Raw genomic sequence first — 115,343 nt, 5'->3', positions numbered from 1 at the left:
GATGAGCCGCTCGGAGTCCTCGAGGATCTCGTCGGCCGTCTGCACCACCGAGCGGGGAGGCAGGTAGCCGTCGTCCTGCGACCGGCTCATCGACCCGCGCGTGGGCAGGAACCGGAAGCCGATCTCTCGCGCCGCCGCGATCTCGCCGTCGATGAGCTTCGCCGCCGGGTGCACGTACCAGTGGTCGGTCGAGGTCGTGCAGCCGCCCAGCAGCAGCTCGGCCATGCCGACGTAAGCCGACACGTACGCCGCCTCCTCGTCGAGCCCCGCCCACATCGGGTACAGCGTCGTGAGCCACTGGAACAGCGTGCCGTTGACGGCCGGCCCGAAGCTGCGCGTGAGGTTCTGGAACATGTGATGGTGCGTGTTCACGAGCCCCGGCGTCACGAGCCGGCCACCCGCGTCGATCACGCGCACGGCCGGGGGCGGTTCGGTCGCCGACGAGCCGGCGGAGTGCACGCGCCCGCCGTGGACGGCGATCCAGCCGCCGGAGATCTCGCTGCCGCGATCGAGATACAGGTGTCTCGCGTTGCGGATGACGAGGTCCACGGCCATCGGTGCTCCTTCTTCGGTGGGTCGGGCGGTTTCGGTGGATCGGGCTTCGGTGGGCGGTCCCCCGGTGGGCGGTGGCCCCGTGGGCGGTGCCCCGGTGGGTCGGGCGGTCGGTGGGTCGGGCGGGTTGAGTGGGCCCGGCGGTGTCGCCGGGTCAGGCGTCAGCCGACGCTGCCGGCGATGAGGTCGGCGGCGCGCTCGGCGATCGCGACGGTGGGGGCCTGCGTGTTGCACGTGGGGATGATCGGCATCACCGAGGCATCCGCCACCCACAGGCCGTCGAGCCCCCGGACCCTCAGCTCGGGATCCACGACCGCGTCCTCATCGGTGCCGATGCGGGCCGTGCCCGACCCGTGGAAGAACGACCCGATGTTCTCGCGCACGAACCGCACGCGCGCGGCGTGATCGGTCATCGACGGCGGCGGCGTGAGCGGGCCGTCGCCGATCTCGGCGAAGGCCGAGGTCGCGATGAAGTCCTGCACGGCATCCAGCGCCTCGACCATGGCGGCGAGGTCGGTCGGGTCTCCCAGGTAGTTCGGGTGGAAGTCCGCCTGCAGGTCGGGGTCGGCCGAGCGCGAGCGCACCCATCCGACGCTGCGCGACCGGTACACGCCGGGCACCATCGCGAACACCTGGTTGCCCGACAGGTCATACGTGTCGTGCAGCAGCGCATCGCCGCGCGAGCCGTGCGCGATGACCGCGTGCAGGTCGGGGCCGGCCTCGGCGTACGAGCTGCGCCAGTTGACCATCGAGCCGCCGCCGTTGCCGAGCACGGGCCCGAGGTCGGCGCGGGCGCGGAAGTTGACGCCCAGGATCAGCGGGTGGTCCTGGAAGTTCTCGCCGACGCCGCGCAGGGCGTGACGGACGTCGATGCCGGCGTCGTGCAGGTGCTCGGGATCCCCGATGCCCGACCGCTGCAGCACGCGCGGGGTGTCGAAGGCGCCGGCGGCCAGCACGACGCGGTCGGCGCGCGTCGTGACGACCGCGCCGCCGACGCGATGACGGATGCCGACGACCGCGGTTCCTTCGAGCATGAGGTCGTGTACCGGGCTGTCGACGAGTACATCGAGATTCGGGCGACCGAGGGCCGGCTCGAGGTAGGCGCGCGCCGTACTCCAGCGCTCGAACGAGCCGTCCTCGCCCTCGACGGCGTTGTAGTCGGCGTACGTCGCGCCCTCGTTCGACGTGGCGTTGGCATCGTCGATCACGGGGATCCCGCGCTCGGCGGCCGCGTCGATGAGCGCGTCGGCGATGGTGTGGCGGCGCGTCAGCGGCGCTACGCGCATCGGGCCGTCCATCCCGCGGTACGCGGGGTCGCCGCCGGGCCGCGTCTCGGACCGCCGGAAGTAGGGGAGCAGGTCGTCGTAGCCCCAGCCGGTGGCACCGGCATCCGCCCACGCGTCGTAGTCGGCGCGCGCGCCGCGGTACCAGAGCATCGCGTTCGTGCTCGAGCTGCCGCCGAGCACGCGCCCGCGCGGCATCGCGATCGACCGCTCGAGCACGTGATCGGTGGGGGTCGATGCGTAGCCGTAGTCGTACGGGCCGCCGATCATGGCGTCCCAGTGCGCCGCCTCGAGGATCTCGCGCACGCCCTCATGCGAAGGGCCGGCTTCGACCAGCAGGACGCGGGCGGTGGCATCCTCGGAGAGCCGCGCCGCCAGGACGCAGCCGGCGGCGCCGCCGCCCACGATCACGAAGTCGTAGGCGGCGGCGGGGGAGGCGACGACGGGCATCAGTTGTGCTCGCTCGGGCCCATGATGGTGATGCCCTCGGTGTCTTCGACGTGGCGGACGAAGATGTACTTGTCCTCGCGTCCGTCGGAGTGCTTGCGCTTGATGCCGGGCTCGAGGATGCCGTCGGTCTTGGCGACGACGATGTACGGCTCGGCTGCCGAGAGCCCCGCGGCGCAGTGCGCGTCGAACTCCTCGAGCGTCTCGGCGGTGAAGGCCTTCTCGACGCCGGCCCCGCGGGCGATCGCGGCGAGGTCGACGCGGCCGCCCTTCGTGTGCGTGCGGGGACCGCCGATCGACTGATATTGCTCGTTGTCCCACACCACGACGAACAGGTTCTTCGGCTGCTCGTTGGCGAGGGTCGCGAGGATCCCGAGGTTGAACAGCAGCCCGCCGTCCGTGTCGAGCGACACGATGCGGCGGTGCGGCAGCCCCACCGCGAGGCCGAACGCCTCGGGGGTGACGCAGCCGAGCTGCTGCTGGAACAGGCTCGCGTCGCGCATGTGGGGGGCTGCGTTGTACCACTCGTCGACCGCGCCGCCGAGCGACAGGATCACGAGCTCGGACTCCAGGCGCGCGCCGAGCAGCTTCATGGCTTCGAAACGTGAGTAGCTCATCGGACCAGATCCCCTCCGAGGACGATCGCGGCGTGGTAATACGACGCGTACGCGGTGTCATAGGCACGGACGATCGCGGTCTCGAGCTCGTCGACGTTCCGCACGATCGTGTACGGCGTGCGCAGCGCCTGCAGCAGGGGCTCCATCGTGATGCCGTGGGGGATCGCCCACCAGTTGTTCTCGCCCATCTCGCCGCGATAGCTCATGATCATCACGACCGGGATGCCGGCGCCCAGGCCCATGCGGGCCAGGTGCTCGGTGGCCGCGCGCAGGCCGGAGTTCTCCATGACGAGCACGGCGCGCTTGCCCGAGAGGAAGACGCCGCCGGCGATCGCCGCACCCTCGCCCTCGTTCGTGACGGGGATGGTGCGGATGTCGGGGTCGGCGTCCAGAGCCGGGTACAGCTCCTTCAGCAGCGAATCGGGAAGGTAGGTGGCGACGGAGACCCCGGCCTTCTTCAGGCCGCGGATCACCGCCTCGACGGCGTCGGATCTCATGGGTGGTGCGGGTTCCTTCTCGGGGTGGATGCGGATGCCGGTTCAGCGGGTCAGCTCGACGGCGCTTTCGCGGTACAGGTCGACGCACTCGTCGTGGCGGACGCCGGTGACGAGGTCGAGGTCCCAGCCGACGGTCGCGGCGAACGACTCGACGGTGTAGCCGCCGAAGTTGAACGCCAGGTCGGCGAGGGCATGGATGTCGGAGTTGCGGGCGCCGAGCACGAGCGTGCCGAAGCCGGCGTTGAGGATCGCGCCCAGGCACATCGGGCACGGCTCGCACGTGGCGTAGAAGGCCGCCTCGGGGATGTGGCGGCGTCCGGCGGCGCGCGTGGCCAGGCTGACGGCGAGCGTCTCGGAGTGCGCGGTGGCGTCGCACCGCTGCACCTTCAGCGACGGCGTCGCGGCGATCACCTCGCCGTCCAGCACCACGACGGCGCCGAACGGCTGCTCGCCCATCGCGGCGCCCTTTCGCGCTTCCGCGAGGGCCAAGCCCATGAAGTGATCGTGATCGAGGTCGGTCATGCGATCCTCTCCATCTCGTCAGCGGGGATGCGGAAGCGCGCGCCCGGGTGATCCTGGGGCAGCCGGGCCGTGCCGGCGGGGTGCAGGTGCTCGCGCAGGGTCGCCCCGATCGGTCCGTCGCCGGCGATGCCGCGCTCGCGCAGGATCGGCAGGACGAGGGAGATGAAGTCCTCGTACGCGCCGAGATCGCCGAAGGTCGGCTCGAGCATGATCCCGTCGACGTCGCTGCCCTCGACGATCGCCTGGATCTCGTCGGCGACCTCGTCCGAGGACCCGGTGATCTGGAAGCCCCGGTTGGCCTTGCGGCGGAAGCCGTCGAGCACCTCGCCCACGCTCGGCACGGGAGCTCCCGGCCGGACGAACCGGTCGATGAGGGTCTGCCCCTGATCGCTGCGGATGTCGGTGAGCGGCATGTCGAGGTCGACGTCGCGCAGATCGACGCCGGTGAACCCGGCGAACATGACGGCGGCGTCCGCCATCGCGTACATCTCCTCCAGCTCGGCGCGGCGTGCGACGGCCTCGTCGTGCGTGGGGGCGACGACGACGGTCATCCCGGTGACGACCTTCACCGCATCCGCGGCGCGCCCGTGGGCGACGGCTTTGGCACGGATGTCGGCGACGTGCTCGGCCGCCCGGGCGATCGTCTGGCCCTGGATGAACACGGACTCGGCGTTGCGTGCCGCGAACGCGCGGCCGCGGTCGCTCGTGCCGGCCTGGAACAGCACCGGGGTGCGCTGCTCGGACGGCGGCACCACGAACTGCCCCGACACCGGGAAGTGGGGGCCGGCGTGGTCGATGCGGTGCAGCTTCGCGGGGTCGGCGTAGACGTCGCGGTCGCGGTCGCGGACCTCGGCGCCGTCCTCCCAGCCGCCCTCCCACAGCTGCAGGCACACGTCGACGAACTCGTCGGCGACGTCGTAGCGGCTGTCGTGGGTGCCCGAATCGGCGATCCCGAACAGAGCGTCGGTGGTCGCCTGCGAGCTGCCGGTGACGATGTTCCAGCCGATCCGGCCCGACGTGAAGTGGTCGAGACTCGCGAAGCGGCGCGCTGTCGCGTAGGGCTTCTCGACCGTCGTCGGCGAGGTCACGACGAAGCCGAGCCGCTCGGTCGCGGCGGCGAGCGCCGAGATCAGCAGCATCGGGTCCAGTGCGGGGAACTGGATCGAGTGCGCGATGGTCTCGTCGGGGACCTGCCCGTCGATCGTCGGGTACCCGTACGTGTCGGCGAAGAACAGGAAGTCGAACCCGGCGTCCTCGAGCTTCACCGCGAGGGAGGTCCAGAACCTCGGGTCGTCCCACGTGTCCGCCCGGCCGTTCGGGTGGTTCCACGTGGGCATCCCGTTCGTCGGGTTGATCGTCTCGAACACGCCGAGAGCGATGCGCTTGGTCATTCAGATCACCGCCACAACTGACTTGGTCTCGAGGTAGTTCTCCAGGCCCTGCGGCCCGTTCTCATAGCCCCATCCGGATTCCTTGTGCCCGCCCTTGACGAGCTCGGGCCCGAGGAACGAGTGGCAGTTCACCCACACCGTCCCCGCCTCGAGCCGCGCCGCGATCCGGTGCGCGTTGCTCAGGCCCTCGGTCCACACGCTCGCGGCGAGGCCGTAGCGCGAGTCGTTCGCCCACGCGAGCACCTCGTCGACGTCGTCGAACGGCGTCACCGTCGCGACCGGGCCGAAGATCTCCTCGCGCATGAGGCGCATGTCCTCGCGCACGCCGGTGAGCACCGTCGGCGCGTAGAACGTGCCGATCGCGCCCGAGCGCGCGCCGCCCGTGATCACCTCGACGCCGTCGGCACGGCCCTCGTCGATGAACGTCGCGACGCGGTCGGCCTGCACCTGGCTCACCAGGGGCCCGAGGTCGCTGGCGGGATCGAGCCCGTGCCCGAGCTTCAGCCCCTGCCCGAACGCGGCCATGCCCTCGACGACCTGCTCGTACACGTCGCGGTGGGCGTAGATGCGGGAGCTCGCGATGCACACCTGCCCGCCGTTGTCGAAGATGCCGCGGCTGACGCCCGGAATCGCCTGCGACAGGTCGGCGTCGGGCATGACGATCGACGGCGACTTGCCGCCGAGCTCGAGCGTGAGCCGCTTGAGGTCTCCGGCGGCGGTCTGCACGAGCTTCTTGCCCACGGCGGTCGACCCCGTGAACGAGATCTTCGCGACGCCCGGATGCTCGGCGAGCGCCTGACCCGCATCGCCGCCGTAGCCGGTGACGATGTTGACCACGCCGGGCGGCATCCCGGCCTCGGCGAGCAGCTCGCCGAACCGGATGGCCGTGAGCGGGGTGTTCTCGGCGGGCTTCAGCACGACGGTGCAGCCGGCCGCGAGCGCCGGAGCGAGCTTCATCGCCGCCATGAGCAGCGGCGAGTTCCACGGCACAATGGCGCCGACGACGCCCACCGGCTCGCGCCGGGTGTAGGCGAAGACCTCCTTGCCCGCGGGCGTGCGGCTGAGCGAGGTCGGCACCGTAGATCCCAGGATCTTGGTGGCCCAGCCCGAGAAGTAGCGGAACTGGTTGATCGCCGCGGGGATCTCGCCCATGCGGGACGTGCGCCAGTTCTTGCCCTGGTCCAGGGACTCCAGCTCGGCGAACTCCTCGAGGTCGCGCTCGAGCAGGTCGGCCACCCGCCACAGCAACTTCGCCCGCTCGGCGGGGAACATGCCGTGCCAGGCATCCGACTCGAGGGCGGCCCGGGCGGAGCGCACCGCGCGATCGACGTCGTCCGCGCGAGCGCGCGCCACGTCGGCGATCACGTCGCCGGTGGCGGGGTCGATCGTCGCGAACGTCTCGCCGGCGCTCGCGGCGACCCATTCGCCGCCGATGAGCAGGCGCTTGGGCCCGTCGGCGAGGAAGCGCCCGACGGCCGCGCCGAGGGCGGGCCGGGGATCGAGTTCGACGCTCATGGGTTCCTTTCGGTCTGTCGCGCCGCGGCGCGGGGGATCAGTGGACGGATGCCTGCTCGCCGGCGAACAGCAGCGACGACAGATGGTCCACCAGTTCGTGGAAGCGGGGCGAGCGCATCGTCTCGGGGGTGCGCGGGCGCGGCAGGTCGATCTCGACCACCTCGAGCACGCGGCCCGGGCGCGGGCTCATGACGGCGACGCGGTCGCTGAGCAGCACGGCCTCGGTGATGCCGTGCGTCACCATGAGCGTCGTGGGGCGGGTGTCCATCCAGATGCGCTGCATCTCGAAGTTCAGTCGCTGACGCGTCATGTCGTCGAGGGCGCCGAACGGCTCGTCGAGCAGCAGCACCTTCGGGTCGGTGATGAGCGCGCGGGCGATCGCGACGCGCTGGCGCATGCCGCCGGACAGCTGGGAGGGCCGCGACTTCTCGAAGCCGCCCAGGCCCACCAGCTCGATCAGCTCGGAGATCCGCTCGGCGGGCGTCGGCTGGCTCGCGACATCGCGCGGGAAGCGGATGTTGCGCTCGACGTTGCGCCACGGCAGCAGCGCCGCCTCCTGGAAGGCGATGCCGATGTGGTGCTCGGCCTGCAGCTGCTTGGGGGTGAGGCCGCCGACGGTGACCTCGCCCGTGGTCGGGGACTCGAGCCCCGCGAGGATCCGCAGGATCGTCGACTTGCCGCACCCCGAGGGCCCCAGGAGGGAGATGAACTCTCCCTCCTGGGTGGTGAGGTCGACCGAGTCGATCGCCTCGACGGTGCTCCGGCCGGCGCGGAACGATTTGCTGAGACCGGAGATCTCGATCCCCTGTGCCACGGTGGTCGGAGCGTTCGTCATCAGCCCATCAGCTCCTGGATCGAGGTGTCGAACAGGTCCTCGACGGTGAAGTCGTAGCCCATCAGGTTGACCGTGTCGACGGAGGCCTGCATCTCGTCGTCGGTCATGATCAGGTACGGCTCGGAGCCCATGAGCTCCTGCATCGCGGCGACCTGCAGCAGCTGCTGGTCGCCGTTGAGGTCGAGGTCGGCGCCGTAGGTCTCCAGCGTCAGGTCGACGCCCAGCTGCGGGTCGGCGAACAGGGCGTCCCAGCCGTCGCTCGTCGCCGACAGGAACGCGGCAAGGGCCTCGCCCTTCTCGGCGATCGTGTCGGGCGTGACGTAGTAGACGTCGGTCAGCACCTCGAAGCCGAAGTCGGCGAAGAGCATCGTGTACGTGTCGATGCCTTGGACGTTCAGCTGGCCCGGCTCGTTGACCGAGTAGACGACCTGGCCGTCGACCTCGCCGTTGGCGACGGGCGACGGGTCGAACTGCACCGGAACGACCTCGACATCGGCGGGGTCGATCTCGTTGATCTCGAGGAACAGGTCGAACTGGCTCTGGTTGGCAGCAGCCACGCCGATCTTCTTGCCGATCATGTCCTCGGGGGTCTCGATCGGGGTCTCCGCGAGGCTCACGATGCTGAACGGGCTCTTCTTGAACGCCGCCGCGATGATCTTGAAGTCGGCGCCGGCCTCGACGGCCGCCGCGACCGAGTCGACGCTCGCGCTGCCGACATCGGCCTGGCCGCTGGCCACGACGGTGTCGTCCGAGACGTTGGGGCCGCCGGGCAGGTACTCGAACGCGACGCCCGCGTCCTCGTACAGGCCCTCGTCGATGGCGATCCAGCTCGACGCCCACTCGACCGTGGGGAGCCACCCCATCTGGTAGGTGATGGGCGTGGGCTCGACCGAGGCGGTGTCGTCGGAAGGGGTCGCGTCCGAGGAGGCGCAGCCCGCGAGGGCGAGGCTCGTCGCCGCGACGGCGGAGACGGCGACCAGGGCACGTCGGGTGGTGCGAGAGAACATAGGGGTCCTTTCGGGTGCGGGGTTCTCAGTGCGGTGGTGCGGTGGTGCGGGTGGAGCGGGTGGTGCGACCGCCGGCGGGCCGGCGGGGTCTGTGGGGGCGGTCATCCGCCCAGTCGCCGCAGCGACCAGGACTCGGCGGCGGTCGCCAGTCCGTACAGGGCGAAGGCCGACAGCGTGATGGCTGCGACCCCCGACCAGATGAAGAGGAAGCCGGCCTCGGCGCTGGCGCGCAGCAGGTCCGAGCCGAGGCCCTCTCCGGTCGCGAGCCACTCGGCCAGCAGCGCGCCGAGCATCGCGGTCGGGGCGGCCACGCGAGCCGCCGCGAGGATCGCGGGGAGCGCGGTCGGGAGCATCACGAGCGTCGCGGTCTTGAAGGGGCCGCCGCCCGAGGTCTCGACGAGGTCGCGGGCCGCACGGGGCGTCCGCGCCATCGCCGTCGAGACCTGGATGAGCGTGGGGAAGAACGTCACGAGCCCGGCGATGAAGACGACCACGCCGAGGCCGCGGCCGAAGATCAGCACGAACAGCGGGGTCATCGCCACCAGCGGGATCGCCCGCATCGCGATCGCGAACGGGGTGATGACGCGGCGGGCGCCGACCGAGACGCTCATCAGCACCGCGAGGGCCACGGCGGCGACCGTGCCCGCGACGTACCCGAGTACGGTGTCGCGCAGCGTGATCGCGAGGCTCGCGAACAGCACGTCGCGGTGCATCGCGGCGTCCTCGTCGAGGAAGAGGTAGGTGAAGACGTCGGCCGGCGTCTTCATGAAGTAGCTGCTGAGCCCGCTGAGCTCGACGGCGATCCACCACACCGCGATCAGGGTGACGACGCTCAGCACCGCGCCGCCCGTCACGGCGAGGGTGCGGCGCAGCCATCCGCCGCTGTGCTGGACGGGCGCCGGCAGCGCCTGGATGCCGGTGGTGTGCGCCATCCACGGCACGAACACGCGCTCGGCCAGCACTGTCAGCACGTAGAACGTCGCGGCCAGCAGCGTCGTGTACAGCGCCAGCGACCACGTCCGCTCGACATCCAGCGACTGCTGGCTGTAGACCATCGCGACGCCGAGGCCGCGCGCGGCGCCGATGTACTCGCCGATGACCGCGCCGAGCACGGCGGCGGGAGCCGCGATGCGCAGGCCCGAGAAGAGGGCGGGGAGCGCCTGGTGCGTGCGCACCATCCACAGCTGACGCAGCCTGCCGCCGCCCGAGACGGTCACGAGGTCGAGGCTCGTCTTGCTGGCCGACTGCAGACCCAGGATCACCGAGATCATCGTGGTGAAGAACACCGCCTGCGCGGCGATCACGATCTGCGCCTGCCCCGGGGGCAGCACCGCGGCGAGGATCGGCGCGAGCGCGACGACGGGCAGGCAGTACAGCGCGACGAAGACGCGGAACAGCAGCACGTGCGTGAACGGCACGAGGATGAAGATCGCCGCGAACACGACCGCGATGAGGTTGCCCCAGAACCAGCCCAGCGCCGCCTCGGTGGCCGTCGTCATCAGGTTCGGCATCGCGAACGGGATGTCCTGGAAGAACTTCACCAGGATCGCGCTCGGCGGCGGCACGGTGTAGGTGCCCACCAGCACGGTGCGGCCCGCGATCTCCCACAGGGCCAGCACGACGATGGGAGCCACCCACGACATCGCCTGCGGCGGGATCGCCGGGCGCCGTGCCGCGGGGGATGCCGTCATGGTCGTCGCCGTCATTGCGCCGGTCCTTCCGTCGGTGCGGATGCGTCGTGGTGCAGCAGTCGTGCCGCGCGGTCGCGCGCGGCATCCGAGATCTCGATCGGGACGCCCTCGAACCCGGGCGGCCGTGTGGCGTCGATGCCCAGGCGGCTGGTCGTGCCGGCGGCGTCGCTCGAGGGGTCGAGCGGGCTGCCGGGGAGGCCGTCCACCGTCAGCAGGTCGCGCGCGGGCTGCATGTGCACGGCCATCGCCCACAGCACCGCCGCGTCGTCGGTGATGTCGATGTCGTCGTCGACCGCGATGACCGTCTTCAGGTAGGGATCCCACCCGAGCAGCCCCAGCATCACCTGCCGGGCATCGCCCGGGCGGCGCTGGCGCAGCGCGACGTATGCGTGGAAGTGCGTGCCCGACGTCGGGTAGTGCACCGCCGTCACCTGGGGGAAGCGCGCGCGCAGCGACTGCACCATCTCCGACTCGCGCGGCACGCGGGCCAGCGTCAGGTGCTCGGCGCTGCGCCCGCCCACGACGCTCACGAGCATCGGCGAGCGTCGCCGCAGGATCGCGTCGACGTGCATGACGTTGCGGGTCGAGCGGTTCGAGGAGTAGCCGCTGAACTCGCCGAACGGACCCTCGTCGGCGTCCTCGTCGGCGTCGATCCAGCCCTCGAGGACGTATTCGGCGCTCGCCGGCACCTCGATGCCGTGGACCGGCGTGCGCACGACCTCGAGGCCGTCGCCGAACAGTCCGCCGGCGACCTCGCGCTCGTCGACGGTGTGCGGCACGCGGGCGCTCGCCGCGAGCATGAACAGCGGGTGCGCGCCGATGACCATCGCCACCGGCATCCGCTCGCCCTTCTCGGCGTAGCCGTGCAGCGCGCGCCACAGGTCGCCGCGCGAGTGCAGGCTCAGCGCCAGCCGGTTGCGGCCGGCGGGCGTCGCGCGGTGGTAGCTGAGGTTGCCGACGCCGGTGGCAGGGTCGGTCGCGATCACGACGCCGCTGGTGATGTAGGGACCGAGGTCGCTCGCGAAGTGCGTCAGGAGCGGCAGCGTCGACAGGTCGACGTCGTCGCCGGTGGTGACGACCTCGAGGACGGGGCCGTCCTCGAGCACGTGCATCGGACGCGGCTCGGCGCTGCGGCGGGCGTACTCGGCGTGGAGGTCGGTGACCCCGACCCCGAACATGCTCGCGATGCGCGACCGCGACGCGAAGACGTTCGTGATCACCGGGACGTCCGCGCCGGTCCCGGTGATGCCGGGCGCGAGCACGACCGGGTGCCGGCCGGCCGTCGCCAGCTCCTCGACGAGAGCGGTGAGGTCCTGGTCGGCGTGGGGCGCCGAGTCCAGCCGCAGGACGTCATCGGGGTGCGACGAGCCGTAGGCGTCGATCCATGCGCGCAGGTCCTGGCTCACGACTCGCCCCCCATGCCGTCGGGTCCGGTCCAGGGCCGCGCGAGATCGCTCTCGATGCCGAACATGTCGAGCACGCGCCCGACGAACTGGTCGACGATGTCCTCGACGCTCGTCGGCTGCGTGTAGAACGCCGGAACCGGCGGCATCACGATCGCGCCCGCCTCGGTCACGGTGGTCATGTTGCGCACGTGGATGAGGCTCAGCGGCGTCTCGCGGACGGCGAGCACGAGGCGGCGGCGCTCCTTCAGCGTCACGTCGGCCGCGCGCGTGATGAGGTCGTCGCCGATGCCGGCGGCGATCGCGCCGAGTGTGCGCATCGAGCACGGCAGCACGACCATGCCCGCCGTGGCGAACGAGCCCGAGCTGATCGAGGCGGCGATGTCGTCGGGATGGTGGACGACGTCGGCGAGGGCGCTGAACTCGGCGATCGACATCCCGAGCTCGAGCTGCACCGTGCGGCGCGACGCCCGCGAGACCACCAGATGCGTCTCGACGTCGTCGCGCTCGTGCAGCGTCGTCAGCAGCGTGCGTGCGTAGTGCGGGGCGCTGGCGCCGGTGACGGCGACGATCAGTCTCTTGGTCATGCCGCCACCAGCCCCTCCAGGTGCGTCCCGGCGGCGCGCGCGGCGCCCTCGGCGGCCAGCTGCGCGTCGGGGAGGACCGTGAGGGCGACGCCGGTGTCGGCGGCGAGCCGCTCGCGGACGACGGCGGATCCGCAGCCACCGCCGGTGACGACGACGCGCGTGATCGGGGTGACGTCGGCCAGGCGCCGCAGCGAGCGCACGGCGCCGTCGGCGACGACGTGGAGGGCGGTGGCGGCGACCACGGGCGCCGGGATGCCGTCGGCCACGGGGTCGTCGTGGCCGGAACGGGTCCGCTCGCCCCAGATGTCGTTGACGGGGAGCAGGTCGGGCCGCGCGTCGTCGCGGGAGACGCCGGCGGCGATCGCGTCGAGCTCGGCGGGCGCGCAGCCCAGCACGCGGGCGGCCCAGTCGACCTGGAACATGCCTGAGCCGTCGCCGGTCTCGACGGTGCGCTCGGCGGTCGGCCCGTCGCCGCGGAGCAGTTCGTAGGTGACGTCGGCGGGAAGCGCGCCGGCGATGCCCGCCGCGGCGGGGGCGGAGACGACGGTCGTGGTCCCCAGGCTGATCATGCCGATCGCGGTGCCGTACCGCGCCTGCGCCGCGGACAGCGCCGACGGCCCGTCGCCCGGCGCGACGATGAGCGCCGCTCCCCGCGTCAGGCCCAGGCGCGCCGCGGCGTAGGGGGTCATCCGTCCGGCGACGGCGCCGACCTCGGCGAGCGGGGCCAGCCGCCGCGGATCGATCCCGTACTCGTGCAGCAGCGCGGCGTCCACGGCAGATGCGTCGGCCCGCATGACGCCGAGGCGGACGGCGATGCCGCGCGAGAGCGCGGGCGTGCCGCCGAGGGCCGCGGTGAGGGCATCGGGCAGTCCGGTCCATCGGTGGGCCGAGCCGTGCAGCGCGATGAGCTTGGGCATCCCGCTGAGCGGGAACGCGGGGCACCCGGTGCGGGCGACCAGCTCGTCGCCGTGGTCGCGGGCGAGCCGGCGGGCCTCGGCCAGCGTCGCCGCGTCGAAGTCGGGGATCACATCGGTGACCACGCGGTCGGCGGCGTCGAGGCCCACGAGCGCGCCGCGGACGCCGGTGATCGACACCGCCGCGACGCGGTCGCGCACGCCGGCGGGCACGTCGGCGAGCGCGTCGCGCAGCGCGTCGAGGAACACCGGCAGGGGCCGGCGCGCCGGTGGGGGCGGGCCGGCGTAGTCGGCGGACGCGCGCGCGAGCTCGGTCGCGCCGTCCCGCAGGACGACGCGCACACCGTGGCTCCCGGCGTCCACGCCGAGTGCCACCGGTGAGATCCGAGCGTCCGTCACGCGCCACCGCCGAAGTCGATCGCGGCCTTGAGCACGCCGGGGCCCGTCACGTTCTCGAACGCCGCCTGCGCGTCGGCGAGCGACACCCGCGGCGTGCGGATGCGGTCGACCGACACCGCGCCGCGGGCGAGCAGCTCGACGGCGCGCTCGGCGTCCTCGGGGTCGAACCCGACGACGCCGATCATCTGCTGACGGCGGTAGTGGATGCGGTTGGTGTCGATCGGGACCACGACGCCGCGCGGCGCGGACGAGAACAGCACGACGCGTCCGCCCGGGGCGAGGCGGTCGAGGGCCAGCTCGAGCGCGGGCGCGTACCCGCCGCCGCCGGCGACGACGAACGCGACATCCGTCTCTTCGAGCCCGTCGGGAGTGACGGCGGGCGAGCCGAGGTCGCGGCAGACGTCGTTTCGGTCTTCGCGCAGGTCGACGCCGGTGACCTCGGCGCCGGCGGCGGCGAGGACCTCGACGTGCAGCAGGCCCATGGGTCCGAGGCCGATCACGGCGGCGCGCTCGCCGGGCCGGACGCGCGCCGCACGCACGGCGTGCACGACGTCGGCGAGCGGCTCGACGAGGGCGCCGGCGGCCATGCTCACGCCGTCGGCGAGCGGGATCAGCTGGCCGGCGGGGACGATCGTCGACTCTTCGAAGCCGCCCGTGATCCCGATGGTGCGGGCGAGGCCGGCGCACTCGGCGGCGTCGCCGGCCGCCGCGCCGATGCCGAGCAGGGCCGTACAGTGGCCGGGCTTCCCGCCGAGGCACCACCGGCACGCGCCGCAGCGCAGCACGGGGTCGACGGCGACGCGATCGCCGAGCGAGACGCTCTCGACGTCGTCGCCGATCGCGTCGACGACGCCGGCGAACTCGTGGCCGAGCACGAGCGGGGCGCCGTCGAGGCGCTCGGCGAGCGCGGCGTCGTTCCACTTCTTCACGTCGGTGGGGCACAGGCTCGCCGCGGCCACGCGCACGCGCACCTGGCCGGGGCCGGGCTCGCGGTCGGGGACCTCGACGGCTTCGACCTGGCGGTGGCCGGTCAGCCGCAGCTGCAGGTGGGTGCTCATGCGAGGACGGCCTCCTCGCGCAGGACGGCGCGTGCGGCGTCGAGGTCGCGGTCGTGCACGACGGCCGCGAGGGCGCGGATCATCCGCCCGGGCTCGGGTCGGGCCCAGACGTTCCGGCCCACCACGACACCCGCGACGCCGGCGTCGATCCAGCGGTCGACGTCGGCGAGGAAGGCCTCGGCGGACGCCGGTGCGCCCCCCAGGACGTACACGGGTCCGGGGGAGTGGTCGACGATGCGGGCGAGCACGGCGGCGTCCTCGGTCGCGTGGATCTTGACGCTGTCGGCGCCGAGTTCCCACGACACGCGCGCCGAGTGGGCGATGAGCTCGTCGTCGTGGGCGGCGACCGGGCCCCACAGTGCGGGCTCGACCATGACCGGGAGTCCCGCGGCGTGGGCGTCCTCGATCGCGCCGGCGATGAGGGAGACCGAGTCGGCCCAGCGATCGGCGTCGTCGAGGCCGAGGGGCATCGCCACCTTGGCGCTCGTCGCGCCGTTGCGCAGTGCCGTGCCCGCATCGAGCAGGCGGCGCTGCGTGATCAGGTCGCCGTGCTCGCCGGGGCGGGCGCCGAAGATGGGCGCGTCGAGCGCCGTGATGAGCGCCGGCGCGCTGGGGGCCGCCAGACGCGAGCCCGCGGCCCGCGACAGGCCGGGGCCGAGCAGGACGGCGTCGGCGGCGCCGGAGGCGCACACGACGTCGAGGATCGCGGGGACGTCGGCTCCGCCGGGCGGCATGCCCCCGCCCCCGTGGTCGAACGCCACCGCGACGCAGCGCCCCGAGGCGGGGTTCTGCAGCTGAGCCGTGCGGATGAGGCATCCGTTCATGAGTTGGTCCTCCAGAGGGAAACGGTGGGCTGGTGCCGGTCCGGGCGGATCCAGGTCTCGGCGTCGTCGATGCAGACATCGCCGGGTCCGTACGTGGACTGGACCAGATGCGTCAGGGGTGCGCCGATCGGGACGTCGAGAAGCGCCGAGAGGCCCTCGTCGGCCGCGACCGCGCCGAAGGTCATCTCGCTGCGTTCGATCGCGACGCCGAACGAGCGCTCGAGCAGGGTGTAGAGCGACATCGTGACGAGGTCGACTTCTTCGATGCCCGGCGCGACGTCGAGGGGGATCTGGTTGACGAGCACCGACATCGGCACGCCGTCGAGCAGGCGCAGCCGGCGCACGCGCAGCGAACGCACCGGGGCGCCCGACGGCTGCGTCACCTCGACGATCTCGCGCTCCAGTTCGAGCGTGGTGTAGCCGACGCTGTTGCGCTCCATGCGCTGGCCGAGGGACTCGAAGCGTCCGGGGATCCGCAGGCCCTCTCGGCCCGACACGAAGGTCCCGACGCCCTGGCGCTGCACGAGGTGCCCCGACTCGACGAGCAGGGCGATCGCGCGGCGGATCGTGCCCCGTGCGACGTTGAGGTCCGCGGCGAGCTCGGCCTCGGAGCGCAGGCGGTGACCGCGGCTCCAGATGCCCGCGTCCACCCGGCGGCGCACCTCGTCGGCGATGCGCTCGTACAGCGGCGCCGAGCCACCGGGAAGGTGCTCGAGCGTCAGGCTGGGCGAGTCGGCCATGGGTCCTCTGCGGAAGTGGGGTGTGGGGGATCGGCACGTCGATGAACGCACCGCATGGGTCAGAAACGTAGCTGAACGTGTGTGTACCAATGTGCACGCTGTTTACCCCTGAACCAGGGCAATTAAAGCCTTCTGATCAGGGACTATTCACATGCCCCTTACCTGCCCGAAACATGTAACAAGCAGGTAAAAGGTCCGTTTCCGCGTCGTTGCCCCCGGTCGCGCGCGACGTAGTGTTCTCGTGCATCGACGACCCCGAGCCCACCCAGGAGAGACATGTCCACGACCGTGATCACCGCGCCCATCGTGGTGACGATGGACGAGCACCGCACCGTGATCGAGAACGGTGCGGTGGCCTTCTCGGGCGACACGATCGTCGACGTCGGCGAGGCCGCCCGCGTGCTCGCCGACCACCCCGGTGCCCGCCGCATCGACAAGCCCGACCACGTGCTCATGCCCGGCCTCATCAACGCGCACCACCACTCGGGGGTGCTCCGGGGGACCGCCGAGGAGCTGCCCGTCTGGGAGTGGCTGCGACTGCACATCGACCCCATGCACCGGGTCCTGCGCCCCGACGAGGCCGAGGCGGCGGCATGGCTCTGCTACGCCGAGGGGCTGCTGTCCGGGACCACCACCGTCGTCGACATGTGGCGCTTCATGGACCGCAGCGCGCACGCCGCGAGCGCGCTCGGAAATCGCCTGGTCAGCGTCAATTACGTGGGCGCCCACCCGGATCACGACTACTTCGACACGCTCGATGACAACGAGCGGATGCTGCGCGACTGGACCGGTGCCGCCGGCGGTCGCATCATGCCGTGGGTCGGGCTCGAGCATCCGTTCTACGCCGACGCCGACGGACAGCGACGCGCGATCGACATGGCGCGGCACTTCGACACCGGTCTGTACACCCACTGCTCCGAAGCCGAGATCGAAGTCGCCGAGTTCGAGCAGCGCCACGGCGCCCGCCCGATGTTCGCCCTCGAGCAGCTCGGCTTCTTCGACGCGCCGCGCGCCATGATCGCCCACGCGGTGTGGCTCGACGACGCCGAGGTGGCACTCATCGCCGACCGCGGCGTGGGCGTCTCGCACAACCCCATCAGCAACATGAAGCTCGCGAGCGGCTTCGCCCCCGTCGCCGAGATGCTCGCCGCCGGTGTGGCGGTGGGCCTCGGCACCGACGGCGAGAAGGAGAACAACAACCTCGACATGTTCGAGGAGATGAAGACGGCGTCGCTGCTGGGCAAGCTGCGCTCCATGGACGCCGCGGCGATGGGATCGTGGACGGTGCTCGAGATGGCGACCGTGCACGGCGCCCGTGCGATCGGCCAAGGCGACCGGCTCGGCTCGCTCGTCGCCGGCAAGCAGGCGGACCTGATCGCCGTGCGCACCGACACCCCGCGCATGACGCCCCTGCTGCCGTCCGGTCCGTACGCCAACATCCACCACAATCTCGTGCACGCCGTGCGCGGATCCGACGTCGACACGACGATCGTCGCCGGCGCCGTCGTCGTCGACGACGGACGGCTCGTCACCGCCGACCTGCCCGAGATCATCGAGCGGGCCCGCGCGGTGGTGCCGGGGCTGTTCGAGCGCCGCGCGGCGTACCTGCAGAGCACCGGCGCGCTGCCCGGCGTCTTCGCCTGATCGCCGCCGGCGGCACCCCGCCGCACCACCGACACCATCGACACAGAGGAGCCCGATCCGTGACCGACGCCACCGCAGTGACCGAGGACCCGACCATCACCGACGTCGACCGGGCGCTGCTGCGCGAAGCGATCGCCGCCGGCCGCAGCGCGGTCGCGCACGGCAACCACCCGTTCGGCGCGGTGCTCGCCGACGCCGACGGCACCGCCGTGCTGCGCGCCGAGAACACCGTCAACACCGACAACGACTGCACCGCGCACGCCGAGACGAATCTGGCCCGCCTCGCGTTCAAGATCTTCGGCGCCGAGGCGCTGGCCGGCTACTCGCTCTACACCAGCTGCGAGCCGTGCGCGATGTGCTCGGGAGCGATCTACTGGTCGGGGATCGGCCGGGTCGTGTGGGCGATGACCGAGGCGCAGCTGGCGGTGCTGACCGGCGACCACGAGGAGAACCCGACGATGGCGCTCTCGAGCGCCACGGTGCTCAACGCCGGACAGCGCGCCATCGCCGTGGCCGGCCCCGCCATGTGGGAAGAGGCGATCGAGGCGCACGGGGACTTCTGGGCCCGATGACCCGACAGCCGGCCCCGGAGAAGCCATGACCGACAAGGGCGACCTGTATCCGACCACCGCCGAACTCGTGCGCCTGCGCGCCGTGGCCGCCGGCCGTGCCCGGCCCGACGTCATCGTGCGCGGTGGCCTCGTGCAGTCGCCCGGCACCGAGGAGTGGCTCGAACGCGACGTCCTGATCGCCGGTCGCCACATCGCGACGCTGACGCCGTGGGACCACGTCGCCGAGGCAGGCGAGATCATCGACGCCCGGGGCGCGTGGGTCGTCCCCGGCTTCATCGACGCCCATCTGCACGTCGAGTACACGCATCTGACGCCCGGACAGCTGGCGCGGCTGAGCGTTCCGCGCGGCACGACGACCGTGCTGATCGACCCGAACGGGTCGGCGAACGTGTGGGGAGCGGCGGGCATGGACTTCGCCCTGTCGACCCGCACGCCCCTGCACATGTTCCAGCAGGTGTCGCCGACCACGCCCGCCTCGACGACGCTCGAGCGCGGCGGCGCGGTCATCCCCGAACCCACCGTCCTCGGCCGCCTGCGCGACGACGTCACGGTGACCCTCGGCGAGGGCAACCCGTTCGACATGGGCGACGTCTCGACGGCGCGCTTCCGCGAGGCGCTCGTCGCGGGCCGCCGCATCACCGGGCACACGGCCGCGCAGACGGGGGAGTCGCTGTGGGGGTACCTCGCGGCCGGCGTCGGCGACGACCACAACTCCGCCACGATCGAGCAGGCGCTGGAGCGCACGCGGCTGGGGGCGATGATCACCGTGATGGGCTCATCGCTCACCGACAACACCGTTGCGCTGTTCGCCGACCTGGAGGCCATCGCCCCGGCGCTGCGCCACATGTGCTTCTGCGCCGACGACAAGCACGCGCTCGACCTGTCCACGCAGGGGCACATCGACCACCATGTGCGTCAGGTGATCCGCTTCGGCGTCGATCCGCAGCTGGCGTACCGCATGGCCACGACCGTGCCGGCGCGGTACTACCGGCTCGACCAGGTGGTGGGAATGCTCGCGCCATCGCGCCTGGCCGACCTGCAGATCATCCCCGATCTCGCCGACGTGCGCCCGGACACGGTCATCGTCGCCGGATCGGTCGTCGCGCGCTCGGGCGCCGCGCTGTTCGCCGCCGAGGACCCGATCCCCGCGTGGACGCGCGACACCGTGCACCTGCCCGACGAGCTGGATCCCGACATGTTCCGTGTCCCGGCCGAGGGCGCCACCGCCCGCGTGCGGGCGATGGCGATGTACAACGGCTACTTCAAGCGCGCCTTCGAGGCCGAGCTCGAGGTCGTCGACGGCGCTGTCGTCTCGGATACGGCAGGCGACGTCCTGAAGATCGCCGTCGTCGACCGCCATCACGCCGAAGGGCATGTGGGGGTCGGCTTCGTCCGCGGATTCGGTCTCGCCCGCGGCGCCATCGCGGTCACGATGAACTGCCCCAACATGAACATCGCCGTCGTCGGCGCCGACGACGCGTCGATGGTGCGCGCGGTCGAAGAGCTGCGCGCGATGCAGGGCGGATTCGTCACCGTCGACGGCGACGAGGTGCTCGCCCGCGTCGAACTGCCCATCGGCGGGATGATGAGCGACGCGCCGTTCGAGCAGACCGCCGCGGCCCTCGCGCACGGACATGCCGCGACGGCGGGCCTCGGCTGCCCCATCCGCTCGCCGTACATCATCCTGTCGTTCGTCGGGCTGTACTCGGTGCCCGACCTCGGCGTGACCGAGCGCGGCCTCGTGGACGCCGTCACGCGATCGTTCGTCGACGTGCTGCTTCCGGGCCCGGTCGACGCGTGCGGCCACGTCGCCGAGCATGCGTGACCGCGACGCCCGACGGCATCCGCCCCGCCAGAGAAAGGAGCAGCATGCTCACGCGTCCCTCTCCCGTCGAGGTCCCCGCGTCCGAACGGCGCTGGATCGATGCCGTGGACGCCCTCGCCCCGGCGTTCGCAGAGTCCGTCGCGGCCGATGACGCGGACGCCCGCCTGCCGATCGAGCATCTGCGCGCGCTCTCGGACACCGGTCTGGACGTCGCGTTCCTGCCGGTCGAGCACGGCGGTGAGGCGCTGTCGCACGCGACGCTGGGGCAGATCGTGCGCGTGCTCGCCGCGGCCCACCCCGCCGTCGCGACGGTCTGGCTCATGCACATCGGCGCCGCCCACGCGCTCGTGACGACCTCCGCGCCCGACGCCGCGGCGTTCTTCGCGGCCGAGCTGCGCGCGGGCAGGCGGTTCGCCAACGCGCTCAGCGAGCCGGCGGGCGGCAACCACTTCCTGGCGTCGCAGCAGGATGCCGTGCCGACGACGGACGGCTGGGCGCTGACGGGCCGCAAGCTCTTCGTCTCGGGCTCCGAAGCCGCCGATCACCTCTACCTCAACGTCCGCGTCGACGGGGAGCGGGCCTTCTTCGGCGTCACGATCGACGAGAGCGTCACCTTCCCGCCGATCGACGAGACCATGGGCATGCGCGCGACCCGCAGCCGCACGATCGTGTTCGACCGCACGCCGCTGCCCGGCGGCCGTCGGTGCGAGAAGCCGACGACCGACTATGCGAGCCTCATCACGGTGGCCTTCGCCTTCATCTCGATCGGCATCGCCGAATCGGCGCTCGACGCACTGACGGAGACGGCCTCCCGTGCTCGGACGCCCGGCGCGCCGCCCCTCGCGGACGCGACGTGGGTCCGGCAGGAGACGGCCATGGCCTGGGTGCAGCTCCGCGCCGCGCGGCTGCTGGCCGAGCAGGTGACGTGGCTCGCCGACCACGGGAGCCGCGAGACGGTGCCGGCCGCGACCGAGGCGAAGATGCTCGCCAACGAGGTGGCCAAGACCGCCGCCGCCCTCGCCGTGCGCATCGGGGGAGGAGGCGGCTACCTGCTGCGCTCGCCGATCCAGCGCATCTTCCGCGACGCACAGGCGGGGGCCCTCATGGCGTACTCGGTGCCGTTCAGCCAGGAGATCGTGGGCGGCTGGGTCCTGGGCGCGGACTGACCTGCCGCCGGTCCGGCCGCCGCGCGCTCCGGGGGCATGGTCGCCACGGGGCCGCCGTCAACGCCGAGGTCGCCGGGGACCCGCGTCGGGCGCCGAGCGCAGGGTGACGGCGTTGCGCCACACGACGGTGTTCCGCGTGCCGGTGCGATCGTCCCACTCGACGATCACGACGCGGTCGTTCCAGCCGATCGCGCGCGCCGCCAGGCGCTCGGCCGGCTTGTGCGGCCATGAGATCCAGGCCCACACGGACTGCTTCTGGGCGGCGCTCGCCCAGCGGATGTCCTCGGACCCGAAGGCATGATGCGGGAGCGTGCACGGCGGGATCCGCACCTCTTCGAGGCGCTCGTGCATCAGATCGTCGTAGTGCTGCGCGTACCGCTTCGACGTCCCCACGTATGCCGGTTCCCCTTCTCCGGCCGAGCACTTCCAGAGTACGACGCGGGCTCCGACATCGGCAGGGCTCGAGGCGCCCGGATGGTGCAGCGGGGGTTCGGCGGACGCTCAGAATCGGTTCTCCGCGCGCGTGTACACTGGCCGCGCCCGCGACGACGACCAGCGGGCGCGAAGGATCATGGGCAATCCTCGAGGCACAGGCGGCAGCTCCGACCCCCGCGGGGGCGGGCAGAGCGGCGCACCGGCAGGTGGCGCCGCCGACGACCGTGCGCGGATGCTCGCGGACTTCTTCGGGAGGAGCCCGGCCCGCGAGACCGAACCCGGCCGCGTCGCCGACGACGGCCTGTCGGCGCTCTTCTCGTCGGCGCAGACGCCGACCAGCGAGCGCCCGTCGGTCGAGGACGACCTCGACGCGCTGTTCGGCACGGGACCGTCGCGCCCACAGGTCCAGGAGGACGTGGGCGCGTCCGACGGCTCGGTCGAGGAGCTGGACGCGCTGTTCGACCAGCCCATCGAAGCCGGCAGGCTCGCGCCGGCCCCCGAGCCGGAGCCCGAAGCCATCGTGCCGCCGGAGCCGGCCCCCGAGCCCGAACCGGAACCGGCCCCCGAGCCCGAACCGGCGCCCGAGCCCGAACCGGCGCCCGAGGTCATCGTGCCGGAGCCGGAGCCGGAGCCAGAGCCGGAGCCGACTCCTGAGCCGGAGCCGACCGCAGCGCCCGAGGTCATCGCGCCGCCCGAGCCCGAGCCCGAGCCCACGCCCGTGCCTGAGGCCGTCACGCAGCCGGAGTCCGCGCCCGAGGCGCCGGCGCCCACGATCGACGCGCAGGCCGAAGCCGCTCAGCCGGTGGCCGCGACGCCGCCGGCCGACGCGCAGGTCGAGCCGGCGCCGGCGGCACCCGCCGAGGACGTCGACCCGGCCGAGCGCGTCGAGCCGGCAGCGGCGGCGATGTCCGAGCCCGCCACGCAGACCGCCGCCGAGGCAGGTTCCGTCGACGGAGCGTCGTCGGAGCCGGACGCGAGCGCGGGGCGCCGCTCGGCGCTCGACGAGCTCGACGATCTCTTCGGCGACCTGTCCCTCGACACCGGCGCTGTCCCGACCGCGGCGGCCGACGAAGCCGAACCGGCACCGCACCGGAGCGGGATCTCCTGGCTGTGGCACGGCACGACCGCGGCGACCCCGGTGCAGCCCGATTCGGCCGAGGCCCCGAGCGCCGAGCCCGTCCCGAGCGCCGAGCCCGCCGCCGAGCGCGAGCCCCTCCCCGCGCCCGCGCCCGAAGCGACCGACGCCGTGGAGCCCGAGGCCGACGACGTCTCGGCCCCCGAGCCGGTGGCCGCAGCGGCATCCGCATCGGCGGCAGCCGCATCCGAGGCACCGGCGGGGCGTACCCGCGGGCGCGGCGAGCGCTCGAAGAAGTCCGACGCGACGCCCGCGGTCGCACGACCCGGCGAACCGGTCTTCGTCCCGGCGCGATCCCGCTTCGGCGGGCCCCGCTGGCGGAGCAGGGAGTGGGGCATCGCGCTCTCCGTCCTGATCGTGGCCCTCATCGCGGTGGGCGCGGTCGTCGTCGCGAACCTCATCGCCCACAACAACCGCGTGGCCGAGGCCGTCACCGTGCTCGACCGCGTGGAGGCGCAGATCGATCAGCCGCGGCAGGAGCTCGAGCAGTCGATCGCCGAGTTCGACGACCTCAGCGCCCGCGCGGTCGAGGCCGCGGACTACGCAGAGCCCGCCGTCGCGGCGCTGAAGGGCATGAGTCCCGACGACGCGCAGGCGGCCGCGCAGTCCGCGATCGACGACGTGCGGGCGATCGTCGACGCCGGCGTTCCGGCCGTGCCCGCGCCGTACGAGCGCGGCGACGTGGACACGAGCGATCTGGACTCCCTCGAGGCAGCGACGAGGGACGCTCAGGCCTACACGGTCGTCCTCGACTCCCTCACGACCGAGGCCGACGCCGCGTCGTCCGCCCTGGACGACGCCCTCGGCGCCCTCAGCACGACGCGAACGGCGCTCGGGTCGACTCTCCCGGAATCCGCCCGCACGATCGTCGGGGAGAACGGCCTGCCCGCCCAGACCTACCGGGACGCGGTGACCACGAGGGCCGACGAGGTCGTCGCCGCGCAGGAGAGCGATCGCACCGGCATCCAGAACATGCTCGACTACGCCGCCGCCGTGACCGCGCTGCGCGACGAAGAGGAGCGCATCAAGATCGAGGAGCCGTGGCTGATCCCGTGGGACTACCCGACACCCGACCCCGTGACGACGGACTCGACCCCGTAGTCCCCGCCGGAATCCAGCGGGTTTGGCGCGGCATCCGCCATGCCGTAGACTAACCCTTTGGTGCCTGCGTCCTGCTGGCGCGGCGCCGCGAACGTGAGCCCTCCACTGGCGTGTTCCCCCGGCTGTCGGCCGGAGAACCACCCCGGAGCGGGATTCACGAACCTCTCCGTTCGAATCAAGAAAGCAGCACTACTGTGACGCGCACTTACACCCCCAAGGCTGGCGAAGCCCAGCGCGAGTGGCTGGTCATCGACGCGACCGACGTCGTCCTCGGACGCCTCGCCTCGCACGCGGCCGCCATCCTCCGTGGCAAGCACAAGCCGACCTTCGCCCCTCACGTCGACATGGGCGACTTCGTCATCATCATCAACGCCGACAAGGTGGCCCTCACCGGCCAGAAGCTCCAGAAGAAGATGGCCTACCGCCACTCGGGCTACCCGGGTGGGCTCAAGGCCGTCTCGTACGAGGAGCTCCTCGAGAAGAACCCGGTCCGCGCCGTCGAGAAGGCCGTCCGCGGCATGCTCCCCAAGAACACGCTGGGCCGCCAGCAGCTGTCGAAGCTGAAGGTCTACGCCGGTGCCGAGCATCCGCACGCCGCCCAGCAGCCCAAGACGTACACCTTCGACCAGGTCGCCCAGTAAGCGCCTCCTCAGACTAAGGACACACTCGTGGCAGACAACGACACCGCCCAGAACTTCTCGACCGAGACCCCCGTCGACCAGGAGGCCGTCGCCGCCGAGCGCCCCGTGCTCTCGGTCCCCGGCGCCGCGGTCGGCCGCCGCAAGGAGGCCATCGCCCGCGTCCGCCTGATCCCGGGCACCGGCACCATCACCATCAACGGTCGTGCGTTCGAGGACTTCTTCCCGAACAAGCTGCACCAGCAGCTCATCACCGACCCGTTCACCGTGCTCAACCTCACCGGTGCGTACGACGTCGTCGCGCGCATCCACGGTGGCGGCCCCTCGGGCCAGGCCGGCGCTCTGCGCCTGGGCATCGCCCGCGCGCTGAACGAGATCGACGCCGAGCACAACCGCCCGACCCTGAAGAAGGCCGGCTTCCTCTCGCGCGACGCTCGCGTCAAGGAGCGCAAGAAGGCCGGTCTCAAGAAGGCCCGCAAGGCGCCTCAGTACTCGAAGCGCTAAAGCGAGTCGGTTCCGATGCCGCTTTTCGGCACGGACGGCGTGCGGGGGCTGGCCAACGGCCCCCTCACCGCCGACCTCGCTCTGTCCCTGGCCCAGGCGACCGCCGTCGTCCTGGGCCAGGGCCGCACGGCCGACGCCCGCCGGGCGGCAGGCAAGCGCATCACCGCCGTCGTGGCCCGCGATCCCCGCGTCTCGGGCGAGTTCCTCTCGGCAGCGGTCGAAGCCGGTCTCGCCTCGTCGGGCGTCGACGTGCATGACGCGGGAGTCCTCCCGACGCCCGCGGCGGCGTTCCTGATCGCCGACATCGACGCCGATTTCGGCGTCATGGTGTCGGCATCGCACAACCCCGCGCCCGACAACGGGATCAAGATCTTCGCTCGCGGCGGCGTGAAGCTGCCCGACATCGTCGAGCAGCGCATCGAGCGCGCCATGAACGGCGCGAAACTGCAGCCGACCGGCGCGGGCGTCGGCCGCATCCGCCGCTTCGCCGATGCCGAGGACCGCTACGTCGTCCACCTGCTCGGATCCCTGCCGCATCGCCTCGACGGCCTGCACGTGGTGCTGGACTGCGCGCACGGCGCGGCATCCGGCGTCTCGCCCGAGACGTTCAAGGACGCCGGTGCGAAGGTGACCGTCATCGGCGCCGACCCCGACGGCCTCAACATCAACGACGGCGTCGGATCCACCCATCTCGACGGTCTCGCCGCCGCCGTGGTCGAGCACGGCGCCGACGTCGGCATCGCGCACGACGGCGACGCCGACCGGTGCCTCGCGGTGGACGCGAACGGCGCCGTCGTCGACGGCGACCAGATCATGGCGATCCTCGCGGTGTCGATGAAGGAGCGCGGCGCGCTCAAGGACGACACCCTCGTCGCGACCGTCATGAGCAACCTCGGCCTGCACCGCGCGATGGAGGAGCACGGCATCCGCGTCGAGCAGACCGCCGTCGGCGACCGCTACGTGCTCGAGCGGATGAACTCCGGCGGGTACTCGCTCGGCGGCGAGCAGTCCGGCCACGTCATCATGAGCGACTTCGCCACCACCGGCGACGGCCTGCTGACGGGTCTTCACGTCGTGGCCGAGATGGCCCGCACCGGCAAGACCCTCGCCGAGCTGGCCTCGGTCATGACGGTGTACCCGCAGGTGCTGGTGAACGTGAAGGGCGTCGACCGCGAAGGCGTCAAGCACCCGGCCGTGCTCGAGGCCGTCGCGGAAGCCGAAGCCGAGCTCGGGGACACCGGACGCGTGCTGCTGCGCGCGTCGGGCACCGAGCCGGTCGTGCGCGTCATGGTCGAGGCGGCCTCGGCCGAGGACGCCCAGCGCCACGCGGATCGCCTCTCGGCGGTCGTCCTGCAGGAGCTCGCGCTGGCGTAGCCGCCGTCACGGCATCCGCTCTCCCCGCCCGGCGCGATCGAGCGCCCGCGCGCGGTCGCGCCGGGTCTTGGCCAGGCTCGCGACCGTCGCCACCGTGATCGTCGCGGCGATGAACAGCAGCGAGAACCAGATCGGGATCTCGGGCAGCCATTTCACGGGCTCGCCGCCGTTGACGAACGGCAACTCGTTGACGTGGAGGGCGTGGACCAGCAGCTTCACCCCGATGAACGCGAGGATGACCGCCAGGCCCTGTCCCAGGTAGACCAGCCGCTCGAGCAGTCCGCCGATCAGGAAGTACAGCTGGCGCAGGCCCATCAGCGCGAAGGCGTTCGCGGTGAAGACGATGTAGGCCTCTTCCGTCAGCCCGTAGATCGCCGGGATCGAGTCGACCGCGAACACCAGGTCGACGACGCCGATCGCGATGATCGTCAGCAGCATGGGGGTGACCAGGCGCCGGCCGTTCCGCACCGTGAAGAGGCGATCGCCGTCGTACTCGTCCGACAGGGGCAGGTGCCGCCGCGCGAATCGCATCAGCCGGGTGTCGGTGGGATCGCCTGCGTGATCGGCGAACGCCTGGCGGTACGCCAGCACCAGCAGCAGGGCGCCGAACAGGTAGAACACCCACGAGAAGTTCGCGATGAGCGCGGCGCCGACCGCGATGAAGGCCCCGCGCATCACGAGGGCGATGACGATGCCGATCAGCAGCACCTTCTGCTGGTACATCTTCGGCACCGCGAAGGCGGTCATCACCAGCAGGAACACGAACAGGTTGTCGATCGACAGGGCCTTCTCGGTGAGGTAGCCGGCGAAGTACTCGCCGCCGTAGTCCCATCCCGACACCAGCCCGATGCCGACGCCGAACAGCAGGGCGAGGGCGATGTAGAACGCCGACCACCGCGCGGATTCACCGATCGACGGCTCGTGCGGCTTTCGCACGTGCGCGTAGAACTCGAACACGAAAAAGGCGATCGTGATGGCGATCGTGATGATCCACACGAGGGGAGTGATGTCCACGGCTGCTCCAGAGACGTCGGCGAACGGCTTCGCCAAGGTCTCCTCCACCACGGCCGCAGCCGGACCGGCGGCGCGGGATCCGTCGTCGGACCCGTAATGACGCGCTCACCGCGAGGGAGTACTCCCCTTGTTCCGTTCGAGCATACGGGTCCGGGGTGGCAGCTGCATGTCCGCGCGCTGGGAACTCGCCGCGAACGGGCGCTGCGGGAGCGCCGTGGTTCAGGGGGTGCGGAGCCGCCGCTCCATCCACACCGTCAGGGCGAGATACAGCAGGGCCGCCGAGGCGATGAGGGCGAGGAACGCCCACGTCATCGGGCGATCCGGCCGCAGGGCGGCGGCGCCGAGGATCAGGGACACGATGATCGCGGCGAGACTGACCAGCTGAGCCTGGAAGAGGATGCGGAAAGAGCTCCAGCGGGCGTCGGCGAGCATCCCGTACCCGACCACCGCCGTCAGTGACAGCACCGCGCCGACGACCTTCGCGGTCAGCGGAGTGAGCTCCCACGCCCAGTGCGGGATGATCGCGTCCGGCGCGATCCACATCAGCGCGCCGAAGACGAGCGCTCCGGTGCCGACGATCGCGACGGCCCAGCGCACCCAGCCGGGCACGAGCGTCTCGGGATCATCGGGGCGCGGGTCGGCGTAGCGGCGCTGGATCGCCCACAGCGCCGCGACGATGAACGGCGTCGTCGCGTAGAGCACGAGCCACGTCCAGAACGAGATGTTGTCCGAGAAGCGGTCCAGATGCAGCAGCGTCGCCACCATCAGTGCCGCCGCGAACACCGTCACGGCGGGGTAGCCGGGTGCGACGCGGTGCCATCTGCGCTCGAAGGCGACGCGGCCGAAGAACCAGATCCCCCCGACGTATGCCGAGGCGAGCATGAAGGCCGACAGCGGCGGGTCGATCTGCCACGCGAACAGCTCGCCGCTGCGCGCCGGCAGGCCGAACAGCAGCACCGCCGCCGCCACCAGGAACGGGACGATGATCACGGCGACCCAGCGGGTGACCGGCAGGATCCGGTCGCTGCGGATGGGAGCGGCGGATGTCGCGGCATCCGTCCCGGTGATGTTCTCAGTCACGTACGTCCCCCAGCACGTCGGTCACGGACAGTTCGGCTCCCGCCGCGGCGGCCCGGTCGATCTCGTCGCCGAGGCCGGCCTCGCGCAGCGCGCCGAGCGGGATCATGTAGAACTCGAACGCGCCGGGGTTGAGGATGCCCTTGCGGCGTCGCAGCGTCTGGGCGGCCCCGAGCAGACGCCCCGCGCCGGCGGCGTCGCCGGCGGCCGCCTTGAGCGCGACGAACGCCTCGAGCCCGTAGGCGATGCCCTCTTCGTGGCGCAGCGCGAGCGAGATGTCGAGCGACTCGGCGAACTCCACGCGCGCTCCCTCGGCGTCGCCGGCGAGGAACCTCGCCCATCCCACGTGGTTCTGGGCGATCACGATGCCCACCCTCTCGCCCGCCGAGCGCGCCAGCGCGAGGCTCTCCTCGCACCGGGTGCGGGCGGTGGCGACGTCGCCCGCGAGGAGGGCGATCCGCCCGAGGGTCACGAGCGCCATCGCCATGCCCCACGTGTGGTCGATCGAGCGATAGCGCGCGAGGCTGCCCTCGAGTTCGGCGATGGCGCTCGGGAACAGCGCCGGATCGCGGCGCGCCAGCAGCGCCAGGCCCACCGAGACGCCCGCGAGGGCGGCGCCGGCCTCATCCCCGGCCCGCGCGAACAGATCGCGCGACTCGGTCATACCCGGCCTCGCGTCGTAATCGGGGTCCTGCCAGAACTGCACGGCGTTGACGTGGTAGAGCGCGATCGCGCGGGTGCGGTCCTCGATCGGGACTCCGTCGCGCTCGGCGATGTCGAGCAGCTCCGCCATCCAGTCGCGTTCGATGCCGAGATAGCCGCCGATCCACAGGAACAAGTACAGCAGCCACGCGTGCGACGCGGCCTCGTCGAGTCTGCGGTCGTCCAGCTGTGCGCGCATGACGCCGGCGAGGTTCGACGCCTCGGCCTCGAGCCCCGCGAGCCACGCGATCTGGTCCTCGCCCCGCAGGCCCTTCTCGGCGCGCGTCGCGAGCTCTTCATAGACCTCGATCCACGCGGCGTGCGCCGCGGCCGCGTCGGGCGGGGACAGGAGCTCGGCCGCATAGGCGCGCACCACCGCCAGCATCCGGAATCGCGGCGTCGCGCCGCGGTCGGCACGGCTGAGCAGGCTCGAGTCGACCAGCGCCTCGATCGCCCCGAGCGGGTCGGGCGTCTCGAGCAGGTCGAGCAGTCGTTCGGCCGACTCGAGACTGAACGGTCCCCGGAACACCGAGAGGGCGAGCAGCGCCGCATGGGCCTCGTCATCGAGCAGATCCACGCTCCACTGGATCGTCGTGCGCAGCGCCCGCTGGCGCTCCGGCAGATCGCGCGGTCCCGACACCAGCAGCGACAGCGACGAATCCAGGCGGCGCAGCAGATCGCGCGTCGACAGCGACCGCGTGCGCGCCGCGGCCAGCTCGATCGCCAGGGGCACGCCGTCGAGGGCGCGGCACACGGCCGTCACCGCTCCGACGTTGTCGTCGGTGACCGCGAACCCCGGGCGCACCGCGGCCGCCCGCTCCGCGAACAGAGCGACGGCCGGGGTGCGGGTCGCCTCGTCGGCGTCGGCGTCGCGCCGGGGCATGGCGAGCGCTCCGAGTTCGTACACGCGCTCCGCCCGCACGCGCAGCGGCGAGCGGCTCGTCACGAGCAGCCGCAGGGAGGGCGCTTCGGCGAGGAGCCGCACCAGCGTGGACGCGGCATCGAGCACCTGCTCCATGTTGTCGACCACGAGCAGCACCTCGCGCCCGCCCACGGCGTCCGCGAGCTTGTCTTCCAGAGACCCCTGATTCGCGGCGTCGCGCACGCCGAGCGCGCGCGCGAGCGCGGCGATGACGTTCTGCGGCGACGTGACGGCCTCGAGTCCGGCGAACGCGACATCGCGCCCGGCGCCGGCCTCCTCGTGGGCGATCTCGATGGCGAAGCGCGACTTCCCGATGCCTCCGGGACCCTGGATCGTGATGAGTCGCGCCGACGGATCGGCGAGCATGCCGCGCACCGCGGCGAGGTCGGCATCCCGCCCGATGATGGGGGAGTACCGCACGGGGAGATCCGACGCAGAGATCGTCGGTGTCGCCGGTGCCTCGTCGGCGAGCGTGCTGCGGTCCTCCACGGCGACGAACCGCTCGGCGAGCATCGTCGCCAGGTCGCGCCGGATGTACTCGCCCAGCTGCTCGGGCGTCGAGTACTGCAGGAACGACACGCGGTCGTCGTCCTGGATGCGCCCCAGCAGACCCGTCAGCCGCTCGTCCCGCTGCGGTGCGGGGTCCTTGATGTAGATGAGGCTCGGCAGGTCGCCCGACAGCAGATACTCGTCCTCGAGCCCGGACACCTGCTCATCGGGGGCGACCCATCCGTAGCTCTCGCCGTAGATGCCCAGGAACACGTCGCTCTGCGCGAGGTACGACCGGTACAGATCGCGGGGCGGGTGCGGGCGCGCGCCGAGCTCGAACATGACGGGGGCCAGACGCAGCGACTCGATCGCCGCGCGCGCCGCTCGGCGCTCCGGCTCGAGCTCCCGCAGAGTGGAACTGACGAAGACCCGGATGCGCTGGTCGGGCGTTCGGATCGCAGCGCGCGTCCCCATACTCGCCCATACTGGCCCGTTCGCGACGGGGGAGTCCAGTGCCGGTGCCAGATCCGGGAGGCCGCCGGCGCGCGCACGGGCGCGTCTTGTGCACGCGTCGAGGCGGCACGGACGAGAATGGGACGTGCCTTCCCGACTCCCGGGGTGGCCATTGTGTGGTCAGACCACAGAAGGTAGACTGGGAACGTGAACACCGCAGGATTCAACCCGACCCACAGCGCGATGCCCCTCGGCTACCCGACCATGACCCCCATGGAGAACCCGCCGGTCACCGAGGCGATCGTCACCCTCGGCTACGACTGATCCGGCGCGATCCGCGCGGACACCCGCGCGCTGATCCGGCGCCCGACGCGGTCGAGCAGGTCGGCCCCCGACTCGTCCCGACCTCGCGTCGCCATCCCCTCCCGCACGAGCTCGGCGAACGGGCCCGTCCCGCGTCCGAGTGCTCGGTGCCCGCTGCGTGAGAGCAGGACGGTCGCCGTCGCGATCTCGCCGACGTACATCTGCTCGAGCAGCCCGGTCACCTCGCGCGTCAGGTCGACGGCGAGAGGAGCGCCCGTCGCGTGATCCTCCTGACCGTTGTCCAGCGCGGGGATGTTGAGGGTGATCGGCCCGGCGAGCGTGCGGATGCGCGCGAGCGTCGCGGCGTACGCGTACCCGCCGATGCCCGCGGAGCGCCACAGCTCCGCCGGATCGGGGAGCGACTCCCACAGCCGGGTGGCCATGGCGCTGCCGCGCCGCTCGCTCGTGAGCGCCAGGTGGGCCAGCGCGACCCGCATCCCCTCGAATCCGAGCGCCAGCTCCATCGGATGGAAGTTGCCGGTCGAGATCGCGCGGCCGGTGTCGGGACTGGTCAGCGGATTGTCGTCGGCGGAGTTGAGCTCGGTCTCGACGACCGCGGCGAGATCGCGGAAGGTGCGCAGCGCCGCCCCGTGCACCTGAGCCACCGTGCGCACCGAGAGCGGATCCTGCAGCGACACCGCCGCCCCGGGCTCGGTGAGGTGGCTGCCTTCCAGCAGGGCGAGGATTGCGCGCGCGACGTCGGCCTGGCCGGCGAACCGGCGTGCGACCGCCGCCTCGGGATCCAGCGGCGACAGGTTCGCCCCCGTCGCCTCCATGGTCAGCGCCGCGGCGACGTCCGCCAGCCGCAGGACGCGGGCGATCTCGCCGAGCGCCAAGGCGCCGACGCCGATCGCATAGGCGTTCTCGGAGACGACGGCGAGACCCTCCTTGGGGCCGAGCACCAGCGGCTCCAGGCCCGCGCGGGCCAGCGCATCGGCCGCCGGCATCCGCTCGCCCGCGTATCGCGCCTCGCCGAGGCCGATCAGCGTCTGGCCGATCGCGGCGAGATGCGACAGGTCCGAGGCGCCGATGGAGCCGACGGCCGGAACGAGCGGCACGATGCCGGCGTTGAGCAGCTCGAGGTACCGCTCGACCGTCGCGACGCTCAACCCGCTGTAGCCCCGCACGGCGCCGGCCGCGCGGGCCAGCATCATCGCGCGCACCTCGGCATCGCCGAGCGCCATCCCGACGCCGGCCGCATGGCCCGTGACGATCATCGGCTGATAGGCCAGCAGGACCTCGGTCGGGATCACCTCGTCGCGCATGTGGCCGAGGCCCGTGTTGAGGCCGTAGACGCGCGTCCCGGCATCCAGGGCGTCCTGGAGCACCGCCCGGCCCTGCGCGATGCGGGCGCGGGCATCGTCTGCGAGCCCGACGGGGGCGCCCTCGCGGGCGACCGCCTGCAGCTCGTCCAGAGCGAGCGGGCGGGCCGTCGAGAGTGTGATGGTGTCTGCAGGCATGCCGCGCCTCCTCGCATCCGCTGCCGGTCGGGGCGCATCCGCGGTCGTGCGTCCAGGCCCCAGCCGATCGCTCAGCCCAGTCTCGCCCGGGTGCGGGGTCGAGTCCAGGGGTGTGCCCGCCGGCGCGATCGGGGACGGGGCGCTCAGCCCCAGGCCATCGCCTCGATGTAGCGGAGCATCACGCCCTCGCGCAGCGCCCATGGCGACACCTCGAGCTCCTCGACGTCCATCGCCTTCATCGCGCGCTCGAGGACGACAGCGCCCGCCACGATCTGGAACGTCCTGTCGGCGGTGATGCCGGGAAGCTCCTGCCGTGCCTCCGCGGGGATGCGCGCCAGGCGCGGGATCCAGGACTTCAGCGCCTGCCGTGGCAGCACCATCCGCTCGATGCCCGACCAGCCCGGCACGGGGTACCCCGCGAGCTTCGCCAGCGACCGGATGGCCTTCGACGAGCCGACGACGTGGTCGGGTCGATCGAGCTCGCCGAACCGCTCGGCGACCGGCTTCAGGACCTTCATGGCGTGCTTCTTGAGCGCCTCGATATCGTCTTCGGTGGGCGGATCGTCGGGGAGGAACTCCACGGTCATGCGCCCAGCGCCCAGCGGGACCGATTCGGCAGCATCCGGCAGCTCGTCGGCGCCGGCCGCGATCTCGAGCGAACCGCCGCCGATGTCGAACAGCAGGATCTGCCCGGCCGACCAGCCGAACCAGCGTCGCACCGCGAGGAAGGTGTATCGCGCCTCGGCCTCGCCGCCGAGCACCTGCAGCTGCTGGCCGAGCGCGGTCTCGATGCGCTCGATCACGTGCTCGCCGTTGGCGGCCTCGCGGACCGCAGACGTCGCGGTGGCGAGCAGTTCGTCGACCTTCTCGTCCTCGGCCGTCCGGCGCGCCTGGCCCACGGCCTCTTCGAGCGCGACGATGCCCTCCTCGCTGATCGAGCCGTCGGGCTGCAGATAGCGCATGAGCCTCAGCACGGTGCGATTGCTCGTCGCCGCGAGGGGTCTGCCGCCCGGGCGGGTGTTGGCGATCAGCAGATGGACGGTGTTCGAGCCGATGTCGAGGACTCCCAGGCGCACGGGATCAGCGTAGCCCGCTCAGGGGCCGGGCGTGTCGGCGCACGGCGTCAGGAAGGCCTTGATGAAGGCGCCCGACTGGTACGCGTACGTCCACAGCAGCCACGACAGCGTGCGCTCGGCCGGAACCTCCACGACGGTCGCCTCGCCCGGGTAGCACGTGGCGTAGATGTAGCGGGCGCGCGAGACGTGCCCGGTCTCGGTGAGGACGATCGTGCTCGACACCCCGTGCTCGCGCGCGTACTGCTCGAGCATGACCGTCTCGCCGTCGGTGGTGTACGGGTCCGGCACGCGGCACGTGAAGAGCGGGTCCGAGCACCACTCGGGATCCGACGCCGGCTCGCCCTCGGGGGGAACCGAGACGAGGATGTGCCCGGCGTAGCCGTCGGCGACGAGCTGCTCGGCCATCTCGATGCGGTCGTCCTGCGCCGGGCCGAGCACCTGCACCAGGTCGGCGCGCTGGATCGTCGCGCTCGCGGGGAAGACGTACAGCGGGAGGCCGACGACGAGCAGCACGACGATCAGGCCGACGAGCGTCGAGCCGACGGCGATCGCGGTGCGTGTTCGGCGGGCGAGTGCCACCCATCCTCCCGGGGTCGTGTGTGCGCGGCGATGATACCGGGCGCACATTTCGAACGCCCGATTGGCGATTGAATACCCCGGGGGGTATAGTATCGGTCAAGCGTCAACCGACCGAACGAGGAGTTCACCTATGTGCCGTGCCGTGACCTGCAAGAAGTGCGGGAAGACCACCTGGGCCGGCTGCGGCCAGCACATCGCCAGCGTCAAGCGCGGCGTCCCCGCGTCGCAGTGGTGCGACGGCCAGCACGAGAAGGAGCCGTCGAGCGGTTTCTTCGCCAAGCTGTTCGCGCGTTCCTGAACCGACCGGCCCCCGGGGTGATCCCGGGGGCCGTCGTCTGTCCGCGGGCGTTCGGCGGAGCCTCGTCACGCCTGTTCACAGGCCGCGCACGCCCGCGGCATCCGGCATTACCATGGGCCCAATGGCCGCCGAAGACACGACCGTCGCAGCCCCCGCGCTCTCGCTGTACCGCGAGATCGACCGCGCGGAGTGGGCGCGTCTGGCCGCGGGCATGGCGCAGCCGCTGACCGAGACCGAGATCGTCCAGATCCGTGGCATCGGCGACCGTCTCGACATCGCCGAGGTCCGCCAGGTCTATCTGCCGCTGTCGCGGCTGCTGTCGCTGTACGCGGAGTCGACGAAGCGGCTCGGCGACGACACCAGCGACTTCCTCGGCGACACCGAGGCGCCCACGCCGTTCGTCGTCGGCGTCGCCGGCTCGGTCGCCGTCGGCAAGTCCACGATCGCGCGCCTGCTGCGCGAGCTCATGAGCCGCTGGCCCGGGACCCCGCGCGTCGAGCTGGTCACGACCGACGGCTTCCTCTATCCGAACGCCGAGCTGGAGCGCCGCGGCCTGATGACGCGCAAGGGCTTCCCGGAGTCCTACGACCGGCGCGCTCTCGTGGAGTTCCTCACCGCGGTCAAGAGCGGGCTGCCCGAAGTGCGCGCACCCTTCTACTCCCACATGAGGTACGACATCGTCCCGGACGCGCACGTGACCGTGCGCCGGCCCGACGTCGTCATCGTCGAGGGCCTGAACGTGCTGCAGCCGCCCCCCGCGCCCAACGACGTCGCCGTGAGCGACCTGTTCGACTTCTCGATCTACGTCGACGCCGACGCCGAGCACATCACCCAGTGGTTCGTCGACCGCTTCCTCGCGCTGCGCCGCGGGGCCTTCACGAACCCGAACTCGTTCTTCAACGTGTACGCACAGCTCACCGACGACGAGGCGGTCGAGCGCGCCCTCGGCTTCTGGAACGACATCAACCTGCCGAACCTGCGCGAGAACGTCTTCCCCACCCGCCATCGCGCGAACCTCGTACTGCAGAAGGCCGCCGACCACACCGTCGAGCGGGTCCTGCTGCGCAAGCTCTGACGCGCGGTCCCGCGCCGCGGGTCCGCGCGGGCAGCGACGCCTGCCACCTCGCTGCGTCTGCGGGGGACTGCGGTGGCAGCTGTGGCCCCCTCGAGCCGCTGGATGCGACCATAGGCGCCACCCACGGCGGGTGTGCGAGTGCGCGGCGCCGGTGGTGCGGGGCGCCGGCGGCGTGCGAGGCGATGGGGGCGACGGTGGCAGTCGTGGTCCACGCGAGGCACTCGTGGCGACAACAGCAGCCACCCTGCCTCCGCGGCGGGTGACTGCGGTGGCAGCTGCGCCCCCTCGAGCGGCTGGATGCGACCAGAAGCGCCACCTGCCGCGGGTGCGGGAGGGTGCGCGGCGTGCGGGGCGGGCGCACGCGATGCGGCGGCGCACTTGCGGCGGCGCCGGCATCCGCCGATTCGTTCGGACTCCTCGCATACCCACGCGCCTACCATGTATCCCATGTGTGGAATCGTCGGATACGTGGGCCCGCGCGACAGCCAGGCCATCCTGATCGCGGGGCTCTCGCGGCTCGAGTACCGCGGGTACGACTCCGCCGGCATCGCGGTCATCGATGAGGGCGGGCACCTGGGCATGCGCAAGCGCGCCGGCAAGCTGACCGTCCTGCGCGAGGATCTCGCGGCGCACCCGATGAGCGACGGCACGACCGGCATCGGGCACACCCGCTGGGCCACGCACGGCGGCCCCACCGACGCCAACGCCCACCCGCATCTGGCCGACGACGACAAGCTCGCGGTGATCCACAACGGCATCGTCGAGAACTACGCCGCCCTGAAGGCCGAGCTCGTCAGCGACGGCTACGACTTCCGCAGCGAGACCGACACCGAGGTCGCCGCGGTGCTGCTCGGCCGCGAGTACGAGGCGAACGGGGGAGACCTGGTCGCGGCCTTCCGCGCCACCGTCGCGCGGCTCGAGGGCGCCTTCACCCTGCTCGCCGTCCACGAGGACCACCCCGGCCTCGTCGTCGGCGCGCGGCGCAACTCGCCGCTGGTGATCGGCCTGGGCGAGGGCGAGAACTTCCTGGGCTCGGACGTCGCCGCGTTCGTCGAGCACACCCGAAGCGCCCTGGCGATCGGCCAGGACGAGATCGTCGCGATCACCCCCGAGGGCGTCACGGTCACCGACTTCACCGGGACCCCGGTCGAGGTCGAGCCGTTCGAGGTCACGTGGGACGCGTCGGCCGCCGAGAAGGGCGGCTGGTCGAGCTTCATGGCCAAGGAGGTCTCCGAGGAGCCCGAGGCCGTCGCCAACACGATCCGCGGCCGCCTGCGCGACGGGATCATCGCCATCCCCGAGCTCGACGGCCTCGACGACCTGTTCCGCGACGTCTCGCGGATCGTCATCATCGCCGCAGGCACCGCCGCGTACGCCGGCATGGTCGGCAAGTACGCCCTCGAGACGTGGGCGCGCGTCCCCGTCGACGTCGACCTCGCGCACGAGTTCCACTACCGGAACCCCGTCATCGGCCCCGACACCCTCGTCATCTCGATCAGCCAGTCCGGCGAGACGATGGACACGCTCATGGCCGTCAAGTACGCGCGCGAGCACGGGGCCAGGACGCTGTCGATCTGCAACACGCAGGGCGCCACGATCCCGCGCGAGTCCGACGCCATCGTCTACACGCACGCCGGTCCCGAGGTCGCGGTGGCCTCGACGAAGGCGTTCGTCGCCCAGATCACCGCCCAGTACCTGCTGGCGCTGCACATCGCGCTCGTGCGCGGCACGCTGTCGCGCACCGAGGTCGCCCAGCACGTGCTCGAGCTCGAGGCGATCCCGGAGAAGATCCAGCACATCCTCGACACCGAGCAGGATCACATCGAGCAGTTCGCGCACTGGATGGCCGACACCCGCTCGGTGCTGTTCCTCGGCCGCCACGTCGGATACCCGATCGCGCTCGAGGGTGCGCTCAAGCTCAAGGAGATCAGCTACATCCACGCCGAGGGCTTCGCCGCCGGCGAGCTCAAGCACGGTCCCATCGCGCTCATCGAGCCGGGGCAGCCGGTGTTCGTGATCGTGCCCTCGCCGCGCGAGTCGGCGCTGCTGCACTCGAAGGTCGTGTCGAACATCCGCGAGATCCACGCGCGCGGCGCCCGCGTCATCGCGATCGCCGAAGAGGGGGATGCCGCCGTGCTCCCCATCTCGGACGAGGTGCTGCGCATCCCGCTCGCGGGTCCGCTGTTCGAGCCGCTGCTGGCCGTGGTGCCGCTGCACATCTTCGCGATGGGCCTCGCGACAGCCAAGGGCCTGGACGTGGACCAGCCGCGCAACCTCGCCAAGTCGGTCACGGTCGAGTAGGCCCCTCGGGTCTCGCGTTCGCGCTGCCGGCGTGCCGTGCACGAACTCAGGCCGGCCGCGGCGGCATGCCGTGGCCCAGGGTGTTTCGGGCCGAATCTGCCTGAGTTCCGTCACGCGGTCGACGGGATGCGGGGGCGATAGTCTGACGGATGCCGCGCACGCGCCGATCCTCCGGCCTGGCCGCGGCCGGAAGGAGCTGCGCGTGATCGTCGGCATCGGCATCGACCTGGTCGACATCGCGCGCTTCGAGGAGACGATCGCCCGCACGCCGCGGCTGCTCGAGCGGCTGTTCTCGCCCGCCGAACGCGAGCTGCGGCCGCGTTCGCTCGCAGCACGGTACGCCGCCAAGGAGGCGCTCATCAAGGCGCTCGGCGGATCCGAGGGCCTCCACTGGACCGAGATCGAGATCACCCCCGAGCCGTCTGGGCGGCCCTGGTTCACGCTCACGGGCTCGACGGCATCCGTCGTCGACGAGCGCGGCATCACCGGGCTCCACCTGTCGATGTCGCACGACGGGGGCTTCGCCGCGGCGTACGTCGTCGCCGAGGCCGGCGGCGCTTCCGCTCCCGCCACCGAGCAGACGGGGATGCCCGCATGACGCACATGCCGCCCGGGGTCCTCCGCGAAGCGACCGTCGACGTGAGCGCCATCGCCGACAACATCCGCCACTTCCGTCGCCTGACCGATGCCGAGGTCATCGCGGTCGTGAAAGCCGACGGCTACGGCCACGGCGCCGCGCGCGCCGCGGCGGCCGCCCTCGACGGCGGCGCGACCCGGCTCGGCGTCGCCGACGTGTCCGAGGCGCTCGCGCTGCGCCGTGGGGGCATCGATGCGCCGATCCTCGCGTGGCTCCACCCGCCGGGCGCCTCGTTCGCCGAGGCGGCAGCGCACGGCATCGAGCTCGGCATCTCGAGCACGGACCAGCTGATGGCCGCCGCCGCTGCGGCATCCGTCGGGCGCCCGGTCACCGTCCACCTCAAGCTCGAGACCGGACTCGGCCGCAACGGCATCGCGCCGGGCGACTGGCAGATGGTGCTCGCCGAGGCGGCGCGGCTCGAGCGCATCGGCAAGATCCGGGTCGTCGGAGTGTTCAGCCACCTGTCGAACACGACCGAGGCCGACGACCGCCGCGCTCTGGACGTCTTCAAGGACGGACTGGGGGTGGCGGCATCCGTCGGCCTCACCCCGCGCCTGTGGCACATCGCCGCCACGCACGCCGCCATCGCGCTTCCCGAGGCGCGGCTCGGGTGCATCCGCATCGGCATCGGCATGTACGGGCTCTCGCCGTTCGCGGACCGCACGAGCGCGGACCTCGGCCTGCGCCCCGCGATGACCCTGCGCGCGCCCGTCGCCGCGGTGCGGCGCGTGCCCGCCGGGCAGGGCGTGTCGTACGGGTACACGCATCGCACCGAGCACGACACGACGCTCGCGCTCGTGCCGCTCGGGTACGCCGACGGCGTGCCGCGGCAGGCGTCCTCGTGGGGACCGGTGACCATCGGCGGGCGGCGGTTCACCGTGGCCGGCCGCATCGCGATGGACCAGTTCGTCGTCGACGTGGGCGATCACCCCGTGGCCGTCGGCGACGAGGCCGTGCTGTTCGGCGATCCGACGCTCGGGGTGCCCTCCGCCGACGACTGGGCGGATGCCGCCGGGACCATCAACTACGAGATCGTCACGCGCATCGGCCCGCGGGTGGCGCGGCGGCAGGTGACGGCGTGATCGGGGGGCCCGGCTCCCGGCGGCGGGCTTCCGGCGCGCGCGGAACTCCACGGATTCGGAGTCCTCGTCGCCGACGCGCCCCGGGATCCTGGGGCGCCGCCGTCCGCGGGCGGCCGGTTCCGTGGAGTTCTGGGCAGGGGGACACGGCATGAGCGGCATCGACGGGCTGGTCGGCACGCGCGAGATCGCCTCGCCCGACGACATGGAGGAGCTGGGACGCACGATCGGCGGCCTGCTTCGCGCCGGCGACCTGGTCGTGCTCACCGGCCCGCTCGGCGCCGGGAAGACCACCCTCACCCGCGGGATCGGCGCGGGGCTGGGCGTTCGCGGACCGGTGCAGAGCCCCACGTTCGTCCTCGCCCGCACGCATCCGTCCCTGGTCGGCGGCGCCCCGCTCGTCCACGTGGACGCGTACCGGATCGGTTCGGCGCTCGAGCTCGAGGACCTCGACATCGACGTCGACGGCTCGGTGACGATCGTCGAGTGGGGGCGTGGCATGGTCGACGGCCTGCGCGACACATGGTGGGAGATCGAGCTCGACCGCGAGTGGCACGGCCACGGCGTCGACACCGCGTGCGGCACCACCGCGCGCGACGCCGAACTGGACGCCGCCGCCCCGCGCCTGGTGACGATCTCGCGCCGGCCGTAGCCGTCCGGTGCGTCCGGCCGGCCGTTGGGCCCCAGCATCCGCGTCGGACGGCGTCTGCGCCCCGCACCATCCGCGTCCCCCGGCGTCTGCGCCCCGCACCATCCGCATCCCAGGGTGTCCGTGTCCCGTTTCTGGTCGCTTGCGGTGCTGGTGGGCGGCCAAGAGTGGGACATGATCGTGCGGTAGTCGTCGGGTGGCGGTGTCCGTGTCCCGTTTCTGGTCGCTTGCGGTGCTGGTGGGCGGCCAAGAGTGGGACATGGTTGCGCGGTAGTCGTCGGGTGGCGGTGTCCGTGTCCCGTTTCTGGTCGCTTGCGGTGCTGGTGGGCGGCCAGAAGTGGGACACGACCCCGATGGGGCGGATGCCGCTCTGCTCGGGGGCGCGGTGCTCTGCTCGGGGGGCGCGGTGCTCTGCTCGGGGGCGCGGCGCGGCGCCGCCCGGTGGAGGGGCCGGCTTCGTAACGATCTCGCGACGGCGGGCCGTTGGCACCGGTTCCACGGGGGGCTGTCAGCAGGCCCCCGTTTACCCTGGAAGGCGTGATTCTCGGCATCGACACGTCCCTCGGCACGACCGTCGCGGTCGTCGACGCCGACGGGCTCGTTCGGGCCGAGATCGCCAGCGCAGACCCGCGCGGGCACGCCGAGGTCATCGGCTCGCTGCTCGAGCGCGCGCTCGCCGAGGCGGATGCCGGCTCAGGCGAGATCACGCACGTCGCCGCGGGCATGGGCCCGGGTCCGTTCACGGGCCTCCGCGTCGGCATCGCCGCAGCCCGCACGTTCGCGATGGGCCGCGGCATCCCGGTCGTCCCCGTCGTCAGCCACGACGCCGTCGCGCTCGAGCTGCTGCTGCACGACGCGCTCACCGGGGGCTGGGAAGGCTCCGACGACGAGCTGTTCGCCGTGTGCACCGATGCGCGGCGTCGCGAGTTCGCGTACACCGTCTACCGCGGCCTCGACGTCGACGGGCTGCCCGTGCGCGTCGCCGACCCCGCACTCTCGCCCCGCGACGAGCTGGATGCGCGCCTCGCCGACGCCGGGATCCTGCGACGCGACGCCGACCGCATCCCCGCCTCGCTGCTCGCGCTCGCCGCGGCGCGCGCGGTCGCCGCGGACCGCACGATCGGACCGGCCGATGCGCTGTACCTGCGCTCACCGGACGTGACCCCCTCCGCCGGGCCGAAGCGGGTGAGCGCATGACGACGCGTCGCGCGACCCTCGACGACCTCGGCGCGATCATGGCGCTCGAGCGCGCATCGTTCCCCACCGACGCCTGGTCGGACGCCATGATGCGCGAGGAGATCCTCTCGCCCCACGGCTGGTACGTCGTGGTGGAGGAAGCCGGTCGCCTCGTGGGCTATGCGGGGCTCCGAGCCGCCCGAGGCGGCTCGGACGCCGACGTGCAGACCATCGCGCTCGCCGAGTCCGCGCGCGGCCGCGGCCGGGGCCGCGGCCTGCTGCGGACGCTGCTCGGCGAGGCCGCTCGGCGGCACGTGCGCGAGGTGTTCCTCGAGGTGCGCGCCGACAACCCCGTCGCGCAGGCTCTTTACGCGTCCGAGGGCTTCCAGGAGCTCGGCCGCCGGCCGAAGTACTACCAGCCGGACGGCGTCGACGCGATCGTCATGCGCCTGGACGTGCCCGGGTGGGAAGCCGCGCGTGGAGCGGATGCCGTGCCGGCTGTGAACGAGGCGGGAGCGTGCACATGAACCGCCACGAACCCCTCGTCCTCGGCATCGAGACGAGCTGCGACGAGACCGGCATCGGGATCGTGCGCGGCCGGACGCTGCTGAGCAACACGATCGCGAGCTCCATGGACGAGCACGCCCGCTACGGCGGCGTCGTGCCCGAGGTCGCCGCCCGCGCGCACCTGGAGGCACTGCAGCCCGCACTCGAGAAGGCGCTCGCCGAGTCCGGCGTCGCCCTCGCCGACGTCGACGCTGTCGCCGTCACGAGCGGGCCGGGCCTCGCCGGCGCCCTCATGGTCGGCGTCGGCGCGGCGAAGTCGCTCGCGGTCTCGCTCGACAAGCCGCTGTACGCCGTCAACCACCTGGTCGGCCACATCGCCGCCGACATCCTCGACGCCGGCGCCCCGCCGCTGGAGTACCCGACGGTCGCGCTGCTCGTGTCGGGCGGGCACACCTCGCTGCTGCTCGTGCGCGACCTGACCGGCGACGTCGAGATGCTCGGCGAGACGATGGACGACGCCGCCGGCGAGGCGTTCGACAAGGTCGCGCGCCTTCTCGGGCTCCCGTACCCGGGCGGGCCCGAGATCGACCGCGCCGCCGCGACCGGCAACCCGGACGCCATCCACTTCCCGCGGGGGCTGTCACGGGCGTCCGACATGGCGAAGCACCGCTACGACTTCTCGTTCTCGGGGCTGAAGACCGCCGTGGCCCGCTGGGTCGAGCAGCGCGAAGCCGCCGGCGAGGAGATCCCCGTCGCCGACGTCGCGGCGTCGTTCCGCGAGGCCGTCGTCGACGTGCTCGTCACGAAGGCGCTCGCCGCGTGCCGCGACCACGACGTGCCGCGTCTGCTGCTGGGCGGCGGCGTCATCGCCAACAGGCGCCTGCGCGACGTCGCGCTCGAGCGCGCGGCCGAGCAGGGCGTCACGGTCCGCATTCCGCCGCTGTCGCTGTGCACGGACAACGGCGCCATGATCGCCGCGCTCGCCTCGGAGCTCATCATGTCGGGGCGCACGCCCTCGACCCTGCACTTCGGGGCCGATTCGACCCTTCCCGTGACCGAGATCCAGGTCGCGACGAACACGGAGGACGCCGCATGACCGGGGGAGTGGGCGCCGGACGCCCGGCAACGCCGGACCGGCACCGTCTCGACGAGCAGGCCCCCGCACCCGAGGCCGCGGCGCCCGATGCCGCCACCACCGCGCCGGATGCGGCTGTCGCGCCGGAGGCGGCGGGCGACGCGAGCGTTCCGTCCCCGCCGGACGGCGCCGAGCCCGGCGCTGCCGCGCACGCGGCGGCCCTGTCCGCCGGTGTGCCGCTGCCCGCGTCCGCGTCGATGTTCGCGGTCGGCCCGGCATCCGCCGACGTCGACTCCGGCGCCGACTCGTCGCGCCTGCCGGGCCAGCACCGCGGGGGCTTCTCGCGCCTGCCGACCGGTCCGGTCGACGTGACCGTGCGATCGGGCCCCGAGCCCGACACCGAGGTGGCGTGGGCGCCGGCGCCTGAGACGGCGCCGCAGCGCGGCATCGCGGCGTGGGCCCTGGCCTTCTCCCTGATGGGCCTGGCGGTGTCGATGTTCGTCGGGTGGGGGTTCCCCATCGGCCTCGTGGGCGTCGTCTCCGGTGCGCTGGCGCTGCGCCGCCCGACGGAGAACCGGGCGCTCGCCGGCTGGGCCGTGGTGCTGGGCACCGCGTCGCTCATCTACAGCGCCGGCTGGCTGTGGTTCGCCGCGAGCCAGGCCAACCTGCTCGGCTGACGTCCGCGCCGGCTCAGCCGGCGGTGAGACGGTCGGCGAGGATCGCGGTGCGCTTGCTGCCGATGCGCGTGAGGATCAGGGTGGCGGATGCGTCTCCCCGCAGCTTCAGCTTGGTCCGCAGGGCCGCGGGATCGACGTCGACGCCGCGCTTCTTGATCTCGAGGCGCCCGATGCCGCGCTCGCGCAGCGCGGACGCCAGGGCCTTGGTGTCGGCGGGGAGCACCTCGCGCACGCGGAACGACTGCACGAACGGACTGGTGAGCGCGGCATCCGAGGTGAGGTAGGCGATGTGCTCGTCCAGCATGCCGGCCTCGAGCGAGCGGGCGACGTCGCCGATGAGCCGGGCGCGGATGACGGCGCCGTCGGGCTCGTGCAGATACGCGCCGAGTTCGCGCACGGGTTCGTCCTCGGCGTCCGCCGCGGCGGTGAGTTCTGCCGCGGCACCGGCCCGGATCACCAGCGCGGCCCGCGCTACCCCCGGGCGCGCGAGCGCGCCCGACCACAGCACCAGCTCGATCGTGGAGCCGTCGGCGCTGACCCACTGGGCTTCGACGTCGTCGGGGATGAGGTCGCGGTCCAGTCCCGGTCCGAGCTTGATGCCCGCGGGGATCCGGCGTGCGAGGTCGAGCGTCCAGTCCAGGCTCGGCGACCAGTCCTCGGGTGCCGTGCGCGTGGTCTCGCGGTGGCCCGCGGTGCGCCGCGCCGGGTCCAGCCACACCGCTTGGACCGGCATCCGTTCGCCGGCGCCGGGTTCGGGGGCATCGCTCCGAAGCTCGGACCCTGATGCGGCGTCGTCGCTCCGGATCTCGGACCCCGGGCCGCCTTCCGGACCCGTCGCGGGCGCCGATCCGGATTCCGCGCGATCCTCCGAGAGTCGGATGCCGCCGTCCGCCGGCAGTGTCGCGGCGGCGTAGTCCTGCGCCGTGGTGTGCAGCACCCGCACATCGGACCCGAACGGCGCGAGGTTGTAGGCGGCGAGGGCCGACGTGATCTCGTCGGCGTCGACGGCGTCGACAGCCAGCCCGAGGGCGGCCAAGCCCATCGCGTCGCCGCCGATGCCGCAGCCGAGATCGGCGACCCGCGTGATGCCGGCGTCGCGGAACCTCGCCGCGTGGCGCGCGGCGACCTCCAGCCGCGTCGCCTGCTCGAGGCCGGCGCGGGTGAACAGCATCCGTCGGGCGAACTCTCCGAACTTCTCACCTGCGCGGGCGCGCAGGCGCGCCTGCCCGACGACCGCGGAGACGAGATCGGGGGAGTGGCCGTCCTTGCGCAGGCGCGACACGACGCGCGCGACGTCGGCGGACGTCGCGACCGGGTCGAGGCCGTCGAGGAGCCGCAGGCCCTCGGGGGTGAGCAGCGCGGTCAGCTCGGCCATCTCCATCCGACCAGCCTATGGGCGCAGACCTCGTCGGAAGAGGGCGCACACATCTGGTGTATGAATCAGGTTTCATCTATGGTCGGACCTGCGCCCGTGGCGGCGCGCGCGGCGTCGAAGCGGATTCCGCGCAACGCTTCCGCCCGGATGCCCTGTGCAACGGTGCCCGGGGGCGACGGCGGGGCGAACGAAGGAGCACGCATGCCCTCGTACCGTTCGCGATCCTCACGTCCCCGTTCCAGACTCGTCGCCGGCGGCCTCGCCGCCGTGCTGGCGGTGGTCGGCCTGGTGGGCATCGCGCCCGCGGCCCAGGCGATCATCTGCCCGCCCGGGTTCGAGACCCTGCCGGGGTGCACCAACGGCGACACCGGTGGCGGGGGAGGCGCCGGCGGCGGCACGACGACCGGAACCTGGAGCACCGAGACCGTCGCGGGGATGAGCGTGCGCCTGTACACCCCGAGCACCGATCCCGCGCTCGCCGCGGGACGCGCCCTCATGATCGGTCTCCACGGCTGCGCGCAGACCGCGTCGGACATGCAGACCGCCGGCAACTGGGCCGCCACCGCCGACGCGTACGGCATGGTCGTGGCCCTGCCGGATGCGCCGAACGGCGGCGTGATCTTCGGATGCTGGGACTACTACGACACCAACCACTCCCGCACCGCGCCCGCGCGCCACGACGACAACCTGCTCGATCTCGCCTCCGCGCTGCAGTCGCGCTCGGCGCTCGGCATCGACCCGGACCAGACCTACATCTCGGGTCTGTCGTCGGGCGGCGGCGAGACGATGGTGATGGGATGCCTCGCGCCGGACGTCTTCGCGGGCATCGGCATCAATGCGGGCCCCACCGTCGGCACGACGTCGGGCCAGATCGGGAGCGTGGCCGTCAGCCAGGCCCAGGGGACGTCGACGTGCACGACCTTCGCGGGCGCTGCATCGGCCGCCTTCGACACGCAGCTGACATCGGTGGTGTACGGGAGCAACGACGGCACCGTCGCCCCGGGCTACAACACGCTCAACGGCCGGATCATGGCGGGCATCTACGGCGCCGCCACGACCTCGACCTTCAGCCTGTCGGGCCTGGCGGGCACGAACACCTCGGGGTCGGGCACGCTGTACGCCGACGCGGACGGGCCGCGGGTCTCGGTGATCCAGAACACGAACCTCGGCCACAACTGGCCCGCGGGAGCGGGTGCCGGGGGCTCGTACATCTCGGCGAACAGCATCGACTACCCCGCGTACGTCACCGGCTTCTTCTTCGACAACAACCGGCGCGTCGACCGCACGGAACCCACGCCGACGCCGACGCCCACCGCGACAGCCACCCCCACCCCGACACCCACGCCGACGCCGACACCCACGGCGACGCCGACACCCACGCCGACGCCGACACCCACCCCGACACCGACGCCGACACCCACGCCGACGCCGACACCCACGCCGACGCCGACACCCACGCCGACGCCGACGGACTGCGTGACGGCCACCAACGCCGAGCACAAGGCGGCGGGCCGGGCGATCTCGTACGGCGTGAACCCCTACAACCCGTACTACGCCGTCGTGACGCAGGCGTACATGGGCCAGGGCGACGCGACGGTGACGACGCTCCAAGCGGCGCCCTCGGGCGGGTTCATCGTCGTCACCTCGTGCGGGTGAGACGGGTGCGCCGCGACCGCGGACGTCACGGACTGGCACTCACGTTGCACGAGTGCCAGGTGCTTGCCTAGACTGCTTTTTAGCACTCTCTGTGTGCGGGTGCTAACGAGTCTTCAGTCTCAAGGAAAGAAGAGGTAGACCGTGTCGGTTTCCATCAAGCCGCTCGAGGACCGCATCGTCATCAAGCAGGTCGAGGCCGAGCAGACCACGTCCAGCGGTCTGGTCATCCCCGACACCGCCAAGGAGAAGCCCCAGGAGGGCGAGGTCGTGTCGGTGGGCCCCGGCCGCATCGACGACAACGGCAACCGCGTCCCGCTCGACGTCGCCGTCGGCGACCGCGTCATCTACAGCAAGTACGGTGGCACCGAGGTGAAGTTCGGCGGCGAGGAGTTCCTCGTCCTGTCGGCTCGCGACGTCCTCGCGGTCGTCGTCCGCTGAGACGCGCGCTTCGCGTACGCGAAGGGGTCGGATGCTTCGGCATCCGGCCCCTTCGCCGTTCCCGGGCCACGCGGTCGCCGGCGGACCGGAGTCGCCCCCGCCCCGCACCGGTAATCTGAGTCGGTGACGCAAGACACCCCCGACACCGTCGGCGAGACCCCCGAGCTGGGGGACGTCGCCGCGTCCACGGCCGGTGTCGTCGTGACCGACGATGCCGGAACGACATCCGCACCCGACGCCGCCCGCGAGCGCACGCTGGGCGGCGTGCACGCCTTCACCGCGTACCTCCTGTGGGGCTTCCTGCCGCTGTACTTCCTGCTGCTGGCGCCGACCGGCCCGTGGGAGATCGTGGCGTGGCGGATCCTGCTGTCGCTGGCGTTCTGCGCGCTCCTGCTGACCGTCACACGCCGCTGGGGGTCGCTTCGGGCGATCATGCGGCAGCGGCGCCTGCTGCTGTGGACGGCGGTCGCCGGGGCGGTGATCTACGTCAACTGGCAGGTGTTCCTCATCGCGACCCTCACGGGGCACGTGATCGAGACGAGCATGGGCTACTTCATCAATCCGCTGTTCACGGTGCTGATGGGCGTGTTCATCCTGCGCGAGCACCTGCGGCGCATGCAGTGGGTCGCGATCGGCATCGCGGCGCTCGCCGTCGTGGTGATCATCGTCGGCTACGGCTCGTTCCCGTGGATCGCGCTGACGCTGGCGACCTCGTTCGGCCTGTACGGGCTCGTGAAGAAGCAGATCGGACCGTCGGTCGACGCCGTCAGCGGTCTCACCCTCGAGTCGATGTGGCTGACTCCGGTCGCCACGGCCGTGCTCGTCGTTGTCGGCCTGACCAGCGGGCTCTCGATGGGGGCGGAGGGCGGCGGGCACACGGCGCTGCTGCTCATGGCGGGCGTCATGACGGCGACGCCGCTGCTGTTCTTCGCGGCGGGGGCCCGGCGCGTGCCGCTGACCCTCATCGGCCTGCTGCAGTTCATCGCCCCGATCATGCAGTTCATCACCGGCGCGTGGATCCTGGGCGAGCCGATGCCGCTCGAGCGCTGGATCGGCTTCGGCCTGGTGTGGCTGTCGCTGATCGTGCTCACGACGGACTCGCTCGCGGCCGCGCGCCGCTCGCGGGCGACCGTGTCGGACGTCGCCGATCTGACCTGAGCCGCTCCAGCCCAGCGCCCCTCGGCCCGCGGATGCGAATCTCGGCTCGACGGCTACCGCACGAGGCGCGCGATTGCCTGCGACGCCTCGGTGATCTTCGCGTCGGCCTCCGCGCCGCCGGCGCGCGCGGCGTCGACGACGCAGTGGCGCAGGTGATCGTCGAGGAGTCCGAGGGCAACCGCCTCGAGGGCGCTCGTCATCGCCGAGATCTGGGTCAGGATGTCGATGCAGTACTTCTCGTCCTCGACCATGGTGCGGATGCCGCGGGCCTGGCCCTCGATGCGCTTGAGGCGGTTGACGTAGCGCGCCTTGTCGGAGATGTAGCCGTGGTGGGCGTGGCCCTCGTCGTGCGGGTAGGGCTCGGACGGCGTGATCGACGGCTCGGCCTCGTCGACGCCCGCGGGCGCCGCGGTCTCTGCGGTCATGACTCCTCCTGGGTGTTGCGCATGCGGAACCTCCGCAGACGCAGGCTGTTGCCGACGACGAAGACGCTCGAGAACGCCATCGCCGCACCGGCGATCATAGGGTTCAGCAGCCCGAGGGCCGCAAGGGGGATCGCCGCGACGTTGTAGGCGAAGGCCCAGAACAGGTTCACCCGGATGGTGCCGAGCGTCGCGCGCGACAGGCGCACGGCGTCGGCGGCGGTGCGCAGATCGCCGCGCACGAGGGTGATGTCGGACGCCTCGATCGCGGCATCCGTGCCGGTTCCCATCGCCAGGCCCAGGTCGGCCTGCGCGAGGGCGGCGGCGTCGTTGACGCCGTCGCCGACCATCGCGACCACGCGCCCTTCGGCCTGCAGCGACGCCACGACCGAGACCTTGTCGGCGGGCAGCACCTCGGCGCGAACGCGGTCGATGCCGACGTCGCGGGCGACGGCGGCGGCCGCCGCGGCGTTGTCGCCGGTGAGGAGCACGGGCTCGAGCCCCAGGGCGCGCAGCTGCGCGACCGCCTCGCGGCTGGTGGGCTTGATCTCGTCGGAGACCACGAGCGCGCCCGCGGCCACGCCGTCCCACGCGACGAAGACGACGGTGCGGCCGTCCGCCTCGGCCGCGACCGCGGCTCGTTCGAGGTCGCCGGGCAGCTCGATCGCCCATTCGGCGAGCAGCGCCCGGCGGCCGACGACTGCGGCGCGCTCCTCGACGACGCCCGAGACGCCGTAGCCGGCCTTGGCCTGGAAGTCCGCGACGTCGGGAAGCGCGGCCGGTTCGGCGGGCGGGCCCACCGGGATCGTGGCGCCGAGGAGCATCGAGCTCGAAGCGGATGCCGTGGCCGCCGGTCCCGGGGCCGCGGCGTCGGACCGCGCGGCGCCGACGGCATCCGCCGCGGCGTCTGCGATCGCGCGCGCGATCGGGTGCTCGGAGGCGTGCTCGAGCGCGCCTGCGACCCGCAGCAGCTCGCCGGTGTCGACGCCGGTCGCCGGGATGACGTCGGTGAGCGCCATGCGCCCCGCCGTGACGGTGCCGGTCTTGTCGAGCACGACGGTGTCGACGCGGCGCGTGGACTCCAGCACTTCGGGCCCGCGGATGAGGATTCCGATGCGCGCACCGACCCCGGTGCCCATGAGCAGCGCGATCGGCGTCGCGAGGCCGAGCGCGCACGGGCACGCGATGATCAGCACGGCGACGGCGGCGGTGAACGCGGCGGCGACGGGGAACCCGAGCAGCAGCCACACCGTCAGCGTGACGGCGGCGATCCCGATCACGACCGGCACGAACACCGACGAGATGCGGTCGGCGAGCCGCTGGACGTCGGCCTTGCCCGACTGCGCCTCTTCGACCAGACGCGCCATCTGCGCCAGCTGCGTGTCCTCGCCGATTCGCGTGGCGCGCACCACGAGGCGGCCGCCGGCGTTGACGGTCGCGCCGACGACGGCGTCGCCCGGGACGACCTCGACCGGCACCGACTCGCCGGTGACCATCGACGCGTCGACGGCGCTCGTGCCCGAGACGACCACGCCGTCGGTGGCGATCTTCTCGCCGGGGCGCACGACGAACTCGTCGCCGACCGCAAGCTGGGCGACGGGAACGCGCACCTCGACACCGCCGCGCAGCAGCGCGGCGTCCTTCGCGCCGAGGTCGAGCAGCGCGCGCAGGGCCGCGCCGGCACGGCGCTTGGAGCGCAGTTCGAAATAGCGTCCCGCCAGGACGAACGTCGTCACACCGGCGGCGACCTCGAGGTAGATGTTCGACGCGCCGTCGGACGGCTGGATCGTCCACTCGAAGGCGTGCGTCATGCCGGGCATGCCGGCCTCTCCGAGGAACAGCGCGTACAGCGACCACAGGAACGCCGCGGTCACGCCCATCGAGATGAGCGTGTCCATCGTCGCGGCGCCGTGGCGCAGGTTGACCCACGCGGCGCGGTGGAACGGCCACGCGCCCCATACGGCCACCGGCGCGGCCAGCGCCAGCGACGCCCACTGCCAGTAGGTGAACTGCAGCGCGGGGATCATCGCGAGCGCGATCACGGGCGCGGCGAGGATCGCTGAGCCGATGACGCGCTGCCGCAGCGTCGTCAGCTCGCGGTCCTCGGGCTCGTCATCGGCCGCCTCGGGCTCGGGGGGAGCGGGCAGGGCCGCCGTGTAGCCGGTCTTCTCGACCTCGGCGATGAGGGCGGCGGCCTCCACGCCCGGTGCCGCCTCGACGACGGCCTTCTCGGTGGCGTAGTTGACGGATGCCGCGACTCCCGGCATCCGGTTGAGCTTCTTCTCGATGCGCGCGGCGCACGACGCGCACGTCATACCGCCGATCTCGAGTTCGATCCGCGCTTCGGTGCCGCCGCCCGCCGCCGGGGCGGAAATGCTCATCAGACCCGCGCCGCCTCGTAGCCGGCCTCGTCGACGGCCGCCACGATGTCCGCGTCGGACAAGGGTGCGGCCGACTCGACCAGCAGCACGCCGGTCTGGGCGCTCACCTCGACGCCGGTCACGCCCGCGATCTGCGAGACTTCGCTGCGCACGGCGTGCTCACAGTGCCCGCACGTCATCCCGGTCACCTGGTACTGGATCTTCTCGGTCATCGTCCACCTTTCATCCGATACCCCATGGGGGTACCTCTCCTTCAACGATACGCCCTGCGCGGGCATTCCGTCGCGGTGCGGCGGATTCCCTGGGACTGGATCTCACGCAGGTAACGATTCGGTCGCTTTACACATCGTTAACGAACGGCAACATCAGTGAGACCCGCGCCCGGTTAGGTTGTATCAACTGCGACGGCGCGCCCGAAGCCTGCCGTCCTCAATCACAGCAAGGAGCAACATGAACGTCTTCACACGTTCGCGCACCGGCAAGGTCCTCGGCGGCATCGCCGCGGTCGGCGTCAGCGCGCTCGTCCTGGCCGGTTGTGCGTCCTCGACCGACGAGGGAACCAGCGAGCCCGCCGGCCCCGCCGAGGAGATGACCCTCACGATCGGCACGGCCCTGCCGCAGACCGGAAACCTGGCCTTCCTCGGCCCGCCCGAGGAGGCCGGTGTCGCCTACGCCACGTCGCTGGTCAACGAGGTCTCCGAAGAGACCGGGCTCACCCTCGACGTCGTCTACGGCGACTCGGGTGACACCGACAACAAGGCCTACGAGACCGAGATCCCGCGCCTGCTCGGCGAGGACGTCTCGGCCGTCATCGGCGCCGCATCCTCGGGTGTCTCGCTGCAGTTCATCGACCAGCTGGTCGGTGCGGGCGTCATCCAGTTCTCGCCGGCGAACACGTCCGACGCGTTCAGCACCTACGAGGACGACGGCCTGTACTTCCGCACGGCTCCGTCCGACGTCCTGCAGGGCGACGTGCTCGGCAACCTGATCGCCGAGGACGGGCACCAGACGCTCGGCATGATCGTCCTGAACGACTCGTACGGCACGGGTCTGGCGCGCTACGTCACCGAGGCCTTCGAGGCCGCCGGCGGCGAGGTCGTGGCCGCACCCACCTACAACACGGGTGACACCACGTTCGACGCGCAGATCAGCGAGGTCCTCGCAGCCGACCCCGACGCGATCGCCCTGATCACGTTCGAGGAGATCACCACGATCCTCCCGGGCCTGTTCGGTCAGGTCGACCCCGCGGACCTCTACTTCGTGGACGGCAACCTGACGAACTTCGGCGACGAGTTCCCCGAGGGCTCGCTCACCGGCGCGAAGGGCACGCTGCCCGGCCTGTCGATCGACACGCTCGGCGACTTCACGAGCTCGCTGGACGCCTTCCTCGAGGAGGAGGGTTCGGACCCGCTCGACGAGTACAGCTACGCGGCCGAGTCCTTCGACGCGGTCATCCTGCTCGCGCTGGCCAGCCTGGCTTCCGGCTCGACCGACCCGGCCGACATCGCCGCCTCGCTCATCGAGGTCTCCGGTGGCTCGGGTGACGGTGAGAAGTGCACGACGTTCGCGGAGTGCGCCGACATCATCGTGGGCGGCGGCACCGCCGACTACGACGGCATCTCGGGTCCGATCACGTTCGACGAGGTCGGCGACCCGACCGAGGCGTCGATCGGCATCTACCAGTACGGTGAGGACAACACCTACGCCGCCTACTGATCAGCCTCTGACTGATCGTCACTGACGGCCCAGAGGGCCCCGGATCTTCGGATCCGGGGCCCTCTTGCGTTGCCGTTGCGACGCGGCTGTGCTCCTCCGTCCCGGCCGCTCGGCGCCTGGTGAGACGACGGGCCCACGCTCCCGCGACACAGGGGGGGCGGCGCTGGGACCGGGGAGGCACGCGATCAGGCGCGACGAAGCGCGATCGTCGCTCGGCGACGAAGCGCAGTCCTCGCTCGGCCACGCGCGATCGCTCCAGCATGACGAAGGGGGCGGCTGCCGCGGCACGACGAAGGCGGCGGCCGCCGCAGCACGACGAAGGGGCGATCGCCGCAGCACGAGGAAGGGGGCGGCCGCCGCACCGTGCGGCAGCCGCCCCCTTCCTCGTGGCGCTCGCGTTCAGGCCCCGAGCGTGCCCAGGTACAGCTCGGTGACCTTCGGGTCGTTCAGCAGGTCTCGGCCGGTGCCGGTGTAGGCGTCGCGGCCCTGATCGAGCACATAGCCGCGGTCGCAGATCTGCAGGCAGCGGCGGGCGTTCTGCTCGACCATGATGCACGTCACCCCCGCCTTGTTGATCTCGGAGACGCGGATGAAGGCCTCGTCCTGACGCACCGGCGACAGGCCGGCCGACGGCTCATCGAGCAGCAGCACCTTTGGGTCCATCATGAGCGCGCGGCTCATGGCGACCATCTGCCGCTCACCGCCGGACAGCGAGCCGGCGCGCTGCTTGAGCCGCTTCTTCAGTTCGCCGAAGATGTCGGTGACGAACTCGAGGCGCTCATTGTAGATCTTGGGGTTCTGGTAGAGCCCCATCTGCAGGTTCTCTTCGATCGTGAGGCTCGGGAAGACGTTGTTGGTCTGCGGGATGAAGCCGACCCCGCGGGCGACGAGCTTGTTCGCCTTGAGGCCCGTGATGTCCTCGCCGTCGAGCGTGACCGAGCCCTCGCGGATGTGCACCTGGCCGAACATCGCCTTGAGCAGCGTCGACTTGCCGGCACCGTTGGGGCCGATGATGCCGATCAGCTCGCCCTTGTTCGCGACGAGGTTGCAGCCGTTGAGGATGTTGACGCCGGGAAGGTATCCGGCGTGGACCTCGTCGATGACGACGACCGGGGTGTCGGAGTCGGTGGTCACTTCGAGCCCTCCTGCTTCTCTTCGGCCTCGAGTTCGGCATCCGCCTCGGCTTCGATCTCGTCGGCGGTCATGCCCGACTCGCCGTCGACCACGTCGATGCGGCCGGTGACGACACCCAGATCGACGTCCTGGTGGGCGCCGAGGTACGCGTCGATCACCGCGGGGTCCTTCATGACGCTGTGCGGGTCGCCCTCGGCGACGATCCGGCCCTCGGCCATCACGACCACCCAGTCCGCGATGTGGCGCACCATGTGCATGTCGTGCTCGACGAACAGCACGGTCATGCCCTCTTCCTTCAGGTCGAGGATGTGGTCGAGCAGCGACTGCGTGAGCGCCGGGTTGACGCCCGCCATCGGCTCGTCGAGCATGACGAGCGTCGGGTCGGTCATGAGCGAGCGGGCCATCTCGAGGAGCTTGCGCTGGCCGCCCGAGAGGCTCGCGGCGAAGTCGGGCGACTTGGCGTCGAGCTTGAACTTCTTCAGGATCTCCATGGCCCGCTCTTCGAGCGCGGCCTCCTGCTTGCGCCACAGCGGCGGGAACAGGCTCAGCCAGAAGTGCTCGCCGGTCTGGTTCTTCGCCCCGAGCTTCATGTTCTCGAGGACCGTGAGCAGCCCGAGCGCCTTGGTCAGCTGGAAGGTGCGGACCAGGCCCATGCGTGCGACCCGGTGCGCCGGCACGCCCGAGAGATCGTGGCCGTCGAAGCTCCACGTGCCCTCGTTCGGCTTGTCGAAGCCGGTGAGCAGGTTGAACAGGGTCGTCTTGCCGGCGCCGTTCGGGCCGATCAGGGCCGTGATCGCGTTGCGGGGAACCTCGAGGTGGTCGACGTCGACCGCGTGCACACCGCCGAACGATCGCCGGACGTTGTCGGCGACGATGATCGGGTCCACCTTGGCGCATCCGGGTGCGGCGTCGCCCTTGTGCAGGCCCGTCGTCTTCGGCCGCGGAGTGGGGGAGGTCATGGTCGGCGGCTCCGCGGGAGCGCCGTTGCCGTTCTCATCACTTGACAAAGGTCAGCTCCTTCTTGTTTCCGAGCAGGCCCTGCGGCATGAAGATCACCAGCAGCATCAGCGCGGCACCGACGAGGATGAACCGCAGCGTCGCCGCCTGGATCGCCGACATGCCGAACAGCAGCCCGGCCGATGCCATCGCCGGGAGGACGTTCGAGAGGAACGTCTGCAGCACCCAGAAGATGAGGGATCCCAGCAGCGGTCCGAACACGGTGGCCGCGCCGCCGAGCAGCAGCGCCGTCCACACGAAGAACGTCAGCGACGTCACGTACACGCCGGGGCTGATGGCCGCCGGCAGCGCGTAGACGATGCCGCCCGCAGCGGCGAGGACTCCGCCGAGGACCAGGGTCTGCATCTTGTACGAGTACACGTTCTTGCCCAGCGACCGGACGGCGTCCTCGTCCTCGCGGATGCCCTTGAGGGCGCGGCCCCACGGGCTCTTGGTGAGCATCCAGACCACCAGCACCGCGATCGCGAGGGTGATGATGCCCATGATGCGCACCCACCACTGGGTCTCGTTGTACGTCCACGGACCGAACCCGTAGGTTCCCGGCGGGATCGGGTTCGAGGCGCGGAAGCTGGCGTGGTAGCCGCTGAGGCCGTCCGCCGAGCCGGTCACGTCGTCGAACGCGGTGGTGAGGAACAGCAGGCGGACGACCTCGGCGGCGGCGATCGTGACGATCGCGAGGTAGTCGCCGCGCAGGCGCAGCGTCGGGATGCCGAGGATCAGCGCGAAGACCGCCGCGGCCACCAGGCCGAGGATCGCGGCGAGCCACCACGGCAGGTTGAACGTCAGGATCGAGATCGCATAGCCGTAGGCGCCGATGGCCATGAAGCCGGCGATGCCCATGTTGATCAGGCCGCCGAAGCCGAAGTGCATCGCCAGGCCGAGCGCAGCCAGCGCGTACCCGAGCGTCGCGGGGCTGAGGATCGACGAGGCCGAGTTGGAGAGAATCTGAAGCCAGTCCATGTTCCGCCCTTAACCTATTCTCTCGCGTCGACCGAGGATGCCCTGTGGTCGGAACAGCAGGATCACGATCAGGATGAACAGTCCGCTCGCGAACTTCAGGTCGGCGGGGATCCACAGGCTCGACGCCTCGACCACGACGCCGACGATGAGTGCGCCGATCAGGGCGCCATACGCGGTTCCGAGACCGCCGAGGACGACCGCGGCGAACATCAGCAGCAGCAGCTGCGCACCCATGTCCCAGCGGATGCCGGGGCGGTAGTACGCGTAGAGGATGCCCGCGAGCGCCGCGAGCGCGCTGGCGAGGATCCACACCACGCGCACGACGAAGTCGACGTCGATGCCGGATGCCGCCGCCAGGGACGGGTTGTCTGAGATCGCGCGGGTCGCCTTGCCGATGCGCGACTTCGTCAGCCAGAACGCGAACGCGACGATGACGACGATCGAGATCCCGATCGAGGCCAGGTCGATGACGCTCATCTGCACCGCGCCGAAGAGCGGGATCTTGGGCGCCGATGCGGCGGGCAGCTGAAGCGTTCCGCCGCCGATGAAGAACTGGAAGATGTAGCGCATCGCGAGCGACAGGCCGATGCTCACGATCATCAGCTGCACGATGCCGACGCGGCGCTTTCGCAATGGTCGCCACAGCCACATGTCCATGACCAGGCCGAGCACTGCGCCGAGCACCACCGCCAGGGGGTAGCCGAGCCACCACGGCAGCGACAGCGCCGACGGCGCGACGAGCAGGAAGCCGGCTATCGCGCCGAAGGTGACCATCTCGCCGTGGGCGAAGTTCGAGATGCCGGTCGTGCCGTACACGAGGGTCAGGCCGACCGCGGCGAGGGCCAGCATCAGGCCGAAGCTGATGCCCTGCACGACGCGCTGCACCAGCTGGTCGAAGAAGCTCGTGACGTTGCGCTCGCCCTCGCCGATGAAGAAGTTCACCGTGACGCGACCGCCCTGGCTCATCTCCACTTCTTTGACGTTGGGGGTGTCGTCCTCTTCGTCGACGACCGCGATGCCCTCGGGCAGCGTGTTCTCGTCGAGGGTGACGACGTATTCCTCGCCGCGCTCGGGAACGAACACGACCCACTGGCCGTTCTCGTCGGTCACGACCTCCTGCAGCCCGCCGGGGCCGTCGATGGAGAGCGCCACGCCCTCCAGCGGCTCGCCGTCGAGCTGGACGTTGCCGCTGATGCGATACGGGTCGCCTTCGGCGGCGAGGGCCGGAGCCGACGTCGCGAACACGCCCAGGAGCATCAGGAACAACGCCACGAGTGCGGAGACCGTTCGCGCACGCCGCCAGGGCGATGCGACCTCAGTCGTAGGACTCACGAAACCTCCCAGTCCGGCACCACGCGCGCCGAGGCTCGGGTCGCATCGGCCGTGATGATCGACGGTACGAGCGTAATGTGTCAGCAGTGTTTCACCGATGAAACTCCGTCGCGCCGTGACCGAATCGGAATCCGGTCCCCGAGGACGCCGTGGCCGCGGTCGAACGCGCCCAGGAGGCGCTGGGTGCGCGCGTCGCCTCCCGGCGCCCCGGTCCAGGCCCTCGCGCGCGCGGGAACAAAAGCGTGCGTCGGACGATTACAATCTGATGTCGGCGCATTCTGCGCGCCGGCCGTCGTCGTCCCCCCTCGAGCACAGCGCCCGATGCACGCGAACCGCGGGCGCAGGAGAATCCATGGAGCAGCACGATCCCTTCGGCTTCGTCGGCCTGACCTACGACGACGTCCTCCTTCTGCCGGGGCACACCGACGTCATCCCCAGCGAGGCCGACACGTCCTCCCATGTGACGCGTCGCATCACGGTCGCGACGCCGCTCATCTCGGCGGCCATGGACACCGTGACCGAGACGCGCCTGGCGATCGCGATCGCGCGCGAGGGCGGCATCGGGATCATCCACCGCAATCTCTCCATCGCCGACCAGGCCAAGATGGTCGACCGCGTCAAGCGCAGTGAGTCGGGCATGATCACCGACCCGATCACCACGACCCCCGACGCCACGATCGAAGAGGTCGACGGGCTGTGCGCGCAGTACCGCATCTCGGGTCTGCCGGTGATCGACGAGGGCGGCCGCCTCGTCGGCATCGTCACCAACCGCGACATGCGCTTCGTGTCGGGCTTCGAGCGGCAGACGACCCTCGTCAAGGACGTCATGACCAGCGAGGGCCTGGTGACCGGCAAGGTCGGCATCGGCGCCAACGAGGTCATCGCGCTGTTCGCCGAGCACCGCGTCGAGAAGCTCCCGCTCATCGACGACGACGGCAAGCTCGCGGGCCTGATCACGATCAAGGACTTCGACAAGAGCGAGAAGTATCCGCTCGCGACCAAGGACGAGCACGGGCGTCTGCGCGTCGGCGCGGCCATCGGCTTCTTCGGCGACGCGTGGGAGCGCGCCGAGGCGCTGCGCGACGCCGGTGTCGACGTCGTCGTCGTCGACACCGCCAACGGGCAGTCCGCGGGCGTCATCGACATGGTCCGCCGCATCAAGGCCGACCCCACGTTCGACCACATCGACGTCATCGGCGGCAACGTCGCCACGCGCGAGGGAGCCCAGGCGCTCATCGACGCGGGTGTCGACGCCGTCAAGGTCGGCGTCGGCCCGGGCTCGATCTGCACGACGCGCATCGTCGCGGGCGTGGGCGTGCCCCAGGTCACGGCGATCTACGAGGCGTCGCTGGCCGCCCGCGAGGCCGGCATCCCGGTCATCGCCGACGGTGGCCTGCAGTACTCCGGCGACATCGCCAAGGCGCTCGTCGCCGGCGCCGACAGCGTCATGCTGGGGTCGCTGCTGGCCGGCACCGACGAGTCGCCGGGAGAGGTGGTCTTCCAGGGCGGCAAGCAGTTCAAGCTGTACCGCGGCATGGGATCCCTCGGCGCGCTGCAGACGCGCGGCAAGAAGACGTCCTACTCCAAGGACCGCTACTTCCAGGCCGACGTCCCCAACGACGACAAGCTCATCCCCGAGGGCATCGAGGGCCAGGTCGCCTATCGCGGTCCGGTCTCGGCCGTGGCGTATCAGCTGGTCGGGGGCCTGCGTCAGTCCATGTTCTACGTCGGCGCCCGCACCGTCGACGAGCTGAAGGCGAAGGGCAAGTTCGTCCGCATCACCTCGGCCGGCCTCAAGGAGTCGCACCCGCACGACGTGCAGATCGTCGTCGAGGCGCCCAACTACAAGCGCTGATTCTCGCTGTTCACCAACGTGTGAACAGCAGGTGCAGCACCACGAGCGCGCTCGAGACCTGCACGATGAGCCCCGCGCGCTGCCACCGCATCGGCAGCAGCGCCGTGCCCACGAGCATCCACGGCACGAACGGCAGCCAGATCCGCTCCACCTCGGCGCGGCTCATCTGCGACGCCGTCGCCAGCAGGCACATCGCCACGCCCGCGAGGGCGAGCATCGCGACCGCGCGACGGCCGCGGGGCTCGGCGGTGGGGCGGATGCCGTCGACGACGGCCGCTCCGATCCCGGCGCCGACCCACGGCCCCGCGCTCACGGCGACCGCCGCGAGGTCCGCCCACGTCCAATAGGCGCCGGGGCGATCGCTCGCGATCCCCGCCCAGTAGCGCTCCCGCAGCACGGGGAAGGCCTCCCACCACGCGAAGCCGAAAGCCGCGAACGCCAGGACGACGGCGAGTCCGCCCGCGGCCACCCACGGGATCGGGTGCCACGAGCGGGCGAGCCACAGCACCGTGAGGGCGAGCACGGCCAGCAGCGGCAGGCCGTAGGACATCATGACGCAGTACCCGTACAGCAGCCCTGCCCCGAGCGAGCCCGCGATCATCACACCGGTGCGCCGGGTGGTCGCGGCGATCGCGAGCACGAACGTCGCCCACGCGGCGACGGCCGCGAACATCGCGTCCGCCGAAACGCACATCCAGATGGCGGCCGGGCCCACGGCCAGGAACGGCGCGGCGCGCCGCGCGAGGTCCTCGGACCCGAGCAGCCGTGTCGTCTGCAGCACCGCGATCGCGGTCGTCCCCGCGATGAGCGTGATGACGATGCCGGCCGCGATCGCACCGCCGAGCCCGATCGCCACCAGCGCGACGAAGAACAGCGTCGCGCCCGGAGGGTGGCCGGCCACGTGCACGGCCCAGTTGTCCTCGGCGTCGATCGGGATGCGCTCGATGAAGCCGCTGAGGAAGGCCGGGACATCCGCGACGACGATGCGGGCGGTGCGCAGGTACTCGGTCTTCTCGTCGAGGATGCCGCCGATGCCGTACCAGCCGTCGATGAGCCCGAGCGCCAGCATCCACGCGACGCCCCAGCCGTAGACGACCCACAGCAGGCGGCGCCACGACCACCCGGCGGCGCGCGGCGCGTACACGACGGTGAGGACCGCCAGCAGGATCGCCGCGGGCGTGCCGGGCCCGATGCCCGGGTCCCATATCGCGTGCAGCGGCGGGAAGTGCCCGGCGCGGACGTTCCAGCCGGTCGCGGCCGGGACGATGACGGATGCCGCGATGAGCAGCACCGTGACGATCAGCCCGATGATTCCCGCGAGCGAGCGAGCGCTCTCGCCGTCCCCGGAGCCGGTCGCACGGTCGGGCGCGGAGGGCTGCGGCCCGCGCCGGCGGCCCGCCGGGCTTCCGGCATCCGCTCTTTCGCCGCTGGTGTCCACGGCTCCAGCCTGGCAGGGGCCCGCCCGTCGCGCCGGTTACAGAATGCTGACGTGCGGCTGCTCCGGGATTCGGAGCGTACGCCGTCCGACGGATCGTCCGGCCCCGACGCTCCGACGACGCGGTGTCTCTCCGAGTCCCGATGCCCACCGCGTCGCCCGCATGCGAGGGGAGCGGATGCCGGCGGCGGCCGACTCAGCCCGCGAGCGGCGTCAGTATCGCCACGGGGATCGTGCGGCCTGCCTTGGCCGCGTAGCGGGAGACGCCCGGCACGCTCGCGACGATCTCGGCCCAGCGCGCGTCCCGCTCGGCGCCGGTGAGCTCCCGGACCGTCGCGGGGAACTCCCGGCCGCCCTCCTGGACGGTCGTCGCTCCGGCCGCGCGCAGGTTTCGGAACCAGTCCGGATCGCGTGGCGCGCCGGCGCCGGTGCCCCACACCACGTAGGCGTCGCCGTCGCGCAGCGACGCCACGCACGCCGACCGCGGCTCGCCGGACCGACGTCCCGGCGTCGTCAGCAGCAGAACGCTCGAGGCACCCGAGCCGCGCAGGGCCCTGCCGTCCGTGCGCCGGTACAGCCACACGCCCAGCCGTGCATCCATCCGCGTGAACAAGCGTCGCGCCGCCATCGGGCACCCCCGTGCCGATCATCCCACCGCCGACGCGGGGTGTCGATGCGTGCCGCGCGCGGGCGTATCGTCGGCCGCATGTGCCGTAGCATCCACACCCTCCACAACTTCGAGCCGGCTGCCACGTCGGACGAGGTGCATGCCGCCGCGCTGCAGTACGTGCGCAAGATCGCGGGCACGACCAGGCCCTCCAAGGCCAACCAGGAGGCCTTCGACCGCGCCGTCCACGACATCGCCCATGTCACGCAGCACCTGCTCGACGACCTCGTCACGAGCGCGCCGCCCAAGAACCGCGAGGAGGAGGCGGCGAAGGCCCGCGCCCGCGCCGTCGCGTCCGGGCGGTACTCGGCGGCGTAGCACCGCTCGCCGTCGAGAGCACATGCTGTCGCCGAGAGCACACGCCGTGCACGCGAGCGGCGTGTGCGCTCGGGCAGAGCATGTGCGCTCGCCGCCGCCGGTGAGCGGTGCGAAGCGCGCAGCGCCCGCACGCCTCGGGTAGCGGGGGACCCCGGACGGTAGGCTGGTCGCGTGACCATGGAGATCGAACTCGGCCGCGCCAAGCGCGCCCGCCGCGCGTACACGTTCGACGACATCGCGGTCGTGCCCTCGCGGCGCACGCGCAACCCCGAAGACGTCTCGACGGCGTGGTCGATCGACGCGTTCCAGTTCGACATCCCCGTGCTCGGCGCGCCGATGGACTCGGTCGTCAGCCCCGCGACCGCCATCATGCTCGGCAAGCTCGGCGGACTGGGCGTCCTCGACCTCGAGGGCCTGTGGACGCGCTACGACGACCCCGAGCCGCTGCTCGAGGAGATCGCGTCTCTGCCGGATGCCGGCGCCACGCGCCGCATGCAGGAGCTGTACTCCGAGCCGATCAAGCCCGAGCTCGTGCGGGACCGCCTCGCCGAGATCCGCGCGGCCGGGGTCACGGTCGCCGGTTCCCTCACACCGCAGCGCACGCAGCAGCTGTACGAGACGGTCGTGGCCGCAGGCGTCGACCTGTTCGTCATCCGCGGCACCACCGTCTCCGCCGAGCACGTCTCGAGCGTCGAGCAGCCGCTGAACCTCAAGAAGTTCATCTACGACCTGGACGTCCCCGTCATCGTCGGCGGTGCCGCGACCTACACCGCGGCCCTGCACCTGATGCGCACGGGAGCTGCCGGCGTGCTCGTCGGCTTCGGCGGGGGAGCGGCGTCCACCACGCGCGCGACCCTCGGCGTGCACATGCCGATGGCGACCGCGGTCGCCGACGTGGCCGGCGCCCGCCGCGACTACCTCGACGAGTCGGGCGGCCGCTACGTGCACGTCATCGCCGACGGCGGAGTGGGCACGTCCGGCGACATCGTCAAGGCGCTCGCCATGGGGGCGGATGCCGTCATGCTCGGCGTCGCGCTCGCGCGTGCCACCGACGCTCCGGGGCGCGGGTTCCACTGGGGCCCCGAGGCGCACCACTCGCGCCTGCCGCGCGGCCGCCGCGTGACCGTGGACCAGGTCGGCCCCCTGGAGTCGGTGCTGTACGGCCCGGCGCCCGTCGCCGACGGCACGGCCAATCTGATCGGGGCGCTGCGCAAGTCCATGGCCACGACCGGCTACTCCGACCTGAAGGAGTTCCAGCGGGTCGAGGTCGTCGTGGCCCCGTACGCCACACGATGACGGACGGGTCGCCCGGCCCCGAGGCCGAGGACGCGGCGGACGGATCGCCCGGCCCCGAGGCCGAGGACGCGGCGGCCCGCGAACCCGACGACGCCGTCCTCGGGGAGGGCGACGGGCCCGCCCGCACAGGGATCGCCGAACCGGAGGACGAGGTCTTCCCGCCGACGCTGCGCGAGGTCATGATCCGGCCCCGCTGGATCGCGCTGCTGCTGCTGTGCCTCGTCGTCGCCGGCGTGTTCGCGTGGCTCGGGCAGTGGCAGCTCGCCCGCGCCATCACCACCGACCCGCTGCCCCCCGGCGTCACCGAGGAGGTGCGGCCGATCGACGAGGTCGTCGAGCCCGGCGCGTACCTTCCCGAGCCGCTCGTCGGCCAGAAGGTCGCGGTGAGCGGCTGGTGGATCGACACCGACTTCCTCATCGTCGGATCGCGCTTCAACGACGGCGCCGAGGGCTACTGGGTCACCGGCCAGTTCCGGCTGTGGGACGGCGAGGGCGGCTTCGACCAGGGCGACCCCGTCTCGCTCGCCGTCGCGGTCGGCTGGGCCCCCACGCTCGAGGCCGCACAGCAGGCGGCGGCCGATCTCGAGGAGCAGACCGCCGCGACCGACGTCGACGTGCCGGCCGAGTTGACGGGGCGCCTCGTGTCCGATGAGGGGACGTCGCTGCCGCCGCGGGACGGCGATCCGTGGGCGATGGACCGCATGTCGCCGGCCATGCTGCTGGGCCAGTGGAACGACGTCGAGGACCTGTCGGTGTACCGCGCGTACCTCGTGTCGGACGAGCCGTGGGGCGGCCTCGAGGCGATCTCGTCGCCGGCACCCGAAGAGTCCGGTGCGGTGAACTGGCTGAACCTGTTCTACGCCGCCGAGTGGGCCATCTTCGCCGGGTTCGCCTTCTACCTCTGGTACCGCCTCGCGCGCGACCAATGGGAGCGCGAAGTCGAGGATCTCGAGGACGTGAAGGCGGATGCCGCTGCCGCCGCATCCGGGCCCGCCGGCGACGATGACCCCGCGTCGGGCGCCCGGGGATCGGCGGACTAGACTGGAGGCCATGCCCCGCGCCCCCAAACTCGCCTCGTTCCCGGCGATCCGCGGAGCCCTGAAGTTCTACCAGATCGCGTCCGTCATCACGGGCACGATGCTGCTGCTGCTCGTGGCCGAGATGATCGTCAAGTACGGGTTCGGGTACGAGCTCTTCCTGGGCGGCTCCGGCGGGTTCCTGTGGTTCGCCCCTGTCGACGCGTTCGGAGAGTCCACCGGCGACGGATTCAACCTGTCGCTCGGCATCCTCGTCGCCCACGGCTGGTTCTACGTCGTGTACCTCTTCGCGTGCTTCCGCGTGTGGAGCCTCATGCGGTGGAACTTCATGCGGCTCGTTATGCTCGCCTCGGGCGGCATCGTGCCGCTTCTGTCGTTCTTCATGGAGGCGATCGTGGGCCGCGAGGTCAAGGCGTACCTGAAGCAGCGCGAAGACGAAGAGCTCCACACGCGGGCCGAGCGCTCGTCCCTCACCCACGAGATCCCGACGGAGAACAAGCGGTGACCCAGCAGACCGAGACCAGCCAGCGCCCCGTCCTCGTCGTCGACTTCGGCGCCCAGTACGCCCAGCTGATCGCGCGCCGTGTGCGCGAGGCCGGCGTGTACAGCGAGATCGTGCCGCACACGGCATCCGCTTCCGAGATCGCCGAGAAGGAGCCGATCGGCATCATCCTCTCGGGCGGGCCCTCGTCGGTGTACGAAGAGGGCGCGCCGCGGCTCGACCCCGGCGTGTTCGATCTGAACGTCCCCACCCTCGGCATCTGCTACGGCTTCCAGGTCATGGCCCAGGCCCTCGGCGGCGAGGTCGCCAACACCGGCCTGCGCGAGTACGGCGCCACCGACGCCAGCATCGTGCACGAAGAGAGCGTGCTGTTCGCCGGGCAGCCGGTGGAGCAGAACGTGTGGATGAGCCACGGAGACCAGGTCTCGCTGCCGCCCGCCGGCTTCGAGGTGCTCGCCCGCACCGGCGCGACGCCGGTCGCCGCGTTCGGCAGCGACGCGCGCCGCATGTACGGCGTGCAGTGGCACCCCGAGGTCAAGCACTCCGACCACGGTCAGAAGATCATCGAGAACTTCCTGCTGAAGGCGGCCGGGCTCCCCGCCGACTGGAACAGCGGAAACGTCATCGCCGAGCAGGTCGAGCGCATCCGCGCGCAGGTCGGCTCGGGCCGGGTGCTCTCGGCGCTGTCCGGCGGCGTCGACTCCGCCGTGTCGACGGCCCTCGTGCACGAGGCCGTCGGCGACCAGCTCGTCGCGGTCTTCGTCGACCATGGGCTCCTCCGCAAGGGCGAGCGCGAGCAGGTCGAGCAGGACTACGTCGCCTCGACCGGCGTGCGCCTGGTCACCGTCGACGCGCGCGAGACGTTCCTCACCGCCCTGGCCGGTGTCAGCGACCCCGAGGAGAAGCGCAAGATCATCGGGCGCGAATTCATCCGCGCCTTCGAGCAGGTCGAGCGCGAGCTCGTCGACGAGGCGAAGGCCGACGGCGAGCCGATCCGCTTCCTCGTGCAGGGGACGCTCTACCCCGACGTCGTCGAGTCCGGCGGCGGCACCGGCACCGCCAACATCAAGAGCCACCACAACGTCGGCGGGCTCCCCGAGGACCTGCAGTTCGAGCTCGTCGAGCCGCTGCGCACCCTGTTCAAGGACGAGGTGCGCGCGATCGGCCGCGAGCTCGGCCTCCCCGACGCGATCGTCGGCCGCCAGCCGTTCCCCGGCCCGGGCCTCGGCATCCGCATCGTCGGCGAGGTCACCGGCGACCGACTCGACATCCTGCGCGAGGCCGACGCGATCGCGCGCGAGGAGCTGACCAAGGCCGGCCTCGACGCCGAGATCTGGCAGTGCCCCGTCGTGCTCCTCGCCGACGTCCGCTCGGTGGGCGTGCAGGGCGACGGCCGCACGTACGGGCATCCGATCGTGCTGCGCCCCGTCTCGAGCGAGGACGCCATGACCGCCGATTGGACGCGCCTGCCGTACGACGTCCTGTCGCGCATCTCCAACCGCATCACGAACGAGGTCCGCGAGGTCAACCGCGTCGTGCTCGACGTCACCTCGAAGCCGCCGGGGACGATCGAGTGGGAGTGAGCTGACGAGCTCCGACGTGGTGCTGCCGGGCTCCGGGATGTCCCTTCCCCGCCGAGCCGGGGACCCCTGCACCCCGATCGTCGGGGAAGGGACATCCCTGCGCCCTCACCCCGAGGATCTCTCGAGCGGGGTGGAGGGTGTTCCCGCCGCGGGCGGGAGCACGGGAGGGGCAGGATGGATGGTGTGACGGAGCTGCCGGACGCCGAGTATCTGCTGCTGTCGAGCCGGCTCATCCCGGGGCTCGACGGCGGGTTCACCGTCGCCGCGCTCGCCCGCGGGCGGCTGCTCGAGGACGCCGGCGTCGCGCCGCTGCTGCTCACCCTCGACCCCGGGACGCCCGAGGACCATGCCGCCCACCGGCGCGACTTCGTCGCGCGCGGCGACGCGCGCTCCCTCGACGCGTTCCGCAACCTCTTCGACGACGCGGTCGCCGACCCGGCCTGGCTGCGCGCCGCCGCCACCCCGGGCCAGGCGGTGCCCGGTGTGGAGTACCGCGACATCCCGGGTGCCGACGGTGCCACGCTGCTGTCGCTCCCGGTCGTCCGCGATCCGGACTGGCATCTCACCGAGGCGCCGATCGTCGTCCCGGGCGCGGGGGTCATCGCGGGGTGGCGGGGACTGTACCGGGCGTGGCTGGAGCACGTCGTCCGGGGACTGCGCGAGCGTGCGGACGACCAGACGCGCCTGATCGTGGTCGTCATCGAGGCGCGTCAGCTCGGAGAGCTGCTCGCCGGCTGGGACGACCCCGACGTGCGTCTCGTGCACACGGTGCACAATTCCCACCTGCCGGCGCCGTACGACGATCCGGATGCCGCCATCGGCGGACTCTGGGGTCGCTGGCTCTCGCAGGCCGACCGCTTCGACGCCGTGCTGTGGCCCACCGCCGCCCAGCGGGACGAGGTCGTCGCCCGCTTCGGCGATCCCGGCACGTTCGCCGTCGTGCCCAACGGCATCGCGCTCGGCGCCGAGCCGCCCGACGCGGCATCCCGCGACGCGCACCTGGCGGTCATGGTCAACCGCCTGGCGCCCCAGAAGCGGGTGGACGTCGCGATCCGCGCGTGGCAGCGCGTCGTGCGCGAGGTCCCGGGCGCGCGTCTGGAGATCTACGGCGACGGTCCGCTGCGCACGGAGCTGCAGCGCCTCGTCGACGACCTCGGGCTCGCGTCGAGCGTGACGCTGCGAGGCGCCACGCGCGAGCGCGACGCGATCCTCGACACCGCGGCGGTGTTCATCTCGACATCCGACTTCGAAGGCCAGGGGCTCTCGATCGCCGAGGCCCTCGCCCGCGGTGTCGCCGTCGTCGCCACCGACGCCCGGTACGGTCCGCGCGAGACGATCGGCGATGCGGGGGTCGTGGTGCCCGTCGGCGACGCGGACGCCGTGGCGGCCGCCGTGATCGCCCTGCTGCAGAACGAGCCCCGCCGCGCGCAGCTCGCGACGGCCGCGCGTGCCGCCGCCCGCGCACTGGGGGCGGACGCCGTGCGACCCGCCCTCGTCGCCGCCCTCGCCGCGGCGGCGTCCCGGCCCAGTCGGCGCACCGGGTCCTGAGCCGCGCCGCCTTCCGGCGGCGCTCCTGGCCGCGCGAATCTCCACGGATCCGGTCCGTGACCTCGGCGCCCCGCTGCCGCGCGCCCGCGCGAAACTCCACGGATCCGGTCCGTGAACCCGGCGCCCCGCGGCCGCGCGCCAGAGCGAAACTCCACGGATCCGGCCGCGAACCCGGCGCGGGAGACCCGGCGGGGGTGATGCCGCCCCGGATTCGTGGAGTTCCGCCCGGTGCGGGCGGTCCGGGCGGGGTGATGCCGGCCCGGATTCGTGGAGTTCCGCCCGGTGCGCGCGGTCCGGCCGGGGTGATACCGCCCCGGATTCGTGCAACTCAGCCCGGGGAAGCAGGCCACGTCCGCCCGGCCCACGGGTCGTAGTCGGCCAGCAGCGGCTCCTGGTCGGGACGCCTGTCCTCGGGAACGTGCTGCAGATTGACCCGGACGCGGTACCACAGCGAACTCGAGCCGCGCATGCCGTCGATCAGGACGTCGGCCGGATGCAGCAGGACCGAGGCATCGGGATGCGCCGCCCGCCAGCGGGTCAGGGCATCCTCGGCCTCGGGCTTCGTGCGCGTGCGCGCGATCTCGATGAGCGGCATCGACGACACGCGTCTTCCCGAGCCGTCGCCGGACCGCGGCGGCTTCTCGGCCGGGCCGAGGCGCTCGGCGAGCTCGAGCAGGGCGTCGAGCGAGCCGGCCGCGTCGTCGATGCCCTCGTGCGGATCGCCGACCGTGGCGAAGCGCTCGGGCACGGTCGCGACCGTGAACTCCTCCGGGCGGCTTGCGCGCACCTCGTCCCACGTCAGCGGCGCCGACACGCGTGCGTCGGGCAGGGGGCGCACCGAGTAGGCGGATGCGACGGTGCGATCCTTGGCGTTCTGGTTGAAGTCGACGAACACGCTCTCGCCGCGCTCCTCCTTCCACCAGCGGGCGCTCGCCAGCCCGGGCGCGCGGTTCTCGAGCTCGCGCGCCAGGGCCTCCGCCGCGAGGCGCACCTGCCGGAAGTCCCAGCGCGGCGCGATGCGCACCAGGATGTGCAGCCCGCGCGAGCCGCTCGTCTTGGGCCAGCCGACGAGTCCGGCCTCGTCGAGCACGTCGCGGGCGACGAAGGCGGCGTCGACGATCTGCGTCCACGGCACGCCGGGCATCGGGTCGAGGTCGATGCGCAGCTCGTCGGGGTGATCGAGATCCTCGGCGCGCACGGGATGGGGGTTCAGGTCGAGGCAGCCGAGGTTCACGATCCACGCCAGTCCCGCGGCGTCGCGGATCACCGCCTCCTCGGCGGACGTCCCCCGCGCGTAGCGCAGCGTGGCGGTCTCGACGAAGGGCGGATGGTTCGCCGGCACGCGCTTCTGGAAGAACGGCTCGGCGTCGATCCCCTTCGGGAAGCGCTTGAGCACCATCGGACGTCCGGCCGCGCCGCGCAGCGCACCGTCGGCGACGGCGAGGTAGTACCGCACCAGATCGAGCTTGGTGATCCCGGCGGCGGGGAACACCGGCTTCGCGGGGCTCGAGATCCGCACGTCGTGCCCTGCGATCTCGATGACCTGCGCCTCGTCGCGGGAGGGGGCCATTCGGCCACGCTAGCCGTCGATCGTGCCGCGGACCAGACGTCCCGTCACAGCATCAGCAGGCCGTGGGCGAGGAGCCAGACGGTGAACACGATCGAGCCCGCTCCCGAGACCGACAGTGCGATGCGGTGGGCGAGCGTGCCGTCGTCCTGGAGCCACGCGCGCACGAGCAGCACGATCAGCAGGATCGTCATGACGATGCCGGCGAACGGCAGCAGCAGCATCGGCCACACCGCGGCCGGCAGCCCGAGGCTTCGCGTGACCGTGTCGGAGGAAACGAAGACGATCGCGATCCCCAGCGCGTAGAGCAGATTGAACGACGACGCCATCACCGCGGCCGCGACGGCTCCGGCCGGAATGTCGCCGCGCAGCCGCACGCGGCGACCGAGCGCGACCGCGATCCCGTAGCCGAGCGTCGCGATCATCACCAGCAGCGAGGCGATCAGGACGATCGTCGAGAAGGGCGACCGCTGCTGCACCAGCTCGCGATCCAGGCGGTACAGCGCCGTCGTCGGGTCGATCGTCGCGGTGGTGGCGTACCCGACCGCGGGCTGGTTCTCGACGCACGCGATGTCGATCTCGCCGGCGGGGTCGTTCAGGAACCTCCCGGCGATGATCGCGGCGCAGCCGTTGACATCGCGCTGCCACACCGATCCGTGCGACATGGGCGTGAACAGCTCGAGCCTTCCCGCCGACAGCGTCTCGACGGTCGCCTCCCCGACCGCGTTCGGCGCGATCGGATCGAAGGCGCCGACGGTCACGAGGGCCGGGACGTCGCTCGACACCGCGGCGGAGGCGCGATCGGTCAGCGCGGGGACCTCCCACGTGGCGCAGTCTGCGACGAGATCCACCGCGCCCAGGTGCGCCGCGATCGGGTCGGCCGCGTAGGCCTCGGCGACCGCCTCCTCATCGGAGAACGGCAGCACCTCGGCGCACTGCTGCGACAGGACGAGCCCTTCGGACCCGGTGCCATCGGCGTCGACGAGCAGCTGCGCCAGCGGCAGCGCGGCGTCGGCACTGCCCTCGGCCAGCTGGTCGATGACGAACGGCAGGGTCGGGACGACGCGTGCGTCGGCGAGTGCGCGCACGAGCCCGCGGGCGAGGGTCGTGTCGTCGAGGTCGAGCTGGACCGACCCGCCCGCCGGATCATCCACGGTGAGGGTGAAGGGCGCGGTCGCGGCCGACTCCAGGACCGTCCCGACGGTGGCCCGGAGGTCGGGATAGCGGTCGGCGCAGTCGGCATCCGCCTCGCACGTGGACGCGAGGTGGTCCACGGCGGCGCCGATCGATGCCGGCGCGGTCGCGATCGGGTCCACCTGCAGCGGGGCCGGCGCGTCGAGGATGACCGAGCGCAGCCCCTGCGGCACGTCCCGCATGGCGGTCAGGGCGAGGCGGGAGCCGTACCCGAGGCCGTAGAGGTTCCAGGTGTCGTATTCGAGCGCCGCCCGAAGATCGGCCAGATCCGCCGCCGAAGAGCGCGTCGTGTACGCGCCGAGGTCGACGCCCTCCGCGGTCACGCGCTCCCAGCACGCCGCCAGCAGCTCCTGGCGCTGCTCGACGCGGGTGGCGCCGGTCAGATAGACGCCGTCGACGGTGAGGTTCTCGGCGCTGACCTCGGGGCAGTCCAGCGACGGCTCGGCGAGCGGCTCGCCGCGCTGCTCGAGCACGATCACGTCGCGGGAGGTGGTCGCCCACCAGCCCTGCGTCAGGAAGTACTCAACGGCTTCGCGCATGCCGGCGCCGACCGCGCTGTTCGTCGGGAAGACCAGGGGGTCGGGCGCGGGGTCGCTCGAGGCGCTCGAGATCACCGCATAGGGCAGGGTGATGATCCGGGCGGGGTCTGCCGACTCGCCGCGGCGCTCGGCGACGACGAGCTCGCCGCAGTCGATGCGGTCGCCGGAGCCCTCGGGAACGGGCATGGGGCACTCGCTGCGGACCTTCGTCCCCGGCGTGGGCGCGGCGCTCGGCGTGGGATCCTCGGCGGATCCGGCGGCGGGGCTCGCGAGCGCCGTCGAGATCCCTGCCGTCAGCGCGATCGCCGTGACCGCCGCCGCGACGATCCGGATGACGCGACCCGGTGCGGGGATCGATCGGGACGCGGCCATGCCCGCCACTATACGGAGGATTCCGCGGGTGCCGCGCACGCCGTGCAGACACGACGAAGGGGGCCGCCCGGACGGGCGACCCCCTTCGTGGAGCGAAGCGTCAGTTGCTGCCGCGGACGATCGCGATGATGCGGAGGATCTCGACGTACAGCCACACGACGGTGACCATGATGCCGAAGCCGCCGAGCCAGCCGTACTGGCGGGGAGCGCCGTTGCGCACGCCCTGCTGGATCTGGTCGAAGTCGAGCACGAGCGAGTACGCGGCCATGATGACCACGAACACGCCGATGATCACGCCCCACGGGATGCCGAACAGGAAGCTCGGCTCGCTGCGCAGGCCGAAGGCGGAGTCGGTGACGCCGAAGAACATCAGGCCGATGTTGATGAGGCTGAAGACCAGGTAGCCGACCATCGCGACCAGGAAGATCTTCGTGGCGCGCTTCGAGGCGCGGATCTTGCCGCTGGCGAACAGCGCCAGCGTGACGCCGACGACCGTGAGGGTGCCGAGCGTCGCCTGGAGCACGATGCCCTCGTAGAACATCTCGAAGAAGGCCGAGATGCCGCCCACGAACAGGCCCTCGAAGGCCGCGTAGGCGAAGATCAGCGCGGGGCGCACCTTCTTGCGGGACGTGAAGATGATCACCATCGACAGCACGAAGCCGCCGAGGGCGCCGATGATCCACGGGAGCGCCGAGATCGTGCCGGTCGCGGCGACCGGGGCCATCGTCCACATCCAGCCGGCGACGGCGCCGATGAGCAGGATCGCGAACAGGCCCACGGTCTTCCAGACCGTGTCCTCGATGGTCATGCGGTCGGTCTCGCGGGCGCCGGCCGGCGGCGCGGCGTACATCCCCTCGAGGTTCGCCTGGGCGGCGGCATCCGTGCCGGCGCGCGCGATCGTGCTGTGCTGGCTCGGGACCCCGAGGTTCGCCGCCTGGGCGCCTCCGGGGTAGGTCTGAACTGCTCGCTGGTCCTGGAACGCCGGGTTGTTGAACGCGGGGTTGTTGAGGGCCACTGCTCTCACACTCCAAAGTCGGGGGTCTCACAGCACTGTGCTGTTGATCCACGATATCCGACGCGCGCCCCGGGAACGCCGCCGGGGGCTGTGAGGGACCTATGAGCGGATGCCGCGGGCCCCCGGGCCGCGGGAGTGCGCGGGTAGCCTGGGCGGGTGCCAGGCCGGACCCCGCTCGTGATCGGTCACCGCGGGGCGCCCGGCTACCGGCCCGAGCACGCGGCGTCGTCGTACGAGCTCGCCTTCGCCTCGCGCGTCGATGCGGTGGAGCCCGATGTCGTGGTCTCGCGCGACGGGGTGCTCGTGGTCCGGCACGAGAACGAGATCTCGGGGACCACCGATGTCGCGGATCGGATCGAGTTCGCGGACCGCCGGACGACCAAGACCGTCGACGGCGCGTCGATCACCGGCTGGTTCACCGAGGACTTCACGTGGGACGAGCTGTCGACGCTGCGCTGCCGCGAGAGGCTGCCGCGCATCCGGCCCGACAGCGCAGCGCTCGACGACCGGGAGCCCGTCCTGCGCCTGCGCGACGTGCTCGCGATGGTCGACGCGTCCTCGGCCGCGCAAGGCCGCGAGATCGGTCTCGTCCTCGAGATCAAGCATCCGACGTACTTCGCCTCGGTCGGCTTCGACATCGCCGGGATCGTCGCCGACGAGCTGCGCGCCGCCGGCTGGGCGGCACGCCCGGGGCAGCTGACGATCGAGTCGTTCGAGTCCACGGTGCTCGGCCGTGTGCGCGATCAGGGCGTCGCGGCGACATGGATCTATCTGCTGGAGGCATCGGGGCGCCCGGCCGATCTCGTCGCGGCCCGCGGCCTCCACGCCCCGACCTATCGCGCGACGGCGCGCCCCGCCGGCCTGGACGACCTCGTCGGCCGCGTCGACGGCATCAGCGTCGCCAAGCGCATGATCCTCGCACCCGACACGCTGGGGCGCCTCACCGGGCCGTCGCCCGTGGTCGCCGACGCGCACGAGCGCGGGCTCGTCGTCTTCACGTGGACGTGCCGCCCCGAGAACCGGTTCCTCGTGCGCGGAGCGCGCGGACCGGGCGGCGCCGCGGCCTTCGGCCACTACGAGGCGGAGTGGGCGGTCATCCGCGACAGCGGCGTCGACGGCGTCTTCGTCGACCACCCCGACCTGGGGGTGGCGTTCTTCCGGGACGGTTCGGCGCGCGCACTAGGCTGAGCCCATGGCGATGCCAGAGCGCAGAGAACCGGGGCGCCGGGGGATCGTCGCCATCGTCGTCGCCGCGGGGCTGCTCGCCGTCGGCCTCGTGCTCGGCATCGCCTTCGACGGACTCATGCGCTTCCGGTCCGATGTCGGCGGACCGCAGGATCTTCTCGCGTGGCTCTCGCGCGGCATCCTGGTGCTCGCGCTCGCCTGGATCGTCATCGGCATGCTGTCGGCGCGCACGAGCCTCGTGCGCCGGCCGGGGGCGGCGGCCGCGCGGGCGACGTGGATCGCCTCGACGAGACCGTGGCGGGCGCGCGAGTCGTCGCTCGGGGTGCTGCCGTTCGACCGGTTCCTGATGCTCAGCGTGCCGGTCGCCCTGCTGGTGGCCACGCGCCTGCTGCAGGCGTCGTTCACCGCGTGGGCCGAGCTCGGCGCGGTCATCGCCGGATGGCTCGTGTTCGCGCTCGTCGTGCGGCTGCTCGTGGGCCGGGCGTCCCCGTGGCCCGTCATCGTCGCTCTGGGCGGCGGCATCGTGCTCCACAGCACGCTCGTCCTCATCGCGCTCTCGATCGCCGGTCCCGCGGCGATGTGGGCGGCGCTGGGCGAGTCCACGGCGCTGCGCGTGGCGGCATCCGCCCTCTCGATCGCCGCGTTCGGATGGATCTTCGTCGTCGGCGCGTGGTCGCTCATCGAGCAGTTCGGTCCGCGGCGGGCGTGGGGCACCATGGCCGCCGGTGCCGGCTCGGGACTGGCCGTGACCGCCGCGCTGGTCGCGGGCGCCGGCTTCGGCCCGGCGTCGCCGTTCGCGATCCCGCAGCCGACGCCGTGGGTGGCGGCGACGATCGGCGGGCTGCTGTTCGCGGTGGGAGCGGCGGTCGCGCTCGTCCGCCCGCGGGGCGAATAGGGGCTCGCCGGCTCCGAGCCCCATCTCTTCGCGACATACCTTGTATCCCAATGATTGGCATGCGAATATAGCCGTATGACCTCGTCGCTGAGCCCGACCCTGGAGTCGTCGGTCTGCTTCGCGCTCTATTCGTCGCTGCAGACCACGCTCGGGCTGTATCGCGACCTGCTCGCCCCGTGGGGGCTGACGTACCAGCAGCTGCTGGTGCTCGCCGTCGTATGGGAGCGGGGCGAGGTGGCGCCCAGCGCGCTCGCCGACGAGCTGTGTCTCGACCCGAGCAGCGTCTCGGGTCTGCTCGGCCGCATGGAGCGCGCCGATCTGATCCGGCGCGAGCACGACGCCGTCGACCGGCGCGCGGTCCGCGTCCTGCCGACCGAGCGCAGCCTCGACATCCGCGCCCAGCTCGGCCACCTCGAGCGCTGCGTCACCGAGGCGATGCAGATCACGCGCGGCGACGCCGAGACGCTCGTCGCGTCGCTGCACTCGCTGCGGACCACGGTGCGGGCCTACGACGCGCGCGCCGCGACCGCCGACGCGCTCGCGTCGCGGCCGGCGCCGTCCGAACCATCCGAACATCCACGAGACAGGAGTGCATATGAGTGAGCTCACCGACATCGCCGTCACCACCATCCGGGGCGAGGAGACCACGTTCGGCGAGATCGCCGACGGTCGACTCGCGCTCGTCGTCAACGTCGCGTCGCGGTGCGGCCTGACCCCGCAGTACGAGCAGCTCGAGCAGCTGCAGAGGACCTACGGCGAGCGGGGCTTCACCGTGATCGGGTTCCCCAGCAACCAGTTCCTGCAGGAGCTGTCGACCGAAGACGCGGTGTCGGAGTACTGCTCGACGACGTGGGGTGTGACGTTCCCCATGACCGAGAAGGTCAAGCTGAACGGGCGTCACGCGCACCCGCTCTACAAGGAGCTGACCGGAACCCCCGACGTCGCCGGCAAGTCGGGCCGGATCACGTGGAACTTCGAGAAGTTCCTCGTCAGCCCGACCGGCGAGGTCAGGCGCTTCGCGCCGCAGACCAAGCCCGACGCCCCCGAGGTCATCGAGGCGATCGAGGCCTGGCTGCCCGTCGACGCCGGCTGATCGGCGGGCCGTTGTGCCCTGGAGCGCGCGGTCCCGCGCCGTAGGCTGAGGGCATGGGTCAAGGGTCGGGCCCGATCGCGGGCGAAGTGCTGACGGCCATGGTGCGCCAGGCGGCCGACGCCGTCGCCGACACCGAGGCCGCGGCGATCGCCGATGAGCCCGACGGCGTCCACCAGCATCGTGTGCGGGTGCGCCGGCTGCGCAGCATCCTCGCGGGACTGCGTCCTCAGCTGGACGAGGTCGCCGCCCAGCGCCTGCGCGTCGAGTACGGCGCGTGGGGCGGCCAGCTCGGGCTCGTGCGCGACATCGAAGTACTCGCGGACGTCGCCGACGGCGCGCTCGACGCGCTCGGCAGCGACGACCCCGACGCGCGGCGGCGCCTCGTCGACGATCGCCGCGACGAGTACCGCCGCGACCACGCACGATTGGTCGAGCTCGCCGCCACGCCGCGCGCGGCGGAGCGGTCGCGGCTGCTCGCCGAGTTCGCGCAGCGTCCGCCCCTCGTCGATCCCGAGGCCCCGGCGCGCGACGTGCTGGCCGCCACGCTGCGCCACGAGGCCCGGCGGGTGCGCCGCGCCGCGCAGGGCGTCGACGGCTCGATCGGGTCGTACCACCTGGTGCGCAAGGCCGGCCGGCGGATGCGCTACGTCGCCGAGGCGGTGCGGGATGCCGCACCCGGTCTGTTCGGCGACGAGGTCGATGCGCTCGCCGAGGCCGGAGACGACATCCACGGCTCGCTGGGCGACCACCGTGACGCGCTCGTGTTCGCCCGCACCCTCGAGCAGGCGCGCGCGCTGGCAGGCCGCGCCGGCGAGTCGGTGCTCGTGTACGACGCGCTGCTCGCCGATGCGCACGAGCGCGCCGGCGGCAAGCTGGAGTCGCTCGAGCCCGCGCTCGCCGCCGTCCGCCACGCCGCCAAGCGGCTGCCGTAGCGGCATCCGGATGCGGATGCCGCGGCGACGACGATCAGCGCACGCGGCGGCCGTGGGCGAGGTCGATGAGGTGCGGCAGGACGCTGCCGGCGCGCAGGCCGTTGTGCTCGTGCTCGCTGGTGACCCACGGGGTGACCCCCGGCAGCAGCTGCGCGGTCTCGAGCGAGAACTCCAGCGGCACGTACACGTCGTTCACGTACACGGCGGCGGCGCCGCGCGCCCCCGAGGCGGCGATGGCCTCGGCGTCGTAGAGCACCGGCCACTCGTGCTCGGCGAGGGCCAGGGCCACGTCGGTCCACGGCCGCAGCCCCGGCACCGTGTCGAGCCACTCGCGGCGCACGTGCTCGCCGGTCAGCAGCGTGAGGTCGTCGCGGAAGTCGTCGGGCTCGACGCGCTCGGCCGACCACTGCGTCGCGTGCCCGTCGGCGTAGCTGGACTCGTGGAGCACGTAGTACAGGGGATTGCGGACGTCGTAGCCCATCGCGGCGGCGAAGTCGTGACGGAACGCGTTGCTGCGCGGGTCGCGCTCGAGCAGAGACCACAGGGTCTGCCAGCCGTCGTTGCTGCCGAGCAGGAAGCCGAGCGAGCGCACGCGCGAGACGGATGCGACCTCGCCGGTGGGCAGGACGAGCTCGCCGTCGACCGCGACGTCGATGACCCGGCGCATGGCGTCCCGGTGGCCGGGGAACCGGCGGTAGTAGCGCTCGGACGCCGCCCGCATCTTGTCGTACGTGAGGGCGTAGACGTCGTCCGGATGCCGGCCCACGGCGCTCAGGCCTCCCGTGATGAAGACGTGCTCGAGCGAGGCGGCATCCGTCGTCAGGTAGGCGAGCGTCGTGAAGCCGCCGAACGACTGGCCCAGCACGCTCCAGGTCGAAGCCCCCAGGTGCTCGCGGACCGCCTCGCAGTCGCGCACGATCGCGTCGGCGCGCAGGTGGGTGAGGTGCTCGGCGAGCGCGTCGGCGCCGCGCTCCAGGTCGGCGTCGCCCACGGGCGTCGACAGACCCGTGCCGCGCTGGTCGAGCATGACCACGCGGTAATGCTCGAGCGCCGCGTCGAGCCACGAGGGCCCGGCGGGGGAGTGGAACGGGCGGGGCGCCTCGTGCCCGGGCCCGCCCTGCAGGAACACCAGGAACGGCAGGTTCTCGCCGCCGTCGCGGCTGACCACGGCGGCGTGGATGTCGATCGTGCGCCCGTCGGCGGGGTCGCCCCACACGAGGGGAACGGTGAGGGTGTGGTCGTGGATCGTGAGGTCCTGCATGCGGCGGGTCGTGACGGACATGCTCCGAGCGTACGACCGCGCCCACGCTGCGACCACGGGTGCGGCGCCCCCGCACGCGCGCTGCGACCACGGGGTGCGGCGCCCCCGCACGGAGTGCCGGCGGCGGGTACCGGGCGAAGCCGGCCGGGTCAGGCCATGACGGCGCGCGGGTCGGAGGTCGAGACGATCTCCTTGCCGAGGGGCATGAGCGAGATCGGCACCATCTTGAAGCTGGCGATGCCGAGCGGGATGCCGATGATCGTGACGCACAGCGCGATGCCCGTGATGATGTGGCCGAGCGCCAGCCACCAGCCGGCGAAGATCACCCAGATGACGTTGCCGAGGAACGAGCCCACTCCCGCGCCGGGCTTGTCCACGATCGTCTGGCCGAACGGCCACAGCGCGTAGACGCCGTTGCGGAAGGACGCGATCGCCCACGGGATCGTGATGATCGGGATCAGCAGCAGCACACCGGCAGCGAGGTAGGCGAGGAACATCCAGAAGCCCGCCAGCACGAGCCAGATGATGTTGAGGAGGATGCGCACGGGACGATTCTCCCAGCCCGATTCCGGGAGGGTGCTGGGCAGGCGCGGCGACGTGCGTCGGAGATTCGCGCGAACGTCGGAGAGTCCGGCGCGAAAGCATCCGACGTTCGCCGGGAAATCCGACGTTCGGATGCCGGGCGTCGCGCTCAGCGCGGGTGTCGGCGTCGCGACCTAGACTTGACGGGCCATGACCGACGCTTCTTCGCCCCTCATCGTCGGCGGCGACCGCGGACCCCAGCGAGGTGCCGTGCGACCCGACGAAGACCTGCTCGCCGGCCTCAACCCTCCGCAGCGCGAGGCCGTGACCTATCGCGGCCAGGCGCTGCTCATCGTCGCGGGCGCGGGCTCCGGCAAGACGAGCGTGCTCACGCGCCGCGTCGCGTCGCTGCTGCGCACCAAGGACGCGTGGCCCAGCCAGATCCTCGCGATCACGTTCACGAACAAGGCGGCCGGCGAGATGCGCGAGCGCGTCGCGCAGCTGATCGGCGACCACGCGCAGGGCATGTGGATCTCGACGTTCCACTCGGCGTGCGTGCGGATCCTCCGTCGCGAGGCCGAGCAGTTCGGGTTCACCAAGTCGTTCACCATCTACGACTCGGGCGACTCGCGCGCGCTGATCAAGCGGCTCGTCAAGGAGCACGAGGCGGATGCCTTCGGCCTCACGCCCGCCGCGACGCAGAGCCGCATCTCGAAGCTCAAGAACGAGCTGCTGGACGCCGAGTCGTACGCGCGCGACGCGAACATGAACGATCCTGCCGAGCGCGTCTTCACGGCCGTCTTCGCCGACTATCAGCGCGAGCTGCAGCGGGCCAACGCGTTCGACTTCGACGACCTCATCGCGCAGACGGTGTACCTGTTCCGGGCCTTCCCGAAGGTCGCCGACGTGTACCGGCGCCGCTTCCGCCACATCCTCGTCGACGAGTACCAGGACACCAACCACGCCCAGTACGCGCTGATCCGCGAGCTGACCAAGCCCGTCGGGGCGGATGCCGAGCCGATCTCGGGCGGCGGCGGCATGATGATCTTCGAGCCCGAGCCGAGCGCCGAGGATGCCGCGTCGCTGACCGTCGTCGGCGATTCGGACCAGTCGATCTACGCCTTCCGCGGCGCCGACATCCGCAACATCACCGAGTTCGAGCGGGACTTCCCCGGCGCCAAGGTCGTGCTCCTCGAGCAGAACTACCGATCGACGCAGAACATCCTGTCGGCGGCGAACGCCGTGATCGGGAACAACTTCGACCGCAAGGACAAGAAGCTGTGGACCGACGTCGGCGCGGGCGAGAAGATCGTCGGCTTCACCGGCTACTCGCAGCACGACGAAGCGCAGTTCGTCGCGGACGAGGTGGAGACCCTCCGCAAGGCCGGCGTCGACTACAGCCAGATGGCGGTCTTCTACCGCACGAACTCGCAGTCCCGTGCGCTGGAGGAGATCTTCATCCGCTCGGCCGTGCCCTACAAGATCATGGGCGGCACGAAGTTCTACGAGCGCGCCGAGATCAAAGACGCCCTCGCCTACCTGATCGCGGTGTCGAATCCGGCCGACGAGATGGCGATGCGCCGCATCATCAACCGTCCGCGCCGCGGCATCGGCGACGTGACGATCGAGACCATCTCGCGCTATGCGCAGGACGAGCAGATCACCTTCCGCGACGCCCTGGCCAGCTCCTCGGCGCTGGGCGTCGGCCCGAAGATCCAGAAGGCCATCGCGCACCTGGACGCCGTGCTGGCCGAGGCGACCGAGATCATGCTCCCGGCCTCGGGTGAGCTCGCGCCGCCGACCGCCGTCGCCGAGGGCCTGCAGCTCCTGCTGAACAAGAGCGGCTACAGCGACGCGCTGCGCGCGAGCAAGGATCCGCAGGACGAGGCGCGCCTCGAGAACCTCGACGAGCTCGTCGCGGTGACGCGGGAGTTCGCCCGCAACAACCCCGAGGGCACGCTCGTGGACTTCCTGGCCGAGGTCGCGCTGGTGTCGGATGCCGACGACCTGGACGACGCGACGGGCACGGTCTCGCTCATGACGATGCACACCGCCAAGGGCCTGGAGTACGACGCGGTCTTCGTCACCGGCGTCGAGGAGGACCTCATCCCGCACCGCATCTCGGCGGGCGAGCCGGGCGGGCCGCAGGAGGAGCGGCGCCTCTTCTACGTCGGCCTCACGCGCGCCCGCAAGAGGCTGTATCTGTCGCTCGCCATGACCCGCGCGCAGTTCGGCGAGGTGTCGGTGGCGATGCCGAGCCGGTTCCTGCAGGAGATCCCCGCCGAGCTGGTGGACTGGCGCCAGTCGCCCGGCGACGTCAACTCCCGCGGGGGCACGCAGTCGCGGGCGCTCAACGCCCGCCGCGGCGGCGGGAGCGGGGGCGGCTTCGGCGGCAAGCGCTACGGCGACGACCTGGTGCCGCTCGCGCGCCGGGAGCCGAGCGCGAACATGAACAAGTTCGCCAACCGCATCCCGGCGAAGGTGCGCGACAACGGCGACATGGAGCTGGCGCCCGGCGACCGCATCCGTCACGAGGACTTCGGCGAGGGGCGCATCGACGCCGTCACCGGCGAAGGCGCCAAGCGCGTCGCGCACGTGCGCTTCGAGAAGGCCGGCGCGAAGAAGCTGCTGATCAAGATCGCGCCGATCGAGAAGCTCTGACGCCGCCCAGCGCACCTTTCCGCGTGCCCGCCCCGCGGGCGGACGACGCGGCGGCGATGGCGGGTTCCCGTCATGGCGCGATTCGGTCACCGTCGGCCTGCGCTGTACGATGGGGGCGCGGCATGAGACATCAAGTCTCATGTTCGGCGATCGGGGGATCCGCATCGGGGGATGCGATGCCGAGGCGCGGTCGGGGGGCCTGTGCCCGCATCGCACGATGCCGGGGGATCGATGAGGCGTCGGCGGGCTCGGGATGGCTCGCCGGCGCCTTGCTCGACGACTCACTGTGCAACCATGCAGACGTGCACCTGCGGATCGTGCCATAGTTGTCCCCGCGACGGAGCAACCCCCCTCTCCTCCGTCGTGAGGACGCCATGGACGACAAATCGTTCGGGACGCGCAGCAAGCGCCAGCCTGCCGACGAAACACGTCGGAAGATGCTCGACGCCGCCGTGCGCCTCGTCACCGAACAGGGTCTCGAGCTCGATTTCGCCAACCTCAACCTCGAGGAGTTCATCCGCATCGCGGGTGTGCCGCGCAGCACGGTCTTCCGCATCTGGCCGGATCGCCGTGCCTTCGTGGCGGACCTGATCAGTGCCCTGTTCGCCGCCACCCCCGAGATGGGGCAGGGGTTCGACGAGGAGACGTTCCGCGTGGTCGAGGACGTGATCCGCGACAACGCCGACGAGCTCGCCACCCCGGAGGGGCGCGCGCGTCTGATCGCCGAGGCCGCTCGCATCGGAGGGGCGCGCAACCTCACGGCCGTGGCGCACTCGCGGCCGTGGGCGATCCAGCGCAGCATCATGTCGGCGGCGATGAGCGGGTCGGACACGGTCGCCGACGACGCGGTTCGCGAGGCCCTGCTGGCCCTCGAAGAGCGCTTCCGCTCGCGCATGGAGGAGATGTTCGCCACGTGGGCCGAGCAGTTCCAGCGCCGGATGCTGCCGGGGATCACGCCGCGCGACATCGCGATCTGCAGCGCCGCCATCGTCGAGGGCATCGTCGAGCGCCGGCTGTTCGACGACCCGGTGCCTCCGCGCACGCTCGCGGTGGGCGGGGGCGAGCCGCGCGAATGGGAGATCGGAGCACTCGCGCTGTTCGGCATCTTCATGACGTTCACCGAAGAGGCCTGAGCCCGTTCCGCACGCGTCACCGCATCGGGTTAGGCTCGAACGATGGCGATCTTCTCCCGCGGAAAGCGCACGCGCGACGACGACACGACGCCCGAGGCCCCCGAGCCCGCCGCGCCGTCGTCCGAGACCGAAGCGGCCCCGGCAGGCGAAGAACCGCCCGCCGACGAGGCCGTGCCCCAGGTGGGGATCTCGGTCTCGACGTTCGGCAAGGCACCCACGGCCCCCGCCGCGGCGAGCCCGTCGGCGCCGAAACCCGGGACGAGCACGCAGCCGCGCTCGCAGACCGCCGAGACGGCGCCGGAGGCGACCGAGACGATCCCCGGCCTCCGCGACAACACCGTCCTGCGGGCGGCGCTGGCCGCGCTCCCCGAGAAGCCCGATTCGATCGATCTGCTCAACGTCGCCCGTCAGCTGCTGCAGGGACACGTCTTCCTGCGGGTGCGGGGCGACGCCCGCGCGCTCATCGCCGAGGGCAAGGATCTGCCGCTGGCGACGGCGACGCTGCGCGACAAGCGGTACGCCCTCGCTTACAGCAGCGGCGCCGCCCTCCAGGCGAGCGTCCGCCAGGACGGCGACGCTCAGACCTCGGCGATGGGTCAGCCGGTGCTCGCCGTGATCCGGCACGTGCTCGCGGGCAGCTACGAGGGGCTGATCCTCGATCACGCATCGGCACCGGCGCGTGCCGTGCTGCCGCGGCCGCTGCTGGAGAAGATGGTCGAGGCGCACGACGAGCAGCTCACGATCAAGCAGCTGCTGGCGGCCGACCGCACGGCCGAGACGGCGGCGCTCGTCGCCGATGCGCTCACGCGCGTCAAGCTGTGGGTCGCGGTCAACCGCACGGGCGAGGACGGGCCGGTCGGCGTGGCGGAGTCGCGCACGAGCTCGGGCGAGCGCTTCCTCGAGGTGTACTCGCACCCGCTCGAAGTCGTCGCCGGCGGCCGCGGCGACCAGGCGGCGCCCATCACGGCCCCGCAGCTGGCGAAGGCCCTGCGCGGAGACGACGCGCTCACCGGCGTCATCGTCGACCCGCGTGGCCCCTGGATCCGCCTGCGACGCGACGATCTGGCCCAGCTGCTCGCCAGCGGCGACTGACGTGCGCCGCACTGTGGCATCCTGAACCCGAGGCGACGAGCAGGGAGACAGGTCGAGGGGGCGCCGCGGTGATCGAGCACACGCAGGCTCTGCTGGACGAGATCCTGCGCGCGGACGACCCCGTCGCGCGCAATCGCATGATCACGCTGTGCTACCGCGACCTCGCGACGGGACTCGCCGGGATCGTGGGGGCGCAGGACCTGAACTGGTTCGTCTTCGGTGTGTGGGCGTCGGGCACGGCGGGGGCCGCGATCCGCGGCGAGGGGCTTCCGCTCGACCTCGGGACGTCCGAGAACGTCGCGGCGGGGAATCTCGCCATCATCCGGGATGTCGCGCCGCCGTTCGTGCGATGGCTGCGCGAGGTGGAGCGCGCCGGTGCGCCCACGCGGGAGGCGTGCGAGCGCGCGCTCGCCGATCCGCTGTTCGCCCGCGTCCCCAAGCTCGCCGCCGCGATCCGCTGCTATCAGGCCGCCGCCGAGCTGCGCGCCGGTGCGCCGGACGGCGGTGATGCCGACAAGCAGGCCGCGGAGCTCGTCCTGCTGGGCAATCTGCTGCTGGGCGAGCACGAGCAGGCCGTCGTCGACCGCTTCATCGATGCCGCGATGCCGCTGGGATGCCTGTTCGGCCTGGTCACGACGCGCTTCGTGCGCATCGACACCCCCGACGGGCCGCTGGACGTGTGCCGCGATGTCGCGCCCCCCGTCTATCTCGCCGGGGCGCTCTTCCCGGACGTCCTCAGCGATCTGGCCAACCCCGAGCTGTGCGCGGCGTGCGAGCGGTACGGCCAATCCATCGGGCCGGACGCCGCCGCATCCAACGCCCTCGCGTGGGAGGACTACGACGACCGCATGGGATACATCCTCACCTTCTTCCGCGCCTACCAGCGCGACGCCCGGTTCTTCGAGGTCCCGCGACGGTACCTCCCCGCCGATGCGGAGTCCGCGCATGGCCTCTGAGCGCATCACCCTCACCGTCCCGGGCCCGCACGGCGACCGCGAGGTCGGCCTGTCCAGTCCCAACCGCGTCCTGTGGCCCGAGCTCGGCATCACCAAGCACGAGCTCGCCGAGTACCTCGTCGCGGTGTCAGGGCCCTTCCTCTCCGCCAACGGCGACCGGCCGGTGTCGCTCGAGCGGTTCCCCGACGGCGTGGACGGTGAGCGCTTCTTCTCGAAGAACCCGCCCAAGGGGGCGCCGGCGTACGTCGAGACCGTCACGGTGCGCTACAACAGCGGGCGGCGGCATCCGCAGATCGTGCTCACCGAGCCCGCGTCGATCGTGTGGGCGGCGCAGATGAACACCGTCGTCTTCCACCCGTGGTCCTCGCGCACCGAGAACACCGACAACCCGGTCGAGCTGCGGATCGACCTGGACCCGCAGCCCGGGACCGATTTCGCGGATGCCGCAGCCGTCGCCCCGGCGCTGCGCGACGTGCTCGCCGAGGCGGGACTGACGGCGTTCCTCAAGACCAGCGGCAGTCGCGGCATCCACGTGTTCTGCCCCATCGAGCCCACCCACGAGTTCCTCGACGTCCGCCATGCCGTCATCGCCGCCGGTCGTGAGCTGGAGCGGCGCATGCCCGGCCGCGTGACCACGAACTGGTGGAAGGAGGAGCGGGGCGAGCGCGTCTTCGTCGACTTCAACCAGGCCAATCGCGACCGCACGATGGCGGGTGCGTACAGCCCGCGGGCGCTGCCGGGCGCGACCGTGGCGACGCCGATCACGTGGGACGAGCTGGCGGATGCCGATCCGGCGGCCTTCACGGTGCGCACCGTTCCGCAGCGCCTCGCGGACGTCGGCGACCCGTGGGAGGGGATGTCCGAAGCCCCCGGACGCGTCGACACGCTGCTGGAGTGGTGGCGGCGCGACGTCGAGGCGGGTCTGGGCGAGCTGCCGTTCCCGCCGGAGTTCCCCAAGATGCCCGGGGAGCCGCCCCGCGTGCAGCCGAGCCGGGCGAGGAGGGCAGATGACTGAGCACGCCCGCTGGGCCGACCGCGCCATGGCGAAGGCCCTGAAGACCCCGTGGCTGATGCGCCTGCCGATCCCGATGTTCCAGGCGGGGCTGGGGTGGATGCTGGGCGACCGGTTCGTCATGATCGAGCATCTGGGGCGCACGTCGGGGGAGCCGCGCTACGCCGTCGTCGAGGTGATGGGGCGCGAGCCGAACGTGATCCGCGTCGCGTCGGGCCTCGGCACGAAGGCGCAGTGGTACCGCAATCTCAAGGCCAACGGGGTCGCCTTCCTCAGCACGGGGAAGGCCCGCCGCGTGCCGGCGCACGTGCGCCTCCTGTCCGAGGAGGAGTCCCAGCAGGCGCTCGACGACTACGCGCAGCAGTACCCCGATGCGTGGAAGCACCTCAAGAGCGCGATGGACTACGCCGCGGGCGGCGAGGCGGTCATCCCCGTCATCGAGTTCACTCCGCCGCAGGGCTGAGGAGCAGCGCGGCGGAGCCGGTCAGTGCGCCGCGACGGCCGCTCGGTGCGCGCGGATCGGATGCACCAGCCGGAACGACCATGTGGGCCGTGCGATCGGCGACGCGTCCCGTGCGCCGCGGCGCGCGACCGGGGCCGCTTCGCGTGCGACGCGCTGCAGATGCGCGACCTCGGCATTGGGGTGCGGCCGTGCCGGCGTGAACAGCGACTGCGCGAAGATGGCGTGATACATGGCGGCCTCCAACGAGGGATCGGACTCTCCCATCACGAGGACCGCGGCCGCTGGGTGATACGTCGCCGTTGCGCCGTCAGCGCGCGCGGTTCCACTCGCGCTCGGTGAGCACGCGAGCCACCGTCAGTCCTGCGGCGAGCGCGACGACGACGAACACGGCCTCGAACGCCTGCTGCACGGCCGCCAGGGTGTCGCCCTCGATGGTGGCCGCGATCGCCTGATATGTCGCGGCACCCGGCACCATGATCAGCACGGCCGGGACGGTGAGCGTGACGCGGGCTGCGCGCAGGGGGTCCGAGACGAACGACGCGATGATGCCGACCGTGAACGCCGCCGCGAGGGCCGCGACGCCCGCCTCGACGTGCGCGTCGGTGAGAAGCAGTCGACCGGCGTTGGCGACGGTCCCGATCGCGGCGGCGGTGGCGGCCACCGCGAACGGCGTCGAGAACAGCAGGGCGAAGCCGAGGACGCCGACGAATCCGGCGACGAGCCGCGCGGCGGTGAGGATCGGCTCGTCGATGAGCGGGGCCGCAGTCGCCGTGGCGCTGGCGCGCACGATCGCCGCGACGGCCCATACCGCCGTACCCGTCGCCAGCAGCACGAGGGCCGCGTAGACCACGCGGTTGATCCCCGCTGCGAGGTCCAGCCGGGCGAGGTCGAGCGCGCCCGTGACGAGCGGAAACCCGGGGACGAGGAACAGCACCGCCGCCGTCAGCACCGTGTCGTGGCCGCTCGAGGGTGCACCCAGCAGGTCGAGCAGGGCCGTGCCGCCGAGGAACGACACCAGCGACGCGACCGCCGCGAGGAAGACCACGAGGAACTCGTTCAGGCCGCTGCGCATGAGCATCATGCGGATCAGCTGGCCGATCGCCGCGGCGACCCCGACGGCCACGGCATCGGCCCATCCGCCGTTGAGGAGCACGGCGAAGGCCGCGCACGCGGCGCCCGCGGCGAGGGCCCGCACCAGCAGGGGATACCGCGGCCCCGCGGCTGCGATCTCGTCGAGCCGCTGCTGCAGCTGCTCGACGGTCGTCTCGGTGGTCACGTCGTGCGAAAGCCGCTTGAGCGCGGTGATCTTCATGGCGTCCACGGCCGGCCGGACCTCGGCGACGCGTGTTCGGTACAGCCCCGCGCGCTGCGCCGTCACCACGATCTCGGTCATGCCCACGCGGATGTCGAGGCGGTCGATGCCGAGGGCCACCGCGACGCGCGACATGACCGCGCGCACCCGTGCGGAGGAGGCGCCGGCTCCGAGCATCATGGCGCCCAGGCGCAGCACGGCGTCGACGCGGGCGATGAAGCGGACCGGCTCGAGGTGCAGCTCGGAGGTGCCGTCGTGCTCGTGATCGCTCATGAGTCCAGGACGTTCCCGAGGTCGTAGGCCGACACCGTCTCGAGCTGGTCGTACGTGCACGAGCGCGCGTCGCGATCGGGGCGCCAGCGCTCGAACTGGACGGTGTGGCGGAACCGCCACCCCTCGAGCTGGTCGTAGCGCACCTCGAGGACCTTCTCTGGGCGCAGTCGCACGAACGAGACGTCCTTCGACCCGGTGAACCGCGAGCGCTCGGTCTCGCCGGTCGCCGCTTCGCCGTCGGCGTCGAGCTCCACGAGCGGTGCGAGCTCGTCGATCAGCTCGAGCCGGCGCTTGTCGCTGAACGCCGCGACGGCGCCGACGTTGACCAGCTCCCCGGCCGGCGTGTACAGCCCGACCAGCAGCGATCCGAGGCCGCGACCGGACTTGTGGATGCGATAGCCCAGCGCGACGACGTCGGCGGTGCGCGCGTGCTTGATCTTGAACTGCGACCGCTTGTTCGGCTCGTAGGGCTTGGCGAGCGGCTTGGCGACCACGCCGTCGAGGCCCGCGCCCTCGAACTCGTCCAGCCAGCGCCGGGCGACGTCGGGGTCCTGGGTCGTGCGCGTGACGTGGACCGGATGCGGCACGCCGCCGAGCAGGTCGACCAGCTCGGCCCGCCGCACCGCGAACGGCTCGTCGCGCAGGTCGCGCTCGCCGCGGGCGAGGAGGTCGAAGGCGATGAGCATCGCCGGCGTCGATTCGGCGAGCATGTTCACGCGCGACGCCGCCGGGTGGATGCGCTGGGTGAGCGCCTCCCAGTCCAGGCGCTGAGCCCCCGGCTCGCCGGTGGGCACCACGATCTCGCCGTCGATCAGGCACGGCTCGGGGAGCAGACGCGCGAACGCCTCGACGAGTTCGGGGAAGTAGCGGGTCAGCGGCTTCGCGCCGCGGCTGCCGATGTCGACGCGCTCGCCGTCCCACGACACCAGTGCGCGGAAGCCGTCCCACTTCGGCTCGAAGCTGATCCCGCCGGGATGCTTGGCGGCATCGGGCACCGCGGGCACGGCCTTGGCGAGCATCGGCGCGGGGATCTCGTACGGCATGGGTCCATCCTGCCCCCGGCGCTGCCGACGCGGGAGGTGCCGCGCGCCGGAACGCGTGCCGACGCGCTGCGGGCGGGGCGGGACATCGTCCCGCCCCGCCCGTCCCCAGCGGCAGAGGTCAGCCGGTGTGCGCCGCGACCAGTCGCGTGCGGGGGCGCACGAGCCCCGTGAACCAGTCGGTCACGACGGCGAATCCCGTGGGCCGCTTCTTCGCGGCGCCGCGCTCGTAGTGGGCCAGGATCATCTCGTTCTCCCGGGCGAGCTCGGCGGCCCGATGCGCATCCAGCTTCTGCGCGGTGTAGACCGTGTACATGGCGTTCTCCCTTCGCTCGGTCCGTTGCCTGTGAGGAGTCGGGAACGGGCGGTCTGATACGTCAGTGCGCGGACGCGACGCGGTGTAGCCGCCGGGGCGCGACGAATCGCAGGACGCGCGCGATCACCCCGCTGTGCGTGTACGGCTCCGCCGATGATGCGCGCTCGCGCTGTGCGCGGATGATCGCGTTCTCGCGGTCGAGCTGCGCGGCGCGGTGGTGGTCGAGGCGGTAGGCGGTGAAGGTCGTGCTGTCCATCGGTTCGTCTCCCTGTCGCAGCCGGTGATCCGGCGGTCCGTGCTGACAGGTACGACGATGCTCCCTAAGGGGGTGCGCCCCCATCGGGAGGATGCCCTATCTTCGGCGCCCGGATGCCGCCGATCGGCTCGGTTCTGCCTCAGGCATGTCCCACTTCTCGCCGCTGCGAAGCGCGTCAGGCGGCCAGAAGTGGGACACGTCGACCGTGAGGCCGAGGACTCGGGCGTGGCGGAGGACCCGGGTGCGGCGGACGGGGCTCAGTCCCCGGGATCGAGGGCCACCTGCGGGTTCTTCTTCGGACGCGCCCACCGGGCGGGCAGGTCCTCTCCGTACCACACCTGCACGATGCCCCAGGCCACCGCCGTGATCGGAACGGCCAGGACCGCGCCGAGGATGCCCCCGACCGTGGTGCCGGCGGCGAGGGCGACGAGCACGACGAACGCGTTGAGCTTGGTCTGACGCCCCATCAGGACCGGCTGCAGGAAGTTGCCCTCGAGCTGCTGCACCAGGATGATGACCCCGACCACCAGGACGGCGTTGAGCCATCCGTTCGCGACGAGCGCGACGAGCGCGGCGAGGATGCCGGCGATGGTCGCGCCGACGATCGGGATGAACGCCAGGAGGAACACCAGCACGGCCAGCGGAATCGCCAGCGGCACCTGCAGGATGAGCAGGCCGATCAGGATGCCGATGGCGTCGACGAGTGCGACCGACGCGGTGCCGCGCACGTACGAGCCGAGCGTGACCACGGTCTTGTCGCCGATGCGCTGCGCTCGCTCGTACGCCGCCCCGGTGAACGGCCGGAGCACGAACTCCCACATCTGCGGGCCGTCCTTGAGGAAGAAGAACAGGATCACGACCATGAGCACGAGTCCGGTGATGAAGCTCGCGACGGCGCTGACACCCGCGATGGCCCCCGAACCGAACTGGGCGCTCGTGACGAAGTCGATGAGCTGCGCGGTCCAGTCCGCGATCTGATTGTCGCTCGGGGCGAACGGAAGCGTGTCGATCCAGGCCAGCAGCGACAGCAGGCCTTCCTCGGCCTGGCTGTACAGCTCCTCCCACTGATCCTGCACCGCCCACGTGATGAGCCAGCCGACGCCGGTCAGGATGACCAGGACGGCGAAGAGGGAGATGACCGTCGCGAGCACAGAGGGAACGCCGCGCTGCCGCATCCACGTCATCACCGGTGCGAAGGCCGAGGCGAGGATGAGCGCGATCGCGAGCGGGATCGACACGAGCGTGACCTGCTGGATCGCCCAGATGATCCCGGCGGCCACGGCCACGACGAGGATGATCTGCAGCGCGCGTATCGCGAGGCGTCCGAAGCCGTCGGCCCACAGGCTCCACGGCGCCCGGGTCGCCTTCAGATCGGCATCCTGCGACGCAAGCTCGATCGTCTTCGGGGTGCGAGTGAACAATCCCATGCACCAGACAGTAGCCACCCGGCGCGCTGCCGGTCGACACGACCCCGCCGATCCGGTGGTGTCGCAGCGACCGGCGGCGACGCGACCGCGCTACGACTGGGCGCGCGCCCGCCGCACCACCTTGCCGAGTTCGATCAGCACCGCCGGCGCGACCGCCAGGCCCAGGCTCGCCAGCCACTGCATCCCGGTGAGGCTCGTCGTGCCCACGAAGTTCTGCATGAACCCGACCTCGACGGCGACGACCGTCAGGGCGAACGGGATCGACAGCCACTTGACCGCGCCGAGGATCGGCGCGGCGAGTCCCGACTCGGGGTCGCGGCGCAGCACGAGTCCGTAGAACACCGATCCCAGCGCCATGACGACGAAGGCCATCGTCACCGGGACGTTGGGCTCGGTCGAGCTCAGCTGGCCGGGAAGCGCCAGCAGCGGCACGAGGGTCGCGATGAACAGCAGGGACCCGTACACGAGCCATGCGGTCACGGCGCCGCGGTTCGCGATCGTCTTCTTCGGGTCGCGCGGGGGCTTGCGCATGATGTCGTCCGGCGCCGGGTCGAGCATGATCACGATGACGGGGAAGACCGTGATGAAGAAGTTCAGGAACAGCACCATGATCGGCGACAGCGGAACGCCGTTGTTGATGTCGAAGACGGATGCCGCCAGGAACAGGATCACCAGGGCGAACAGCTGCGCCATCTGGAACCGCACGTAGCCGACGACCTTGTCGTAGATCGCCCTGCCGAGCTTGACCGCCGTGACCAGCGTGCCGAAGTTGTCGTCGACCAGGATCATCTTCCCGGCCTGCTTCGTGACCTCGCTGCCCGATCCCATCGCGACGCCGATGTCGGCCTGCTTGAGCGCGGCGGCGTCGTTGACGGCGTCGCCGGTCATCGCCACGATCGCGCCGTCCTCCTGCATGAGCCGCGCCAGGCGCAGCTTGTCCTGCGGGGTGACGCGTCCGAACACGTGCAGGTCGGGGAGCTTCTTCTTCAGCTCATCGTCGCTCATCGCCTGGATGTCGGCGCCGCTGGCGGCTCCGGGGCCGAGCCCGAGCTTCGCGCCGATCGCCGCGGCGGTGATCGCGTGGTCGCCGGTGATCATGCGGACCTCGATGCCGGCCTCGCTCGCAATGCGCACGGCCTCCTTGGACGAGGGCCGCAGCGGGTCGATGATCCCGACGAGGCCCACGAAGGTCAGCTCCTCGACGGCGCTCATCGGGTCGGCGGGCAGCGGCTCGTCGAGGTCGAAGCGCCGCACCGCGAAGGCGAGGACGCGCAGGCCCTGCTCGGACAGCTGGCGGTTGGCCTCGACGATCGCGTCCCGCTGCTGGTCGATCGGCACGACGCCCGCCGCCGTCGCGGCGGTCGTGCAGCGGGCGAGCACGACGTCGGGGCCGCCCTTGACGAAGGCCCCCTGCACCGGCGTGCCGGTGAAGTTCACGCGGTGGAAGGTCGCCATGAACTTGTACTCGGAGTCGAAGGGCACCTCGGCGAGCCGCGGGTACTCGGCGCGCGTGAGCTCGGCGTCGACGCCCATCTTCGCCGCGAGCACGATGAGCGCCGCCTCGGTCGGGTCGCCGACCACCTCGCCGTCGTCGGAGACCGTGGCGTCGCTGCAGAGGGTGAGCCCGTAGGCGAGGCGCTCGAAGTCGGGGACGGGATGGCCGGCGACGCCGCGGATCTCGCCGTGCTTGGCGTAGCCGGAGCCGGCGACGGAGTACCAGTCGCCGAGGTAGTACAGCGACTCGACCGTCATCTCGTTCATGGTGAGCGTGCCGGTCTTGTCGGAGTTGATGGCGCTCGTCGCGCCCAGTGTCTCGACGTCGGTGAGGTTCTTCACCACGGCGTTGTGCTCGGCCAGCTGCTGCGAGCCGTACGACAGCATTCCCTGCACGAAGGTCGGCAGGCCCGTCGGGATCGCCGAGATCGCCATCGAGATGCCCAACAGGAGCACCGAGGCGATCTCCTGACCGCGCACCAGCCCGACGACGACGATGACGGCCACCGCGCCCCAGGCGATCCATCCGAGGACGCCGGTGAGCGAGTCGAGTTCGCGCTGCAGCGGCGACTTCGCGTGCTTGACGGCCGAGAGCATCGACGCGATGCGCCCCATCTCGGTGTCCATGCCGGTCGCGGTCACGACGGCGGTGGCGGTGCCGCGCGTGACCTGCGTGTTCTGGAACACCATGTCGGAGCGGTCGCCGAGCGTCGTATCGGGATCGGCGACGGTCGCGGCGTCCTTGGCGATCGGCGCGCTCTCGCCGGTCAGCGCGGCCTCCTGCGTCTCGAGCGTCGCCGATCGCAGGATGCGCGCGTCGGCGGGCACGACGTCGCCGGCCTCGAGTTGGATCACGTCGCCGGGGACGAGCGTCGTCGCATCGATCTGCTTGAGAGACCCGTCGCGCGTCACGCGTGCCTGCGGGATCTGCATCTTCGCGAGGGCGTCGACCGATGCGAGCGCCTTCATCTCCTGCCGCGTGCCGAGCACCACGTTCAGGATCACCAGAGCGCCGACCAGGATGCCGACGCTGAGCTGGTTGATGACGATGCTGATGACCGAGACGGCGACCAGCATGATGTTCATCGGGTCGGCCAGGGTGCGCAGGCCCACCTGCCACACCGAGGGCGGCGGCTCGGAGGCGATGGCGTTGGGCCCGTGCTCGGCGAGGCGCTTGTCGGCGTCGGCGCTGCTCAGGCCGCGATCGCGGTCGGAGCCGAGCGCGGACACGACATCATCGGCGTCGCGGGCGAACCAGGCAGCGGTGGACGAGGTCTCCGTCGCGGTCATGGCTCCGAACATACTCGTGCGACGCGTGCCCTCGCGGGTCTTTCGGTCCGCGTCCTCGGCGCGCCTCGTCGGCGCCTGACGGTCCCGTCAGTCCAGCTGTGCGCCGAGGCGGCGGGCGACCTCGGCACGCGGCATCCGCTTGGGGAAGACGGCGACCACGACATCGTCGTCCGCCGGTTCGGGGTCGTCCAGCACGCCGAATCGGCGCATGGCGTCGTCCAGCGCCCTCCGCAGCGTCGCGACGGGCACGCGCTTGGGGCCGCGCAGCAGCTGCCGAAGCACGTGGTTGTGGACGGCGGTCACCAGTGCGGCGAACCCGACCGCGTCGAGCGGGTCGATGCCCGGCAGCGCATCGCGCAGGTACTCGTCGAACAGGCGCTCGTAGCGGAAGACGGTGATGATCTCGCGTTCGCGGAGCGCCGGCACCTCGCGGACGACGCCGTAGCGGCGCCTCGCGAGCTCGGGGTCGGCGGCGAAGTGGCTGAACACGCGGACGGATGCCTCGCACACCGCGTGCCACGGATTCGCGTGCGGCTTGGCGAGGAACTGACGCAGCTCCTCGAGCAGCTGTTCATGGTCGGTGAAGATCACATCGTCCTTGCCGCCGAACTGGCGGAAGAACGTCGAGCGCGAGACGCCCGCGGCCTGGGCGATCTGCTCGACCGAGGTCTGATCGAAGCCCTGGGCGGCGAAGAGCTCCAGCGCGGCGGCCACGACCGCCGTGCGGGCGGCGGGTGCGCCGGACGCGACATCGCTCATATCCCGAGCCTAACGGCACCCGGCGGCGGTCACACGGTAAGAACCGCCTCGCCGCCGGTAGTAGGCTGGGGGATCGGTCGAGTCTCTCGACGTCAAGACAATCCCGGCGCCGGCTGCCGGCGCCGCCCATTCGCCACAGCGAAGGACTGCACGTGGATCTCTACGAGTACCAGGCACGCGATCTGTTCGAGAAGTACGAGGTGCCGGTGCTCGCCGGCATCATCGCGGACACCCCGGAAGAAGTGAAGGCGGCGGCCGAGAAGATCGGCGGCGTCGTCGTCGTCAAGGCCCAGGTCAAGACCGGCGGCCGCGGCAAGGCCGGCGGCGTCAAGGTCGCCAAGACCCCCGACGAGGCCTACGAGGCCGCGAAGGCCATCCTCGGCCTCGACATCAAGGGCCACATCGTCAAGCGGGTCATGGTGGCCCAGGGCGCGCGCATCGCCGAGGAGTACTACTTCTCGGTGCTGCTGGACCGCGCCAACCGCTCGTACCTGAGCCTGTGCTCGGTCGAGGGCGGCATGGAGATCGAGGAGCTCGCGGTCGAGCGCCCCGAGGCTCTCGCGCGGGTCGAGGTCGACCCGATCGCCGGCATCGACGCCGCCAAGGCGCTCGAGATCGCGAAGGCGGCGAACTTCCCCGACGAGCTGGCCCCCAAGGTCGCCGACGTCTTCGTCAAGCTGTTCGACGTCTACAAGGGCGAGGACGCCACGCTCGTCGAGGTCAACCCGCTGGTCAAGACCGAGGAGGGCGACATCATCGCCCTCGACGGCAAGGTGTCGCTGGACGAGAACGCCGAGTTCCGCCACCAGAACCACGCGCTGCTCGAGGACAAGGCCGCGGCCGACCCCCTCGAGGCAAAGGCCAAGGAGAACGACCTCAACTACGTCAAGCTCGACGGACAGGTCGGCATCATCGGCAACGGCGCGGGCCTGGTCATGTCGACCCTCGACGTCGTCGCCTACGCCGGCGAGAGCCACGGCGGCGTCAAGCCCGCCAACTTCCTCGACATCGGCGGCGGCGCCTCGGCCGAGGTCATGGCCGCGGGCCTCGACGTCATCCTCGGCGACCCGCAGGTCAAGAGCGTGTTCGTCAACGTCTTCGGCGGCATCACCGCGTGCGACGCCGTCGCCAAGGGCATCGTCGGCGCGCTCGCCGAGCTCGGCTCGACCGCGTCGAAGCCGCTCGTGGTGCGCCTGGACGGCAACCGCGTCGACGAGGGCCGCAAGATCCTCGAAGAGGCCAACCACCCGCTGGTGACCCTCGCCGCGACCATGGACGAGGGCGCCGACAAGGCCGCCGAGCTGGCGAACGCCTGACCGCCGAGACATCCGAGAAGGACTGGAAAACAAACATGTCGATCTTCCTTGACAAGGATTCGAAGGTCATCGTCCAGGGCATCACCGGCGGCGAGGGCACCAAGCACACCGCGCTGATGCTCAAGGCCGGCACCCAGGTCGTCGGCGGCGTTAACGCGCGCAAGGCCGGCACGACCGTGCTGCACAAGGACGCCGCGGGCGCCGACATCGAGCTTCCGGTGTTCGGCTCCGTCGCCGAGGCGATGGCGGAGACGGGAGCCGACGTGTCGATCGCGTTCGTCCCCGCCGCCTTCACCAAGGCCGCGATGGTCGAGGCCATCGACGCCGAGATCCCGCTGCTCGTGGTCATCACCGAGGGCGTGCCCGTCGGCGACACCGCCGAGGCGTGGGCTTACGCCCAGAGCAAGGGCAACACCACCCGCATCATCGGACCGAACTGCCCCGGCATCATCACCCCCGGCGAGTCGCTGGTGGGGATCACGCCCGCCAACATCACCGGCAAGGGCCCGATCGGCCTCGTGTCGAAGTCGGGCACGCTGACCTACCAGATGATGTTCGAGCTGCGCGACCTCGGCTTCTCGACGGCCATCGGCATCGGCGGCGACCCGATCATCGGCACCACCCACATCGACGCGCTCGCCGCGTTCGAGGCCGACCCCGAGACGAAGGCGATCGTCATGATCGGCGAGATCGGCGGCGACGCCGAGGAGCGCGCGGCGGACTTCATCAAGGCCAACGTCACCAAGCCGGTCGTCGGCTACGTGGCCGGCTTCACCGCGCCCGAGGGCAAGACCATGGGCCACGCCGGCGCCATCGTCTCGGGCTCGGCGGGCACCGCGCAGGCGAAGAAGGAGGCCCTCGAGGCCGCCGGCGTCAAGGTGGGGAAGACCCCGTCCGAGACCGCCGCGCTCATGCGCGAGATCATCGAGTCGCTCTGACCGACGGCGAACGAACGCCGGAAGGGGCGGATGCCGCATCGCGCGGCATCCGCCCCTTCCGCATGTCGCGCGGCGGTCAGCGGCGGAGCCCTGCGAGCTCCGACACGGCGCGCTCATAGGCCGGGGCCCGGTAGTAGGCGCCGTGCGTGCCGACCTCGACCATGTAGCCGCTGAGGTCCAGCTCCTCGGCGAAGCGGTCGACATCGTTGACGAAGCCGCCCTCGCCGGCCGCGGGGGCCGAGCTCATCGCGGGGAAGCCGAGGTAGTCGGTCAGGCGCCACAGGCTCAGCCACGGGACCTCGCAGCCGCTCAGCAGGGCGCCTCCGAGCGCGCCCGCTGGACGGTCCGCCCCCGGCTGCGCGCCCGCGGCTTCGCCGCCCTCGGCGGCGAAGTCGTCCCACCACGGGTCGTGCGCCAGCAGCCGCGGCGCGCGGCATCCGTGCGTGCCGAGGACCTGCGGGCCGAGCAGCTCCGGCAGAAGACGTCCGAACAGCGGCCGCAGCTGGACGCCGAACGTCAGCAGCGACACGCGCCCGAGCACGGGTCGCGTCTCGGGCGAGCTGGCCAGCAGCCCCAGCGCCGAGACCGCCAGAACGCCGCCCATCGAGTGCGCAGCGAGCACCGCCCGCCGTTCCGGCCGGTCCGTGAGCCACGTGAACAGGCGGCCGGCGATCTCGGGCACCGCGCGCTGCGAGTAGGGCGGCGGTCCGAACGGATGCCCCGCGCGGGGCAGGTAGCTCACGATGTCCCACACCACCCCGAGCGGACGCGTGCCCTCGCGCACGGATCCGCCGGCCAGCATCGCCACGAGGCCGAGTCCGACGACCGCGAGCGTCGGGATCGCGAGGTTCAGCACGTTCGCCGTCACCTGCGGCAGGGGCGTGACCGAGGCGAGCGTGTTGTCGTCCACGGCGTACGTCGCCCACGTCCACGCGAGCGAGCAGGCCACGGCCAGGCCCAGCGTGACGGCCGCGATCGCGCCGATCGGCTCGATCAGATGCAGCCGCGCGGCGGTCACGCGCTTGGCGCGGATCCGGGCGAGCAGCGTCGTCGGCGACGGCGGCAGCACGGCCGGGCCGACCGGGACGATCTCGTCGTCGGCACCCGCGGGAGCCCCCCAGGCCCGCGCGCGCGGGCGCATGTCGCGGCGGGGGAGGAGCACGGTCGCCGCAGCGACGGCCGCCGCCACGATGGCGCCCGCGAGCACCGCCGTACCGCCGGCGATGTACGACGACGAGATCAGCACGCCGTTCGCGGCAGCCCCCTGCTGCCGCACCAGCGTCGCCGCCCCCAAGCCGCCGTTGAGATAGTCGCCGGCGGTGACGGTCGCGATCGCGCTCGCCGCCACGGCGAGCGTCAGCGACACCGTCATGAACACCGCCGGCGCGCATCCCGACCACGCCGCGGCCCGCCGCGATCCGCGGCCGCGCCACGCGACCCCGCTGACGGCGATGGCACCGGCGACCATGATGATCACGAGGGGCGTGGCACCGGCGCCGTAGAGGCGGCTGACACCGACGTCGAGGGGCGTCTCGGGGATCGCCAGGAGCAGCTCGACGGCGGCGAACACCGCGAACGCACCGCCGAGGAACGAGCCGCTGAGGACGGACGACCGCGATGCGGCGGCCCGTTCGGGCGTCGAGACGCCCGGCGCCGGGAGCAGCACCGCGAGGACCGTCGTCGCCGCCAGGCCCGCCAGCGCGGCGGCGGCGAGCCAGAAGAAGGCCGTGAACATCGGTTCGCCGAACGCATCGCCCACGCACGCGCCCGACACGCCCAGTCCCTGGCAGTCGGTGTACCAGTCGAATGCCGCATGGGCTGCGAGGAACGCGGCGGTGAGCAGCAGCGCCGCGGCGAGGTGGACGCGCGCGAGGTGACGCGACGCCCGCGTCGACCAGAAGTGGGGGTGGGACAGCAGCGCCGAGGGCTCGCGGGTCGGCGTCGCGCCGCGGCCCACGGCTGCTCTCGGGGCGGACACCGCATCGCGGCGCATCCCGGGGAGCACGTCGTATCGCACGCGCGCCACGGCCGACATCAGCCACAGCACGCCGACGGCGGCCGCTGGGACGAGCCCGAGCAGAGCGAATCTCACACCGACCTGCCACTGCGACAGGGGTCCGAACACGCTCTGCATCGGCGCGCACATGGCCGGATCGGCCGCGCACTGCGCCGCGCCCACGTCGAGTGCCACCGTCGCGGCGGCACTCGTGAACAGCAGCGTCAGCATCAGGCCGAACAGCCTCGTCAGACCCGCCGTGATCCGCGGGCGCCGGTCGCCCGCCTCGGGGAGCCGCCTCGTCCAGTGCACCGCGTTGGCGATGCTGAACGGGAGCAGCAGGGCGTACACGACGCGCACGGCCGCACCCGCCAGGATGCTCAGCGCTCCGACGTTGCCCACATTCGGCGTCGTGCGGACCATGCCGCCCCACGAGTACGCCTCGCGCAGGATGCCCTTCGGCACGTAGCCGCGCCCGCCCTGCTCGATGGCGTCGAGGGCTGCGCCCTTCGGTCTCCAGAAGCTGCCGAGCTTGTCGCCGGCGACGAGCTCGACGTCCTCGGGGCGGAGGTCGAGCAGCGCCGGCGCCGTGGTGTTGTTCACGCCGTGCACCCGCAGCTCCAGCACGCGCGGCTCGTCGGCGCCCCGCAGAACATCCCTCAGCCCCACGGCGTCTCCCGTCCTGTCGGCGCGATCAGGCGCCATGCTAGCCAGCAGGTCGTACGGTGGGAAGATGCCGCTGACCGGAGAGTACAAGCCGTCGACCGCCGAATGGGCCCGCACCCAGGCCGAGAAGTTCGAAGCCTCGGGAGGGACCGAGGCGAACACGCTGCGAGGCGTGCCCATCATCGTGCTGACCACGGTGGGCGCCAAGACCGGAGCCCTTCGCAAGACCGCCCTCATGCGCGTCGAGCACGACGGGCACTACGCGGTCGTCGCCTCCAAGGGCGGCGCGCCGGATGAGCCGGTGTGGGCCGAGAACATGCGGCGGCACCCGCATGTCGAGCTTCAGGACGGCGCGGTCAAGCGCGACTACGCCGCCCGCGAACTCGACGGCGACGAGCGCGCCCTGTGGTGGGAGCGCGCGGCGGCGGTGTGGCCCGACTACGACGTCTACCAGACGCGCACCGATCGACAGATCGCCGTCTTCGCGCTCGAGCCGTTGCAGGCGTAGCCTCCGCGGGCGATCGACCGGTCCGACACGACGCGCGCCGGGCGCGCGCATCGCCGGGCAGGACGATGCGCCGAAGGTAGGGTCGATGGCGCATGCATCGCCTCACCGTCGTCATCCTCGCCGCCGTCGACGCCGCCATCGCGGTGGCCGTCGGCATCGCGGCCATCCTGGCCCCGCTCACCCTGCTGTGGGTGCTCGGGTTCGACGGCGCCGCCGATTGGGCGGCGCTGTGGCCGGCGAGCGCCACGATATGGCAGTTCGGTCATGCCGTGCCGGTCTGGGTGACCTTCCCGGGCGACTACATCGCCGCCACCGGCATCGACGTCGCCGCCGCGTCGTTCGTCCTGTCGCTCCCGCCGCTGGCCTTCGCGACGTTCACCGCGATCTTCGCCGCGCGATCGGGGGTGCGGGCGTCGCGGGCCGAAGCCTGGATCACGGGCGTGATCACGGGTACGGTCGTCGTGGCCGCGCTCGCCGCACTCGCGGCGCTGACCTCGTCGACCGCCGTCGCCGCGACCGAGACGTGGCAGGCGGTGCTGCTGCCGACGCTCGTGTACGCGCTGCCCGCGGCCGGCGGCGCGATCGTGACCGAATGGTCGGAGGCGGGCTCCGGCCGGGTCGCGCAGCTGCGCGACCGCGTCGAGGCGTCGCGCACCTGGGGCCCCGTGCCGGCGCTCGTCACGCGCGGCTCGGCCCTCGCCGTGGCCGGGCTCGTGGGACTCGGCGCCCTGCTCGTCGCGGTCGCCGTCGTCCTCGGTGCCGACGAGATGATCGCGCTGTTCGAGGCCGGGCACGTCGACGCGCTCGGCGCGACCGTGATCACCCTCGCCCAGCTCGCGTATCTTCCCACCGCCGTCGTGTGGGGACTCGCCTTCGTCGCGGGCCCCGGGTTCGCGCTCGGCGCCGGCACGGCCGTCTCGCCCGCGGGCACCCAGGTCGGCGTCGTGCCCGGCATCCCGATCCTCGGCGCCGTGCCCGAGTCGACGACGCCGTGGCTGCTGCTGCTCGCCCTCGCACCCGTCGCGGTGGGGGTCCTCGCCGGATGGATCGCACGCTCGCGGCTCGCCGCTCTCGAGGCGGATGCCGACCCGGCGCCGGCCGCCGAGACCGAGGCGATGTGGCCGCGCTTGGCGATCACCGGCGGCATCGTCGCCGTGTCGGCGGGCGCGGCCGCGCTGCTCGCGTGGCTCGCGTCGGGCGCCCTCGGCCCCGGCCGGCTGGCCGAGACCGGGCCGCAACCGGGGCCGGTGGCGCTGGCGGTCGGCCTCGAGATCGGCGTCGGCGCGGGCATCCTGCTGCTGTCGCCGCGCAGGCGCGCCGACGCGGACGACGACGAGGCCGGCCGCGCGTTGCGCGCAGATCGCGGTCCCGCCGATGACCGGCAGGCGAGCGACGATCAGGAGACGGCTCCGCTGCCGCCGATGCCCTCGCTGCGCCACGGAGGACCCCCGGGCGACGCGGACGCGCGTGAGTAGACTGATCAGGTGCTGACTGTCGCCGTCCTCATCTCCGGCGCGGGGTCGAATATGCGGGCCCTCCTGGAGGCGGCGGCCGACCCCGCATTCCCGGCCCGCGTGGTCGCGGTCGGGGCGGATCGTCAGGCCGACGGCTTCGCCCACGCCGAGGACTTCGGCATCCCGACCTTCCTCGTCCCGTACGCGCAGTTCCCCTCCCGCGAGGCGTGGGGAGACGAGCTCGGTCGCCAGCTCGACGTGTGGAACCCGGACCTGGTCGTGCTGAGCGGCCTCATGCGACTCCTGCCTGCGGCGCTCGTCGACGCCCGCTCGCCCCGCATCATCAACACGCACCCCGCCTACCTGCCCGAGTTCCCCGGCGCCCACGGCGTGCGCGACGCGCTCGTCGCCGGCGTCACGCACACCGGCGCGAGCGTCATCGTCGTCGACAACGGTGTGGATTCCGGCCCGATCCTGGCGCAGGAGCGGGTCCCGGTCCTGCCCGGCGACAGCGAGCACGCGCTGCACGAGCGCATCAAGCCGGTCGAGCGCCGGCTGCTCATCGACACCGTCCGTCGCGTCGCGACGGGTGAGCTCGACCTGGACGCCGTCACGGCGCACCAGCCCACCTGAACCCCGCCCCATCCCCCCAAGGAGCACCGTATGGCCGGCCCGAGCCACGACCCCGCCCTCTACCGCCCCCGCGACGTGGTGCCGATCCGCCGCGCGCTGGTGTCGGTCAGCGACAAGACCGACCTGCTGAGCCTGGCCGGCGCGCTGGCCGGCGCCGGGGTCGAGATCGTGTCGACGGGGTCGACGGCCGCCACCATCCGCGACGCCGGGTACGAGGTCACCGACGTGTCCTCGGTCACCGGCTTCCCCGAGAGCCTCGACGGCCGCGTCAAGACGCTGCATCCGGCCGTCCACGCCGGCCTCCTCGCCGACCTCCGCCTCGAAGACCACGAGAACCAGCTCGCCGAGCTCGGCATCCGGCCCTTCGAGCTCGTCGTGGTGAACCTGTATCCGTTCGTCGAGACCGTCCGCTCGGGCGCCGAGGGCGATGCCGTCGTCGAGCAGATCGACATCGGGGGTCCCGCGATGGTGCGTGCGTCGGCGAAGAACTACGCCAACGTCGCGATCGTCGTCTCGCCCGAGTCGTACCCGGCGATCATCGAGTCGCTCGGCGAGGGCGGCACGTCGCTCGCACAGCGCCGCGATCTGGCTGCGCGCGCCTTCGCGCACACCGCCGAGTACGACCGCGCCGTCTCGACATGGTTCGCCGAGGAGACGCTCGTCGACGAGGGCGATCTGCCGCAGCACCTGACGATCAAGGCGGAGCGGCTGGAGGTCCTGCGCTACGGCGAGAACTCGCACCAGCGCGCCGCCATCTACACCACGATCGGCGGCCACGGCATCGCACAGGCCACGCAGCTGCAGGGCAAGGCGATGTCGTACAACAACTACGTCGATGCGGATGCCGCGCTGCGAGCCGCGTTCGACCTGGTCAAGCCGGCCGTCGCGATCATCAAGCACGCCAACCCCTGCGGCATCGCCGTGACGGCGCCGCAGGCTCTCGATCCGATCGCGAGCGCCCACTTGCGAGCGCACGAGTGCGACCCGGTGTCGGCCTTCGGCGGCGTCATCGCAGCCAACCGCACCGTGACGCTGAAGATGGCGGAGAACCTGCGCGACATCTTCACGGAGGTCATCGTCGCCCCCGACTTCGAGCCCGAGGCGCTCGAGGTGTTCAAGCTGAAGAAGAACCTGCGCGTGCTCAAGCTCCCCGAGGACTGGAAGCAGGAGCGCATGGACGTGCGGCTGCTGTCGGGCGGTCTGCTGCTGCAGGACGCCGACCGCTTCCCGGACGACATCGAGTCGGTCGCGAAGGACTGGGAGCTGGTGTCGGGGGAGCGGCCGTCCGACGCCGACATGACCAACCTCATCTTCGCGTGGAAGACGTGCCGCGCGGTCAAGTCCAACGCGATCGTGCTGGCGAAGAACTCCGCCACGGTGGGCATCGGCATGGGCCAGGTCAACCGCGTCGACTCGTGTCGCCTCGCCGTCGAGCGGGCCGGTGACCGGGCTGCGGGATCCGTTGCGGCATCCGACGCGTTCTTCCCCTTCGCCGACGGTCCTGCCGTCCTCATCGCCGGCGGCATCAAGACGATCGTCCAGCCCGGCGGCTCGGTGCGCGACCAGGAGGTCATCGACGCGGCGCGCGAAGCCGGCGTGACGATGTTCTTCACCGGGGAGCGCCACTTCTTCCACTGAGCCGGCGCGGCCGGCGTCAGTCAGACGTGCTGCGGTACTCCTCGAGCCAGCGCAGCCACACCTCGCTGAGCGTCGGGTAGGGCGGCACGGCGTGCCACAGACGGTCCAGCGGGACCTCGCCCACGATCGCGACGGTCGCGGCGTGGAGGAGCTCCGCCACGCCGGGGCCTGCGAACGTCGCCCCGATGAGCACGCCGCGGTCCTCGTCGACGATCGCCCGCGCGTGCCCGCGGTAGTCGTCGGCGAGGGTGGTCGCTCCGGCGATCCAGCCGAGGTTGTAGTCCAGCACCCGCACGTTCCGGCCCGCCGCGGTCGCCGCCTCCGCCGTGAAGCCCACCGTCGCCACCTCGGGGTCGGTGAAGACGATCTGGGGGACGACCTCGTGGTCGGCCGTCGCGGCGTACGGTCCCCAGGCCGTGTCGTCCACCGGGACGCCGGCGGCGCGTGCGGCGATCGCGGCACCCGCGGCACGTGCCTGGTATTTGCCCTGGTGGGTGAACAGCGCCCGGTGGTTGACGTCGCCGACGGCGTACAGCCAGTCGAAGCCGCGCACCCGCAGCGTGTCGTCGACGTCGAGCCACTCGCCGGGCGCGAGCCCGAGCGAGTCCAGGCCCAGGTCGCCGGTGCGGGCGACGCGGCCGGTCGCGACGAGCACCTGATCGGCGGTCACGGGTTCGCCCTCCGAGAGGGTCAGGACCGAGCCTGCCCGTGTGCGATGGGCCGACACCACTTCGGTCCCGGTGTGCACGGACACCCCCGCGTTCTCGAGGGAGGCCGTGACGAGCTTCGACGCGAACGGCTCGAGGCCGCGCAGCACGCCGGAGCGGCCGATGACGGTGACCTCGGTTCCGAAGCTCGCATAGGCGGTGGCCATCTCGGCGGCGACGACGCCGGCGCCGATGATCGCGAGACTCGCCGGGGCGCTGCGGGCGCTCGCCGCGTCGCGGCTCGTCCATGGTGCGACGTCGCCGAGCCCGCGGACGTCGGGGAGCAGCGCGGCCGACCCGGTGCAGATCGCGACGGCGTGCCGGGCGGTGACGTCCTGCTCGGAGCCGTCGTCGCCGCGCACCGCGACCTGTCGCGGGCCGGAGAACCGGGCATGACCGCGGATCAGGTCGATGCCGGTCTTCTCGAGCCATCGCACCTGCGAGGAGTCGTCCCAGTCGTGCGCGATGCGGTCGCGCCTCGCGAAGACCGCCGCGGGGTCGACGCCGCCGGTCACCGCTTCGCGAGCGCCGCCGACGCTCCGGGCGGCCCCCAGGGCGGCGGACGACCGCAGGAGCGCCTTGGAGGGCATGCACGCCCAGTACGAGCACTCGCCGCCGACCAGTTCGGCCTCGACGATCACGGTGGACATGCCCCCGCGCACGGCGGCGTCGGCGACGTTCTCGCCCACCGCGCCCGCGCCGATCACGATGACGTCGTACTCACGTGCGGTCATGCGCCCCAACCTATCGGCGCGGGCAGGCAGTGCCGAGGGGGTTGACGCGATGGCGCTCGAGCCGATGTGCAGAACTCCACGGATCGGGGCGCCGCGGGGCCCCCGCCGCGGCTCCGGCGCCGTTCGCCGCTGATTCCGTGGAGTTTCGCGCATGCGCACCAAGGCCCCGCCGGCCCGGGGGACCGGCGGGGCCGCGGGAGGTGCGGGTCAGACCCGCGCTGCGACCTGCTCGGCGCCGCGGCCGGCGGCGCGCAGCCGCCGCGCGGCGACGAACAGCCACACGGTGAGTCCGAGTTCGGACAGCATGGAGGGGATCGCGACGATGACGAGCATGACGCCGGCGATCGCGGCGTAGTCGGCGACCACGAGGTGGGCGATGGTGTCGGCGATGTAGGCGGCGCCGGCGATCATCAGGCCGATGGCGAGGATCCGCGGCGCCAGGCGTGCGTCCAGGAGGATCGCGCCGATCAGCAGCAGGTGCGCGCCGAAGGCGATCAGGCCCACGAGCCACGTGATGTCGAAGGCCTCGAGCAGCAGCGCGGCCAGCCCGGGGCCGTCGGACGCCTCGATCCCGCCGGTCGCGAGCTGTCCGGCCAGGTGCAGGAACGCCACCCCGGCGCCCAGGAGGACCGTGTAGGTGAGCCGCATCCAGGCCGCCAGCAGCGAGCGCATCTCGCCCGCGGGGCGCAGGATCACGTGCAGCGCCCACGCGATGACGACGTCGATGACGAAGATCGCGGCGAAGGCGAGCACGGCGAAGCGGAACGCGCCCGGATCGGCGGCGATCGCCTCGACGCTCGCCGCAGCCGAGCCCGCGGTCTTCACGGGCTGGACGACGGCGAAGTTCGCCACGATCGCGAGGGCGAACAGGAGCGCGTAGCCGATGCCCGCCCACAGGGCAGCGGTGGCGCGGGTGGTGTCGGACGTCGGGCGAGTCGTGAGAGTCATGGTCTTGTCCTTGCGGGTGGTCCGGGCGGTGTCGGGTGAGGGGCTGCGGGTGCGGGCGTGCGCGCTCATGACGCCGCCTCGATCTCGATCGCGGCCTTGCCGGCGATGCGTCCGGCGACGAGGTCGGCGATCGCCTGCGGCGCGTCGGCCAGGGCGTACGTGCGGGTGACCGCCGGGCGCACGCGCCCCGCGGCGACGTGCTCCGAGAGGCGGTCCATGGAACCGGAGTCCTCGGGCGAGATGAAGAAGGCGAGCTTCTGCTTCGTGAAGTTCGAGAGCAGCGATGCGCCGATCTGACGGCCCAGACCGCCGGTGAGCCAGCCGCCCCCCTCGCCGCCGACGATCACCAGCGTTCCGGTGGGAGACAGGACGCGGCGGAGGCGCCGCACCGGCGTGTTGCCGCCGGTGTCGATGATCGCGTCGAACACCTCGCGGGACGCCGTGACATCCTCGGCGCGGTAGTCGACGAAGCGCTCGGCGCCGAGCCCGCGCACGAAGTCGGCCTTCGCCGCGCTCGCCACGGCCGTCACGTGGGCGCCGCGGGCGGCGGCCAGCTGCACGACGTACGATCCGACACCGCCTGAGCCGCCCAGCACCAGCACGCGCTGGCCGGCCTGGACGTCGGCGACCTCTTCGACGGCGTAGAGCGCCGTGATGCCCGAGACCGCGAGGACGGCCGACTCGGCGGGGGAGAGCTCCGCGGGCGCAGGGGCGAGTCTGTCGGCATCAGCCACCGCGTACTCGGCATACGAGCCGTCGGCGACGCCGAAGACCTCGTCGCCGGGCGCGAAGCGGTCGACGCCCTCGCCGACGGCGACCACGGTGCCGGCGACGTCGCCGCCGCGCACCGGCTGCTTGGGGCGGCGGAACCCGAACCCGAGCACGCGAATCAGGGCGGGCTTGCCGGTCATCAGGTGCCACACGCCCCGGTCGACGCCGGCGGCGCGCACGCGCAGCAGCACCTGTCCGGCGTCCGGCTCGGGGACGGGCAGGGTCTGCACGGCGAGCACGTCGGCGTCGCCGTAGCGGTCCTGCGCGACCGCGCGCATCGTGCGGGTCGTCGTGAGGTCTTCGGTGGTGGTGGTCGTGGTGGTCATGGCATCCTCCCGTGGATAATGTCGTACTTAGTACGAAACTTGTCATGACGGTACTCGTACTTAGTACGATGAGTCAAGACCGAAAGGGGAATCCATGTCGGACGCTCCCGCCAAGCGCGTCAAGCCGACCCGCGAGCGCATCATGGCCGCCGCCGTCGATCTCGCCGACCGTGAGGGGATCGAGGCGCTGACGATCCGGGCCCTTGCGGGCGAGATGGGCGTCGGCCCGATGACGCTGTACCACTACGTCGACGGCAAGGAGACCGTGCTCGACGGCATGGTCGATGCCGTGTTCGCGAAGATCGCACCGCCCGACCCCGCTCTGCCGTGGCGTGACGCCGTCCGCTCGCGGTGCGTCTCGGCGAAGGGCGTGCTGGTGCGGCATCCGTGGTCCGTGCCGCTGCTGGAGTCGCGGCGCACGCCCGGGCCCGAGACGCTCGGCCACCACGAGGCCATGCTCGCGTGCTTCTTCGGCGGCGGGCTGTCGATGCAGCTCGCCGCTCACGCGTATGCCGTGCTCGACGCGTACGTCTACGGCTTCTCGATCCAGGAGGCCAGCCTGCCGTTCCAGGGCGGAGAGGGGTCGGCTGAGATCGCCGCCGAGATCTCGTCGGCGTTCCTGCCCGATCAGTACCCGAACCTGGTGCGGTTCACCGCCGAGCACGCCATGCAGCCCGGGTACGACTTCGGCGTCTCGTTCGAGTACGGCCTCGACCTGCTGCTGGACGGACTGGAGGCGGCGCACCGGGCTGAGTCCGTCGAGTAGTCGCGGGCGGGCCGGCGAAACTCCACGGATCCAGGGTGCTGCGCGCGCCATGCGGGCGATCCAGCTGCGAATCGGTGCAGATCCGTGGAGTTCTGCACGCGACGCGCGCCGGTCCACGCGCGAGCGGCGGGCCTGCGCGCCGGCGGCAGGGCTGTGCCCACGGCCGTGTCCGATTTCCGCCAGCCGGCGTCGCCGGCGCGTGTCAGAGTGGAGGCATGAGCCTGGCGATGACCTTCGATGAGCGGTATCGCGCGATCCACGCACGCGACGCCCGCTTCGACGGCCAGTTCGTCACGGCCGTGCGCTCGACGGGGATCTACTGCCGGCCCAGCTGCCCCGCGCGCACGCCGAAGGAGAGCAACGTCACGTTCTACCCCACCTCGGCGGCGGCGCACGAGGCCGGGTACCGGGCGTGCAAGCGGTGCCTGCCCGAAGCGGCCCCCGGCTCGCCCGCCTGGAACCTGCGCGGCGACACGACCGCCCGCGCCATGCGCCTCATCGCCGACGGCGTGGTCGAACGCGACGGGGTGCCCGGCCTCGCCCGGCGTCTCGGCTACTCGCCGCGGCACCTGACCCGGCTCCTCACCGCAGAACTGGGGGCGGGGCCGCTCGCCCTCAGTCGTGCGCACCGGGCCCACACCGCCCGCATGCTGCTGGTGGGCACCGACCTCGCGGCATCCGACGTCGCGTTCTCGGCGGGCTTCCGCAGCGTCCGGCAGTTCAACGACACCGTGCGCGAGGTGTTCGGGCTCACGCCGCTCGAGCTCCGCGCCCGTCGCCGGGGCGGCGACGTCCGCACCGCCGGGACGATCGACCTCCTGCTGCCGCACCGCGCCCCGTTCGACGCGCCGGGCCTGTTCGCGTGGATGGCCGCGCGCGCCGTGCCCGGCGTCGAGGAGTCCGGCCCGGTGTCCTTCTCGCGCACGCTGCGGCTGCCGGGCGGGCCGGCGTGGTTCGAGGTGCGCGCCGAGGCGGGGCGGATGCGGCTGCGGGCGCATCTGACGCACCTCGGCGACCTCGCGCCGCTCGTCGCACGCGCGCGGCGCCTGTTCGACCTCGACGCCGATCCCGTCGCGATCGACGACGCGCTGGCACGGCATCCCGCGATCGCGGGGCGCGTGGCGGCGCTGCCGGGCATCCGCGTCCCCGGCGCCGCCGACCCGCACGAGATGCTCATCCGCGCGATGGTCGGGCAGCAGATCACCGTCGCCGCGGCGCGCACCGCCCTCACCGGACTCGCGGACGCCCTGGGGGAGCGGATGCCGCACGGCGACGGCGAAGCGGTGCTCTTCCCGACGATGACGGCGATCGCCGAGCGCGGCGCGGAGGCGCTGCGCGGCCCGGCAGCCCGCATCAGCGCCATCACCGGGGCGGCGGCCGCCCTCGCCGCCGGAGACCTCGTCCTCACCGCCGGCGACGACGGCGCCGACCAGCGCGCAGCGCTGCTGGCCATGCCCGGCATCGGCCCCTGGACCGCGGACTACGTGCGGATGCGCGTGCTCGGCGACCCCGACGTGACGCTGCCCGGCGACGTCGCCGTGCGTTGCGGTGCGGCCGCCCTCGGCGTCCCGTCGGACCCGCGCGGATTCGCCGCGTGGGCCGAGCGCCTCGCGCCGTGGCGCAGCTATCTCACCGCGCACCTGTGGCGCGCGGCACCCCAGGCCCGGACCCGGAAGGACCCGTCATGACCGCCATCGCCCAGACCCTCGAGACCCCCGACGGCTCCTTCACGCTCGTCGCGGACGGTGACGGCGCGGTGCTCGCGTCCGGCTGGACCGGCGACGTCGTCGCCGTGCTCGAGCGGATCCGCCCCGCCCTGCGCCCCGCGGAGGTCGTCGAGGGGACGACGGATGCCGCCGACGCGGTCGCCGCCTACTACGCCGGCGACCTCGACGCCGTCGCGCGCGTCGCGGTGCGCCAGGACGGCACGGCGATGCAGCGGGCCGGGTGGGAGGCCCTGCGCGGCATCGCTCCCGGGCGCCCGCTGACGTACGCCGAGTTCGCCACGGCGCTCGGCTCGCCCTCGGCCGTGAGGGCGGCGGCCTCGATCTGCGCCCGCAACGCCCCCGCCCTCTTCGTGCCCTGCCATCGTGTGCTGCGCACCGGAGGAGGTCTCGGCGGCTTCGCATGGGGCGTCGAGGTCAAGCGGAGCCTGCTCGCGCGCGAAGCGGCCTGACTCCGGGTCTCGGAGAGCGCTTGCACCCAGCTGCCTCTCAGGCTTATGCTGGAGGGCTGTCGCGATCGCGACGTTCCGCTCGCCCTTGGGAGGTTGTCATGTACACCGTCGCCGCTGCCGCGAAGACCACGTTCCTCCCCGCCGCCGTCGCAGGGCTCGAGCGCCTTCGCATCCGGGGTTAGTCGCTCCCGTCCCGGCTCGACCGGGCATTCGTCTTTCCGGCATACCGCCGTCCTCCGGAGCGTTCCTCCCCACAAGGACTTCGCGTTCCGGCGCGCTTCGCGCATCTCTCCTGGCCCGAACCGGGCCATCCGCTCCACCCTCCCCACAAGGATCATGACCACCACCGCTGAACCGCCACGGTCCCAGTTGTCCACCTTCCGCGCGCTGGCGCGGCTGATTCCGTTCGCCCGCCCCGTCCTGCCGCGCCTCGGCCTCGGGGCCGCGAGCGCGCTCGCAGCGAGCCTGCTCGCGCTGTCGATCCCGCTCGTGCTCGAGGTCGTCGTCGGCGGCCCGATCGCCTCCGGCGACATCGCCCAGATCGCGTGGGGTTCGGCCGCCATCCTCGGACTCGGCCTTGCCGAAGCCCTCATGGTGTGGCTGCGCCGCTGGTTCATCCTGGGGCCCGCGACGCGCGTCGAGTACGAGATCCGCCAGGGGTTCTACTCGCGTCTGCAGCGCCTGCCGGTCGCCTTCCACGATCGCTGGCAGTCCGGCCAGCTGCTCAGCCGCATGATGCAGGACATCAGCATGCTGCGACGCTGGATGGCGTTCGGTCTCGTGCTGCTGGTCGTCAACGTCCTCACGATCGCCGTGGGCACGCTGCTGCTGTTCCGCTGGCACTGGCTGCTGGGGACGGTGTTCCTCATCACGTCGGCGCCGCTGTGGTACGCCGGATACCGCTTCGAGAAGTCGTACGGCACCCTTGCGCGCCGCAGCCAGGATCAGGCGGGCGACCTCGCGACCGCCGTGGAGGAGAGCGTGCACGGCATCCGCGTGCTGAAGGCCTTCGGCCGCGGGAAGCACGCGCTGCTGAAGTTCGCGCGGCAGGCCGAGACGCTGCGCGAGACGGAGCTCGGCAAGGCACGCGCGGTCGGCTGGATCTGGTTCTGGCTCGTGCTGCTGCCCGACATCGCCTTCGCGCTGTGCCTCGGCGCGGGCATCTACCTCGTCCAGCTCGGTCAGCTGCAGACCAGCGAGCTCGTGGCGTTCTTCGCCATGGCGACCGTGCTGCGCTGGCCGATGGAGTCGATCGGTTTCCTCTTCTCGTTCATGCTCGACGCCCGCACGGCGACCGACCGCCTCTTCGAGGTGTTCGACGAGGAGAACACGATCACGGATGCCGACGATGTGCGCACCGTCGACGACGTGCGCGGCGAGCTGGCGTTCGAGGGGGCGCACTTCCGCTACCAGGACGCCGCGGCCTCCGAGCGCGACCTCCTCGACGGCATCGACCTCGTGCTGCGTCCCGGTGAGACCATGGCCCTGGTCGGGCTCACCGGCTCGGGCAAGACGACGCTGACGACCCTGCCGACGCGTCTGTACGACGTCACCGGCGGGCGCGTGACGCTCGACGGCGTCGACGTGCGCGACCTCACCCTCGAGGAGCTGCGCCGACACGTCGGCATGGCTTTCGAGGACGCGACGCTGTTCTCGCAGAGCATCCGCGACAACGTGCTGCTCGGGCGCGAGGACCTCGTGCCCGGATCGGCCGAGGCCGAGAGGGTGCTGCGCGAGGCGCTCGCCGTCGCGCAGGCAGGGTTCGTCGACGAGCTCCCGCAGGGGGTCGACACGATCATCGGCGAGGAGGGTCTGTCGCTCTCGGGCGGCCAGCGCCAGCGCCTCGCCCTGGCCCGCGCCGTCGCGGCCCGCCCCGCGGTGCTCGTGCTCGATGACCCGCTGTCGGCCCTCGACGTCGACACCGAGGCGCTCGTCGAGGACGCGCTGCGGCAGGTGCTGTCGGACACGACGGCCCTCGTGGTCGCGCACCGCCCCTCCACCGTCATGCTCGCCGACCGCGTCGCGCTCCTGGAGCGCGGCCGCATCACCGCCGTGGGCACGCACTCCGAGCTGCTGCACACCAGCGAGCACTACCGCCACGTGATCTCGAGCCTCGAGGACGCCGAGGCCGAGCAGCGCGAGCGAGAAGCCGACCGACGAGAGAAGGAGGTGGCCCTGTGAGCACCGCATCCGTGACCGGAACCAGCGGCGAGGACCGCTCCGACTACACACGCGAGGAGAGCCGCGCGATCCGCCGGCGCTCGCTGCGCCTGCTCGGCTCGCTCGTGTCGCCGCTGCGCTGGCAGCTCGTGCTCGCGGCCGCCGTGCTGGTCGTGTCGACGGCGTTCCGCGTCGCCGGCCCCGCCCTGATCGCGTACGGCATCGACAATGCGCTCCCGGCGGTGATCGACCGTCTCGACTGGATGCCGGCGATCGGCGTCGTGGTGGTGTACCTCGTCACCGCGATCGGCGGTGCCGGCCTCATCGGCTGGTACGTCGTGGTGTCGGCGCGCCTGACGCAGGCGGTCATGCTGGACCTGCGCAAGCGCATCTTCCTGCACACCCAGCGCCTGAGTCTGGAGTTCCACGAGTCGTACACGTCGGGCCGCATCATCTCGCGCCAGACCAGCGACCTCGACTCCATCCGGGAGCTCCTCGACGGCGGACTGAACGAGCTGGTCACCGGCATCCTGTACGGCGTGTTCACGCTCGTCGCGCTGCTGCTGATCGACTGGCAGTCGGGGCTGATCCTGGTCGGGATGGGCGTGCCGCTGTTCCTCCTGATGCGCTGGTTCTACCTGCGCTCGCAGGTGGTGTACCGCGAATCGCGCGTCATCAGCGCCCAGGTGATCGTGAAGTTCGTCGAGACGATGACCGGCATCCGCGCCGTCAAGGCGTTCCGCAAGGAGCCGCGCAACGACGAGGAGTTCGGCAAGCTCGCGAGCGACTACCGCGACGTCAACATGCGCTCCATCCGTCTGTTCGGCACCTTCGAGCCCGCACTCATGGCGGTCGCTTCCACCTCGATCGCGCTCGTGCTGCTGTGGGGCGGCATCCGCGTGGTCGGCGGCGGCATCGAGGTCGGCATCCTGCTGGCGGCGGTGCTCTACATCCGCAACTTCTTCTCGCCGCTGCAGGAGGTCGCGTTCTTCCTGAACTCCTACCAGTCCGCCACGGCGGCGCTCGAGAAGGTGTCGGGCGTGCTCGAGGAGGAGCCGACGGTCCCCGATCCCGTGGACCCGGTGGACCTGTGGACCGCAAAGGGCGGCATCCGCTTCGAGGACGTGCTCTTCGGGTACCAGGACGACCGCGTCATCCTGCCGGACTTCTCGCTGGACATCCCCGCGGGGCAGACGATCGCGCTGGTGGGCACCACCGGCGCAGGCAAGTCCACGCTCGCCAAGCTCGTGTCGCGCTTCTACGACCCGACGCGCGGGCGCGTGACGCTGGACGGCGTCGACCTGCGCTCGATGCACCCGAAGGACCTGCGGCGCGCGATCGTCATGGTCACGCAGGAGGCGTACCTGTTCAGCGGGACCGTCGCCGACAACATCGCGCTCGGCAAGCCCGACGCGACGCTGGAGGAGATCCAGGCCGCGGCCCGCGCCGTCGGCGCGCACGAGTTCATCGAGGCCCTGCCGGACGGGTACGGCACCGACGTCAACAAGCGCGGCGGACGTGTGTCGGCCGGGCAGCGTCAGCTGATCTCGTTCGCGCGTGCGTTCCTGGCGAACCCGGCGGTGCTGATCCTCGACGAGGCGACGGCGTCGCTGGACATCCCGAGCGAGCGGCTCATCCAGGACGCGCTGCAGACCCTGCTGGCCGACCGCACGGCGATCATCATCGCGCACCGCCTGTCGACGGTGGCGATCGCCGACCGCGTGCTGGTGATGGAGCACGGCCGCATCATCGAGGACGATGCGCCCGCGAACCTCATCGGCGGCGACGGACGGTTCGCCCGGCTGCACGCCGCCTGGCAGGAGTCGCTGGTCTAGCGCGACCACCCCGGATGCCGGGACCGCCCGTCCGCGGCGGGCCCGGCATCCGCCGTGTGTGCACGCTGCGGCGCCCTGTCGGGCGCTACGCGGCGTGGCTAGGATCGGCGGCATCCGAGACAGCCGCGAGGGGAAGCCGCACGATGCCGCAGACCGACGTGACGACGCCCGATCAGTACCCGACGACGGACGTGTCGTGGTGGTCGGAGACACCCGAAGAGGCGTGCGCACGCATGCGCGTCGACGGTGCGGACGGCCTCGGGGCGGCCGAGGCCGCCCGCCGGCGGTCGGTGCACGGGGCGAACTCCATTCCGTCGCCGCCGGCGCCGTCGACGTGGTCGGTGCTGCTGCGCCAGCTCGCCGACCCCATGAACATCATGCTGATCGCGGTGGTCGTGGTGAGCGTCGTCATCGGCCAGTTCGCCGTCGCCCTGCTCGTGGCGGCGCTGGTCGGAGCGAGCGTCGTGCTCGGCACGCGGCAGGAGCTCGGGGCCCGCGCGAGCGTCGACGCCCTCGCGAACCTCCAGATCCCTCAGGCCCGCGTGATCCGCGACGGGTCCGTCGCCCTCGTGCCCGCACCCGACATCGTCCCCGGCGACATCGTGCAGCTCGAGGCTGGTGACATGGTCCCCGCCGACGGGCGCATCGTGCGCGCGGCGAGCCTCGAGACCCAGGAGGCGGCGCTCACGGGTGAGAGCGCGCCGGTGCCGAAGTCGGCGGCGACGATCGACGATCCCGATCCCGAGCTGGGCGACCGCGCCAACATCCTCTTCCAGAACACGACCGTCACGCGCGGCACCGCGACGATGGTCGTCACCGACACCGGCATGACGACGCAGATGGGTCGGATCGCCGCAATGCTGCAGGCGGTCGAGCCGTCGCCGTCGCCGCTGCAGCGCGAGCTGAACGGGCTGACGAAGGTGCTCGGGTTCGTGGCGTGGGGCGCCGTCGCGGTGATGATCGTGATCGGGCTGGTGCGCGGCGAGACGCTCGCGACGCTGCTGCTCATCGGGATCTCGATGGCCGTGTCGGCCATCCCGGCGGCGCTGCCGACCTTCGTGCAGGGCATGCTCGCGTACGGCGCGCGCCTGCTCGCGGACCGTCGCGCGGTGGTGAAGAACCTCACGGACGTCGAGACCCTCGGGGCGACCAGCGCGATCAACTCCGACAAGACCGGCACCCTCACGCTCAACGCCATGACGGCGACGCGGCTCTACGCGTTCGAGCACTGGTACACGGTGGAGGGCGAGGGCTACGACAAGCGCGGCACGCTGCGCCACGTCGCCGGCGCCGAGGTCCCCGACTTCACCCCGCTGGCCTACGTGCTGTGCCTGAACAGCGACGCGACGGTGTCGGACGCCGGCGCCGTGGTGGGCGACCCCACCGAGGCCGCGCTGGTCGTGCTGGCCGCCAAGCTCGGCGTCGACGCCGAGGAGAGCAGGCGGGAGTATCCGCGCGAGGCCGAGGTGCCGTTCGACTCCGCGCACAAGTTCATGGTCACGTGCCATCACGCACCGCTGGACGAGCATCCGACCTTCCTGGCCACCATGAAAGGCGCGCCCGACATCGTCATCGATCGCTGCACGTCCGCGTACGG

Annotated in this window: 102 protein-coding genes (2 of these 102 cut by a window edge); 52 read left to right on the top strand and 50 right to left on the bottom strand. The window is 71.9% G+C overall.

Going from position 1 to position 115,343, the window contains the following annotated elements:
- The 16 genes from P0L94_10150 to P0L94_10075 all read right to left on the bottom strand — a co-directional run.
- Window positions 1–555, bottom strand: the 5' end (the start) of a protein-coding gene (locus tag P0L94_10150; GenBank protein WES62821.1) for an 8-oxoguanine deaminase. 822 nt of this gene lie to the left of the window's left edge; 555 of the gene's 1,377 nt are visible here — the first part of the coding sequence; it begins with the start codon at window positions 553–555; the stop codon falls past the left edge of the window.
- Between the two features lie 158 nt (window positions 556–713).
- The gene (locus P0L94_10145) at window positions 714–2,285 is read right to left on the bottom strand and encodes a GMC family oxidoreductase N-terminal domain-containing protein (GenBank protein ID WES62820.1); all 1,572 of its coding nucleotides are present in this window, start codon (window positions 2,283–2,285) and stop codon (window positions 714–716) included.
- The gene (locus P0L94_10140) at window positions 2,285–2,899 is read right to left on the bottom strand and encodes a thiamine pyrophosphate-dependent enzyme (GenBank protein WES62819.1); all 615 of its coding nucleotides are present in this window, start codon (window positions 2,897–2,899) and stop codon (window positions 2,285–2,287) included. Before P0L94_10140 ends, P0L94_10145 begins: the two co-directional genes overlap by 1 nt.
- Window positions 2,896–3,396 carry a thiamine pyrophosphate-binding protein gene (locus P0L94_10135; GenBank protein ID WES62818.1) on the bottom strand — a complete coding sequence of 167 codons (501 nt, stop codon included), beginning with the start codon at window positions 3,394–3,396 and terminating at the stop codon, window positions 2,896–2,898. The genes P0L94_10140 and P0L94_10135 overlap by 4 nt, the downstream gene beginning before the upstream one ends.
- Window positions 3,397–3,438: 42 nt before the next feature.
- Window positions 3,439–3,918 (bottom strand): nucleoside deaminase, encoded by a 480-nt coding sequence (locus tag P0L94_10130; GenBank protein ID WES62817.1) that lies wholly within the window; start codon window positions 3,916–3,918, stop codon window positions 3,439–3,441.
- Window positions 3,915–5,309 (bottom strand): NtaA/DmoA family FMN-dependent monooxygenase, encoded by a 1,395-nt coding sequence (locus P0L94_10125; protein ID WES62816.1) that lies wholly within the window; start codon window positions 5,307–5,309, stop codon window positions 3,915–3,917. The genes P0L94_10130 and P0L94_10125 overlap by 4 nt, the downstream gene beginning before the upstream one ends.
- A complete protein-coding gene (locus tag P0L94_10120) occupies window positions 5,310–6,824 on the bottom strand; it encodes an aldehyde dehydrogenase family protein (GenBank protein ID WES62815.1) in 1,515 nt (504 codons plus the stop codon). It lies immediately after the preceding gene.
- 37 nt (window positions 6,825–6,861) lie between these two features.
- Window positions 6,862–7,659: an ABC transporter ATP-binding protein gene (locus P0L94_10115; GenBank protein WES62814.1), complete on the bottom strand. Its 798-nt coding sequence runs from the start codon at window positions 7,657–7,659 to the stop codon at window positions 6,862–6,864.
- Window positions 7,659–8,666 carry an ABC transporter substrate-binding protein gene (locus tag P0L94_10110; GenBank protein ID WES62813.1) on the bottom strand — a complete coding sequence of 336 codons (1,008 nt, stop codon included), beginning with the start codon at window positions 8,664–8,666 and terminating at the stop codon, window positions 7,659–7,661. The genes P0L94_10115 and P0L94_10110 overlap by 1 nt, the downstream gene beginning before the upstream one ends.
- A gap of 101 nt (window positions 8,667–8,767) precedes the next feature.
- Window positions 8,768–10,372: an ABC transporter permease subunit gene (locus P0L94_10105; protein WES62812.1), complete on the bottom strand. Its 1,605-nt coding sequence runs from the start codon at window positions 10,370–10,372 to the stop codon at window positions 8,768–8,770.
- Window positions 10,369–11,763 carry a UbiD family decarboxylase gene (locus tag P0L94_10100; protein ID WES62811.1) on the bottom strand — a complete coding sequence of 465 codons (1,395 nt, stop codon included), beginning with the start codon at window positions 11,761–11,763 and terminating at the stop codon, window positions 10,369–10,371. Before P0L94_10100 ends, P0L94_10105 begins: the two co-directional genes overlap by 4 nt.
- On the bottom strand, window positions 11,760–12,347 hold the full coding sequence (locus P0L94_10095; GenBank protein WES62810.1) for a UbiX family flavin prenyltransferase: 588 nt from the start codon (window positions 12,345–12,347) through the stop codon (window positions 11,760–11,762). The genes P0L94_10100 and P0L94_10095 overlap by 4 nt, the downstream gene beginning before the upstream one ends.
- Window positions 12,344–13,636, bottom strand: coding sequence for an FGGY family carbohydrate kinase (locus P0L94_10090; protein WES62809.1), 1,293 nt, complete (start codon window positions 13,634–13,636; stop codon window positions 12,344–12,346). Before P0L94_10090 ends, P0L94_10095 begins: the two co-directional genes overlap by 4 nt.
- 20 nt (window positions 13,637–13,656) lie before the next feature.
- Window positions 13,657–14,718, bottom strand: coding sequence for an alcohol dehydrogenase catalytic domain-containing protein (locus P0L94_10085; GenBank protein ID WES62808.1), 1,062 nt, complete (start codon window positions 14,716–14,718; stop codon window positions 13,657–13,659).
- Window positions 14,715–15,542: a hypothetical protein gene (locus tag P0L94_10080; protein ID WES62807.1), complete on the bottom strand. Its 828-nt coding sequence runs from the start codon at window positions 15,540–15,542 to the stop codon at window positions 14,715–14,717. Before P0L94_10080 ends, P0L94_10085 begins: the two co-directional genes overlap by 4 nt.
- Complete coding sequence (locus tag P0L94_10075; GenBank protein WES62806.1) at window positions 15,539–16,282, bottom strand: GntR family transcriptional regulator; 744 nt, start codon at window positions 16,280–16,282, stop codon at window positions 15,539–15,541. The genes P0L94_10080 and P0L94_10075 overlap by 4 nt, the downstream gene beginning before the upstream one ends.
- Before the next feature lie 276 nt (window positions 16,283–16,558).
- Between P0L94_10075 and P0L94_10070 the strand changes: the two genes are divergently transcribed.
- From P0L94_10070 to P0L94_10055, 4 genes are read left to right on the top strand one after another with little or no spacing between them, the layout of a single operon-like run.
- A complete protein-coding gene (locus P0L94_10070; protein WES62805.1) occupies window positions 16,559–17,926 on the top strand; it encodes an amidohydrolase in 1,368 nt (455 codons plus the stop codon).
- A 59-nt stretch (window positions 17,927–17,985) separates the two neighbouring features.
- Window positions 17,986–18,498, top strand: a complete 513-nt coding sequence (locus P0L94_10065) for a nucleoside deaminase (GenBank protein WES62804.1) — start codon at window positions 17,986–17,988, stop codon at window positions 18,496–18,498.
- A gap of 25 nt (window positions 18,499–18,523) precedes the next feature.
- Window positions 18,524–20,323, top strand: a complete 1,800-nt coding sequence (locus P0L94_10060; GenBank protein WES62803.1) for an adenine deaminase C-terminal domain-containing protein — start codon at window positions 18,524–18,526, stop codon at window positions 20,321–20,323.
- 44 nt (window positions 20,324–20,367) lie between these two features.
- Window positions 20,368–21,489 (top strand): acyl-CoA dehydrogenase family protein, encoded by a 1,122-nt coding sequence (locus P0L94_10055; GenBank protein ID WES62802.1) that lies wholly within the window; start codon window positions 20,368–20,370, stop codon window positions 21,487–21,489.
- 57 nt (window positions 21,490–21,546) lie between these two features.
- On the opposite strand, the gene P0L94_10050 is transcribed toward P0L94_10055, so the two are convergent.
- Window positions 21,547–21,882 carry a hypothetical protein gene (locus tag P0L94_10050; protein ID WES62801.1) on the bottom strand — a complete coding sequence of 112 codons (336 nt, stop codon included), beginning with the start codon at window positions 21,880–21,882 and terminating at the stop codon, window positions 21,547–21,549.
- A 178-nt stretch (window positions 21,883–22,060) separates the two neighbouring features.
- Between P0L94_10050 and P0L94_10045 the strand changes: the two genes are divergently transcribed.
- From P0L94_10045 to glmM, 4 genes are all read left to right on the top strand, one after another.
- The gene (locus P0L94_10045; protein WES62800.1) at window positions 22,061–24,160 is read left to right on the top strand and encodes a hypothetical protein; all 2,100 of its coding nucleotides are present in this window, start codon (window positions 22,061–22,063) and stop codon (window positions 24,158–24,160) included.
- Window positions 24,161–24,354: 194 nt separating this feature from the next.
- Complete coding sequence (rplM, locus tag P0L94_10040; protein WES62799.1) at window positions 24,355–24,801, top strand: 50S ribosomal protein L13; 447 nt, start codon at window positions 24,355–24,357, stop codon at window positions 24,799–24,801.
- Window positions 24,802–24,906: 105 nt separating this feature from the next.
- Window positions 24,907–25,302, top strand: coding sequence for a 30S ribosomal protein S9 (gene rpsI, locus P0L94_10035; protein ID WES66312.1), 396 nt, complete (start codon window positions 24,907–24,909; stop codon window positions 25,300–25,302).
- Between the two features lie 15 nt (window positions 25,303–25,317).
- A complete protein-coding gene (gene glmM / locus P0L94_10030; GenBank protein WES62798.1) occupies window positions 25,318–26,676 on the top strand; it encodes a phosphoglucosamine mutase in 1,359 nt (452 codons plus the stop codon).
- Between the two features lie 6 nt (window positions 26,677–26,682).
- Here glmM and P0L94_10025 read toward each other — a convergent pair whose 3' ends face one another.
- From P0L94_10025 to P0L94_10000, 6 genes are all read right to left on the bottom strand, one after another.
- On the bottom strand, window positions 26,683–27,726 hold the full coding sequence (locus P0L94_10025) for a TerC family protein (GenBank protein ID WES62797.1): 1,044 nt from the start codon (window positions 27,724–27,726) through the stop codon (window positions 26,683–26,685).
- Between the two features lie 183 nt (window positions 27,727–27,909).
- Window positions 27,910–28,770: a hypothetical protein gene (locus tag P0L94_10020; GenBank protein WES62796.1), complete on the bottom strand. Its 861-nt coding sequence runs from the start codon at window positions 28,768–28,770 to the stop codon at window positions 27,910–27,912.
- Complete coding sequence (locus tag P0L94_10015; protein ID WES62795.1) at window positions 28,763–31,354, bottom strand: DUF4062 domain-containing protein; 2,592 nt, start codon at window positions 31,352–31,354, stop codon at window positions 28,763–28,765. Before P0L94_10015 ends, P0L94_10020 begins: the two co-directional genes overlap by 8 nt.
- A gap of 293 nt (window positions 31,355–31,647) precedes the next feature.
- Complete coding sequence (locus P0L94_10010) at window positions 31,648–33,156, bottom strand: aromatic amino acid ammonia-lyase (GenBank protein ID WES62794.1); 1,509 nt, start codon at window positions 33,154–33,156, stop codon at window positions 31,648–31,650.
- A gap of 143 nt (window positions 33,157–33,299) precedes the next feature.
- The gene (locus P0L94_10005; GenBank protein WES62793.1) at window positions 33,300–34,232 is read right to left on the bottom strand and encodes a Ppx/GppA phosphatase family protein; all 933 of its coding nucleotides are present in this window, start codon (window positions 34,230–34,232) and stop codon (window positions 33,300–33,302) included.
- 18 nt (window positions 34,233–34,250) lie between these two features.
- Complete coding sequence (locus P0L94_10000; protein WES62792.1) at window positions 34,251–34,811, bottom strand: hypothetical protein; 561 nt, start codon at window positions 34,809–34,811, stop codon at window positions 34,251–34,253.
- A gap of 142 nt (window positions 34,812–34,953) precedes the next feature.
- On the opposite strand from P0L94_10000, the gene P0L94_09995 reads away from it, so the two are divergent.
- The 10 genes from P0L94_09995 (at window position 34,954) to P0L94_09950 (ending at window position 44,285) form a co-directional block, all read left to right on the top strand.
- Entirely contained in the window at window positions 34,954–35,109 is a 156-nt protein-coding gene (locus tag P0L94_09995) for a hypothetical protein (GenBank protein ID WES62791.1), read from the top strand.
- A 121-nt stretch (window positions 35,110–35,230) separates the two neighbouring features.
- A complete protein-coding gene (gene coaA, locus P0L94_09990) occupies window positions 35,231–36,184 on the top strand; it encodes a type I pantothenate kinase (protein ID WES62790.1) in 954 nt (317 codons plus the stop codon).
- 447 nt (window positions 36,185–36,631) lie between these two features.
- Window positions 36,632–38,485: a glutamine--fructose-6-phosphate transaminase (isomerizing) gene (gene glmS, locus P0L94_09985; GenBank protein WES62789.1), complete on the top strand. Its 1,854-nt coding sequence runs from the start codon at window positions 36,632–36,634 to the stop codon at window positions 38,483–38,485.
- A 202-nt stretch (window positions 38,486–38,687) separates the two neighbouring features.
- A complete protein-coding gene (locus P0L94_09980; GenBank protein WES62788.1) occupies window positions 38,688–39,083 on the top strand; it encodes a holo-ACP synthase in 396 nt (131 codons plus the stop codon).
- Complete coding sequence (gene alr / locus P0L94_09975; protein ID WES62787.1) at window positions 39,080–40,204, top strand: alanine racemase; 1,125 nt, start codon at window positions 39,080–39,082, stop codon at window positions 40,202–40,204. The genes P0L94_09980 and alr overlap by 4 nt, the downstream gene beginning before the upstream one ends.
- Before the next feature lie 148 nt (window positions 40,205–40,352).
- Complete coding sequence (gene tsaE / locus P0L94_09970; protein ID WES62786.1) at window positions 40,353–40,853, top strand: tRNA (adenosine(37)-N6)-threonylcarbamoyltransferase complex ATPase subunit type 1 TsaE; 501 nt, start codon at window positions 40,353–40,355, stop codon at window positions 40,851–40,853.
- Between the two features lie 534 nt (window positions 40,854–41,387).
- Complete coding sequence (gene tsaB / locus P0L94_09965; GenBank protein ID WES62785.1) at window positions 41,388–42,047, top strand: tRNA (adenosine(37)-N6)-threonylcarbamoyltransferase complex dimerization subunit type 1 TsaB; 660 nt, start codon at window positions 41,388–41,390, stop codon at window positions 42,045–42,047.
- Window positions 42,044–42,553 carry a ribosomal protein S18-alanine N-acetyltransferase gene (gene rimI / locus P0L94_09960; GenBank protein ID WES62784.1) on the top strand — a complete coding sequence of 170 codons (510 nt, stop codon included), beginning with the start codon at window positions 42,044–42,046 and terminating at the stop codon, window positions 42,551–42,553. The genes tsaB and rimI overlap by 4 nt, the downstream gene beginning before the upstream one ends.
- Window positions 42,550–43,629, top strand: a complete 1,080-nt coding sequence (tsaD, locus tag P0L94_09955; protein WES62783.1) for a tRNA (adenosine(37)-N6)-threonylcarbamoyltransferase complex transferase subunit TsaD — start codon at window positions 42,550–42,552, stop codon at window positions 43,627–43,629. Before rimI ends, tsaD begins: the two co-directional genes overlap by 4 nt.
- Window positions 43,626–44,285 carry a hypothetical protein gene (locus P0L94_09950; protein WES62782.1) on the top strand — a complete coding sequence of 220 codons (660 nt, stop codon included), beginning with the start codon at window positions 43,626–43,628 and terminating at the stop codon, window positions 44,283–44,285. The genes tsaD and P0L94_09950 overlap by 4 nt, the downstream gene beginning before the upstream one ends.
- A gap of 13 nt (window positions 44,286–44,298) precedes the next feature.
- Here the strand turns inward: P0L94_09950 and P0L94_09945 are convergent, their stop codons facing one another.
- Window positions 44,299–45,666: a hypothetical protein gene (locus tag P0L94_09945; GenBank protein WES62781.1), complete on the bottom strand. Its 1,368-nt coding sequence runs from the start codon at window positions 45,664–45,666 to the stop codon at window positions 44,299–44,301.
- Between the two features lie 195 nt (window positions 45,667–45,861).
- Here P0L94_09945 and P0L94_09940 point away from each other — a divergent pair, with 195 nt between their 5' ends.
- From P0L94_09940 to rarD, 3 genes are all read left to right on the top strand, one after another.
- The gene (locus P0L94_09940) at window positions 45,862–47,316 is read left to right on the top strand and encodes a PHB depolymerase family esterase (protein ID WES62780.1); all 1,455 of its coding nucleotides are present in this window, start codon (window positions 45,862–45,864) and stop codon (window positions 47,314–47,316) included.
- A 141-nt stretch (window positions 47,317–47,457) separates the two neighbouring features.
- Window positions 47,458–47,754: a co-chaperone GroES gene (groES, locus tag P0L94_09935; GenBank protein WES62779.1), complete on the top strand. Its 297-nt coding sequence runs from the start codon at window positions 47,458–47,460 to the stop codon at window positions 47,752–47,754.
- Window positions 47,755–47,877: 123 nt separating this feature from the next.
- Window positions 47,878–48,912, top strand: a complete 1,035-nt coding sequence (gene rarD / locus P0L94_09930; protein ID WES62778.1) for an EamA family transporter RarD — start codon at window positions 47,878–47,880, stop codon at window positions 48,910–48,912.
- Between the two features lie 53 nt (window positions 48,913–48,965).
- Here rarD and P0L94_09925 read toward each other — a convergent pair whose 3' ends face one another.
- From P0L94_09925 to P0L94_09915, 3 genes are all read right to left on the bottom strand, one after another.
- The gene (locus tag P0L94_09925; GenBank protein WES66311.1) at window positions 48,966–49,232 is read right to left on the bottom strand and encodes a metal-sensitive transcriptional regulator; all 267 of its coding nucleotides are present in this window, start codon (window positions 49,230–49,232) and stop codon (window positions 48,966–48,968) included.
- 101 nt (window positions 49,233–49,333) lie between these two features.
- Window positions 49,334–51,715 carry a heavy metal translocating P-type ATPase gene (locus P0L94_09920; protein WES62777.1) on the bottom strand — a complete coding sequence of 794 codons (2,382 nt, stop codon included), beginning with the start codon at window positions 51,713–51,715 and terminating at the stop codon, window positions 49,334–49,336.
- Window positions 51,715–51,927, bottom strand: coding sequence for a cation transporter (locus P0L94_09915; protein WES62776.1), 213 nt, complete (start codon window positions 51,925–51,927; stop codon window positions 51,715–51,717). Before P0L94_09915 ends, P0L94_09920 begins: the two co-directional genes overlap by 1 nt.
- A 238-nt stretch (window positions 51,928–52,165) precedes the next feature.
- On the opposite strand from P0L94_09915, the gene P0L94_09910 reads away from it, so the two are divergent.
- Window positions 52,166–53,431 (top strand): ABC transporter substrate-binding protein, encoded by a 1,266-nt coding sequence (locus P0L94_09910; GenBank protein WES62775.1) that lies wholly within the window; start codon window positions 52,166–52,168, stop codon window positions 53,429–53,431.
- Window positions 53,432–53,830: 399 nt separating this feature from the next.
- Here the strand turns inward: P0L94_09910 and P0L94_09905 are convergent, their stop codons facing one another.
- Genes P0L94_09905 through P0L94_09890 form a run of 4 tightly spaced genes read right to left on the bottom strand, consistent with a single transcriptional unit; the run spans window position 53,831 to window position 57,814 of the window.
- Window positions 53,831–54,565: an ABC transporter ATP-binding protein gene (locus P0L94_09905; GenBank protein WES62774.1), complete on the bottom strand. Its 735-nt coding sequence runs from the start codon at window positions 54,563–54,565 to the stop codon at window positions 53,831–53,833.
- The gene (locus P0L94_09900; protein WES62773.1) at window positions 54,562–55,572 is read right to left on the bottom strand and encodes an ABC transporter ATP-binding protein; all 1,011 of its coding nucleotides are present in this window, start codon (window positions 55,570–55,572) and stop codon (window positions 54,562–54,564) included. The genes P0L94_09905 and P0L94_09900 overlap by 4 nt, the downstream gene beginning before the upstream one ends.
- The gene (locus tag P0L94_09895) at window positions 55,562–56,542 is read right to left on the bottom strand and encodes a branched-chain amino acid ABC transporter permease (GenBank protein WES62772.1); all 981 of its coding nucleotides are present in this window, start codon (window positions 56,540–56,542) and stop codon (window positions 55,562–55,564) included. The genes P0L94_09900 and P0L94_09895 overlap by 11 nt, the downstream gene beginning before the upstream one ends.
- A gap of 9 nt (window positions 56,543–56,551) precedes the next feature.
- On the bottom strand, window positions 56,552–57,814 hold the full coding sequence (locus P0L94_09890; GenBank protein ID WES62771.1) for a branched-chain amino acid ABC transporter permease: 1,263 nt from the start codon (window positions 57,812–57,814) through the stop codon (window positions 56,552–56,554).
- A 412-nt stretch (window positions 57,815–58,226) separates the two neighbouring features.
- Between P0L94_09890 and guaB the strand changes: the two genes are divergently transcribed.
- Window positions 58,227–59,729 carry an IMP dehydrogenase gene (guaB, locus tag P0L94_09885; GenBank protein ID WES62770.1) on the top strand — a complete coding sequence of 501 codons (1,503 nt, stop codon included), beginning with the start codon at window positions 58,227–58,229 and terminating at the stop codon, window positions 59,727–59,729.
- Window positions 59,730–59,739: 10 nt separating this feature from the next.
- On the opposite strand, the gene P0L94_09880 is transcribed toward guaB, so the two are convergent.
- Window positions 59,740–61,167, bottom strand: coding sequence for a hypothetical protein (locus P0L94_09880; GenBank protein WES62769.1), 1,428 nt, complete (start codon window positions 61,165–61,167; stop codon window positions 59,740–59,742).
- A gap of 193 nt (window positions 61,168–61,360) precedes the next feature.
- Complete coding sequence (locus P0L94_09875) at window positions 61,361–61,765, bottom strand: nitroreductase/quinone reductase family protein (protein WES62768.1); 405 nt, start codon at window positions 61,763–61,765, stop codon at window positions 61,361–61,363.
- A 105-nt stretch (window positions 61,766–61,870) separates the two neighbouring features.
- Between P0L94_09875 and P0L94_09870 the strand changes: the two genes are divergently transcribed.
- The 6 genes from P0L94_09870 (at window position 61,871) to P0L94_09845 (ending at window position 68,115) form a co-directional block, all read left to right on the top strand.
- The gene (locus P0L94_09870) at window positions 61,871–62,149 is read left to right on the top strand and encodes a DUF2277 domain-containing protein (protein ID WES62767.1); all 279 of its coding nucleotides are present in this window, start codon (window positions 61,871–61,873) and stop codon (window positions 62,147–62,149) included.
- Window positions 62,150–62,326: 177 nt separating this feature from the next.
- The gene (locus P0L94_09865) at window positions 62,327–63,445 is read left to right on the top strand and encodes a GuaB3 family IMP dehydrogenase-related protein (GenBank protein ID WES66310.1); all 1,119 of its coding nucleotides are present in this window, start codon (window positions 62,327–62,329) and stop codon (window positions 63,443–63,445) included.
- Entirely contained in the window at window positions 63,442–64,485 is a 1,044-nt protein-coding gene (locus P0L94_09860) for an SURF1 family cytochrome oxidase biogenesis protein (GenBank protein ID WES62766.1), read from the top strand. The genes P0L94_09865 and P0L94_09860 overlap by 4 nt, the downstream gene beginning before the upstream one ends.
- Before the next feature lie 10 nt (window positions 64,486–64,495).
- Window positions 64,496–64,987 carry a DUF3817 domain-containing protein gene (locus tag P0L94_09855; protein ID WES62765.1) on the top strand — a complete coding sequence of 164 codons (492 nt, stop codon included), beginning with the start codon at window positions 64,496–64,498 and terminating at the stop codon, window positions 64,985–64,987.
- Window positions 64,984–66,567, top strand: a complete 1,584-nt coding sequence (guaA, locus tag P0L94_09850) for a glutamine-hydrolyzing GMP synthase (protein WES62764.1) — start codon at window positions 64,984–64,986, stop codon at window positions 66,565–66,567. The genes P0L94_09855 and guaA overlap by 4 nt, the downstream gene beginning before the upstream one ends.
- A 183-nt stretch (window positions 66,568–66,750) precedes the next feature.
- On the top strand, window positions 66,751–68,115 hold the full coding sequence (locus P0L94_09845) for a glycosyltransferase (GenBank protein ID WES62763.1): 1,365 nt from the start codon (window positions 66,751–66,753) through the stop codon (window positions 68,113–68,115).
- 328 nt (window positions 68,116–68,443) lie between these two features.
- Here P0L94_09845 and ligD (P0L94_09840) read toward each other — a convergent pair whose 3' ends face one another.
- From ligD (P0L94_09840) to P0L94_09830, 3 genes are all read right to left on the bottom strand, one after another.
- A complete protein-coding gene (gene ligD / locus P0L94_09840) occupies window positions 68,444–69,685 on the bottom strand; it encodes a non-homologous end-joining DNA ligase (GenBank protein WES62762.1) in 1,242 nt (413 codons plus the stop codon).
- Between the two features lie 44 nt (window positions 69,686–69,729).
- Window positions 69,730–71,787: an alpha/beta fold hydrolase gene (locus P0L94_09835; GenBank protein WES62761.1), complete on the bottom strand. Its 2,058-nt coding sequence runs from the start codon at window positions 71,785–71,787 to the stop codon at window positions 69,730–69,732.
- A gap of 100 nt (window positions 71,788–71,887) precedes the next feature.
- Window positions 71,888–72,802 (bottom strand): Bax inhibitor-1/YccA family protein, encoded by a 915-nt coding sequence (locus tag P0L94_09830; GenBank protein ID WES62760.1) that lies wholly within the window; start codon window positions 72,800–72,802, stop codon window positions 71,888–71,890.
- Between the two features lie 156 nt (window positions 72,803–72,958).
- Here P0L94_09830 and P0L94_09825 point away from each other — a divergent pair, with 156 nt between their 5' ends.
- The 5 genes from P0L94_09825 to P0L94_09805 all read left to right on the top strand — a co-directional run bounded on the left by P0L94_09825 (window position 72,959) and on the right by P0L94_09805 (window position 76,907).
- The gene (locus P0L94_09825; protein ID WES62759.1) at window positions 72,959–73,990 is read left to right on the top strand and encodes a glycerophosphodiester phosphodiesterase family protein; all 1,032 of its coding nucleotides are present in this window, start codon (window positions 72,959–72,961) and stop codon (window positions 73,988–73,990) included.
- A gap of 4 nt (window positions 73,991–73,994) precedes the next feature.
- The gene (locus P0L94_09820; GenBank protein WES62758.1) at window positions 73,995–74,882 is read left to right on the top strand and encodes a hypothetical protein; all 888 of its coding nucleotides are present in this window, start codon (window positions 73,995–73,997) and stop codon (window positions 74,880–74,882) included.
- 75 nt (window positions 74,883–74,957) lie between these two features.
- Window positions 74,958–75,485 carry a MarR family transcriptional regulator gene (locus P0L94_09815; protein WES62757.1) on the top strand — a complete coding sequence of 176 codons (528 nt, stop codon included), beginning with the start codon at window positions 74,958–74,960 and terminating at the stop codon, window positions 75,483–75,485.
- Window positions 75,478–75,975, top strand: coding sequence for a glutathione peroxidase (locus tag P0L94_09810; protein ID WES62756.1), 498 nt, complete (start codon window positions 75,478–75,480; stop codon window positions 75,973–75,975). Before P0L94_09815 ends, P0L94_09810 begins: the two co-directional genes overlap by 8 nt.
- 53 nt (window positions 75,976–76,028) lie before the next feature.
- Window positions 76,029–76,907: a CHAD domain-containing protein gene (locus P0L94_09805; protein WES62755.1), complete on the top strand. Its 879-nt coding sequence runs from the start codon at window positions 76,029–76,031 to the stop codon at window positions 76,905–76,907.
- Window positions 76,908–76,941: 34 nt separating this feature from the next.
- Here the strand turns inward: P0L94_09805 and P0L94_09800 are convergent, their stop codons facing one another.
- Window positions 76,942–78,189, bottom strand: a complete 1,248-nt coding sequence (locus P0L94_09800) for an alpha/beta fold hydrolase (protein WES62754.1) — start codon at window positions 78,187–78,189, stop codon at window positions 76,942–76,944.
- A gap of 128 nt (window positions 78,190–78,317) precedes the next feature.
- Entirely contained in the window at window positions 78,318–78,713 is a 396-nt protein-coding gene (locus P0L94_09795; protein WES62753.1) for a YccF domain-containing protein, read from the bottom strand.
- A 187-nt stretch (window positions 78,714–78,900) separates the two neighbouring features.
- On the opposite strand from P0L94_09795, the gene P0L94_09790 reads away from it, so the two are divergent.
- The 6 genes from P0L94_09790 to P0L94_09765 all read left to right on the top strand — a co-directional run bounded on the left by P0L94_09790 (window position 78,901) and on the right by P0L94_09765 (window position 86,007).
- Window positions 78,901–81,351, top strand: coding sequence for a 3'-5' exonuclease (locus P0L94_09790; GenBank protein ID WES62752.1), 2,451 nt, complete (start codon window positions 78,901–78,903; stop codon window positions 81,349–81,351).
- A gap of 374 nt (window positions 81,352–81,725) precedes the next feature.
- Window positions 81,726–82,484, top strand: a complete 759-nt coding sequence (locus P0L94_09785; protein ID WES62751.1) for a TetR/AcrR family transcriptional regulator — start codon at window positions 81,726–81,728, stop codon at window positions 82,482–82,484.
- A gap of 42 nt (window positions 82,485–82,526) precedes the next feature.
- Window positions 82,527–83,576: a hypothetical protein gene (locus P0L94_09780; GenBank protein WES62750.1), complete on the top strand. Its 1,050-nt coding sequence runs from the start codon at window positions 82,527–82,529 to the stop codon at window positions 83,574–83,576.
- A gap of 68 nt (window positions 83,577–83,644) precedes the next feature.
- Complete coding sequence (locus P0L94_09775; protein WES62749.1) at window positions 83,645–84,532, top strand: hypothetical protein; 888 nt, start codon at window positions 83,645–83,647, stop codon at window positions 84,530–84,532.
- Window positions 84,522–85,547: a non-homologous end-joining DNA ligase gene (gene ligD, locus P0L94_09770; GenBank protein ID WES62748.1), complete on the top strand. Its 1,026-nt coding sequence runs from the start codon at window positions 84,522–84,524 to the stop codon at window positions 85,545–85,547. The genes P0L94_09775 and ligD (P0L94_09770) overlap by 11 nt, the downstream gene beginning before the upstream one ends.
- A complete protein-coding gene (locus P0L94_09765) occupies window positions 85,540–86,007 on the top strand; it encodes a nitroreductase family deazaflavin-dependent oxidoreductase (protein ID WES62747.1) in 468 nt (155 codons plus the stop codon). The genes ligD (P0L94_09770) and P0L94_09765 overlap by 8 nt, the downstream gene beginning before the upstream one ends.
- A 21-nt stretch (window positions 86,008–86,028) precedes the next feature.
- Here P0L94_09765 and P0L94_09760 read toward each other — a convergent pair whose 3' ends face one another.
- From P0L94_09760 to P0L94_09725, 8 genes are all read right to left on the bottom strand, one after another.
- The gene (locus P0L94_09760; protein WES62746.1) at window positions 86,029–86,238 is read right to left on the bottom strand and encodes a hypothetical protein; all 210 of its coding nucleotides are present in this window, start codon (window positions 86,236–86,238) and stop codon (window positions 86,029–86,031) included.
- Window positions 86,239–86,314: 76 nt separating this feature from the next.
- The gene (locus tag P0L94_09755) at window positions 86,315–87,592 is read right to left on the bottom strand and encodes a threonine/serine exporter family protein (GenBank protein WES62745.1); all 1,278 of its coding nucleotides are present in this window, start codon (window positions 87,590–87,592) and stop codon (window positions 86,315–86,317) included.
- Window positions 87,589–88,635, bottom strand: a complete 1,047-nt coding sequence (locus P0L94_09750; GenBank protein WES62744.1) for an ATP-dependent DNA ligase — start codon at window positions 88,633–88,635, stop codon at window positions 87,589–87,591. The genes P0L94_09755 and P0L94_09750 overlap by 4 nt, the downstream gene beginning before the upstream one ends.
- Window positions 88,636–88,753: 118 nt before the next feature.
- A complete protein-coding gene (locus P0L94_09745; protein WES62743.1) occupies window positions 88,754–88,948 on the bottom strand; it encodes a hypothetical protein in 195 nt (64 codons plus the stop codon).
- A 61-nt stretch (window positions 88,949–89,009) separates the two neighbouring features.
- Window positions 89,010–89,204, bottom strand: coding sequence for a hypothetical protein (locus tag P0L94_09740; protein ID WES62742.1), 195 nt, complete (start codon window positions 89,202–89,204; stop codon window positions 89,010–89,012).
- 257 nt (window positions 89,205–89,461) lie between these two features.
- The gene (locus tag P0L94_09735) at window positions 89,462–90,631 is read right to left on the bottom strand and encodes an AI-2E family transporter (protein WES62741.1); all 1,170 of its coding nucleotides are present in this window, start codon (window positions 90,629–90,631) and stop codon (window positions 89,462–89,464) included.
- A gap of 90 nt (window positions 90,632–90,721) precedes the next feature.
- Complete coding sequence (locus tag P0L94_09730; GenBank protein ID WES62740.1) at window positions 90,722–93,415, bottom strand: cation-translocating P-type ATPase; 2,694 nt, start codon at window positions 93,413–93,415, stop codon at window positions 90,722–90,724.
- Between the two features lie 87 nt (window positions 93,416–93,502).
- Window positions 93,503–94,174, bottom strand: coding sequence for a TetR family transcriptional regulator (locus P0L94_09725; protein WES62739.1), 672 nt, complete (start codon window positions 94,172–94,174; stop codon window positions 93,503–93,505).
- 152 nt (window positions 94,175–94,326) lie between these two features.
- Here P0L94_09725 and sucC point away from each other — a divergent pair, with 152 nt between their 5' ends.
- Window positions 94,327–95,490, top strand: a complete 1,164-nt coding sequence (gene sucC, locus P0L94_09720; protein ID WES62738.1) for an ADP-forming succinate--CoA ligase subunit beta — start codon at window positions 94,327–94,329, stop codon at window positions 95,488–95,490.
- Window positions 95,491–95,525: 35 nt separating this feature from the next.
- Entirely contained in the window at window positions 95,526–96,428 is a 903-nt protein-coding gene (sucD, locus tag P0L94_09715; GenBank protein ID WES62737.1) for a succinate--CoA ligase subunit alpha, read from the top strand.
- Between the two features lie 76 nt (window positions 96,429–96,504).
- On the opposite strand, the gene P0L94_09710 is transcribed toward sucD, so the two are convergent.
- Window positions 96,505–99,129 carry a hypothetical protein gene (locus P0L94_09710; GenBank protein ID WES62736.1) on the bottom strand — a complete coding sequence of 875 codons (2,625 nt, stop codon included), beginning with the start codon at window positions 99,127–99,129 and terminating at the stop codon, window positions 96,505–96,507.
- 28 nt (window positions 99,130–99,157) lie between these two features.
- Between P0L94_09710 and P0L94_09705 the strand changes: the two genes are divergently transcribed.
- From P0L94_09705 to purH, 4 genes are all read left to right on the top strand, one after another.
- The gene (locus tag P0L94_09705) at window positions 99,158–99,598 is read left to right on the top strand and encodes a nitroreductase family deazaflavin-dependent oxidoreductase (GenBank protein WES62735.1); all 441 of its coding nucleotides are present in this window, start codon (window positions 99,158–99,160) and stop codon (window positions 99,596–99,598) included.
- 92 nt (window positions 99,599–99,690) lie between these two features.
- The gene (locus P0L94_09700; protein WES62734.1) at window positions 99,691–101,073 is read left to right on the top strand and encodes a DUF6350 family protein; all 1,383 of its coding nucleotides are present in this window, start codon (window positions 99,691–99,693) and stop codon (window positions 101,071–101,073) included.
- A gap of 9 nt (window positions 101,074–101,082) precedes the next feature.
- Entirely contained in the window at window positions 101,083–101,685 is a 603-nt protein-coding gene (gene purN, locus P0L94_09695; protein WES62733.1) for a phosphoribosylglycinamide formyltransferase, read from the top strand.
- A 30-nt stretch (window positions 101,686–101,715) separates the two neighbouring features.
- On the top strand, window positions 101,716–103,323 hold the full coding sequence (purH, locus tag P0L94_09690) for a bifunctional phosphoribosylaminoimidazolecarboxamide formyltransferase/IMP cyclohydrolase (protein WES62732.1): 1,608 nt from the start codon (window positions 101,716–101,718) through the stop codon (window positions 103,321–103,323).
- A 16-nt stretch (window positions 103,324–103,339) separates the two neighbouring features.
- On the opposite strand, the gene P0L94_09685 is transcribed toward purH, so the two are convergent.
- The 3 genes from P0L94_09685 to P0L94_09675 all read right to left on the bottom strand — a co-directional run bounded on the left by P0L94_09685 (window position 103,340) and on the right by P0L94_09675 (window position 106,809).
- The gene (locus P0L94_09685; protein ID WES62731.1) at window positions 103,340–104,764 is read right to left on the bottom strand and encodes an NAD(P)/FAD-dependent oxidoreductase; all 1,425 of its coding nucleotides are present in this window, start codon (window positions 104,762–104,764) and stop codon (window positions 103,340–103,342) included.
- A 207-nt stretch (window positions 104,765–104,971) separates the two neighbouring features.
- Entirely contained in the window at window positions 104,972–105,781 is an 810-nt protein-coding gene (locus P0L94_09680; GenBank protein WES62730.1) for a DUF4386 domain-containing protein, read from the bottom strand.
- On the bottom strand, window positions 105,778–106,809 hold the full coding sequence (locus P0L94_09675) for an NAD(P)-dependent alcohol dehydrogenase (protein ID WES62729.1): 1,032 nt from the start codon (window positions 106,807–106,809) through the stop codon (window positions 105,778–105,780). Before P0L94_09675 ends, P0L94_09680 begins: the two co-directional genes overlap by 4 nt.
- Before the next feature lie 94 nt (window positions 106,810–106,903).
- Here P0L94_09675 and P0L94_09670 point away from each other — a divergent pair, with 94 nt between their 5' ends.
- From P0L94_09670 to P0L94_09645, 6 genes are all read left to right on the top strand, one after another.
- Complete coding sequence (locus P0L94_09670; protein ID WES62728.1) at window positions 106,904–107,575, top strand: TetR/AcrR family transcriptional regulator; 672 nt, start codon at window positions 106,904–106,906, stop codon at window positions 107,573–107,575.
- Window positions 107,576–107,790: 215 nt separating this feature from the next.
- Window positions 107,791–109,263 (top strand): Ada metal-binding domain-containing protein, encoded by a 1,473-nt coding sequence (locus P0L94_09665; protein WES62727.1) that lies wholly within the window; start codon window positions 107,791–107,793, stop codon window positions 109,261–109,263.
- On the top strand, window positions 109,260–109,751 hold the full coding sequence (locus P0L94_09660; protein WES62726.1) for a methylated-DNA--[protein]-cysteine S-methyltransferase: 492 nt from the start codon (window positions 109,260–109,262) through the stop codon (window positions 109,749–109,751). Before P0L94_09665 ends, P0L94_09660 begins: the two co-directional genes overlap by 4 nt.
- A gap of 336 nt (window positions 109,752–110,087) precedes the next feature.
- Window positions 110,088–111,932, top strand: a complete 1,845-nt coding sequence (locus P0L94_09655; GenBank protein WES62725.1) for an ABC transporter ATP-binding protein — start codon at window positions 110,088–110,090, stop codon at window positions 111,930–111,932.
- Window positions 111,929–113,746, top strand: a complete 1,818-nt coding sequence (locus P0L94_09650; GenBank protein ID WES62724.1) for an ABC transporter ATP-binding protein — start codon at window positions 111,929–111,931, stop codon at window positions 113,744–113,746. The genes P0L94_09655 and P0L94_09650 overlap by 4 nt, the downstream gene beginning before the upstream one ends.
- Before the next feature lie 143 nt (window positions 113,747–113,889).
- Window positions 113,890–115,343: the 5' portion of a cation-translocating P-type ATPase gene (locus tag P0L94_09645; GenBank protein ID WES62723.1), read on the top strand. The gene runs 1,264 nt beyond the window's last position; the window shows 1,454 of its 2,718 coding nt (coding positions 1–1,454); its start codon is at window positions 113,890–113,892; its stop codon lies off the right edge, out of view.

Source organism: Microbacter sp. GSS18 (assembly GCA_029319145.1).
Classification (GTDB): domain Bacteria; phylum Actinomycetota; class Actinomycetes; order Actinomycetales; family Microbacteriaceae; genus Microbacterium.
This window is presented reverse-complemented; position numbering and strand designations above follow the sequence as displayed.

Bases quoted from the DNA above. Each gene is read 5' to 3' on its own strand.
- coaA (WES62790.1), top strand. From the start codon at position 35,231: ATGGCCGCCGAAGACACGACCGTCGCAGCCCCCGCGCTCTCGCTGTAC.
- P0L94_10130 (WES62817.1), bottom strand. From the start codon at position 3,918: ATGACCGACCTCGATCACGATCACTTCATGGGCTTGGCCCTCGCGGAA.
- P0L94_09785 (WES62751.1), top strand. From the start codon at position 81,726: ATGGACGACAAATCGTTCGGGACGCGCAGCAAGCGCCAGCCTGCCGAC.
- P0L94_10060 (WES62803.1), top strand. From the start codon at position 18,524: ATGACCGACAAGGGCGACCTGTATCCGACCACCGCCGAACTCGTGCGC.
- P0L94_09875 (WES62768.1), bottom strand. From the start codon at position 61,765: ATGGATGCACGGCTGGGCGTGTGGCTGTACCGGCGCACGGACGGCAGG.
- P0L94_09710 (WES62736.1), bottom strand. From the start codon at position 99,129: ATGGCGCCTGATCGCGCCGACAGGACGGGAGACGCCGTGGGGCTGAGG.
- P0L94_09855 (WES62765.1), top strand. From the start codon at position 64,496: ATGCCCCGCGCCCCCAAACTCGCCTCGTTCCCGGCGATCCGCGGAGCC.
- P0L94_09810 (WES62756.1), top strand. From the start codon at position 75,478: ATGAGTGAGCTCACCGACATCGCCGTCACCACCATCCGGGGCGAGGAG.
- alr (WES62787.1), top strand. From the start codon at position 39,080: ATGACGCACATGCCGCCCGGGGTCCTCCGCGAAGCGACCGTCGACGTG.
- glmM (WES62798.1), top strand. From the start codon at position 25,318: ATGCCGCTTTTCGGCACGGACGGCGTGCGGGGGCTGGCCAACGGCCCC.
- P0L94_09920 (WES62777.1), bottom strand. From the start codon at position 51,715: ATGAGCATTTCCGCCCCGGCGGCGGGCGGCGGCACCGAAGCGCGGATC.
- P0L94_09665 (WES62727.1), top strand. From the start codon at position 107,791: ATGAGCCTGGCGATGACCTTCGATGAGCGGTATCGCGCGATCCACGCA.
- P0L94_10110 (WES62813.1), bottom strand. From the start codon at position 8,666: ATGTTCTCTCGCACCACCCGACGTGCCCTGGTCGCCGTCTCCGCCGTC.
- P0L94_09755 (WES62745.1), bottom strand. From the start codon at position 87,592: ATGAGCGATCACGAGCACGACGGCACCTCCGAGCTGCACCTCGAGCCG.
- P0L94_09950 (WES62782.1), top strand. From the start codon at position 43,626: ATGACCGGGGGAGTGGGCGCCGGACGCCCGGCAACGCCGGACCGGCAC.
- P0L94_09835 (WES62761.1), bottom strand. From the start codon at position 71,787: ATGGCCGCGTCCCGATCGATCCCCGCACCGGGTCGCGTCATCCGGATC.
- P0L94_09685 (WES62731.1), bottom strand. From the start codon at position 104,764: ATGACCGCACGTGAGTACGACGTCATCGTGATCGGCGCGGGCGCGGTG.
- P0L94_10010 (WES62794.1), bottom strand. From the start codon at position 33,156: ATGCCTGCAGACACCATCACACTCTCGACGGCCCGCCCGCTCGCTCTG.
- tsaE (WES62786.1), top strand. From the start codon at position 40,353: ATGAGCGGCATCGACGGGCTGGTCGGCACGCGCGAGATCGCCTCGCCC.
- P0L94_09800 (WES62754.1), bottom strand. From the start codon at position 78,189: ATGTCCGTCACGACCCGCCGCATGCAGGACCTCACGATCCACGACCAC.
- P0L94_09910 (WES62775.1), top strand. From the start codon at position 52,166: ATGAACGTCTTCACACGTTCGCGCACCGGCAAGGTCCTCGGCGGCATC.
- P0L94_09670 (WES62728.1), top strand. From the start codon at position 106,904: ATGTCGGACGCTCCCGCCAAGCGCGTCAAGCCGACCCGCGAGCGCATC.
- P0L94_10095 (WES62810.1), bottom strand. From the start codon at position 12,347: ATGACCAAGAGACTGATCGTCGCCGTCACCGGCGCCAGCGCCCCGCAC.
- P0L94_10015 (WES62795.1), bottom strand. From the start codon at position 31,354: ATGGGGACGCGCGCTGCGATCCGAACGCCCGACCAGCGCATCCGGGTC.
- guaB (WES62770.1), top strand. From the start codon at position 58,227: ATGGAGCAGCACGATCCCTTCGGCTTCGTCGGCCTGACCTACGACGAC.
- P0L94_10105 (WES62812.1), bottom strand. From the start codon at position 10,372: ATGACGGCGACGACCATGACGGCATCCCCCGCGGCACGGCGCCCGGCG.
- P0L94_10080 (WES62807.1), bottom strand. From the start codon at position 15,542: ATGAACGGATGCCTCATCCGCACGGCTCAGCTGCAGAACCCCGCCTCG.
- purH (WES62732.1), top strand. From the start codon at position 101,716: ATGGCCGGCCCGAGCCACGACCCCGCCCTCTACCGCCCCCGCGACGTG.
- P0L94_09760 (WES62746.1), bottom strand. From the start codon at position 86,238: ATGTATCACGCCATCTTCGCGCAGTCGCTGTTCACGCCGGCACGGCCG.
- P0L94_09945 (WES62781.1), bottom strand. From the start codon at position 45,666: ATGGAGATGGCCGAGCTGACCGCGCTGCTCACCCCCGAGGGCCTGCGG.
- P0L94_09805 (WES62755.1), top strand. From the start codon at position 76,029: ATGGGTCAAGGGTCGGGCCCGATCGCGGGCGAAGTGCTGACGGCCATG.
- sucD (WES62737.1), top strand. From the start codon at position 95,526: ATGTCGATCTTCCTTGACAAGGATTCGAAGGTCATCGTCCAGGGCATC.
- P0L94_09820 (WES62758.1), top strand. From the start codon at position 73,995: ATGGCGATGCCAGAGCGCAGAGAACCGGGGCGCCGGGGGATCGTCGCC.
- P0L94_10045 (WES62800.1), top strand. From the start codon at position 22,061: ATGGGCAATCCTCGAGGCACAGGCGGCAGCTCCGACCCCCGCGGGGGC.
- P0L94_09815 (WES62757.1), top strand. From the start codon at position 74,958: ATGACCTCGTCGCTGAGCCCGACCCTGGAGTCGTCGGTCTGCTTCGCG.
- P0L94_10125 (WES62816.1), bottom strand. From the start codon at position 5,309: ATGACCAAGCGCATCGCTCTCGGCGTGTTCGAGACGATCAACCCGACG.
- P0L94_09870 (WES62767.1), top strand. From the start codon at position 61,871: ATGTGCCGTAGCATCCACACCCTCCACAACTTCGAGCCGGCTGCCACG.
- P0L94_09675 (WES62729.1), bottom strand. From the start codon at position 106,809: ATGACCACCACGACCACCACCACCGAAGACCTCACGACGACCCGCACG.
- glmS (WES62789.1), top strand. From the start codon at position 36,632: ATGTGTGGAATCGTCGGATACGTGGGCCCGCGCGACAGCCAGGCCATC.
- P0L94_09660 (WES62726.1), top strand. From the start codon at position 109,260: ATGACCGCCATCGCCCAGACCCTCGAGACCCCCGACGGCTCCTTCACG.
- P0L94_09790 (WES62752.1), top strand. From the start codon at position 78,901: ATGACCGACGCTTCTTCGCCCCTCATCGTCGGCGGCGACCGCGGACCC.
- tsaD (WES62783.1), top strand. From the start codon at position 42,550: ATGAACCGCCACGAACCCCTCGTCCTCGGCATCGAGACGAGCTGCGAC.
- P0L94_10085 (WES62808.1), bottom strand. From the start codon at position 14,718: ATGAGCACCCACCTGCAGCTGCGGCTGACCGGCCACCGCCAGGTCGAA.
- P0L94_09730 (WES62740.1), bottom strand. From the start codon at position 93,415: ATGACCGCGACGGAGACCTCGTCCACCGCTGCCTGGTTCGCCCGCGAC.
- P0L94_09865 (WES66310.1), top strand. From the start codon at position 62,327: ATGGAGATCGAACTCGGCCGCGCCAAGCGCGCCCGCCGCGCGTACACG.
- P0L94_09745 (WES62743.1), bottom strand. From the start codon at position 88,948: ATGTACACGGTCTACACCGCGCAGAAGCTGGATGCGCATCGGGCCGCC.
- P0L94_09735 (WES62741.1), bottom strand. From the start codon at position 90,631: ATGGGATTGTTCACTCGCACCCCGAAGACGATCGAGCTTGCGTCGCAG.
- rimI (WES62784.1), top strand. From the start codon at position 42,044: ATGACGACGCGTCGCGCGACCCTCGACGACCTCGGCGCGATCATGGCG.
- P0L94_09780 (WES62750.1), top strand. From the start codon at position 82,527: ATGGCGATCTTCTCCCGCGGAAAGCGCACGCGCGACGACGACACGACG.
- P0L94_10115 (WES62814.1), bottom strand. From the start codon at position 7,659: ATGACGAACGCTCCGACCACCGTGGCACAGGGGATCGAGATCTCCGGT.
- P0L94_10135 (WES62818.1), bottom strand. From the start codon at position 3,396: ATGAGATCCGACGCCGTCGAGGCGGTGATCCGCGGCCTGAAGAAGGCC.
- P0L94_10075 (WES62806.1), bottom strand. From the start codon at position 16,282: ATGGCCGACTCGCCCAGCCTGACGCTCGAGCACCTTCCCGGTGGCTCG.
- ligD (WES62762.1), bottom strand. From the start codon at position 69,685: ATGGCCCCCTCCCGCGACGAGGCGCAGGTCATCGAGATCGCAGGGCAC.
- P0L94_10120 (WES62815.1), bottom strand. From the start codon at position 6,824: ATGAGCGTCGAACTCGATCCCCGGCCCGCCCTCGGCGCGGCCGTCGGG.
- P0L94_10055 (WES62802.1), top strand. From the start codon at position 20,368: ATGCTCACGCGTCCCTCTCCCGTCGAGGTCCCCGCGTCCGAACGGCGC.
- P0L94_09750 (WES62744.1), bottom strand. From the start codon at position 88,635: ATGCCGTACGAGATCCCCGCGCCGATGCTCGCCAAGGCCGTGCCCGCG.
- P0L94_10145 (WES62820.1), bottom strand. From the start codon at position 2,285: ATGCCCGTCGTCGCCTCCCCCGCCGCCGCCTACGACTTCGTGATCGTG.
- P0L94_09680 (WES62730.1), bottom strand. From the start codon at position 105,781: ATGAGCGCGCACGCCCGCACCCGCAGCCCCTCACCCGACACCGCCCGG.
- P0L94_09655 (WES62725.1), top strand. From the start codon at position 110,088: ATGACCACCACCGCTGAACCGCCACGGTCCCAGTTGTCCACCTTCCGC.
- P0L94_10140 (WES62819.1), bottom strand. From the start codon at position 2,899: ATGAGCTACTCACGTTTCGAAGCCATGAAGCTGCTCGGCGCGCGCCTG.
- P0L94_09740 (WES62742.1), bottom strand. From the start codon at position 89,204: ATGGACAGCACGACCTTCACCGCCTACCGCCTCGACCACCACCGCGCC.
- P0L94_09895 (WES62772.1), bottom strand. From the start codon at position 56,542: ATGGACTGGCTTCAGATTCTCTCCAACTCGGCCTCGTCGATCCTCAGC.
- P0L94_09940 (WES62780.1), top strand. From the start codon at position 45,862: ATGCCCTCGTACCGTTCGCGATCCTCACGTCCCCGTTCCAGACTCGTC.
- P0L94_09915 (WES62776.1), bottom strand. From the start codon at position 51,927: ATGACCGAGAAGATCCAGTACCAGGTGACCGGGATGACGTGCGGGCAC.
- P0L94_10070 (WES62805.1), top strand. From the start codon at position 16,559: ATGTCCACGACCGTGATCACCGCGCCCATCGTGGTGACGATGGACGAG.
- P0L94_09705 (WES62735.1), top strand. From the start codon at position 99,158: ATGCCGCTGACCGGAGAGTACAAGCCGTCGACCGCCGAATGGGCCCGC.
- P0L94_09765 (WES62747.1), top strand. From the start codon at position 85,540: ATGACTGAGCACGCCCGCTGGGCCGACCGCGCCATGGCGAAGGCCCTG.
- ligD (WES62748.1), top strand. From the start codon at position 84,522: ATGGCCTCTGAGCGCATCACCCTCACCGTCCCGGGCCCGCACGGCGAC.
- P0L94_09725 (WES62739.1), bottom strand. From the start codon at position 94,174: ATGAGCGATGTCGCGTCCGGCGCACCCGCCGCCCGCACGGCGGTCGTG.
- P0L94_09700 (WES62734.1), top strand. From the start codon at position 99,691: ATGCATCGCCTCACCGTCGTCATCCTCGCCGCCGTCGACGCCGCCATC.
- P0L94_09860 (WES62766.1), top strand. From the start codon at position 63,442: ATGACGGACGGGTCGCCCGGCCCCGAGGCCGAGGACGCGGCGGACGGA.